72 protein-coding genes are annotated in these 92,999 nt (G+C 43.3%); 33 read left to right on the forward strand and 39 right to left on the reverse strand.

The features are described 5' to 3' along the window. From CW749_RS24875 to CW749_RS24885, 3 genes are all read right to left on the reverse strand, one after another. Nucleotides 1-560 (reverse strand): hypothetical protein (locus tag CW749_RS24875; protein ID WP_180958490.1); only part of this gene is annotated, 560 nt, incomplete at its 3' end. Between the two features lie 678 nt (nucleotides 561-1,238). Next, nucleotides 1,239-1,877: a pentapeptide repeat-containing protein gene (locus CW749_RS24880; protein WP_101115232.1), complete on the reverse strand. Its 639-nt coding sequence runs from the start codon at nucleotides 1,875-1,877 to the stop codon at nucleotides 1,239-1,241. Nucleotides 1,878-1,920: 43 nt separating this feature from the next. Then, a complete protein-coding gene (locus CW749_RS24885; RefSeq protein WP_343232701.1) occupies nucleotides 1,921-3,714 on the reverse strand; it encodes a methanol/ethanol family PQQ-dependent dehydrogenase in 1,794 nt (597 codons plus the stop codon). Nucleotides 3,715-4,135: 421 nt separating this feature from the next. Here CW749_RS24885 and CW749_RS24890 point away from each other — a divergent pair, with 421 nt between their 5' ends. From CW749_RS24890 to CW749_RS24905, 4 genes are all read left to right on the forward strand, one after another. Continuing rightward, the gene (locus CW749_RS24890; RefSeq protein ID WP_101115164.1) at nucleotides 4,136-5,308 is read left to right on the forward strand and encodes a DUF1611 domain-containing protein; all 1,173 of its coding nucleotides are present in this window, start codon (nucleotides 4,136-4,138) and stop codon (nucleotides 5,306-5,308) included. Between the two features lie 2 nt (nucleotides 5,309-5,310). Next, nucleotides 5,311-5,856 (forward strand): hypothetical protein, encoded by a 546-nt coding sequence (locus tag CW749_RS24895; RefSeq protein ID WP_101115165.1) that lies wholly within the window; start codon nucleotides 5,311-5,313, stop codon nucleotides 5,854-5,856. A 155-nt stretch (nucleotides 5,857-6,011) separates the two neighbouring features. Beyond that, nucleotides 6,012-6,404 (forward strand): GFA family protein, encoded by a 393-nt coding sequence (locus tag CW749_RS24900; RefSeq protein WP_101115166.1) that lies wholly within the window; start codon nucleotides 6,012-6,014, stop codon nucleotides 6,402-6,404. Nucleotides 6,405-6,796: 392 nt separating this feature from the next. Continuing rightward, nucleotides 6,797-8,137: a thrombospondin type 3 repeat-containing protein gene (locus CW749_RS24905; protein ID WP_101115167.1), complete on the forward strand. Its 1,341-nt coding sequence runs from the start codon at nucleotides 6,797-6,799 to the stop codon at nucleotides 8,135-8,137. A 62-nt stretch (nucleotides 8,138-8,199) separates the two neighbouring features. Here the strand turns inward: CW749_RS24905 and pelG are convergent, their stop codons facing one another. The 18 genes from pelG to CW749_RS24995 all read right to left on the reverse strand — a co-directional run bounded on the left by pelG (nucleotide 8,200) and on the right by CW749_RS24995 (nucleotide 33,318). After that, complete coding sequence (gene pelG / locus CW749_RS24910) at nucleotides 8,200-9,573, reverse strand: exopolysaccharide Pel transporter PelG (protein ID WP_101115168.1); 1,374 nt, start codon at nucleotides 9,571-9,573, stop codon at nucleotides 8,200-8,202. Further along, nucleotides 9,561-11,066: a GT4 family glycosyltransferase PelF gene (gene pelF, locus CW749_RS24915; RefSeq protein WP_101115169.1), complete on the reverse strand. Its 1,506-nt coding sequence runs from the start codon at nucleotides 11,064-11,066 to the stop codon at nucleotides 9,561-9,563. The genes pelG and pelF overlap by 13 nt, the downstream gene beginning before the upstream one ends. Continuing rightward, entirely contained in the window at nucleotides 11,063-12,031 is a 969-nt protein-coding gene (locus tag CW749_RS24920; RefSeq protein ID WP_101115170.1) for a HEAT repeat domain-containing protein, read from the reverse strand. Before CW749_RS24920 ends, pelF begins: the two co-directional genes overlap by 4 nt. Then, on the reverse strand, nucleotides 11,994-13,370 hold the full coding sequence (locus CW749_RS24925) for a PelD GGDEF domain-containing protein (protein ID WP_101115171.1): 1,377 nt from the start codon (nucleotides 13,368-13,370) through the stop codon (nucleotides 11,994-11,996). The genes CW749_RS24920 and CW749_RS24925 overlap by 38 nt, the downstream gene beginning before the upstream one ends. Then, nucleotides 13,367-13,915, reverse strand: a complete 549-nt coding sequence (locus CW749_RS24930) for a hypothetical protein (RefSeq protein ID WP_101115172.1) — start codon at nucleotides 13,913-13,915, stop codon at nucleotides 13,367-13,369. Before CW749_RS24930 ends, CW749_RS24925 begins: the two co-directional genes overlap by 4 nt. Before the next feature lie 9 nt (nucleotides 13,916-13,924). After that, nucleotides 13,925-17,443 carry a tetratricopeptide repeat protein gene (locus tag CW749_RS24935; RefSeq protein ID WP_101115173.1) on the reverse strand — a complete coding sequence of 1,173 codons (3,519 nt, stop codon included), beginning with the start codon at nucleotides 17,441-17,443 and terminating at the stop codon, nucleotides 13,925-13,927. 33 nt (nucleotides 17,444-17,476) lie between these two features. After that, the gene (locus CW749_RS24940; protein ID WP_101115174.1) at nucleotides 17,477-20,257 is read right to left on the reverse strand and encodes an endo alpha-1,4 polygalactosaminidase; all 2,781 of its coding nucleotides are present in this window, start codon (nucleotides 20,255-20,257) and stop codon (nucleotides 17,477-17,479) included. Between the two features lie 189 nt (nucleotides 20,258-20,446). Then, entirely contained in the window at nucleotides 20,447-21,244 is a 798-nt protein-coding gene (locus CW749_RS24945; protein WP_101115175.1) for a hypothetical protein, read from the reverse strand. A gap of 1,214 nt (nucleotides 21,245-22,458) precedes the next feature. Beyond that, complete coding sequence (locus CW749_RS28295) at nucleotides 22,459-24,462, reverse strand: hypothetical protein (RefSeq protein ID WP_180958491.1); 2,004 nt, start codon at nucleotides 24,460-24,462, stop codon at nucleotides 22,459-22,461. Nucleotides 24,463-24,710: 248 nt separating this feature from the next. After that, nucleotides 24,711-25,214, reverse strand: a complete 504-nt coding sequence (locus CW749_RS24955) for a hypothetical protein (protein WP_101115176.1) — start codon at nucleotides 25,212-25,214, stop codon at nucleotides 24,711-24,713. 33 nt (nucleotides 25,215-25,247) lie between these two features. After that, on the reverse strand, nucleotides 25,248-25,754 hold the full coding sequence (locus CW749_RS24960; RefSeq protein ID WP_101115177.1) for a copper chaperone PCu(A)C: 507 nt from the start codon (nucleotides 25,752-25,754) through the stop codon (nucleotides 25,248-25,250). Further along, the gene (locus tag CW749_RS24965) at nucleotides 25,751-26,383 is read right to left on the reverse strand and encodes an SCO family protein (RefSeq protein WP_101115178.1); all 633 of its coding nucleotides are present in this window, start codon (nucleotides 26,381-26,383) and stop codon (nucleotides 25,751-25,753) included. The genes CW749_RS24960 and CW749_RS24965 overlap by 4 nt, the downstream gene beginning before the upstream one ends. Continuing rightward, complete coding sequence (gene cyoE / locus CW749_RS24970) at nucleotides 26,383-27,297, reverse strand: heme o synthase (RefSeq protein WP_101115179.1); 915 nt, start codon at nucleotides 27,295-27,297, stop codon at nucleotides 26,383-26,385. The genes CW749_RS24965 and cyoE overlap by 1 nt, the downstream gene beginning before the upstream one ends. Nucleotides 27,298-27,309: 12 nt before the next feature. Next, entirely contained in the window at nucleotides 27,310-27,648 is a 339-nt protein-coding gene (gene cyoD, locus CW749_RS24975) for a cytochrome o ubiquinol oxidase subunit IV (RefSeq protein WP_101115180.1), read from the reverse strand. Then, nucleotides 27,648-28,265 carry a cytochrome o ubiquinol oxidase subunit III gene (gene cyoC / locus CW749_RS24980; RefSeq protein WP_101115181.1) on the reverse strand — a complete coding sequence of 206 codons (618 nt, stop codon included), beginning with the start codon at nucleotides 28,263-28,265 and terminating at the stop codon, nucleotides 27,648-27,650. Before cyoC ends, cyoD begins: the two co-directional genes overlap by 1 nt. Before the next feature lie 16 nt (nucleotides 28,266-28,281). Beyond that, nucleotides 28,282-30,312, reverse strand: a complete 2,031-nt coding sequence (cyoB, locus tag CW749_RS24985; RefSeq protein ID WP_201797035.1) for a cytochrome o ubiquinol oxidase subunit I — start codon at nucleotides 30,310-30,312, stop codon at nucleotides 28,282-28,284. A 28-nt stretch (nucleotides 30,313-30,340) separates the two neighbouring features. Then, nucleotides 30,341-31,228, reverse strand: a complete 888-nt coding sequence (gene cyoA, locus CW749_RS24990; RefSeq protein ID WP_101115183.1) for a ubiquinol oxidase subunit II — start codon at nucleotides 31,226-31,228, stop codon at nucleotides 30,341-30,343. Between the two features lie 1,139 nt (nucleotides 31,229-32,367). Then, nucleotides 32,368-33,318: a LysR family transcriptional regulator gene (locus CW749_RS24995; protein ID WP_272897875.1), complete on the reverse strand. Its 951-nt coding sequence runs from the start codon at nucleotides 33,316-33,318 to the stop codon at nucleotides 32,368-32,370. Nucleotides 33,319-33,605: 287 nt separating this feature from the next. Here CW749_RS24995 and CW749_RS25000 point away from each other — a divergent pair, with 287 nt between their 5' ends. Further along, a complete protein-coding gene (locus tag CW749_RS25000; RefSeq protein ID WP_101115185.1) occupies nucleotides 33,606-34,895 on the forward strand; it encodes an acyltransferase domain-containing protein in 1,290 nt (429 codons plus the stop codon). Here CW749_RS25000 and CW749_RS25005 read toward each other — a convergent pair. Both CW749_RS25005 and CW749_RS25010 read right to left on the reverse strand, forming a co-directional pair. Further along, entirely contained in the window at nucleotides 34,875-35,666 is a 792-nt protein-coding gene (locus CW749_RS25005) for a thioesterase domain-containing protein (RefSeq protein WP_101115186.1), read from the reverse strand. The genes CW749_RS25000 and CW749_RS25005 overlap by 21 nt on opposite strands. A gap of 66 nt (nucleotides 35,667-35,732) precedes the next feature. Beyond that, on the reverse strand, nucleotides 35,733-36,662 hold the full coding sequence (locus CW749_RS25010) for a LysR family transcriptional regulator (RefSeq protein ID WP_101115187.1): 930 nt from the start codon (nucleotides 36,660-36,662) through the stop codon (nucleotides 35,733-35,735). 114 nt (nucleotides 36,663-36,776) lie between these two features. On the opposite strand from CW749_RS25010, the gene CW749_RS25015 reads away from it, so the two are divergent. The 4 genes from CW749_RS25015 (at nucleotide 36,777) to CW749_RS25030 (ending at nucleotide 39,818) form a co-directional block, all read left to right on the forward strand. Beyond that, a complete protein-coding gene (locus CW749_RS25015; RefSeq protein ID WP_101115188.1) occupies nucleotides 36,777-37,721 on the forward strand; it encodes an NADP-dependent oxidoreductase in 945 nt (314 codons plus the stop codon). A gap of 118 nt (nucleotides 37,722-37,839) precedes the next feature. Further along, nucleotides 37,840-38,394: a GNAT family protein gene (locus CW749_RS25020; RefSeq protein ID WP_101115189.1), complete on the forward strand. Its 555-nt coding sequence runs from the start codon at nucleotides 37,840-37,842 to the stop codon at nucleotides 38,392-38,394. Continuing rightward, nucleotides 38,387-38,860, forward strand: coding sequence for a GNAT family N-acetyltransferase (locus CW749_RS25025; RefSeq protein ID WP_101115190.1), 474 nt, complete (start codon nucleotides 38,387-38,389; stop codon nucleotides 38,858-38,860). The genes CW749_RS25020 and CW749_RS25025 overlap by 8 nt, the downstream gene beginning before the upstream one ends. An 85-nt stretch (nucleotides 38,861-38,945) precedes the next feature. Then, nucleotides 38,946-39,818: an alpha/beta hydrolase gene (locus tag CW749_RS25030; RefSeq protein ID WP_101115191.1), complete on the forward strand. Its 873-nt coding sequence runs from the start codon at nucleotides 38,946-38,948 to the stop codon at nucleotides 39,816-39,818. A 5-nt stretch (nucleotides 39,819-39,823) separates the two neighbouring features. On the opposite strand, the gene CW749_RS25035 is transcribed toward CW749_RS25030, so the two are convergent. From CW749_RS25035 to CW749_RS25055, 5 genes are all read right to left on the reverse strand, one after another. Beyond that, nucleotides 39,824-40,468, reverse strand: a complete 645-nt coding sequence (locus tag CW749_RS25035) for a sigma-70 family RNA polymerase sigma factor (RefSeq protein ID WP_101115192.1) — start codon at nucleotides 40,466-40,468, stop codon at nucleotides 39,824-39,826. After that, complete coding sequence (locus CW749_RS25040) at nucleotides 40,458-40,850, reverse strand: c-type cytochrome (protein ID WP_101115193.1); 393 nt, start codon at nucleotides 40,848-40,850, stop codon at nucleotides 40,458-40,460. Before CW749_RS25040 ends, CW749_RS25035 begins: the two co-directional genes overlap by 11 nt. Nucleotides 40,851-40,927: 77 nt before the next feature. Next, complete coding sequence (locus CW749_RS25045) at nucleotides 40,928-41,533, reverse strand: ferritin-like domain-containing protein (protein WP_101115194.1); 606 nt, start codon at nucleotides 41,531-41,533, stop codon at nucleotides 40,928-40,930. 106 nt (nucleotides 41,534-41,639) lie between these two features. Then, nucleotides 41,640-43,532, reverse strand: coding sequence for a hypothetical protein (locus tag CW749_RS25050; RefSeq protein ID WP_101115195.1), 1,893 nt, complete (start codon nucleotides 43,530-43,532; stop codon nucleotides 41,640-41,642). A gap of 150 nt (nucleotides 43,533-43,682) precedes the next feature. Further along, the gene (locus CW749_RS25055) at nucleotides 43,683-45,128 is read right to left on the reverse strand and encodes an oligosaccharide flippase family protein (protein ID WP_101115196.1); all 1,446 of its coding nucleotides are present in this window, start codon (nucleotides 45,126-45,128) and stop codon (nucleotides 43,683-43,685) included. 345 nt (nucleotides 45,129-45,473) lie between these two features. Here CW749_RS25055 and CW749_RS25060 point away from each other — a divergent pair, with 345 nt between their 5' ends. Both CW749_RS25060 and CW749_RS25065 read left to right on the forward strand, forming a co-directional pair. Beyond that, entirely contained in the window at nucleotides 45,474-46,619 is a 1,146-nt protein-coding gene (locus CW749_RS25060) for a glycosyltransferase family 4 protein (protein WP_101115197.1), read from the forward strand. 119 nt (nucleotides 46,620-46,738) lie between these two features. Next, the gene (locus CW749_RS25065; RefSeq protein WP_101115198.1) at nucleotides 46,739-47,128 is read left to right on the forward strand and encodes a hypothetical protein; all 390 of its coding nucleotides are present in this window, start codon (nucleotides 46,739-46,741) and stop codon (nucleotides 47,126-47,128) included. A gap of 411 nt (nucleotides 47,129-47,539) precedes the next feature. Here CW749_RS25065 and CW749_RS25070 read toward each other — a convergent pair whose 3' ends face one another. From CW749_RS25070 to CW749_RS25105, 8 genes are all read right to left on the reverse strand, one after another. Then, the gene (locus CW749_RS25070) at nucleotides 47,540-48,556 is read right to left on the reverse strand and encodes a hypothetical protein (protein WP_101115199.1); all 1,017 of its coding nucleotides are present in this window, start codon (nucleotides 48,554-48,556) and stop codon (nucleotides 47,540-47,542) included. Between the two features lie 11 nt (nucleotides 48,557-48,567). Next, complete coding sequence (locus tag CW749_RS25075; RefSeq protein ID WP_180958492.1) at nucleotides 48,568-49,890, reverse strand: outer membrane protein transport protein; 1,323 nt, start codon at nucleotides 49,888-49,890, stop codon at nucleotides 48,568-48,570. A 79-nt stretch (nucleotides 49,891-49,969) separates the two neighbouring features. Further along, nucleotides 49,970-52,285 carry a patatin-like phospholipase family protein gene (locus tag CW749_RS25080; RefSeq protein WP_101115201.1) on the reverse strand — a complete coding sequence of 772 codons (2,316 nt, stop codon included), beginning with the start codon at nucleotides 52,283-52,285 and terminating at the stop codon, nucleotides 49,970-49,972. A gap of 41 nt (nucleotides 52,286-52,326) precedes the next feature. Beyond that, a complete protein-coding gene (locus tag CW749_RS25085) occupies nucleotides 52,327-53,928 on the reverse strand; it encodes a peroxidase (RefSeq protein ID WP_101115202.1) in 1,602 nt (533 codons plus the stop codon). Continuing rightward, nucleotides 53,928-54,623: a hypothetical protein gene (locus tag CW749_RS25090; protein ID WP_101115203.1), complete on the reverse strand. Its 696-nt coding sequence runs from the start codon at nucleotides 54,621-54,623 to the stop codon at nucleotides 53,928-53,930. The genes CW749_RS25085 and CW749_RS25090 overlap by 1 nt, the downstream gene beginning before the upstream one ends. Before the next feature lie 15 nt (nucleotides 54,624-54,638). Then, nucleotides 54,639-55,295 carry a hypothetical protein gene (locus CW749_RS25095; RefSeq protein WP_101115204.1) on the reverse strand — a complete coding sequence of 219 codons (657 nt, stop codon included), beginning with the start codon at nucleotides 55,293-55,295 and terminating at the stop codon, nucleotides 54,639-54,641. Nucleotides 55,296-55,370: 75 nt separating this feature from the next. Further along, a complete protein-coding gene (locus CW749_RS25100; protein ID WP_180958493.1) occupies nucleotides 55,371-56,645 on the reverse strand; it encodes a cytochrome P450 in 1,275 nt (424 codons plus the stop codon). Between the two features lie 317 nt (nucleotides 56,646-56,962). Continuing rightward, nucleotides 56,963-57,844: a LysR family transcriptional regulator gene (locus tag CW749_RS25105; protein WP_101115206.1), complete on the reverse strand. Its 882-nt coding sequence runs from the start codon at nucleotides 57,842-57,844 to the stop codon at nucleotides 56,963-56,965. A 272-nt stretch (nucleotides 57,845-58,116) separates the two neighbouring features. Here CW749_RS25105 and CW749_RS25110 point away from each other — a divergent pair, with 272 nt between their 5' ends. From CW749_RS25110 to CW749_RS25185, 15 genes are all read left to right on the forward strand, one after another. Continuing rightward, nucleotides 58,117-59,460: an aspartate aminotransferase family protein gene (locus CW749_RS25110; RefSeq protein WP_101115207.1), complete on the forward strand. Its 1,344-nt coding sequence runs from the start codon at nucleotides 58,117-58,119 to the stop codon at nucleotides 59,458-59,460. Beyond that, nucleotides 59,448-60,266, forward strand: coding sequence for a 3-keto-5-aminohexanoate cleavage protein (locus tag CW749_RS25115; protein WP_101115208.1), 819 nt, complete (start codon nucleotides 59,448-59,450; stop codon nucleotides 60,264-60,266). Before CW749_RS25110 ends, CW749_RS25115 begins: the two co-directional genes overlap by 13 nt. Before the next feature lie 172 nt (nucleotides 60,267-60,438). Then, nucleotides 60,439-61,383 (forward strand): TAXI family TRAP transporter solute-binding subunit, encoded by a 945-nt coding sequence (locus CW749_RS25120; RefSeq protein WP_101115234.1) that lies wholly within the window; start codon nucleotides 60,439-60,441, stop codon nucleotides 61,381-61,383. Nucleotides 61,384-61,576: 193 nt separating this feature from the next. Beyond that, on the forward strand, nucleotides 61,577-62,593 hold the full coding sequence (locus CW749_RS25125; RefSeq protein ID WP_180958494.1) for a substrate-binding domain-containing protein: 1,017 nt from the start codon (nucleotides 61,577-61,579) through the stop codon (nucleotides 62,591-62,593). Further along, nucleotides 62,590-65,268, forward strand: a complete 2,679-nt coding sequence (locus tag CW749_RS25130; RefSeq protein WP_101115210.1) for an ATP-binding protein — start codon at nucleotides 62,590-62,592, stop codon at nucleotides 65,266-65,268. Before CW749_RS25125 ends, CW749_RS25130 begins: the two co-directional genes overlap by 4 nt. Then, nucleotides 65,255-66,451 (forward strand): hybrid sensor histidine kinase/response regulator, encoded by a 1,197-nt coding sequence (locus tag CW749_RS25135; RefSeq protein ID WP_180958495.1) that lies wholly within the window; start codon nucleotides 65,255-65,257, stop codon nucleotides 66,449-66,451. The genes CW749_RS25130 and CW749_RS25135 overlap by 14 nt, the downstream gene beginning before the upstream one ends. A gap of 218 nt (nucleotides 66,452-66,669) precedes the next feature. Next, nucleotides 66,670-67,668 carry a BMP family ABC transporter substrate-binding protein gene (locus CW749_RS25140; protein WP_101115212.1) on the forward strand — a complete coding sequence of 333 codons (999 nt, stop codon included), beginning with the start codon at nucleotides 66,670-66,672 and terminating at the stop codon, nucleotides 67,666-67,668. 291 nt (nucleotides 67,669-67,959) lie between these two features. Beyond that, a complete protein-coding gene (locus CW749_RS25145; RefSeq protein WP_101115213.1) occupies nucleotides 67,960-69,501 on the forward strand; it encodes an ABC transporter ATP-binding protein in 1,542 nt (513 codons plus the stop codon). After that, the gene (locus CW749_RS25150; protein ID WP_101115214.1) at nucleotides 69,501-70,598 is read left to right on the forward strand and encodes an ABC transporter permease; all 1,098 of its coding nucleotides are present in this window, start codon (nucleotides 69,501-69,503) and stop codon (nucleotides 70,596-70,598) included. The genes CW749_RS25145 and CW749_RS25150 overlap by 1 nt, the downstream gene beginning before the upstream one ends. 11 nt (nucleotides 70,599-70,609) lie before the next feature. Continuing rightward, the gene (locus CW749_RS25155; RefSeq protein ID WP_101115215.1) at nucleotides 70,610-71,584 is read left to right on the forward strand and encodes an ABC transporter permease; all 975 of its coding nucleotides are present in this window, start codon (nucleotides 70,610-70,612) and stop codon (nucleotides 71,582-71,584) included. Between the two features lie 307 nt (nucleotides 71,585-71,891). Next, nucleotides 71,892-73,196 carry an inosine/guanosine kinase gene (locus CW749_RS25165; RefSeq protein ID WP_101115217.1) on the forward strand — a complete coding sequence of 435 codons (1,305 nt, stop codon included), beginning with the start codon at nucleotides 71,892-71,894 and terminating at the stop codon, nucleotides 73,194-73,196. A gap of 150 nt (nucleotides 73,197-73,346) precedes the next feature. Continuing rightward, entirely contained in the window at nucleotides 73,347-73,616 is a 270-nt protein-coding gene (locus tag CW749_RS25170) for a Rho-binding antiterminator (RefSeq protein ID WP_101115218.1), read from the forward strand. A gap of 237 nt (nucleotides 73,617-73,853) precedes the next feature. Continuing rightward, nucleotides 73,854-74,528, forward strand: coding sequence for a response regulator transcription factor (locus CW749_RS25175; protein ID WP_101115219.1), 675 nt, complete (start codon nucleotides 73,854-73,856; stop codon nucleotides 74,526-74,528). Beyond that, entirely contained in the window at nucleotides 74,512-75,786 is a 1,275-nt protein-coding gene (locus tag CW749_RS25180; protein ID WP_101115220.1) for a HAMP domain-containing sensor histidine kinase, read from the forward strand. The genes CW749_RS25175 and CW749_RS25180 overlap by 17 nt, the downstream gene beginning before the upstream one ends. A gap of 336 nt (nucleotides 75,787-76,122) precedes the next feature. After that, nucleotides 76,123-77,766 (forward strand): methyl-accepting chemotaxis protein, encoded by a 1,644-nt coding sequence (locus CW749_RS25185; RefSeq protein ID WP_101115221.1) that lies wholly within the window; start codon nucleotides 76,123-76,125, stop codon nucleotides 77,764-77,766. Nucleotides 77,767-77,955: 189 nt separating this feature from the next. Here CW749_RS25185 and CW749_RS25190 read toward each other — a convergent pair whose 3' ends face one another. Continuing rightward, nucleotides 77,956-78,933 (reverse strand): chemotaxis protein, encoded by a 978-nt coding sequence (locus tag CW749_RS25190; RefSeq protein ID WP_101115222.1) that lies wholly within the window; start codon nucleotides 78,931-78,933, stop codon nucleotides 77,956-77,958. A 313-nt stretch (nucleotides 78,934-79,246) separates the two neighbouring features. After that, complete coding sequence (locus CW749_RS25195; protein WP_101115223.1) at nucleotides 79,247-81,247, reverse strand: bifunctional diguanylate cyclase/phosphodiesterase; 2,001 nt, start codon at nucleotides 81,245-81,247, stop codon at nucleotides 79,247-79,249. 787 nt (nucleotides 81,248-82,034) lie between these two features. Here CW749_RS25195 and CW749_RS25200 point away from each other — a divergent pair. The 7 genes from CW749_RS25200 to udp all read left to right on the forward strand — a co-directional run bounded on the left by CW749_RS25200 (nucleotide 82,035) and on the right by udp (nucleotide 91,481). Further along, the gene (locus tag CW749_RS25200) at nucleotides 82,035-82,454 is read left to right on the forward strand and encodes a CBS domain-containing protein (protein WP_101115224.1); all 420 of its coding nucleotides are present in this window, start codon (nucleotides 82,035-82,037) and stop codon (nucleotides 82,452-82,454) included. A gap of 107 nt (nucleotides 82,455-82,561) precedes the next feature. Continuing rightward, complete coding sequence (locus CW749_RS25205) at nucleotides 82,562-84,067, forward strand: MATE family efflux transporter (protein ID WP_101115225.1); 1,506 nt, start codon at nucleotides 82,562-82,564, stop codon at nucleotides 84,065-84,067. A 400-nt stretch (nucleotides 84,068-84,467) separates the two neighbouring features. Then, nucleotides 84,468-85,886, forward strand: coding sequence for an SLC13 family permease (locus CW749_RS25210; RefSeq protein ID WP_101115226.1), 1,419 nt, complete (start codon nucleotides 84,468-84,470; stop codon nucleotides 85,884-85,886). Between the two features lie 4 nt (nucleotides 85,887-85,890). After that, nucleotides 85,891-87,228 carry an ATP-binding protein gene (locus tag CW749_RS25215; protein WP_101115227.1) on the forward strand — a complete coding sequence of 446 codons (1,338 nt, stop codon included), beginning with the start codon at nucleotides 85,891-85,893 and terminating at the stop codon, nucleotides 87,226-87,228. Next, nucleotides 87,215-87,688, forward strand: a complete 474-nt coding sequence (locus CW749_RS25220) for a response regulator (RefSeq protein ID WP_101115228.1) — start codon at nucleotides 87,215-87,217, stop codon at nucleotides 87,686-87,688. The genes CW749_RS25215 and CW749_RS25220 overlap by 14 nt, the downstream gene beginning before the upstream one ends. Nucleotides 87,689-87,848: 160 nt before the next feature. Further along, a complete protein-coding gene (locus CW749_RS25225) occupies nucleotides 87,849-90,137 on the forward strand; it encodes a zinc/cadmium/mercury/lead-transporting ATPase (protein WP_101115229.1) in 2,289 nt (762 codons plus the stop codon). Between the two features lie 585 nt (nucleotides 90,138-90,722). Beyond that, complete coding sequence (gene udp, locus CW749_RS25230; protein WP_101115230.1) at nucleotides 90,723-91,481, forward strand: uridine phosphorylase; 759 nt, start codon at nucleotides 90,723-90,725, stop codon at nucleotides 91,479-91,481. Between the two features lie 76 nt (nucleotides 91,482-91,557). On the opposite strand, the gene CW749_RS25235 is transcribed toward udp, so the two are convergent. Continuing rightward, nucleotides 91,558-92,721, reverse strand: coding sequence for a DUF1887 family protein (locus CW749_RS25235; RefSeq protein ID WP_101115231.1), 1,164 nt, complete (start codon nucleotides 92,719-92,721; stop codon nucleotides 91,558-91,560). Between the last annotated feature and the right edge of the window lie 278 nt (nucleotides 92,722-92,999).

Raw genomic sequence — 92,999 nt, forward strand, 5'->3', positions numbered from 1 at the left:
GTTGCTTGCTCAGCGGTCGTTTCAGAACTGGTTGTTTCTGATGTGGTATCGGTACTGGTCGACTCGGTAGATTCGGTTGTTGCTTGTTCAGTGTTATCTGTGGTTGTGGGTTCCTGATCGGTGTTGGTACTGTCAGTTGAGTAATCGACGTCTGGTTCGTCTACTTCACTAGCGGAGTCAGATTCGCTTTCGTTAGAGGTGCTGGAGTGAGTGTCAGAATCACTGTCCGTATTGGTGTTGTCAGTTGAATGATCGACGTCTGGCTCGTCTACTTCATTGGTGGACTCAGATTCACTTTCGTTAGAAGTGCTCGAATTATCAGAGATGAAAGTCCTTTGATTCTTTATGGTGTTTTTATCATTGCTGTTGGACGTTTCGCCACCTTCAATAACGGTCGTTGTATTTGCCTCCGGCAGAACAGTTACAGTTTCTTTTGGTTGTGTTGAGTTAGTACTTTGATCCAATGTAATAGCGTTTTTTGCAGGAACGGTATTCGTCTCAGAGTCTGCATTACAACCGACTAGGATGATCATTGTTAAGGGTATGAATAGTTTAAACATGCCTATAAAAATTCCTCGTAAATCTATTTTTGACTGTTATATGAGTAATGGAAATTAATTATTCACGTTAATTGAATAAGAAGTCAGTCAATTAGGAGTTACATAATCTACAGGTGAAAAATAAGTAAAATATAAACGAGTGTTTGAAGTTTTAATAACTAATTTCGAATCGATGATTTATTCTCCTCTCCAGAATGTGTGTAAAAAAGTGTGCTAAATTGTAATTATTGTAAATATGCTAACATTTTAATTATAAATGTGTCAAAAAGGCGCTTAGAAAACATACTATTTAGTATTTAAATAAAACCTTATAAAATAAGTGGTTAGGTGTTTTGAGGATTGCCGTGTTTTAATGGTACAGTTATTTATTTCTTTTAAAAACAATCACATATAATTTTTATGAACTTATTTTTCATTGTGTATGAAGTGGGCTTTTGAGAGCGATTATGTGACTGTGGTGATTGTGAAGTTATTTTTCTTTTATATTGAAATTATGTTTTAAATATGGTTTTAATATTTAAATTCTTAACTATAAGAGCTTTTTTTGGTTGTTTTTGAGCTTAAAAGGAAGGGTTTTGGTAGGGTGTTAACAATATAAATTTACAGATCAGTGCTTTATATATTTTCATAAAGCTAAAAAAAAACCAGTTCTGAGGAGGTTAGAACTGGTTATATGTATTACCAATTATGAGGGCAATGAGTACAATCCTGCATATTCGCATCTTGAAAAATGGCATAGTGCTTTCGGGAACCTGTCATATCGACATCCTTTAAGTTAGCACCATAAAACTTCGCTTCTTGAAGGTTCGAATTCCTCATGTTGGACTTAAAAAAGTCCGTTTTTGTCGCCCATACCATTTCTAAATTTGCGGCTTCCAATATGGCTCCATGAAAAGTCGCTTTGGAAACACGGGCAAATTCAAGGTTTGCCCCTGTAAGATCGGCACCATTGAAAGAAGCGACTTGAGCAAACATCGCCCAGCCTTTTATCGCTTTCATTTTGGCCTTATCAAATTTAGCAACCCTTGCATTGGCGTGACGAAGGTCGGTTCTAAACAGCTTTGCTTGAGTAAAATCTGCTTTCTTTAAATTAGCATTTTTTAAAATGGAATGGCTTAGGTTTGCACCTCTAAAATTAGAACGCTGAAAATCAGCACCAGTGAGTTCCAAATTGGATAAATCTTGACCGCTAAAGTCCATCTCCGTGCATTGAGTATAAGGCTTCATTTCACAACCATTGATTGTAGGGAATGGGAGCTCTTCAGCAATTGAAAATGGTGCACTTAACAGAACAAGCGAATATAAGGAAATACGCATGTTAGCCTCTACTTTTGATTGGCTTCTTAGTGTCGGGTACATATCAGTTAGCCCAATCCGGTATTTCGAAAACCCAAAAGCTTCCTCCTTGAGGTACTGGTTTGGTCAACTCGGCCATATCACCTCCCCACAAGGGAACGGCACCCCCATAGCCAGACGCGACACCGATATATTGCTTACCGTTTAGTGTCCAAGTTACAGGGCAAGAGATGATGCCGGAGCCCGTTTGAAACTTCCAAAGCTCCTGGCCTGTTTTAGCGTTAAAGGCTTTTAGGTAGCCATCACCAGTGCCAGTAAATATCAAATTTCCTTTGGTCGCTAACACGCCCGCCCAAAGTGGCAGCGGTTCTTTATGCTCCCATTTGATTCCTCCGGTGATGGGATCCATCGCCCGTAATATACCAACATGGTCTTCGTACATTCTCTTGATCCGAAATCCTTGCCCTAGATAAGCAGCGCCTTTTTTATAGGTGACATGCTCAGTCCAATAGTCTTCTTTCCAGTGATTACCTGGAACATAAAACCATCCAGTATCTTGACTGTATGCCATAGGATTCCAGTTCTTACCACCCAGAAACGGAGGGGAGACTTCGATAGCCTTACCTTGTCTTTCTCCTTGTGCAGGTTTTGGTGGGCGTTGCCCCTCTACTTCCGCAGGTCGTCCTGTGTTATCGATATGGGTGGCCCATGTGATGTTGTCTACAAAGGGAAAGGCTCGAATAAAATCGCCATCTTCACGGTTTATAACGTAGAAAAAGCCATTTCTGTCTGCATGAGCTGTTGCTTTGACCGTTTTTCCATCTTCTTGGTATTCAAATAAAATCAATTCGTTATTACCAGAAAAGTCCCATGCGTCGTTCGGAGTATGTTGATAAAACCATTTCACTTCGCCAGTTGTAGGGTCGACACTTACTTGACCGGACGTGTATAGGTTATCGTAATCTCGAGGATTACCGCCTTCTGATGTGCGTTTCCACGTATTCCAAGGTGCAGGGTTGCCTGCTCCAATTATAATGGTGTTTGTATCTACGTCATAGCTGGCACTTTGCCAAGGTGCGCCGCCTCCGTGATGCCATGCTTCAACGAGATTGCCGTCTTTATCCCGAGGCCAAGAGGGGGCATTTGGATCACCTGTTGGTGTGCTTTCCTTACCGTTTAGTCTGCCCATATGACCTTCGACAAAAGGTCGCATCCAGATCTCTTTTCCGGTATTCGGATCACGCGCATAAAGTTTCCCAACAACGCCAAATTCGTCACCTGACGAGCCATGAATAAGAAGAACTTGACCTGTTTTACTGTCTTTGACAATCGTTGGCGCACCCGTCATCGTGTAGCCTGCTTTGTAGTCTTCAAACCGGACTTTCCAGACCACTTTACCGCTCTTTCGATTTAGCGCGACCATGCCCGCATCTAACGTACCGAAAAAGACGTTGTCTCCAAAAATAGCAGCGCCTCGATTGACTACGTCACAGCAAGGTCGTATTCCTTCGGGAAGCCGATGTGCGTAGCTCCAAAGCTTTTTGCCCGTTTTAGCATCCAACGCAAATATCCGCGAATAAGAAGCAGTGACGTAAATGATCCCATCGTACACTAACGCCTGTGTTTCTTGTCCTCGTTGCTTTTCATCACCAAAAGAAAAAGACCAGGCCGGAGTGAGTTTACTCACGTTTCCTATGTGAATGTCAGTTAAAGGGCTGTACCGCTGCGCTTTGGGTCCCATACCATACATCAGCACGTTTTCAGGTGTGACGGCGTCATTCGCTATGTCTTGCCAAGTGACACCTACCGCTGTCATGGGCTGTGTTAAAAAAAAACAAAATAATAAATTGTATCTCAAAGAGCGTATCTTGGGTCTGGCATCAATGAGCCAACCGTATAACGTTCCCATTAGCTTTTTCAGTTGCATAATAAACCTCGTGTTTATCGCCAATTGTGGTATCTATCGAAGGGAGAGTTTGCTTCCTAAGCGTTGATACATATAGGGGGCAAGTTGAATATTGTGCGCCTACCACAACCCGCACGAAATCCGACGGAAGAAGTGCTTTTCTCATCCCTTAGTCTTAGTAACCAAGTCGGGTTTGAGCTATTTTGGTCAGAAATGTGGATTTGTTCACAATGATTATTATTAGCATTGGAGGTGTATATGCAGCACGAAATGTCTGTGCTAGCATAAAATTTCCATAGTTTTAGTGTGGACAAAGGCTGCTGTCAGTAATTGGTTAATGTCCCCCTAAACGAACAGTTTTCTGGGTGACAATATGTGTAACTTAGACAAGGATGTTGTTGGTTGTGGTAATGAAAAAGGCAACGGGGATGACTGCCTCATTAGATCCGACTTTTCCGTCTTTATAGAGCCGGAAGATGGGCGAATTCAGACGGCGATCATATATTGCGAAGGTCATTTTGGGGATGATATCTGTCATCTAGCCAACGGGCTTATTGTTGCGAGTGCGCATTTTGAAGTGCTTGCTGTTATTGATAGCACAAAGGCGGGGCAAGACAGTGGTGTGGTTCTATTTGGTGTAGCAAACGGCATTCCAATATGCCGTGATTTAGCGACTGCACTCTTATACTCGGACAATATCCCAGATTTTCTTGTATTCGGTTGGTATGTCTCTGGCAAGGTTATCAGTGAACAGGAAAGGCGGGTTATATTAACTGCTATTGAATATGGTATTCATATCATTCATGGCGGATACGATACTCTCAATCAAGATCCGGTCATTACCACGGCATGTAAAAAATACGATGTTCAAATCAGAGACTGGAGTTTTTTGCATTCAGGTGAGCCTTTTCATCGATTTACTAATAAAATAAAAGAGGTCTCCGCCCCACGTATTGTCATCATGGGAGATGATTCGGCAATCAGTCGCCTTTCAACCGCTAATACGTTAGCAAAAGTACTGACTGAGTATGGCTTGAACGTTACTAAAATTGCAACGAGTCAAGTTGGGTTAACGCATGGCACTCTCTATGGTGCTGCGCTTGAATTTGTTCCTCCTAAGTTTTACGCCGGGGAACTCGAGAACGTCATCTTAAAAGCTAACGTTGCTGAGTGTCCGGATCTCTTTGTTGTCGAAGGGCACGGAATGTTTCGGTCTCCGTCTTTTTACACTAGTGCAGCCATAATCTGCGGTGCTAACCCTAGTGCCATTATCTTAAATCACACCCCTAAAAAGATGCCTAAATTTGGTCTTAGCCCGGTTCCTGACTTAGGGTTGTATGATGAAATTCAATTGATCGAAATGTATTCAAAATCTCATGTCATTCTAGTGACGCTGAACACACAAAGTCTTTCGACAAAACAGCGGCAATCCGCCATGAGCGATTTAGCGATTAATAGTGGTCGACCAGTATCCGATTTGTTTGCGCAATCAGACAAACTTCTCCTTGAATGTGTTCTCACGACATTTCCGTACCTGAGGCGATGAAAATGAGTGACAAAACAAATGGGTTACAAAATCGGAAGCAAAAGAAGGGGATACCGATATTACGTCGATATCGTGGTAACAGCCTTCCTTTGCTGTATAAAGTTATTCTTATCTATGGAGTAACACTATTGGTCTTAGTTTCTTTAGGGAGGTACTTTGTAGCAGAGCGAGGGCAGGACACTCAAGATTCGTTACCCATACAAGATTCGTTACCCATATTAGATTTGAAAGTTTCGTTAGCTGGAAAAATGGCGACCAATCGTGCTCGACTTCAGTTGATGAGAAGCAAATTGATAGAAGCCGAGTGGCGCGCGCATAATCGGCGATATCAGATTTTGTTAGACCAGATAGAGGAGAGAATTGATTACTACGACATGAGCATTGATGACGTCATAAATATAAACGTCCTAGAATCCTACTCACCAGAGGATATGAAGGCGCTGCGTGCTGCGTTAAATGAATCACTTCGATCCGAAATGGAATATGAAGATATTCTTGATGAATACCAATTACTGGTGTTAAAACTCATGTTAAATGTCCATAGGTAAAAGAACGAAATACACATTTTGAATTAGCTGTGCTGTTAGATTTTTGTATCAATTTTAGCTGGCTCATCCCACTCCTCCCACCTCTCCTGACAGGTTTTGTCGAGGTTGTATGACACCATCAACCTTCCATTCTCTTATAGAAAAGGAAGGCTCATATGATTCAGGGAAGCTGTTGCTGTGGAACCGTTAAATTTGTACTTCACTCGAAGCCGAAGTTTCTTGGTATTTGCCATTGCAGCCGATGCCGAAAATTAGGCGTATCGGAGTTCTTTATGGTTGAAAAAGCGAGTTTTGAATGGGTATCTGGCAGGGATGAAGTGGTTGAGTATACCCCTGAGCCTCCTTTCATTTTTAAGCGATGTTTTTGTAAAAAATGTGGTTCGAGCCTTGGCGAGGTTTTGTCGGATGAGTCGGAATTCCCTGTTGTAGCAAATGTCTTGGATTCCGATCCTAATCTTAAGGTTCTGTTCCATGAGCATGCCGCCACCAGACCGTCATGGCAGCTCATTCATAGTGGCGCAAAAGTGTTTGAAGCCGATCCTCATTAAAACATCACTCTCAACAAACTCGCTTTACCTCTTAAAGCCCAAACCGAAATGTTTGGGCTTTTAAATTTTCCTTAAAACTAAGAGCCACAAAACATCGAGGGGTAACTGCGAATTGAAAAGCTTTGCCACTGTGATTTGAAAGGTCTTGAGCTGATTAGAAAGGAAATATGTATCCGGATATATAGTGATATTTCACTTAGTAGTGAAATATTCTGATACATATTTGAAGATTAGTATTTGATAGCAAGATTGTGATCGATTTTTAGTGTGATGAACTGGTCGGATTTGATTTTTAAATTGTGACAATGAAGCAACAGTAAAGAATTAGAGAGTGCGTGATTTATCCGTTTTTATTACATATGTGCTTAATTGTATAAAAGATGGAAATAATTATGATAAATGCAGTTCTCATGTCGGCATTGGCAACTTCATTCTTACCTATCGGACAGGTTGAAGATATCGCTCAGGCAGCGCCAGTTCCTCAGCAGCTTAATGCCAGTGCTTTTGCGACTGGTTCAGCTGAAGCAGCCTATAAACCTGTTTGTCAGACCATTCAACTTGATGCTTCCTACAATGCCACATTGAATACTGGTAGCGGCGTTTGTGTTCACTTTTCAGTCGCTGAGCCTACCAAGATCACCAGCATTATGAACCAGCTGGATGATGTGACGGATGCTTCGTTAAAGCTTTATCACCATATTAATGGTCAATTTAAACAGGTTGGAACGGAATCTGTTGTAGCAGGAAAGGGGAGCGAAGTTCTACACAGCTTGAACCAAGCTGGCGAGTACTATTGGCAAATTACTGTTGCTAAAGCAACCAACGATGCCATTTTGTTCGGATCCATTACGACGAAGCATTTTGATGAACACGAAATCAACGACACGTTTGAAACCTCTACACCATTTTCTGAGGGATGGCACAGCGTAACCGCTAACATGGATACAGGAATTGATGCCGACTACTACTTGTATGAAGCAACCAGTACCGATGGTATTAAGCTATTCCTTGATGATCAATTGGCACCAAATAGCTGGAAACTCGAAGTATTGCGCGTGAATTCTCCAACGTGGGTGGAATACCAAGGTGGGGTAGAACACTTGATTTTAGGGCTAGCAAATCAAGAGCGTATGTTAGTGCGCGTTACAGCCAATGCATCTGCCGCGGCAACAACCGAATCGTATGCCTTATCTGTGGGTGCACCTGAGGTGGTTTCTCCTAGCTACAAATACGCACCAGGTACGTTCTCGGGCAGTGTTAGCCTGCAAGGTCGCGTTAACAAAACAACATACTTCAATGCCGCAACACCATACGATACGTTGAAGTCGTTTGTTATCATACCACGTTCCGATATAAGCTCGGCGCTTAACTGCCGCATTCGACTGTATGATGGAGTCAACAAACAAATTGGTGTTTACGGATGCGAACGCTCTCAGCAAGTGAACTTTGAAGAAACCAATGACTTTAAGAAGCCGATTCGTGCTCGTTTAGAAATGTACCATGCGGATTTCGCGAATCGCGGTACGGTTTACTACAACATCGGTCTGAACGCTTCATTTAATTACATCGCGGATTTAGACGGCGATGGCATGTCTCAAGCCTTTGAAAATCAACATGGCTTGAATGATCTTTCGGCACTTGATGCAGCTTTGGATACCGACGGCGACGGCGCGACTAACCTGCAAGAATATCAAGCAGGAACCGATCCAACCGATGCGATAAGCAAGCCTTAGTTTTACGTTCTAATTCTGGAACTATGATGCTGTGAAGCCCTACCTTAGCGTAGGGCTTTTTGCTAGGTGCGTTGCAACATAAAGGTGTGATAGACCAAATTTGAAAAATGCTTATTCAGCATCAAAAATCCAACAACACTGGTGAGCACCATCGATATGACAAAGCCGTATCCGTAATATATGGGGCCATAGTCAATGCTGATATGAGCAAATGAAAAGTTGAGCACAGCCATGATGAATGAAAGTATCAGAGCCGAATACCGTTTATCCAAATAGAACATCACGTTTAAAATGGCCATAACTAATACTTGAAAACTCACGCCCACTAAATCTACATACAGCAAGTGTAAATAGGCTAAGTCGATACCGAGTATGTTGAGAATGTCTTCTGCCCATACAATGAGTAACGCTAACGTAATGCCTTGAACTTTGAATATTTCGTAAATACTTTGCCTACATGCAACGACAATGTTGTTTTTCAAGTGAACGATGGTTTCTAGCGTTTCGCCTTCGCGCACGGCGTCATAAAATTTTAAGCAAGCCGCTGCGAAGTCGGTTTCCATACGGAGTATAAATACCGCCATGCCGGGCATGATGGCAAGGTAAGCGATAAATATAGGCAAATCGTAAATATACGATGCTCGAAAGATGGCGATAACTTGATGTGAGGTTTCCTCTCTTGCCCAAAATACGAACTTATCTAACCATACGCCTAAGTAGTAGAAAGCTCCGCAAAAAATCAGTGAGTAAAAGGCTTTGCGAGGGTTTAGAAAGTCAAAGGCAACAATATGGGTTGGCGGGTAGTGACGAATAACATAAAAAAGAAAGGTGAAAGTGAGTAACGCTTGCCCTAGACAAAAAATAAACAAAAGCCCGAAAAGACCATTGGGCTCAATGATGTAATTCGCCAGCACCATTGAACAATAGCTGACAGCGATAACCGTGAAAATGCGGTAATACTCTTTCATGCCACTTAAAAAAATGATGACAAGCCATTGGTTACAAAGCAGAACTGTTGTAACAAAAATAGTGACCTTTACCAAAGCAGGTAGCTCAGGTGATAAGAACAGGGCAATACTGCATATACCTCCTCCAAGGATACTTACGATGGTCATCGCACCAAATAAGTTGGGAATAATATGACGTTCTTCTTTCGCGTAGATAAGATCAGAGATAAAACGGGTAATGAGAAGCTGGATAAGCCCACTTATGATGAGAGAGCAGGCCATCATATAAGTCACAATTACTAAAAATTGCACAATAACAATGGCCGGAGAAACAACGGAAGCGCTGATAATCCCTATCGTAAGCAGGGCCAAAATAGACATAATCCAGGGGCCTGAACTGACCATGCCCGCTAACCCATACGCTTCGAATATGGAAAGCAGCGAATCCCTTTTCAGTATCTTTTTTATTTCGAAGCCTATTCCTGCCATTGAATGGATTCCTTGTATAAATGTTGATACGCCTCAAACATGTCCTTGTCTTGGTAGTATTTACAGACACGTTGCCGCCCATTGTCCCCTTTTTCTTGCCAAACCTTAGGTTCCTTGAGTAACTCAACAATGGCTTTTGCCCCTTCCGTAGGGCTTGCCATAGAGATGACAGCGCCTGCAGAACCAAAGACGTCATCGCTGTTGCCTGCACCTTCAATGATTTCGCGACAGGCACCTACTTCAGTTGAAATACAAGGAATACCAGATGCCATAGCTTCTAACAGCACGAGCGGCTGTGCTTCGCTGATAGACGTTAGAATGAGTGCACCTAGCTTTGGCATCATTTCAGTCACGTCTTGGTTACCCAACAAAGAAACCTTATCGCACAGTCCAAGGCTCTCTATGAGTAACTGGCATTCCTTGAGGTAGTTCTCATCTTCTTCTGATGGACCGATAATCCACCCCTCTATATCAGGGAGCGATTCCGCCGCGATTCGAATGGTTCGAATGAAGGTTTTGATGTCTTTGATTGGGACAACCCGTCCAATTAGCCCAATGACATGAGGCGGTGTGTTCGGTCTTTGCTGGTAAGCCTGTTCGAATCGAGATAGATTTATGCCATTTACAATCACTTTGGTTTTGGTCTTGGGGGCGCCATCTCGATGCTGCCGCTGGCGGTTCCCTTCGAATAAGGAAATGACCTGAGATGCTTGGTGATAGGCTGTTAACCCTAGTTGCTCGAAAAATTGTATCCATGTCTTTCTTACCGCCTCCATTTCTCGATGCATACTGATATCAATTACGCTGTGCCGGTCTTTGATCCAACTGGCTTGCGAAAGGTCTATTTTCCGTTCTTTGGTGTATATACCGTGTTCCGAAATGACCAGAGGTCTACCGGTTACCTGATGGCAAAGGCTACCTAGGAATCCTGCGTACCCAGTAGAAATACTGTGGTATATCTTAGCTGGCGGTAAAGACTGGCTGATGCCTGCAAGAATGAAAAGCGGTTGATAGATGTTTCGAAATGTCCAAAAAAAATCAACGAAAGATTCTGTCGATGCGTTGTTAATGTATTTCTCTGTCAGGATCTGCCATGAGTTTTTACTATGGAGAAAATCGTTAAGGCATAATTTGCGGTTTCCTACCGCTAGAGCAAATTGTTTGAGTAAATCGCCTGAAATTGGGGTGTCTGGATTTTCAAAGGAATCGAGAAGTGTTTTCCAAATTAGGAATGCTTCTTTGTCGCTCTTCGTATGAGCATTTCCCGTGTTTGGGTGCTCATTGAGCAAGTAATGCACTTCAAATCCAACCACGTTATCTGGGAAGGTGTACTTGGCTTCATCATAGAAATCGGGGTGCCCGCCAATAAAAATTAGGTGAAAAGTGAAATCAGGGAGCCCTGAAATAATTTGATGCACCCAGCTCGATACACCACCTCTTACATAGGGGTAAGTCCCTTCCAATAATAGGCAAACATCGACGTCTTTTTTCATGACCAAAACGCCTTAAGCTGGCTTAACTTGGAGCTTTGACCCGATGGGAAGTAAGCCAAGTATTGCTGAAGCTTTTGGTAATCTTTGGCTATGTAGGCGGCTTCGGCAAGGTAGGGAGCAACTTGTGTCATCTTTAACCCTCCAGTTTGAGCTTTGGATAGGTGGATCTCGGCCAGCTCGGTCTTCTTTTGTTCTAAATATACTCGCCCTAGCAACAGGTTGAATGGCGCTTTTTCTTGAATGTTGTTGGCTGAAATTAAAAACGCCTCGGCTTGCTCTAAGTAGTAATTTTTAATAACGCCATCCGCGATACCCAAATAACAGAGTTCCCAGTATTGCTGGGCAATATCAAAGGCAATTTCGGCTTTATTACTTTGTTTATACTGCTTCTTAAATAGAGAGATTGATTGGTTAACATCGGTTTCTATGGTTTCTAGCGAGGCATAAGCCAAAAGCCGAACATCATCGTCTAAGTCTTTTAACGCCAATTGAAGAAGGGGAACAGATTGCTGCTTAGGCAAATACTGTACGGCTTGAATGGCAAGCAGTCTTCTGGCTGAATCTTTGTTGTATAAAAGAATTTCTCGTAGTGCCCCCGCACCAAAGTGGGGTTCAATTTTTTCTTTATCAGGGGAAGACAAATCGAGGTGCTTACAAGCTTGCCACGTAATGTCGGAGTGAGGGTGGGGGAAATGAAGGGACACGACGATACTTATCGTTGACCCTATGAAGCCAACAATCGGCAGAAAAAGGTGGAAGGTGAAAAGGAAAACGAACGTCGTTGTCCGATGAACTTGCAAATTTTGTGGCATCGCTTTCCAAACAAATAACGCCATACTGATACTGGAAAAAATGTGTAAACCTAAAGCGACTAACCACTCCGATGCTACAGGCGAAGGCTGCATCAAAGGGTATACCGCCATGGCTTCAGTAGCGATGGCTTGCAAAAATAGCCATATGGTCATTTACAATTCCTAGTTCTCGCATGGCGACATCGATGTCTTGATCATCTCGATCTATGACCCAAGGTCCCCAAATACTGACTTCATTTCGGTGGTCACCTAGATCGTCTTGAAGAAGCTTTTCTAAGCGCCCAACATACTGTGCTGCGTGGCTGGCATTGGTGAGCGGTAATAGTACGGCTAGCGCTGGTTTTCCTGAGGACGTTGTAAACGACCAATAGACATCGGCACCTCTACGAAACTTGACGATAGATTGAAGTGTTTCGTGGTGAGTACCAACATGATCGACACAATACACAAGGGTGCTGTCAATGCCTTGGTTAAGCCTGTTTTGCTCGGCTCGGTCAATGTATCGAAGAAAAGCTTCTTTGTCGGATTCTTGCAAAATGGGTGCGACGATGGCGTCGCAAAGCAAGTCGGCAGCATGATTGGCAACTAGCGATAAAAGCGCAATATTAGCAGGCGTCAACATAAAGAACTTAGCGCTTTCTGCAACAATACACCCTTGCAGGTCATCGTGTGTGTCGACCATCGGAATACAAAGTTGGTAGCGTGAGCTGTGGGTGTGGTGTTCATCTAACTTAGCAGGGGAGAGCAGTTGTTTGCGCTCCATCATGTCCTTGAACATGGGGTCGCTCGTATCCAACAAATGATCGGTGCCGATCTCGGCGTGGGGTAGCGGGTTCAGCTTTTCATAACCAGCGCGCTGTTTTCCGTGCACAGTATCTTTGCTATCAACACTGTAGATACCGCCGACTTCGATACCTCCAATTTCTGACAGTAAGTTGAGAATCGGTTCTCCTAAGAATTCCAATCGGCGCTCGTTGTGCAGTGTCGCAATCTTTTGCAGCTCACTGACGCTTGCCCGTAAGCTAACCGTTTGACCGGCTGTTCTTTGTTCAAGTTGGTCATGAGAGACTTTAAGTAATTGATAACTCTGCGCTAGGCTTGCCCTTCTTTGATTTATGTATTCAAACTCTGCTAAGTTTTTTTGTGTAATATCGTCCCACTGGTCGCGAAATTCTCCAGCAATCATGATGATTAACATCATTCCAACCGAGATATAGCTAGGGAAGTATTCAATCAGATTTGAGCGTTCTAAAAGTGCCGCGAGCATAGCAGACATAGCAAGTGCGCAGATCACGCCTTTAGCAAAGCCATATCGAAGAGAAATCAGAAGAGGACCAATGATTGGCCACAAGAAACTGTCATGGGAATTCGGTAATAACACACCAGATCGTGTCCAAACATAGGTCGAAATTATCGCAACAACAAGCGTTTCAAGCCAAGCGACGGTATCGTGCTTAAACCCCATTACGAGATGGCGTAAGAACTTTCTCATTCAAGGTCACTCGAGCTTGTGGGCTCTGGCAGTTGTTCAATGTCGATACCATCAAGTAAGGCTTCAAGAACGATATGCCCTGTGCGACTGACGCTTTCTCTTCCCCATCCACTTCGTGACCCCGTTGCGCGCCAATACACGGTTTGTTTGTCTGCCGATATGATCTCTAAAGAGATGCCGACTGCGGGCTCCCCATCCAAACCACTCTTGTAATGCCACTCCTCGATGGAACCCGTTATTATGTAGTCTGCATTCTGCTGTAAGAGCCAATCTTTGGCATGATTCTGTTTGATGGAAGTGTCTAATATGCTGGCTAAATCGTTGCTCTCCATGACGGGGTAAAGTTCTGCATTGACGCCTTTTTTGTATAGCTGAGCTCTAAGAATTCGCTCCACTTTCTCGGCAGCCAATACTGTGTTTGAGTGGTTCTGCATCGGCATGATGACCCATGTTTTATTGGAATATAAAGTGACGCTGTCCGGCACGTGGTAAGTGGCACATGCAGTAAGCCCTAAAAGTGTCAGTGCAATGGTCAGATATTTCATAAGGTATCCTTAAAATCCATATTGATAACCAAGCGAAATTTGCATGGATTCTTGCCCGTTTCGATCTTGGCTTTGCCAATCCACAGTAAGAGACAACTCGTCGTTCCCTACTAACCTCCAGCCAATGCCAGAGCTTACAGCGAGCCCAGAGCGATGCGTTTTCGTATTGTAATTTGCTGCCATATCGAGCCAATAATTGGGTGACGGCGTCGATGTACCAGCAGAACCTGGAGCTCCGTGCCAAAGCCGGTGTCCTAGCGAAATTTGTTCGTAATCTTCATTAATGAGGGTGCTGGTGGTTATGGGAAAACGAGAAGAGAGCCACTGATTAGTTTTATCCAGAGGGTCATCTGAAAGGTGTGCTTTTTGCGTCGCATAATTGGCGTAAAGCTGCCATGCCGGGTCATTAAAGAACAATTGCTCTGCAGCTCGAATGTTGAGATCCCACCCATGCCCGACGTTTTCCCCAAACCGAGTAGTAATGTCATGCCAATTGAGCTGAGCAGTGAGTGACTCATAAGCGGTCGGTTGGTAAGTAATATTTCCACCAATTCTGTTGGATTGACCGATTAAATGCAGAAGTTGGCTTGCTGAAATAGCATTATCCACTCCTACATTGAGCGACAATTGCCATTCTTTATTTAGCTTTGGCTTATATATGGCGCTGACACCCATTCTATTGTCACCAATGCCGTCTGCTAAATCGAAGGCAAGTAACCAAGAGCGTGTATCTTTTAGGTGTGCGTAATTGCCTTTGACGCGCTTTTCACTGGAGGCATACGCTGTAGGGAATGTGTCCACCGATTCCGTGATTTGATAATGGGTACTCGCTTTCCAATTTCCATTTTGATGAGGCGAAAAATATTCAACGGAATAGGTCGACATGTCCCATTGGGTATTAGTGAGAACCGACGATTTGATGCCATGGGCGTAGTCTTGCCTTTTTGGGGCATGCATTTTTCTTAATTGATATTCAAGAGCAGGCAGCCCTATATCCCCAAGTGCGTTTTGACCAAGCTGCCACGCATTATAATGCTGACCTGTGAACTGAAGCGCTTGATACTGTTCTGTAATACTCAAGTTTAAGCTTTCGCTCAACAAGCGTTGGACTTCTTCTTTGTCGTTGGTTTGTATGGCCAGCGAGAGGGCTTGAGAATCCGGCAAAACAATATTGTGAGTCTTGCTCCAGTGATACCAAAATACCGCGTCATCTGGGCTTACGTTGTTCATATAAACTTGAAACCGCTGCTCAACGTCTTTGGTGGAAGTTTGCGCCAAAATATCCGACTGGACCTTTGGCTTAGCAATTGATGGTGAAACAAAATACGCCACTAAGGACTGATACGCTGCGCGGCCGCTTTTTGATTGAAACAGTTGGTCGGTCAACTGTATGGCGACGTACTTTCTGAGCTCATAAGCTTTCCGTATTTCACCAGAGTTTTCCAACGATTCAGCGTAGCTAAGGAGTGCAGGAGCACTGTTTCTTTCATTGGTTTGTAGAAGTTTTGTGTACCAAAAGTCGGCTTCTTTGGTGTACTTGAGCGTTTTGGCAGAGTTAGCGAAGACAAGCCACATTTCAGGGGTCTGGCTTAGCGGGTGTTTATTGTTGTTATACACACTTTCTACTGTTGGTAAGTCTTGGTATTCGAGCGATAGCCACAGCAAACCGCTAACGGCTGCCGGATTATGAGGAGAGATTTTCAGTGCCTGGTCATAATGGGCATAAGCCAGCCCGATATTGCCTTTATCTACCTCTGATAGGGCGTAATAGATTTGAGCGTTAGTATTGTTATCAAAAACACCTTCTTTCAACGCTAATGCTTTAATGGCTTTAAATCTTTTTTTATCTTTTATATTCCAAGCAGCTTGCAGTGCTTCATACAATGCTGCGCCATTTTGGTTTTTTTGGAAAATGGATGTAAGCACGTCAATCGTGTTTGGTGTTAATGGCGTATTGAGGCGAACATAGCGGTAGACATCAACCTGCTGATAGGAAGATTCGATTTGCTTATTAATGGCAAGGAGTGCCAACTCTCGGTTGTTGGTTTCCCATGCAAGTGATAAGACTTTGTTTAGGTATTCGTTGCCTGCGCTAAGCCAATCTTCTGGGGTGGTGAGTACTTCTAGTGCTTTGTTTGGTTCGAAACTCTGAATGAAAAACGTATAGAAGAACTCGGACTCTTTCGTTGTTGGAGTGTGTTGTTGTGCCAGGACATGCCAAATAGCGATGACCTGTTCGGTTTGCCCTAAATAAGACAAAAGCCGAGCTTCGTGAAAGAGCAAGTCTATGTCGTTGGGTCTGAAGGTTTGTAACTGCTTCAAAAGTGACAGGGTATAAACGGTACCTCTCGCTTTTTCTGACGCATTCAACCAATTGGAGTACTCGGTTATGTCGAGCTTGTTTCGTTCGACTAAGCGCTGATAAAAGGCGCTCTCACTGGCTAAATCTCCCATAGCACGGGCTTCTTCAACACCGTTTCTAAGTTGAAGGTTACTGGGGTTATGATCGAGCAGCGCTAAGCTCATTTTTAATGCATTTGGAATATCGTTTACCCATGTATAGAGCGTATGCAGTTGAGCAAGATCTTCGGGATAAGGGTCGGATACGATGGTCGTTTCTAGCAACGAAATACTTTCTTGAAGTCGCCCTTGAGAAACGGCGAGTTTAGCGGTGATACTTATCAGGGGAGGGGAAGGGGCCAGCTTTGACAGCACTTTAAGTTGGGAGATAGCAAGTGGCGTGTTTCCTACTGATATAGCGTACTCTACCGTTAACCGTATGAATTCAGGGCGAAGTTTTAACTCTCCTTCGTAGGTTTTTACAAATGTTTCCCCTTCGTGGAAAGAGCCCGATGACGTGAACAAATCAAGCAGACGTTTGGCATTCTCTAGAGAGGGGGTCTCTTCAAAAATGTCCCGCTGTATGGCTAAGGCATTTTGGTAATCCGCACTCTGAAGTGCTAAATCGATCAGTTCGAAGTAATGATCCGTGCTTTTAGCATGAGGTTGCAATATCTCAAAGCTCAGGCTTGGCAGTGCTATAGATTGGGCGCCATCGGCGAATGCGAGTGCGTATTTCCGACTTTTTATTGGTATCGAACTGCTGATGAAATCACGAATTTCGGCTTTTGTTTCTTGGTCATCTTTCTCTAAGTGGTAGCTCTTTAGTAAAATATCGAGATACAAAACTTGGGTATCCCAATCTTTCGTACCATCCGTTTTGAGCAGTAAAGGTTTCGCTAAGTTTTTTGCTGTTTCGTAATCGCCGCTATCGCTTAACGTGGCGATCATCTGCCGTGATATGTCTCTATTGTCAGGGGCTTTGCTACGAAGTTCTTTCAAAAATGCGAGTGAAACGCTTGGTGATTCAGAGCGAGACAATTGTTCGGTAAGATTTTTTTCATCAGGGGTAACTATCCACAGCGCTAACGTCGCGCAAACCACCAAAGCAACCAGTATTGTTTTGGTGATGAACAGATTACCTTCATGATCAACATCATATCGAACGGTCTTCTTTTGGCTGCACATACACTGCGCTCCTGAGTCTTTTAGTGTTCATATTTAGGGGCAAGTAAGAGACCCACTCACATAGCCAGACGTTTTCATTAAATATTTGGTGCGATTCTTTTTGATAGTTTGAGCCTCAAAAGGCAGTGTTGTTTGCAACTGACACTGCGCAGCATTGGCAATGACCATTTCTAAAGGCACATAGCTTTCAATTTCCCAATGCACTTTGTAAGACTCTGCGCAGTTACCTTTCGTACATTGTGCTGTTTCCCATTTAAGGATTTTTCCATTTGAATGAACGAGTCTTGTTTGGTTTTTCTGGTTCGATCTTTTGACGAATCTTGTTTTTGGTGACGTGAGAATGAAGTAGTTACCGTCTGGTCCTTGATTCCATCCTGCCAATTGGCTGAGTTGTATATCGGGTGTAAAGCTTGTGTCGTTAAATCGCACACTTCGGATCCCTGTACTGCTAACGAGCCAATCTCCATCCAATGTTTTGGCTATACCTGTTTCATACAAGGACTGTGCTTGTTGGGCGTAATCGCTCAGATAAAGAGGAATTAACGTTTGTTTTTTTGCCCATTCGTGCAGGTTGATGATCACCTTTAAAGAGGCAGGGTACGCACCGGAATACATATGATAGTAAATGCTGACACTTTTTATGCGGCGCGGCTCGCCTGTTAGTTTGAATGTCTCTAAAACACGTTGATACCCATCAAAATGTTCGGTCCATAGATTGGTGTACATATTTTCATTTAGAACGGGAGCATAGACTTGTACTGCGCTTGTATACCAAGCAATGGTGGGTGATATAGGCGCAAATTTCCCTCCGCCATTGACTAGAAATGTATTTCCACCATTCACGTTGAGTAAGTTTGCCTCTTCCGCAATCCTAAGTACATTTTCTGTCGGGTTTGCAACGCCTGACCACAGTATGAGTTTGGTCTGTTTGCCTTTCGGGGCTAGACGTTGATTTATATAGTCGGCGCTACCTTTGATTTCTTTGTGAAAATCTAATTTGTAGCCTTCAATAGGAAGATTATCTCCATATATTTTCTCTTTAATGGTTTGTCTTTTATCCCAAAAGAATGGATGGCTAAAGGTATGAGAGGCAATCTCAACGTTGGGTAAGGCAAATATTTTTTGTGCGATGGCCTCTAAATCGGCACTTTTAGAGGGGAAAATGCCCTCTTTGGATATCTCGCCTTGAATGATAGAAACGGTTTGAGGCAACTTAAATTGTTTGAACACCTCTTGGTATAGCGTATCGGCGGTGTATTGCTTCTTTGGAAACCAACTTACTGATGGGAAGCCATCACCATCTACGTGGCTCGTCAAAATCCGCCGTCCAGAATTTGTGGTGACGTCAGCGATAGGAATATCGGGAAGATCAAGCAGCTTGCCCATCATGTGAAAGGGGTCCATGAGCCAAGTTTCTCGCTGATTTGCAAGGTTTAAAACAGGTAATGGACTAAGTGAAGCACCGCCCCACTTGGCTTTAAACATCAATGTGGAAGACTGCCCAGTTGCATCTGTGATTTGAATTAAAGGTGTGATGTTCTGATCAGTGGGCTGCCACTTGGGGTAGCGCTCAAACTCACTAAGAGGCAAAGGGTAGTGGTTTGAAAGCCATTCATTACCGCGGGATACTTCCAATTTACCTGATAGAAATCCATCTTGTTTTATCCCCATCTTGCTCAGAAGATCTTGATTTTGGGGCAGCGTTTTGATGAATAAAATAGGAATACGGTTAAGTACGGTTCTTATCCAGTCGGTGAGTTGCGGTGTATTGGTGTAAGTTTCTTGTTCAAGCCAAAAAAAGATGGCTGCATAACGGGTTAAATCAAGATCGGCGAATTGAGGCTGGTTGACATCCATACATTCTGGTACATACCCATTGTACTCAATTGGCATTGAGAACATCCGATGGCATCGGGACTGCGTATAGGTTTCAAAGCTACTGTCATATACCCCAAGCACACGCTTTGGAATGGGCTCTATTGTACTTATGCCGAATTGATAAAGCATTCCGTCACTGATGTAAGGTGTATACCCTTCTTTCACCAGTTTTTTTGCGGCGTTTCGCTGCTCGTCTCTCTGGCTTGCCGGGAGATAGTCGATCACTATGACCTCTAATCCCGATTTCTTTATGGGTTTGAGTTTTTTGCTTAACCAATTGGAGTCAGAAGAGCTCATTTTTACGTATTGTTGATTGGTTGGCTTGTACCCGTAATAAAGAGACTCTGCGACGACGCCAGCAATTTTTGATGCCACGCTAGGCAGCACTTCAAAGCCTCGGTTAATCAATATTTCTGGTGAGTTGGAGGTTTTTGCTAGTGAGCGAATGATGTCGATAAGGGCGGCTTGCTGATGTGTTTTTTGTGTTTCTGTATGCGCGAATAGAAAGTAACTATCTAGTGTGTCAAGAAATATGCCGTCAAACCCACGTTTACTGTAATTCTCAGCCTCTAAGAGTAAGTGCTGTTGCCATGGTTTGGATGACAAATCCATTACATGGCTGTTCCAGTTTTTGTTCTTTGTTTTAACTGAACGTATCAAAGATTTAGGTATGGTTTGACCGCTTAGCTCTCCGACACTCAAATAAGCAAAAACGCGAGTGTTGGCTTTGTGCAGGGCTTTAATATTCCGATCTGAGATAAGTGTGGGTGTGACGACAACACGGTCATAATTAATGAGCTCTCTGACAGAATCTATCGCCCCATAATAGAAGGCGATAGATTCACTTTTTTTGGCAGCAAACTCAGGATCTTTTGCAGCAAAAACAGAAATAGGCAACAAACTTATGAGAAAAATCCATATTCTCAGAGTAGGCATAATAAATACGCATCAATTTTTATATTGGTTATAGTAAAAATGTAGTTACAGCAGGCGGTAGATGCAAAGTTTTGAGGAAATAAAGTAAAAGATGCGTTGGTGTAAGTTTATGGAAAATTTGAGAAATGCACGTTTATCTGTGACAGCGAGGCGGGCACATCGCTGCCTCAAATGCTTTTAGAGATTATATCAACGCCAGAAAAACAAACTGAATGATGTACAAGCTGAAATAACAACGAGTACTGCGGTAATACCGTATTGAACATCAGGTTTTATGATGTGTTGCGTTAACGCGGGTGCCACCATAAAGTTGCGTCCTCCCCAATCTCTGTCCTTCATGTGAAAACATAAGCTTAAGAACATTAAGTGGCTGGACGTGACAATTCGTGCATGAAAAAAGTCATCTGCGTAAATGGCGACAGTAATAGAAGCTGTTTGAGTGATCAGTAAGGTGAGCTTAGGGAGTACCCACTTATATTCCACTAGCAACATTTGCAGTACCCATGCGCAATAGAGCACGATGAGCTGCCAAGGCACGCTAGTGCCGAAAAGTATGATAGAGCCATTCTCATTCAGGTATGTTTCTTTTCCGCTAACAAGCCAAAGGTATATGGATATCGCGAGGTATGCCGACAAGAAGAACGAAGAATGTGCCTGTTTTTTCCATTGTACGTACAGGAAGCCTACGGTGTGGGCAATAATGAATGCTTTCATGCCAATGTCGAAGCTGCCTAAGCCAATGATGCCTGTTAATAGCAAAAAGCAGAGTAGGTTAAAGCTGGTTTCTAGCAAAAAAATACGTTTGAGTTCACGTGCATTATCAACGGGTTTTACAAATGACCAAAATAAAGCTGGCAGAGCGAGCGTAAGGAAAAAACCTACCCACACAGAGCTTTCTACAAGCGTGTAAAACCCTTGCGCGTAAGCTAAGCAAAACATCAAGAATAAGAGTGATGATAAAGGAGGGTAGTAGGTGCTGTTAGTCATATTTTTTTGATTGAAGTTTCGCTTCGGTTTCCAATTTGTCGGTATAAATCTTTGTGTTTTCTATGTGTCTATCGTTGTAATGAATACACAATATTAAGTTTTCTGATTGAGCTTAATGTCGGACATGCAGTAGCTCAAGAACCATGAGAATGGAGAGCTAATCGCGCGACGTTGTCTTTCAAGCGTTTCGGCGAAGCGGAGCAGTGTAGCTGAAAGCTGAGACTAAATATACAGCGAAATTATAGGTTGGCATTGTACGGAGAGAATAACGCATTGGTAACATATGTAGGCAGAGCCATAAGTTAATAATCTTCATTTTCTCATTAGTTGTTAATAAAAGAAACGGAGGGCAACTTTCTGTTATTTGTACGATTATTATTCGAAATTGGTCTGTGGTTTGTGAAAAATGGACTGCCTTTTGAGCACAATGAAAAAGCCAACTATTCTGTTCGGGCATCGCTACTGGCTTTTTTAGCGCTAGGGAATGCGTCTTTGGATTCCAATTGTTAACCAATTTGGATTAATTGTTTAATCTTTCCGAGGTGGAATAGGCGAATATCTTGCTCGTCGTTTATAAGAACAAACCTTAAGAAAGATACATCAAATTTGGTTTCCACTGACATCCGAAGAAATCATTAAAGATTATAGCCATCAAATTTTTCTTAAAGCTCAAGCGTGGCTGGTTATTCTTTACTTACATCACGTTAAAAAGCCAGAAACAGAGTTCTGGCTTTGGGTTGGGTATAAACCCAGATTGATTAAGATGTTGAAGGGAAAGTAGGGGACTATCATTCCAATAGGGAATGTTCCCAACCCAAGTATTATCAGCTTCAATAATATCTTCTTCAATACAGCTAAATCTTGAAGTTTTGTGGGATATTGACCTTGTTTGATGGTTTTATTGCGATGTTTAATGTTTTTCGTATAAAAAACAATTATTTAATATGTCTTTGGCTTTTTTACCTCATTTTAGCCAGATGTACCTAAAACTCTACAATTTGAATCTGGTGCTAAATAGCAAATTTCATGGTAAAAAGTGTTGGTTAGTTTTGTTGTTTTAAATCAGAGTCTTATTTTTTTGGCAGGCAGTTTTTTTATTTTTTATGTTTAAATACGAATGGAGATCTTTGACTAATTAGAATTGTCTAAATAAATGATTTCGCACAACTATTTGAGTGTACTCATATTGCATATTGAAAATATTTACGATGGAGCTAATCGTATGACGTTTCTATTCGTTCCACTTTGGGTTCAAGACTGCTCATCACTGAACTGATATCTGAGTGGGAAAGTAGCCCCCACGTGACTATGTCTTTTTGCTCTGTGATCACTGAGAAGGCGTAAAGAGAGCTATATATGCTTTCGATATCTTCCAGAGTGCCCGTCAAATTCAACGAGCTATCACCACCTCTACTAGTATCTCCCCAAGTGACAACACTGCCGTCCTCTTTTAATGCTACAAATGCACTTCGAGCGGAATGTATTGATGAAACGTTGACCAATTCTGCCGCAACGGATGTGCTATCACCCCCATCATCGGCATCTCCCCATGTCACAACCGTACCGTTGGTTTCGAGAGCAGCAAACGCATCTCTTGTTGTTGTAATCGTTGAGATACTGGTAACCGTCGGGGTGTAAAAATTGGGTTTCGTTGCCGTGCCATATAGAACGTCATCGATTGATCCCCAACCGACGACGGAGCCATCTTCCAACAATGCAGCGAACCCATACCTTGAGCCGTAAACAGAGGAAGTATTTGTTACGCGATTGGCGAGTGTACCCATATCGCCACCATAGTTATTAAAGCCATGTGCTGTCAGCTCGTTGTTAGTCTTGATCATGGCGAAGGAAAGGTCATTGCTGATGACAGTTGAGACGCCTGATGCTGCATAATTTGGAATTGCAGAAATCGGTAAACCTCCGGCAGCGTCAAGCCCCCAAAAATAAACCGTATTTGACTGGTCTACCGCGGCAAAAGCATATTTTCCTCCGATGACACGATCAATGTTAGAAAGAGATAAGCCCTCTAAATCGCCACCTCGCAACGGATCACCCCACACGACAATTGTTCCGTCTGATTTTCTCGCTGCGAACGCAAACTCTGTGCTAACAATTTCTATTACATTGGTTAAATTCAATTGGACGGCACTGCTGTCACCACCTCGTGAGCTGTTCCCCCAGGTTACGACCGTTCCATCGGATTTTAATGCAGCAAAGGCATGGTTGTTTGAAGTGATCGCCGTTACGTTAATGAGGTCATCTTTGACTGAACTAGAATCGCCTCCACTGGATGCCAGCCCCCAGGTTACTACACTTCCATCGGTTTTTATCGCTGCAAAAGAGCTGTAGCCAGCGACTATCGAATCTATATCGATTAACTGAGACGCTACTGAACTCGAGTTTCCTCCATTATTTGTAATCCCCCAAGTTACTACAGTCTTGTCATTCATGAGTGCGGCATAAGCAAAAGGGTTAGTGGTAATGCTATTTACATGTGTTCTCTTGAACTTTGCAAAGCTCGTATCAGAAATTGTTCCATTAGAATCTGTTACTTTAACCTCAAGAGTTAGCGTTTTTTCAAAATCAGATAGAGTGAAAAGATACTGCGGGCTTGTACTCACTTCTACATCATCAATAAGCCAACGATAGAATGTTGTTCCTGCACATTCAGTACAGCTAATCGTTGGGATGATGGTCGAATCCGGCACCATGTCCCCAGAAATTGATATCTCAGAAATCTCTGATAGTGATGGCTCGGGCTCAGGTTCGGGTTCGGGCTCAGGTTCAGGTTCGGGTTCAGGTTCGGGTTCAGGTTCAGGTTCAGGCTCAGGTTCAGGCTCAGGTTCGGGTTCGGGCTCAGGTTCAGGTTCAGGTTCAGGCTCAGGTTCGGGTTCTGGTTCAGGCTCGGGTTCGGGTTCGGGTTCGGGCTCGGGCTCAGGTTCGGGCTCAGGTTCAGGCTCCACTTCTGGGTTAGGCTCCACCAGTTCTGGTTGTGAGGGGGTACTTTCGGAGTCCTCCGATGTTGGAGGTGCGTCATTTTTTGGGGGATCTGTATCATTTTCATCGGATGTGGCTGGGTTTTCTTGCGTGTTATCTTCGAGAGTTGAGCACACTATTTCTATTTTACCGTTATCCGTCCTTGGGACTAGAGTACAGTGTCCGTCGGTATAGCAACTGGTTAGTGATAGAGATAGAAAAATAGTGAGAGGATGTCGCATTGCCCTTTCCATGTTTAAATGTATAGGTCCAATGAGGTTGATTTGGGCTTACCCTAATTATTAGTTATAGATAAAAGTGTAGTTTATTTACAAGCTCAAAGGCGAATAAATAATAATCAAAAAATTCACGCTGAACAGAGTGGTGGGGCTTTGTTGTCTAAATTGGGGGGCGTTAAGTGGTACAGGTAGGGGGCTTTACGCTGCTCTTCAGATAAATCTGTATTGAGCAGCTAGATTTACTTTAACCGTTAGTTTTTAACGAGTTGTCGAGTGGTGACTAAGCACAGAGTTGTGAATTGATCGGTGAGAAACGCTTGTTTCCCCGCAATGCGTTTGCTGCTGAGGACCATGGTTCTATCGGTGAGTTTTCCTTGGAAGTCCCACTTACTAAATGCTTCGTGGCGCGCATCTGCACAAGGTGTTTGCAATACATAGCTTTCGGTTACCGAGGTGTCACAGGTTCCATTGGCATTTTTTATACCATGGAATGTCACGTGGCTGTCTCTATCGCGGTAGTTGGTCACGGCTAAAGCGTTGAACAAATGTATATCGTTAGAGTCGCTTTTGTAAGCGAGCATACGGTGTGGGTTCTTTTTTAAGCTGGAGCGTGCAAGTTCTCGCAATTCTTCGGCACATGGTAGAGCTTGCTCGGTTGCAATGATGTCCATTGATGTCGTCACAGGTGCTTCTTCTGCAACGAGAGCAGGGGAAAACACGAGCGAGCCAGAAAGCAGAACTAACGTAGGTTTCATGCATGCTCCTTGGTATTCAGATGAATCTTCAAACTATTTTGCTTTGACAGCCATAACAGGAAAGTCGAGAGTATAGCGCTCTCCGTTATCACGTATCAATGTGACTTTTATGGTTTCACCCGCTTTAAAACGCTGAGTTAATCCCATTAGCATTAAGTGATATCCGTTAGGCTCTAACTTGAAAGTCTCGTTAGGTTTGACTTCAATCACCTCTATTTTCCGCATTGCCATTCGGCTGTCGCGTAAGAACATACGGTGGAATTCAGTATGCTTCGCAGCATCTGTCTCGACGTGCGTAAAGCGAATTGTATCTGCACCTTTGTTTGTGATGTTCAGATAACCCGACGTCACTTTAATACCTGGAATTGTGGCTTTGATTCGAGCGTAATCGACGTAAGCCTTGTCCGTTAAGCGCTGAACTTCACTTGATGGTAAAGGATCTGGCTGATAGAAAGGCTTTTTGGTTTTTTCGTAGTAGGCGACGGAAAAAGCCAGCAAAAATGCGATAAAACACACAATGCCAATTTTGGCTAATTTCATGAAGCATTTCCGGTATTTGAATTGTACTCTTCCAGCGCTCTCTCAATACGAGCCGCTAGCTCTATAGGCGTTGTACTGTGGCTTAGAGAGTCAACGAGCTGCCCAGCTGGGTCGATGATATAAAACCGGGAAGCGTGGTCTACTGTATAGGCAAGCTCAGACGATGACATGTCAACCAAATCAATATAAACACCGTATTGATCGGTAATGGTTTGAATCTCTTCTTCTGTGCCAGTTAAACCCAAAATTTGTTTGTCGAAATACTGTGCAAACTCATTAATTGATTCTAAGTCGTCTCGCTCTGGGTCGACGCTCACAAAGAACCCTTGCGTCTTGTCGTATATCTCTTCAGATAGGTATTTGAACGAAGCAGACATTACCCCCATTGATGAAGGGCAAACTTCAGCACAATTTAGGTAACCAAAGTACAAAACAACAACCTTGTCTTTATATTCGTCAAGGTCGACAGAGCCACTAGCACTGTTTAAGTGGAATTTTCCACCTAAGTCTTTGAACTGGCGAGGCTTCTCTCCTATAGGGAGCGTTGTATTGTCCACGTAGAGTGCAAGAATACCTGCCAGAGCAAGGACACCCAATGCTAATACTATCTTCACTGGGTTTCGAATCATTAAATGAATTCCTTGAGTTGAAGTATGTTCACCGATGCTTGTTGAGTTTCATGGATTTCTGACGGAGAGAAGTCGATAGAAATCAAAATGCAGAACACCATAATACAAACGATAGAGAACAGCATTTGTTGCTTACCCCATTGCTCGGTTGGCATTTTTTGAAAACTTACTTTCGCTAAGTACAACCAGTACATACTGACCAGACCCATACCTAAAGCATACCAACTACCCGCATAACCTAAGTAAGTCAGAGCTAAAGAAGCGATAGCAAAAGCAACGATATAACCCATGATATGAGTACGCGCTTTATCTACACCTTCTTTAATCGGCAATACAGGAATCGATGCCGCTTTGTAATCATCAAAACGATAAATGGCGATCGCGTATGAGTGTGGTATCTGCCAAATACAAAAGGTAAGGAACACAATTGCAGCGCCAAGATCCAATTGGTTGGTTACTGCGCAATACCCAATGACAGGAGGACAAGCACCAGACAAGCCACCGATTAACGTTCCATGTACAGAGTGTCTTTTGTAGTAAAGGCTGTAGAAGCCAACATACACAACAAACCCAAGAACACCGAACCAGAAAGCGACTGTAGAGGTGAAGAAAAACAGAGTAGAAAACCCTGCAATACCCAGAATGGTAGCCCAAGCTAAAGCATTGGACACTGGGACGACTTTTTGTACTAGCTCACGTTGGCAAGTGCGCTTCATCTTGGCATCGATGTCTTTATCGATGAAGTTATTGAAAACGCAGCCTGACGCAACGATGAATGTCGTACCTAAACACACGGCAAGGAAAAGGGCCCAGTCAATCTGGCCTTGAGAGGCCAGAAAGAAGCCACCAGCCGCAGCAACTAGGTTGCCGCGGATAATGCCAGGTTTAGTGAGTTGTAAATAGTTCGAAATCATTATGTATTCCGATTAGTGACCCATCAGCATATTGTGGTTCAGGTGTTCCATAATCCAAAGCGAACCAATTAATATGATGGCAACTAAGACGACCACGAATACTGCCGAGGTCGTGTTCCACATCTGCTCGGAAGAGGTATTCATGTGCAAGAAGAACACCAGCTGAACCAAAATTTGCGCAACAGCACAGATCAAGATAACGCCGATTTTCAACTGTGGAGAGCCTATATCCATCATTACCATAGCGAATGGGATCACTGTGAGTAAGACGGAATAAATAAGACCCATTACATATTCTTTAACGCTGCCATGTGCTTGACCGCCATGACCGTGTTCTGCAGTCTGTGCCATTACATCACTCCCATTAGATAAACCACACTAAACACACAAATCCAGATTACATCTAGGAAGTGCCAGAACAAGCTTAAGCAAGACAGACGCGCTTCGTTGTCTTCAGTAAAGCCATCTCGTTTAAAGTGGAAATACAAAACGATCATCCAAATCAAACCAGCGAAAACGTGCAAACCGTGCGTGGCTACTAGTGCGTAGAAAGACGACCAGTATGCACTGCTGTCAAACGTTGCACCTGCTGCGCTGAAGTGATGGAACTCATAAAGTTCCATAATCAAGAAGCCCAGACCTAAAGCAAAGGTTGTCCAAAGCCAGAACCACATGCCTTTCGCATCGCGCTCTTTCGCTTTCAGCATACCCATGCCGAAGGTGAAACTACTAAGCAGTAGCAAAGCGGTACCGCCTGCTACAAACCACAGGTTGAATAATTCACTTGGTTCTACAATGCCCGCAAAGCTATTTGAGAAAACAGCAAATGTGGCAAACAACGTACCGAATAATAAACAGTCGCTTAGGATATAAATCCAAAAGCCAAAGATAGTGTCGCCAGCGTAATCATGGTGGTCATGATCATCGTGACCACCATTGTCCAGCACTGCTTTATCATGTGCAGTCATATTATCTCCTAAATCCTTAAACCGCTGGGGATGCAGGTTTCGTGTCAGTTTCTTTCGACGCAGGGTTAAATTCAGGGCGCTCCTGATAAACCTTGTCTAGATGAGGACCTTCAATTGCCTCAACTTCAGAAACTTCAACGTAGTAATCTTTATTGCGCTGGAAGCTGTATACGATCCAAGACACGATCATACCAAGGAAGCCAACAACAACCATCCACCAGATATGCCATACAAATGCGAAGCCCATAATCAGCGAGAAGAAGCTGATTACTACACCTGCCCAAGTGTTACTTGGCATGTGGATTCGCTTGTAGCGGTCAGGTTTTTGATACGCCATTCCATGTTCTTTGCGGTAGTGGTGCTCGTCTCTGTCATGAATTTTTGGCAGAGTTGCAAAGTTATAGAATGGAGGTGGAGAAGACGTCGCCCACTCAAGAGTACGACCATTCCAAGGGTCACCGGTTTCGTCCATATTTTGCTTACGGTCACGAATACTGATGAAGACTTGGTAGAACTGAGCGGCAATACCAGCTGCGATGATGGCAACACCGAATGCAGCAATCATAAGCAATGGTGCCCACTCTGGGTTGTCTGTCGCATTTAGACGGCGAGTCATGCCGTTGAAACCAAGTACGTATACCGGCATAAAGGCAACGAAGAAACCGATAGTCCAAAGTGCACAAGAAACCTTGCCCCACTTCTCGTTCAGTTTGAAGCCAGTTGCTTTAGGGAACCAATATGTAAAGCCAGCAAAGTAACCGAATACTGCACCACCAATGATTACATTGTGGAAGTGAGCGATTACGAACAAGCTGTTGTGTAGTACAAAGTTTGCGGCAGGTACCGCTAGCATTACACCTGTCATACCACCAATGGTGAAGGTAACAAGGAATGCCATTGTCCACCACATACTTGCCGTGAACTCTACACGTCCTTTATACATGGTGAAGAGCCAGTTAAATATCTTAACCCCGGTGGGTATGGATATTATCATGGTGGCTATTCCGAAGAAGGCGTTAACACTTGCCCCAGCCCCCATGGTAAAGAAGTGGTGCAGCCATACGACAAACGAAAGAACCATGATTACTGCCGTCGCCCATACAAGAGACGTATAACCAAACAGTCGTTTACGAGAGAACGTTGCACAGATTTCCGAGAAGATACCAAACGCTGGTAGAACCAGAATGTATACCTCTGGGTGACCCCATGCCCAAATCAAGTTCACGTACATCATCTGGTTGCCGCCCATATCATTGGTAAAGAAATGGGTACCAATGTAGCGGTCAAGAGTCAGAAGTGTCAGCGTAACGGTAAGAATAGGGAAAGCAACGATGATAAGTGCGTTGGCACACAAAGAAGTCCAAGTGAACACAGGCATTTGCATCAGCTTCATACCTGGAGCACGCATACGCAAGATAGTAACAACAAAGTTAACACCTGTTAGAAGCGTACCGATACCAGAGATCTGGAGCGACCAGAGCCAATAATCCACACCAACCCACGGGCTGTATTCCATTCCTGAAAGAGGCGGATATGCCAACCAACCAGTCGAAGCGAATTCACCAACGAACAAAGAAAGGTTGATTAGGATTGCACCTACAACGAATAGCCAGAAACTCAAGGAGTTTAGGAATGGGAAAGCAACGTCGCGCGCACCAATTTGAAGAGGCACAACAACGTTCATCAAACCGACAACCAAAGGCATGGCCACGAAGAAAATCATGATTACGCCGTGAGCCGTAAAGATTTGGTCGTAGTGTTCGGGGGGCAGATATGAGGCATCTACCGTAGCTAATGCTTGCTGCGAACGCATCAATATGGCGTCGGAAAAACCCCGAACCATCATGACTAGCGCAACGATGATGTACATGATACCAATTTTCTTGTGGTCAACAGAGGTTAACCATTCAGCCCACAAGTATTTCCATTTACCCATGTAGGTAATCAAACCTAGCAGACCGAGACCACCAAGGATCGCGGCAATCATAACGGGCAAAATAACTGGGTCAGTGTACGGAATGACGTCCCAGTTTAGTTTTCCGAATATTAAATCAGGTTCGGCATGTACGTCGCCTTTATAGGCCATTTTGAGCTCCTGAATGTTTCTCGATGATATCTTTGAATCGCAATGGATCGACAGATGAGTAGTAGGTCACAGGGTGGTATTTTTTGATCTGCTCTTTTGCATTAGCAGTCAAAGCGTCGTAGCTAGTGTCATTCAGCACTTGCTCAGACAATTTCACTTTGTTCACCCATTCGTCAAAACCAGATTCACTAACGGCATGAGCCTTAAAGTGCATGTTCGCGAATCCGAAACCGCTGTAGTTAGCAGACATACCGCGGTAGACGCCTTCTTCTGTAGCCATCAAGTTGACGCGATTTTCCATTCCAGCCATTGCGTAGATTTGGCTACCAAGCTGAGGAATAAAAAATGAGTTCATTGTTGTGTCAGAAGTAACGAGAAACTCCACAGGACGATCGGCTGGGAAGGCAACTTCGTTTACGGTTGCAATTTGTTGTTCAGGGTAGATGAACAACCATTTCCAGTTCATGGAAACAACTTGGATAGTTAGAGGTGTCTTGTCTGACTCGATTTCACGGCGAGGATCAAGAGAGTGGGACGTTTCATAAGTAATCCAACCCAATGCCAAAATGATAAGACAAGGAACAGCCCAGACTATCACTTCGATTTTAGTGGAGTGCTCCCAGTTTGGTTTGTACTCGGCCTCTTTGTTAGAAGAGCGGTACTTGTACGGGAAGTACACACACATGAACAACACCGGAACAATGATGATGGCCATGAGTAAAACAGAAGTGATAATCAACGATTCCTGAGCTTGACCAACGGGTCCCTTAGGATCGAATAACACCATGTTACTACCGAAGAATAGTACGCCTAATAAAATCAGCCCTACGACTGATGTTAATATTAATGCAACTTTTATGTTACATTTTATTTTCATTTGTCCTCCCTGGAACTCACAACCAGAATAAATTCAAAGACAATACTTAAAATACGAAGTATCCAAATACATAGATCAATCACTTCGCTTTGAAGAAAATTGCACGTGAAATGACGTCAAACAAAAAGGAAAGATTTTGTTAACAATTCATTATCATTTGAAACAATTAACTTACAAAATGCAGTGATATTGGAACTTAGATACTAAAGCGTGAATTAAAGTACCAAATTGTTAAATTAGCAAGCTTTAACTTGTTCAGAACTGTAAATTTCAATCTATGTATAAATTACAAAAATATTAATTTCATTTTTCCAAAAAATGAGGTAGAGCAAGACTTAGGCCTGTAGTGACCTGTTTTACAGAGCGAATTATATATAAGCTACTTAATACCCCTTATTTTATTGTGAGATTATTTTCTTGGTGGGTCTTTGCTAGTGATTAACCATAATTAATTAATGGTTAAAGGTTGGTGTCGATAGCAATATTTTCTTTTGGCTTGTACCGCTATTATTGAGCTTTTAATTGGTCATGAAATCGTGAAATTATACTGGTTTTTATTTATGGTTTGATGTCGAGTTACTTTGGGGGATTTATCCATGTGTCCAGCAGGGTAATGGTTTGTGAAGTAATTAAGCTTGTTCCTTTTATGGGTATTATAATGCGTTAACGTTTTAAGTTTCTTATGACCTCTCTTGAACACGTATTTACAACAAAGTGGAATACCGCCTAAAGTGTCTTTTTGTAGAGTTTAATTCCAACTGTTACTCATCATTGAATACTCTATTTACCTAATCCCATTTTATATAGGCACAATGTTAATGTGTCTATTGTTACAGATGGGATTAAATTACTCTTTGCTAAATTATTCATCAGAGAATTTAGGAAAAAGAATAATCAGCATTGTTTGTTTGAAGTATTTTTCTTTATAACTTTATGAAACACTTTTGGTTGAATATTAATCTAGGTGGTTTTAATTTAACCATTCCAATAATGGCTAGAGCGCATATTCAAATGAAATAGGTATCAAAAATGTTAAAGGGGAGGTCTCAATACCTATGGCATTTTTGAGATCGTTATACTCGATTTATTAACATATCCCCAAGCATCTTGAGGTTACTTGGGAATATGCGTCACCTGACTCAACAACCCTTATATGACATACCTGAAAAAATATCAGCGGCAAGAAGAAAATCAATTAAGTGCCTGATCCGTGCTGGAATTTGTTTCCTAGAAGGATATACCAAGTTAAAGATCTTGGGTTCGCTTCTAATGCCACACGCCACCTGAATCAACTCGCCAGTATCGATCTCCTTTTGTACGGTACATGGAATCAATAACCCCACTCCGACGCCCATCAAGGTGAGCTTCTGCATCACTAGCGGAGAATTGCAACAGTGATAGTTTTTCGGCGCAATAGCGATCATCTTTCCGTCGCAATAGAGCTTTTGTAGGTTGTTACTAGCGGATTGCTGTTCAAGTAAAACCCAATAATGCGACTCTAGCTCCTCCGCTGTGTTGGGTATCCCATGTTTTGCGATGTACTCTGGGCTCGCAAATAGGTGGGCACTTTGCTCGAACATTTGTCGGGCGATCAAAGAACTGTCTTGCGGGCTGCCAACACGTAGCGCCAGATCAATATTTTCTGCCACTATGTCTGACTTATGGTCGTTCAGGATCAAATCGAGTTCCACCTCTGGGTAGATCTCTCTGAATTCTTCTAAGATAGGTAAAACCTGATTCAGAGCGATATCGTAAGTCATGGTTAACGATACTCGCCCAGACACCTCTTTGGGTGCGATGATGGATTCAATGTGTTCAAACAAGTAAGGTAATTGCTTAACTTCTTGGTAAACCTTCTGTCCTTCTCTTGTCACCGAAAGCTTTCTGGTTGAACGCTGTATTAAGCGAGAACCTAGCTGAGCTTCCAGCTCTGACAATTGCTTACTGAGCTTAGAGCGATCCGTTTTCAGTTTTCTAGCCGCTGCGGCAAAGCTCCCAGCTTCGACTATCGCTGCGAACATTGCCATTCTTTTTAGGTGAGAAAAGCTATTAGCATTCAAAATTGCAACACTCCATGTCCATATTTGCATCTAGTGATTATTTTAAATTTATAAATAATTGAATGTACTGCGGTATTTAAAAGTATTCTCAATACAAAATAGCAAAAGCCGAGCAGTAGGCTTCGGACCCGAAAATCTTTCAAATGTGTACAAATGAGCACGACTTTCGTTGATTCGACGTCAATTTTCTAAATCAATCAATAAACTATAAAAAATCTGGAATAACGATCTGAATTTTTCAAGTATTCCGTATTTCGGACAGCTATTAGTCACGTTTGCTACATCAGACTCGTAGTTCCATTCAAGGAGCGAAAACCATGTTTCATCCAGAAAAACGTCAAGATTTTATGTTGGATAATCAAGAAGCAAAAACACTCTTCATGCAATCGGGTGGTTCAAAAACAGATAGATCAATAATAGATGGCTCAATGATAGATAGCCCTATAACAGGTCTGGGAAACACAAAAACACCAAGCTATGGACCTAACCATTTCAATCACATTCAAGAGGGTATGGGAGGAAGTTCAGCATACTCGAGATCCAAACCTGCTGTTGTTTTTATGTTTAGCGGCCTTGAGGAACAGCCTCATCGTTGCGCGAGATCTTTGTACGAGAACTTTGAATATTTTCACGAGAGAGTGGAAGAGTGTTTATGGCATCTCACTAAAACGGATGTGCACTTAGCGGATGAAACGGAGTTCTTCTTTAGTGAGTGTCAAGTGCACAGCAAGCAGCCTGTAAGTCAGGTACAGCTCTTTGTATTTGAATATGCTCTCGCCTCGACGCTTATCCACTGGGGAGTTAAGCCAGATGCCCTTATCGGTGACAGCCTTGGTGAATACGTAGCGGGCTGTATAAGTGGGCTACTGAACATTGAGGATGTGCTCGCCATGGTCTGCTCTCGCCAACGGCTGATGGATGATGCGCAAGCTGGTGCAATGTTTGCTGTTCCCAAGGGGAAAGCGGAAGTAGTGAAATGGTTGGATGATTGGAATAAGACACACCCTAGCTCCGATCAAAAGATCTCCCTTTCCTATGTGAGTACTCCACATCGATGCGTTGTTTCGGGAGGTGCAGAGCCTCTAAGTCATTGGTTAGAGCAATATGTTGAAAATGCAGAAAGTGGGGAATACGTCTCTCAAAGGTATGCACTGCACTCCAATTTGATGACAGATGTATCCAAAACGCTCGGCACTTATATCGAGGGCATACCCAGTTACCCGATTCATACGCCTTTTGTTTCCACGATAACGGGAAGATGGGTACAGCAAGGAGACGTTGAACATTCGCAATACTGGGCGAGTCAAATTCAACAAACGGTTCAATTTGCAAAAGGGCTGCAATGTGTCTCTGAAGATTTGGGGAATTGTATACTAGTTGAAATTGGCCTCGGTGAAAGCATGTCAAAGCTCGTTGAACAGCAAAGGATCAATAGCTTATGTGCTTTTCCTTTGCTGCCGGACATTTTGTCTGAAGACTTGGTACTGCCTGCCAATTTCCCATGTGACTGTATTCTGACATCGGTAAAAACACTAGGTCAATACGGGGTCAATATTCGCTGGGACCGCATATTAAGCAAAACGGAATCAGATTGCTGGTTGAGCTAAACCCGTTCTTTTATCGGTAACGCGCTGAATAATATCGACAAGCTTTTTGCTTACAGACTCAAATTGCTTGTCGATAAAGAAGTGGTCGCCCTCTATCATCTCCAATTCAAAGTCGCCACAAAAGTGTGCCTGCCAGTTCGGCAAAGAATCAGGTGGAATGATGGTATCACTTGTGCCACCCAGTAGCGTAACGGGAACGTTGAGTTGTTCAATAGCGCTAACTATGTGTGTTTCGGCAAGCTTAAAATCCGCTTTCAAACCAGGCAATAGTATGGACATGAGTTCGTCATGCTCAATAATTTCATCCGGTGTACCGCCCATTTCCTTTAACTTTATTTTAAACCCTTCATCCGACAGTCCGTGAATCGGGTCTCGAGTGTTCAATTCATGAGGCGCTCTTGATGCCGCCGGAATGAAATGAATAGGCATCGGCATTTTATGCTCTTTGAAATAGCGGATAAGCTCAAAACCAATTCGTGAGCCAAAACTGTGTCCCCAAATGACATAAGGTTTGTCGATGATAGGGGTTAATACTTCCGCTAAATCCTCCACTAACGTATCAATGCTTTGGTACTGTGCTTCATTTAATCGGCTGCCTTTTCCTGGTAGCTGTACCGCACAAATTTCGGCATTCAGTTCCTGCAAAGCACTATAGGGAACAAATGAGTTTGCGTTGCCTCCTGCGTAAGGCAGACAGATTAAGCGTAACGGGGCATTAGGTTTTGGTTTTGGAATGGCAAGCCAGCGATCAAGTGAAGTGTTTCTGCGCATTTTCAATCCTTTATTGTCAGAAGGCTAGGAGAATAGCGAGGAATACAGAGAATGGATACCTTTGTTTCACTTTGGTGATACTGGCATCCAGTTAAACACGGCACTCTGCTCCGATAAGCAAGTATGAACTTCATTAATAAGCCACTTTAGCGCTTGGCTGTTGGCACTCCTTTTATGCCAAGCGATTGAAATAGGTGCCGGCGGAACAACTAGCGGCAGTGGCTTTTCGATGAGTGTACCGGCGTGTATATCTCCACAAACCACTGAGCGTGGCATAACGCTCATTAAGTTTGATTGTTTGAGTAAATGGATTGCGCTAGAAAAGCTGTTAACTGTAATGGCAACACGCCTAGACAGATTCATTTCTTTTAGACGGCTATCAACAATGCCTTTCGGATCCCCCGACAAAGAGACCAGTAAATGCTCTTCTGTGCAGAATGTTTCAAGTGACATGTCGTCTTTTGCTCGCGGGTGTGAAGGCGGCATCACACATGTAAAGTGATTTTCAAATATGAGCTTTGAGTGGATGTGCGGGTGTGATGTGGGGTAGTAATCTAAAACCAAATCAACTTGCGCATCAAGGAGCAGCTGCTCACCATCTCCTCTAAAGGGCACGGCATACAAATCAATGGCTTTTGCTCTTTGTTCAATCACGCGCCTTAAATGTGGCCAAAACAGATAGCTGACACCGTCGGTCAGTGCTACGCGAAGTTGAGTTCGCGTTTTCATTGGGTCAAATGTTTGTGGTGTTACCGCTTGTTCGATCTGTTTGATCGGGTTAGCGATGGTTTCCCATAAATTGATCGCATAGGGGGTGGGTTGAATGCCTCGTCCTTTTTTAACAAATAGCGGATCTTTCCAAATGTAGCGCATTCGAGATACCGCTTTGGAAACCGAAGGCTGGGTCATCGCTAGTTGCTCTGCTGCAATCGTAATGGATTGCTCTCGCATAATGGCATCGAAGATCAATATTAGATTTAAATCTGGTTTGGACACGGTTCCATTCTCAACTTATTCCCTTAGGGAATGAAAACTATATTATATATGCATTATTTGGAATGAATTGATTGAGTAATACTGAAGCTGTTCTCAAATCATAAGGAAAAAAAGATGAAAGCAGCATTTATTAATCAATATGGAAACAAAGATGAGCTAGTGATTGGCGACATTGAAAAACCGCAAGTTCAGGCAGGAAAGGTCTTAATAAAAGTCGTCGCTAGTGGTGTTAATCCTGTGGACTTTCATATACGCAATGGGATGTTGAAAGACAGTGGTATGCATACTTTGCCGCTAATTTTGGGCTGGGATTGTTCCGGTATTATCGAAGAAGTCGGAGCTGGTGTTACGGAGTTTAATGTAGGCGACAAGGTGATTGCGTATACCGCCATCGGAGAGCAAGGTACTAATGCGGAATACATCGTAACCAATGCGGATATTGTATCGATCAAGCCAGAAAAGATGAGCTTTTTGGAAGCGGCTGCTTTACCTCTTGCATCGATGACCGCATATCAGGGGCTGCATGATATTGCGGGTTTGAAGCAAGGTGAACGAGTCTTGATTCATAATGCGTCTGGTGCGGTCGGGAGTTTTGCTGTTCAAATAGCGAAATCGGCGGGAGCGTATGTTGTTGCAACATCATCTGCACATAAGTACGACTATGTGCGATCTTTTGGGGCAGACGAGGTGTACACAGAAACGGATCCTAGTTGGAGTGGCACAGCCCGTTTCGATATCGCCTTAGTAGCAAAGACAGGCGATGACCTTATTCGTCGGACCCTTCACGCGGTTAAGCAGGGAGGACAAGTTGTGTCCACCTTTGACGAGATCCCTGCAGCTCAAGCTCAACAAGCAGAAATTGAATTTACACGTATGATGGTCATGCCAAGCCGAGAATCTTTGGAAGCGGTCTTGTCACTGGTGAGTTCTGGCTCTGTACTTACGCCAATAGACACAATTTATCCGCTGGATGACATTCAAACCGCTCACGAGAGAGTTGAAACGTTTCAGGCGGTGGGAAAAATTGTGTTAACGGTAGATCCGATTTTCAAATATTAATTTCTTCATCACGCAATAGATCAAGCAATTAAACATGTGAGTAGCGCGATATCATTCCCTTTTGTATAGTCGCGCTAGCTCCACAATAGGGAGAGAGAAATACTAAATGGAGAGGGAAGTGTTTGAAATTGTTACGGAACGACTGATATTAAGGGATTTTGAGATCCAAGATGTCTCCTCATACATAGCGTTGACTCAAGACTCAAAGTATCAGCGCTTCTATGATGAAGACGATTGCTCGATAGAGAAGGCTGAGTTTTTGGTTAATCTTTTCATTGAGCAAGCGCATGAATTACCACGAAGTAAATATCAGCTCGCCATCGTTTTACAGCAAACAGGTGAAGTGATTGGCACGTGTGGCATTCGATTGGAAGCCGATCAGCAAGCTTCTATGGGGTGCGGTGTGGCGCGTGAGTTTCAAGGTGCTGGGTACGCGCAAGAAGCAGCAGAGGCTATAGCAGGGTTTGGATTTGAAAAGCTGGCGGTTCACCGTTTGTATGCAGAAACGATTGGAGCAAACAAAGCCGCGATAGCGATGTGTCGTCAATTTGGAATGAGAAAGGAAGCTCAGTTTATTGAACATCGATACTTTAAAGAACGTTGGTGGGATACCGTTATCTACGCTATGTTACGTTCGGAATGGGAAAAGAGGAAAGGAAGCCAAGATGATTAGACTACAACCAATGAGCTCACAACATTTGAACCAAGTATCCGAGCTGCATGTCGCAGAAGAGCAGTTAAAGTTTGTTGGTACAATGGAAGAGATTTTGGTGAACGTAGATAACAAAGTACACCCACATGTTATGGTGAATGAAAGCGACAAGGTGGTTGGATTTTTTCTTGTCGATACAACCTACGGTGAGCAGTACGACTTTGCTGTTCGTGGAGCGCTAGGGCTAAGAGCTTTCTTTGTTGATACACGTTACCAAGGAAGTGGCTATGGCAAACAAGCTGTGGCTGCGCTTCATTCCTATTTACAGCAGTGTTATGAGACGTTCGAATTCATTTATCTTACGGTGAATTGCAAAAACCCTGGGGCTTATCGTTGTTATGAGCTCAATGGTTTTAAAGACAATGGTGAGCTTTACCATGGTGGTCCGGCTGGTCCTCAACACATTATGAAAATGTCGCTCAAATAACGGATAAAACCATCTAATTCGGCTTTCTTGAGGTTTAATGTACTGAGAACTAAGCTTGATGTAATTCACTTTGAATAGGGTGGCTATGTCCTCATTTATGCGCTTAGTTTGGGTTGTGTTGATTTCAATACCTGTCAGTACGATTGCACTCGCATCCACCGGCCACAGCACCTTTCGCGATATTGCGTATGGTGCGCACAAGAAGCAAAAGCTGGACGTTTACTTTCCACAATTCGCTAAAGACGCTCCGGTGATCTTTTTTGTTCACGGTGGTGCATGGAGAATTGGCGATAAGGGAGCGCGATCGCAGGTAAAATCCAAAATAGACAAGTGGGTAAAAGAAGGGTTTGTTTTCATTTCGGTGAATTACAGAATGTTACCGGAAACCCCGCCATTGGTTCAGGCTCAAGATGTGAGAGACGCGTTAATATTTGCACAAAATAATGCTTTGAAATGGGGTGGCAGTCGACACAAATTCGTTCTTATGGGGCATTCAGCTGGTGGGCATCTCATTTCTCTGGTTTCCGTCAAACCAGTGCTCATTACTCAGCGAGGCGCAACACTTTGGCTTGGTACTGTGTCACTTGATACTGCGGCGTATGACATTGTTAAAATCATGTCTGCAGATAGAGTGAATCACTTTTACAAGAAAGCTTTTGGTGAGAGCCAAAAAACTTGGAAACTCGCTTCACCGTTACTGCAACTTCAATCTTCGATTCCTCCGTTTCTTGCCGTATGTTCTTCAACGCGCAAACAAGATTCCTGCCAACAAGCCGAGGTGTTTGCAAAGAAGGTGAATCTTCTGGGCGGTAACGCAAAAGTGCTTCCTGTCGAGCTTTCTCACCGTAAGCTCAATGTGAAATTAGGCGAAGACTCACCTTATACTCAACAAGTCCATACGTTTATTATGCAGTTACTCTCTTCACATTTATCTCTACAACCCGAAGAACAACCCTAGGCGATTCATTGTTTGTTCCACTCGGCTAAAACGTGGTGGGTAATGGTATCGCATCGGTCACCAGCAAATTCGTAGAGCGACATCGACTCTTTTTCCATATGAATTCGAATTTGCGATTGCAATTGCATTCGCGCTCTCCGATATCGTGTTTTAACCACCGTGACATCGAGCCCCAAAGAGTGGGCAGTTTCGCTGGAAGATAACCCCTGTACACAGCGCAATATGAACACCGAACGGTAGTTAAGCGGTAGCTGATCAATTTCATTTTCAAGGAGTTGAAGTATGTTCTGGTTCATAACGGGCTCCGAAACAGATTGATGAAATTGATCGCTGGGTATTTCTCGGTCGCCATAATACTCAAGCCTCTGTTCCGACCTTAGGCGATTTAACGCAACATTTCGAGTGATGACAGAAAGCCATCCCGCGTATCCTGTTGGACCACGAAACGTAGATAAATTCTGCAATGCACGTAGATGAGCTTCCTGAACGATGTCCATGGCGTCATCAGTATTGTTCGTGAACCCACGAGCGATCCGAAACAACAGTTGATTATAGCGACGGATGAGCACTTCAGCTGCTTGGTTGTTACGCGCTAACGTGAGTTCAATGAGTGCCAGATCAGAGTAGGATGTGAACGTATTATCTGTCATCGTGTAACCCCTCGCATTCTTCGGAGTGCTGATCCAGTGTTTTTAAATAAGCGATAATGGCGATTCGCTGCGTTTGGCTTGTTACGCCTGCTACTGTCATTTTAGTGGCAGGAATCGCTTTTCTAGGATTTTCTAGAAAACGATTGAGTGTGTCTTCATTCCAAACCCAGTTAGAATCAAGCATTGCTTTGCTGTATCGATAATTTTTTTGAGTACCAACTTTTCTTCCAAATAAGAAGCAGTGTTTAGGCCCCGTTCGATTATAAGAGGGAGAATGACACCCAACGCAGCTTTGGTACAGGTGTTCTCCTTGGGCAACCGTGCTGGATTGTGAAAAAGGCACAAAGCCCAATCCAATAAAGAATAGATAAAGATGGCGCATTTTGGCTCCTCAATTGAGTTGAATGAGCAAAGCCATTTCTAGAAATCACTTTGCTAATAACCATTTAGAAATATGGGTTAGGAAAAAAATGCACCTGGCACTGGATCTAAACCTAATGCGTTCCTTAAGATTGCCCAATGCATGGCTTCGTCGGCTAAAATGCTGGCAGCAGCTTTGGAAAAATCGCGGTTATCAAAAAGTGGGATCGCCCCAGCATAGGCACTCACTGCACCTCGCTCCAATTGAGCGGCAAACATTAGTACATCGGAAGGTTGTTTTAATTTCTCGACTGGAAATTGATACTGTTTGAGGGGTTCAGATGGGGTTCCACCTAACTGTGTTACCACAGAAGCCAACAATTCAATATGCTCTTTATGATGCCCTTGAAACTGAACGGCAACGTTTAATAGATCTTTGCCTAGTAACTGGCTTTCTGCACCAAGCTGATAAGCGGCAACGGCTTCTTGTTCTGCCTCTATTGCGGTATTTAGAATGACAATGTCACTTTGTACGGCGTTATCTGACAGCGCTTTTTGTCCGTGATAACTGGCTTGAGCGGAATAGCAACCACTCATCATGGTGAGTGCAGTTGCTGAAAGTGTTGCTGCGCCAAACCCTTTTAAAAATCCGCGGCGGTTGAACATATCCTTGTGATAAAGATCATTCGTTTCTTTGATGCTCATGTGCTTTCTCCTTGTAAAGCGCAGCCAATACACTGCGCATAATAGGTAAAGACGCACTCATCAAAGAAAAGGAACAAACTATTTTAAAATAATGACTATAAGTTGCTTACTGCTTACTGCTGCGGTTGAGAGGCAGAAATTCGATTTCGCTACCTTCCCCTGTGAGAATAGAAACGCGCTCTGGTTTTCCTTTCGCATCGAGTTTTACTTCTCCAATGGCAGTGGCATTGACCAGTCTTCGAGTTCCTTCGATGCTTGGGCTACGCTTTTGGACTTTCAAACGCTTTCGCTTGGTAAAAAAGTTCAGTGGTGAGCGAGGAGAGTAAAGCAACCGATCCGCATGATCGCAGAACCCAAGAAGCGGCTCTGGAAACTGAGCTTTGATGCCGCTACATGTAATCTGGTGGATGTTTGGGCTGCACTTGCGAAATCGTAGCTTGATATCGTAGGCAAAAGAATAGTGGACATCTCCCGACAAGATAACAAAGTGGGTAGGTGTTTTTGTGTGAGTGAAAATGCTGAGTAAAGTATTTGCGCTACCGGGGTGTGCCATCCAGTTTTCAGCATCGATCATCAAAGGCTGACCTATCATAGTTGCCGCTTTTTGGAGTGCTTCGATAAATTTCACACCAAACATTGGCGCAGCAGAAACCACGATAACTTTTTCTTGATGCATTAGCTCTTGTTGAAACTCAATGAGCGCTTCCCAGTCCATCAATCCAGAGGGCTTGTTCATTTTTGATTCTGAGCGCCAGCGGCGAGTTCGAGTATCCAAAACCACAACTTTGGGCGAGGTATGTATGGTGTAGTGCCATTTCTCGAATTGGTACAAATGCTGTATGAAAGCATCTTGATTCTGTACATTTGGCGAATCAAAAAAGGCGTTAGCCAATGCCAAAAACTCCGAGTTGAAATTAGAGGGCTCGTTTCCCCATCCCTGACAAAGCCAGTAACTCAGTAAACCATTACCGATGATTCTTTTGGAAAAGACGTTGTTGTATGCCGCTTTCTCCCAACCAATGGTCAGGTTCCAGTCGTCGGTGACATCGTGGTCGTCAAAGATCATGTAAGTAGGCAAATGTGCAAATAGCCTATGAGCAAAAGGCAACCCTTCTACAAATTGTGTAATTTGGGTATTTTCTTTTTCCCATCGAGCTTTGAGCTTATTTGTCAGTGTCGTTGGCGGGCACGAATAAGCAACATGCTGCCAAAGTTGTGGCGACCAAACCAACAAATACATCGCGAAGAACTCTGAAAAGCTGATCAAATGGTTGCCGCAATCTCTAGAACTAAAAACCGGAGACGGCATAGAGGGCATAAACGATAATAACCAACTTCTTTCTGCTTGATAGCTAGGTAGCAAAGATTCGCGACCGTAAAAGCTGTCTGCATGAGCGTGTAAGTCTGCGGTCGATGCGATTTTGGCATCGTTGAACGTTTCATTAGGCAGCCCTAGCAAATCGATCACTTGCACAATCGCACTCAGCATCGGGCCTGCGACATGGTCTGCATAGATTTGATCGCCGGCCATTAACAGCATATCGGGGCGTTCATCCCAAGGTTGCTTGGCTATTTTAGCGTCCGCCGCAATCAGTGCGTCTTTTCCGTTGTGGTGTGGGTTTCGACATGAACCGTGCAAAATATAATCGGCGGTGGACGGTATTTTTATCGAGAGTCTTTTTTCTTCTTCATAGAGTAAGTGCGGACACAGTTCGATGAAGTTACCTTTCTGAGAGATAAACTCGTATTCAAGGCGTTCGTCTACAGGAAAATTGCCATGAAAATGAGCAAGAGTAACAAAGGCACGAGCACCCACTTGAATTGGCTGGCACTGGTTTAGATCGTGAGAGAAGATCGCTTTGTCTGAGTCTTGCTGATAAAGCTGAAAGTGACCAGACAGTGGCTCTGTGGTGACCACCCAAAAAACCAACTCATTCGATGTGGCTTTTCTATGCATGGGACCTGCAATCAGGAATGGTAATGGCGAAGACTGATTCATAAACTCTCTATCGAATAACGCTTACAACTGCTTTGCTATCGAAAACAGACCCTAATTATTGAGTTTATCCGGAACGTGACGTTAGAGCACGGGTATTGTCAGCAAATCTTGCATTTTGATCGCGTTTGACTTGAATCGTGTTCGGTAGCACTAGTGCGCCGTTGGCATATGAGATTTCACAAAGTTGCTCAACTTGATTTTGAGTGATTCAGGAATAGGGATAATACCGAAAAGCAGGAATCCTATGGTTGCAAATACCGAGACGATCATGCCCAATACTATGCTGGGAACAAACGTGAGGGATGCATCAAGCCATTGGTGCAGTTGCCACGCTGAAAATGCAATCATAATACTTTTGATCCAGTTGGCGTGTCGGTAAGGTAGCGGTTCTTTTTGCTGGCTAACCAAGTAGATCAGCATTAAGCGAACCGAATAAGCACCACCAAGAACCGCAATGACAGCAATGACCCCGAATTGTGGTACAAGCCAAACGTAGCCAGCTACAGCAAATACCGCGCAGGCACACTGGATCCACATCTGTGCTTGGCTGGAATCCCCGCTAAAGCAGCCTAAGTTTAAGTAATCCCCAGCGGTTTTTATCATGTTCACCAAAATCAGCCCCACAACAAGCGTCGCCGACATATGATAATCGGATGGTAGCGCTAGGGTGATAAAACCAGGCACCGTGAGTATCATCAGCATCCCCAGATAAATGCCTAAGTTGGTCCCAAGCATCGCATTATCGGCACAAATCTGTTTACCATTGTGTTGCTGTAGCAATGCGATTCGATTGGGGAACCACCATAAAGCGTAGGGTTCAAGAGCCAGCCCTAAAATTAAGGCAAACTTCACTGCAATGGCATACACCGCAAGCTCTTCTACTCCTATAAAGCTCGCAAGTAGCCAACGATCTAACCCTGTAATCATATAGATACACAAGAATCCGCCTAACGTCGGCAAGGCAAATTTCAATAGCAATTTTGAGTATTTAAGCTGACCAAAAGACCCCATTTCTTGTTTTTGGTACCCAAGCAAACACAGCATCAATAGCACGCTTGATACCATGCAAGAAATCAAGACAGCATCAATGCCATAGCCAGCTTCAAGCAAAATGAAAGTCATTAGTGCTTGCCCTAAGGCTTTCATTACATTTAATACACAGAACCGTTTTGCGAGATCGTTCATTCGCATAAGGGTCATAGGAATAGTAATTAGCCCATCCAACAAAATGGGAATGGCAAGCAAAACGATTTGATAGCTTTCGAATGCTGCTGGCAACATTCGAATGAGTAAAGGAAGCGTGATGAAAATAATAAACGCTCCAATGCCACTAAAAAGAACACTGAGAGTAAAGCAGTTAGAAATGAGCGCGCGTTTGTGTTCACCTTCTGCCGTCCCAACATATCGGTACATCGCGTTTATGATGCCGAAGCTAAACATAATGGTTCCGATATCGGCTAGTAAAAGCAGTATTTCAAGCGACCCGTATTCCACTACAGAAAGCTTTCTTGTGAGATATGGGATCATCATAAGGGAAACCCCTTTCATCATAATGATTCCAATGGCGTAGTACGCCGACTGTGCTAATGCTTTCATTCGCTTCTTGCCTTCTGTTTTGATTTCAGGCGATAAGGACTTCAACTTGCGATTTGCTTCATACCAATTAAATCAAGGTGGAGGTCACTTGGGTATAGACATTAACTTAGGCAGAAAACATGCCAAGCCATAAATTATTGAAAAATAGCTAAAAAAAGATAGGTGAAGAAAAAGCGACACAATTTGAAGATAAACCAGCCGTGTACATTCATATTGCTTTTCAAATTGAGAACTTATGACCTTTTCTTTTGCCATTGGCATCTAATTGTTTGATTTTAAAGGGAGGAATGATTGGCGTGTATTTTGCTGTGTAGGGTACAAGGTAAATCAAGTGAGAATTTGGTCATGAAGAAAGTGGCATTTATTACGCCCACCTATCCGGCATTAAGCGAAACCTTCATCCAGACAGAAGTGGACTCTATTCAAGCGTGCGGGCATCAAGTCTGTGTGTTTACTTTTGAAAAAGAGCATTCGGATAATGTGTTTAACTATGACGTTGTCACTATTGGTGAGAAAATCCCGATGCGTATGCTGATACGCACTTCGTTGCTCGGTGGATTAAAGGCTCTCCACTTTGTCACGAATCAAAATGGCTTGCCGAAGAAATCGCTCTACTATTACGGCGCTAAATTGGCTTTGCAACTGGCAGAGAAGGGCGTTGACCACGTTCATGCGCATTTCTGTCAGCATACTGCTGCCCACGCGATAGTCGCTGCCAAAATATTGAACATTGGTTGTTCTTTTGTAGGGCACGGACACGATGTTTATGAGTCCCCACTCGATATCGACAGAAAAATAGAAACCAGCGATTTTGTGGTGGCTGTTTGCAAAGATATGCAACGTGATTTCGACAGCATGGCAAGGGGAAACATAAAGCTGCTGCACTGTGGTGTAAAAACAGAACGATTTGTTATGCAAGAAAAGTCACCGACTGAACATGTTCGATTGGTGTTTTTGGGAAGATTGGTCGTAACGAAAGGTGTTCATTATCTAATCAATGCTCTGCTTCCATTGATACATCATTACAATATCAGCTTAGACATTATTGGAGATGGGGAAATGAGAGAAGAGTTAGAATCTCAGGTTAACCGCCTTGGGCTGGACTATTATGTTCGATTTTTGGGTCCACAACCCCATCACTGGGTGAAAGATCACTTGGCAGAATATGATTGTTTGGTCGCACCGTTTTGTTTTTCTGACACAGGATGTGTCGATACCGGCCCGCTGGTTCTAAAAGAGGCAATGGCGGTTGGAACCCCCGTGATTTGCTCAGACATTATGGGATGCAAAGAAATTGTTACCTCTGAGACTGGATACTTGGTTCCGGAAAAAAATGTGGCTGAGCTATCACAGAAAATTTCGGAGTTTGCTCAACTTTCGTTTGAGGAGAGAGCACAAATGGGGCGTGCTGCGAGAGATCGAGTACTAAGACATTTCAACGCAATCGATCAGGCTAAACAGCTTTCGAACTGGATAGAAAACTTGGCTTAATTTTGCATTAAAAACCTTTACCTACCCATGACGTTACTATGACAAATGTTGCACTTTCATTTTATAAAACAATTTTGCTGTACGGGGAATTTGGAATTTAAATTGAAAGGATAAACGTTATGAAAACACGCAACGTAATTGTGCCTCTGGCACTTCTTGTATCGACTCAAATTTGGGCGGGGATTTTTGGCGATAGCGTAAGCACAAAGTTTGAAAACTATCAGGAAATGGAAGCGTCCGGCATTGTCGAGCAGGGCTGGCTTCCGGCTTTTCTACCTAAATCTGCCATTAATATCCAAGAAAAACACGATCTAGACACGAATGTCGTTATGGCAACGTTCGAATATGATCCACAAGATACTGGATCTGTTCAGGAAAACTGCGATTTGAAGTCTGAGTCGGAGCAAGGTTCACGTTATGCTTGCTCTCATGGGGACAGCGACGCCTTTATCGAGCTTCGTAAAGATGGAACAGGCACATTTTCAAGTCAGCCTAAAGTGATTGAATAATTTGATTTCAAAACAATGCCTTGCTTTGTATTCCATCACATCGTTCTTTAACATGAAATCGCAGAGTTCGACTTCTTGGTTTTTTCAACAAATCAAAGCACAAGCAAAACTTATACACAAGCAAAGCTTAGGCATAAAAAAATCCCCAGCTTAGTGCTGGGGATTTGACATTAATGTATCTTGGTTTTTATAGATATTGATTTTTTATAGTGTTGCTATTTCTAGTTTTCTGACGGTGTCAGAGACCGACTTGTTGTCGGTTAGTTTGCAAGCAAAGGTGCTTAAAAGCGATGTTTTGTACAATACACCATTCTATTTCAAAATGTAAATGTAAAATGATGAAAAAACGTCTCGCTTTTTGAACGCCCGTGCTCATTGAGATTAAGCTCATTATAACTGGCTGAATAAGGGTTATTTTTTAGCCGGTATGTTTTTTTCCCCATTAACGAGAATATCCAAATATTGGGTGAGCCTTTTTTGCATTTTGTCTTTGCACATCTCATCATCGCTGGCTAACTCTTGTTTTATAAGCAGAAGCTCTTGCGACAGTTGCGTTACAAACTGAAGTTTTTCTTTCCGGTATTGGTTTTCTAATTGCTGTCTCAGTACCGCTGGGTTTTGTACTTTCTTAGGAGTAATAAAGGATTTAAGGGTTTCGACGATCCTATCCAGTAAGTTGTAAACCAAGTTTGCAGAAAACCCTCCAAGCAAAGCGGTTGTTATACGAATAGCTGCGTGATTTGCCTCTGAATTTGTATCAACGGCTATCATGTCTGTCGTGGATTGTGCGACGGCGTCTAAGTTGATTGGAATAAGCTGAGTGAGTGTAATACCTGATATTAATCCCACTACAAATCGAACCCAATATGAGCTCTCGTGCTTTGGATCATAGACGCCTTGAGTAACAAAACTATTGGCTTTGAATAGCCCGGCAAAGGAAGCACCAATCGCAGACGCGGCTAACAGAATGGCCTGCACAAACAACAAATCGGTGCCTTGCAAATCGAACATGCTTGCGACCATATTTTCATTGTTAACAGCTCCTGAAAGGCTCAGCCCAATCAATGAAAAAAGGGAAACGAGCGCTACTGCCATCATTCTACGAATCAATGGCACACTGCCCAAGAATAAGAAGGGAGGTGCCTTTTTGTTTTCGTCATACATCAGCAGGATAGTTTGAGGCTTCGCAGGGGCGACTAACTCTGAGAGTTGATTGTAGATATCGGTTACCTGATGTGCGCGGACATCTTGCTCCTCTGATAAGCCTGAGTTGAGCAGTCGCATTAGATTTCCTGGAACGGTGATCCCTTTTGAAAATGCGTAGTGGGCAAGTGCTTCACATTCATTCTCCAACTGATCTAAAAAGCCGCTGTTGGTTATCATTGTAGGTTGCTGTTTTTCTAGATCTTCGGTGTGCGGTATATCCATAGTGCACCTTCCTAGAATGTGTAGTTAAGCTGTGCCATAAATATATGGGCATAGAGGTCCAGATCCGCTGATAACGTACCGCGAGGTATATTGTTTCCACCTTCGAGATCAATCGTGACTGGGGTAAATTTGATGTACTGATAACCCATATCGAGTTTCACGTTTTCGTTGTACTGATAGCTCATGCCTAATCCAACATTCCAGCGATCATTATTTGGCGCTCGCGGGCTAACAGCATCAGCTGGCGTAGGGTTCCAATCGTATGCGAAACCCGTACGCAGTTTTATGTCTTGGCTGTATTGATAGCCCATTCCGATAGCGACGAACCAGCTGTCGTGCCAATTGTTGTCTACTATCGTATCCGCCAAACCGTTCCCGTAAGTTACGGTAGTATCTGTGAATGCGCTCCAGCCAAATCGATTGGCGTTACCATACAGCTCGAAATCTTCATTTAACTTATGTAATACCCCAATTTGAAACATAGAAGGCGTATCAATATCAAATTGAGCACTGCCCGTTGGGCTGCTGATGGTGACGCCTAAAGATGCAGCTGCGCTTACTAAGGCAGCGTAGTTGGCTGACGATCCTGTAAGTTCTACATCGCCGTTGAATGAATGTGAAATCTTGGAGCGGTAAGACAAACCAAACCGAGTGTTTTCGGTCATCTGGTATTCGGTTCCTAATGAAAAGCCGAAAGCAAGATCTTTACCCGTAATGGTACTAGTTACATCGGTATCAACACTTGGAGATGTAGTGGATGTTGCGACCATAGTGCCTAGTTCTACGGTGTAATATTGGAGATTTACCGCAGCCCCAAAAGACCATTGGTCGTTCATTTTCCACGCGACTGTTGGGCTTAGGTTATAAGCGAATAGCGCCGTTTTGGTGGCCGTGTAACGAGAAACGGCGGTATCAGGGTAATCGGAAACGTATGCGTAGGGAGCACCAATGCTAAGCCCCAGTACTAACCCCGGCTGGTATTCATGGGTAAAGTACAAAGCACTGCCATAGGCGGTATCTATAGGTTGCTTTGGCTCGGCTGGATACCCTGAAACATCCACAGTTCCAGACGTATATGGCGCTGTTGCAGTGGCATTTGTTAGTTTGGAGGTCGGCATATCTAATACCGCTCCAATGGAAAAGCGTGTTCCATCAAACCGCGCAATGGAGGCAGGGTTTGAAAACATGGCGCTGATATCATTAGCGCCTGTCCCGTTTGTTGAATAAGCGCTTCCCAAACCTTCAGCACTTTGGTGCAAAAAGTGATAGCCATTCGCCAACGCGTTACTGATGGGCAATACTGCAATTGCTGAAGATAGAAGCGAATAAGACATTACTTTATTCATCTTGAATTTGACGTTGTTTATCGATTTTTTATTATTCATTGTGTACATCACTTATCCGTAAGTTAATTTAAGCGCTTCGTCGATTAGAGAAAGAACCTTCTGATTCTGAAATGCTTTGTTCTTGATTAAATAGGGTCTGATAGGCCACCTGATACCCGAGTGCGCGATAGGCTTCAAACTGCGCTTCATCGAAGAATTGGTCTCCGGATGATTGGTTAGGAAACTCTGGGTTTTTGGATTGATAATTGGCGATGTACCGATATTTATCGAAATAGTCATCGTTGCTAGGAACGTCGGTAGACATCGTATCTTCTGGGTTGGTCATGACCGATTTTATGTAAAGGATTTTGCCGACTCGTCCATTTCTATAGTGGATTTCTCCATGAGCATGCGCTTGTTTTTTATGCTTTATCTCATCTAGCCCAGTCATGGTGATTTTGATACCAAAGTCGGTTTGAATCATTCGTATGGCATCCATCAAGCCAGAGAAGGTTCCCTCTGAATCTGCTTCTGCATCGGATATGATGATGAGCCTGCATTCACGACGAACCAGTTCGTACAACCCTAGGTTCTCGAAATGACCACCATCAGATAAGTTGATGTAATTCTGACTAGTATTGATATTGCCTAACAGTTCTCTGAGAAAGTAAGAAGGACCGACACGGTCATTTCTGAATAGCTTTTTCCACCAAGCACGGCTAGAACTCTGTTCTTGGTTATGGATTTTAGATGGGTTCTTTACCCAATAGTCATAACGAATATTGAGCATTGCCAGTAAGAATACGAGAGGTTTTACGGTGTTTCGCCCCATATTTGGCGCAACTGCTGCGCCCGATATTGCCGTGGCGGTTCCGAGGTTAATGCTTGGCTGAGATGCTTCAAGATCTTGAGTCTTACAAAAACCCGTTTTATTACTTCCGCTAAAGCATTTGGAGAAGATGAAGTTTTCGCCCAGTCGATCTTTTTTATAGGCGTTGACGCTTTGTCCACCATTCAGAGTACAGTTGATCAAAGAGTAAGGCGCATATTCGCTATCCAATTCTGAGAGCTTTAGTTTGTCGGTATGAATGATGGGGGCATGAGGAAAAGGGCTCTGTTTTTTAAACAAATAAGCGAGGCTTAACCTATCGCGATAAAATCGATTTACAGCGGTAAAATTGGCACTGCCAGTAAACTGGTTAAGAAACATGAGGGCTATTGTTAGCGACACTATTGCGGCATAGCTTGTCTCTTGAGTTACAAGCGAATCACTTACATCCAACACCACTACCCAGCATGCGAAAATAGCGGAAAAGCCGATACAACCGACAACAAGCTGATTGCTGATCTTGCTTAGATTTGAAATAACTTTTGCTAGAAGCAAACTGCATACAATGGCGATAGCGAAGCCATTAATGCCCATTTGGTGCAATGATATCCCCCATAGTACAAGCGTTTGATACCATTCAAGCGCCAAGGGTTGAGCTTCAATAATGGCGCTGCCGAATATCGCTGCAACATTAATGGCGATTGCTGAGGTGATTCTGTCTCGCCAAATCCAAGACTGGTTGTTTGAGGAGCTTAGGTTTTCAGTAGCGTTTGTCGTCAGTGCGGAACCAATATAGTTAAGTAACAAAAGCAACATGAGTGATTTCGTCACTGGGAAGTGTGCACCTAAACCAATGTGCTCTAACCACGAGGCATAATCGCTATAAAAGCCAAGTGGTGATGTCGAGAGAAACGCCATTATCATGGCGAAAATAAGTAGATAAGGCAGCACAACTAAGGCGTTAAGTACGATACCCCGAAGAAATATGGCAGGAACACGTATTGTGTCTAGACCGCCATTGGGAGCCATATAATTCGAGTTGTTCCGTAAGTGGCGGAATTCACTCGGCTCTACGTCGCCTTGCTCATGGGTAAAAAGAGCATCAATAGCTTCCGTTTTTTTATCGGCGTACTGCTCGTTTGTCACCGCTCCCGTCATCGCGCTTGAAAATGCAGAACCAATGTAGCCCCCACCTGAAACCGTAGAGAGATAATCAACGTTGTTAAGTAGGCCACTCTTTTTGAATGCTTGAATGACACCGAGATTAAATGTAGCGGAACGAATCCCACCCCCAGAAAAGCATAATCCAACTAAACCTGGGTGAAGAACACTTGAGTCCTCGTTCCACATCTGTTCTTGGTTTTTGTCTGCAAGGGACTCGATGGTTTGATTAAGAGGAACAGAACGCTGATCCCAAGGTATCAGCGTCTGCTCAAAATCAGGCAACGAGGGGGGGGAGCGCTCTAATGCCTGACCATCTCTGTTTATTACCTTTCGTTGCAATACGTGTTTCAATTCTTCCGGTAGCACAACTTGATAGAGGTAATGATTGTGCTTTGTTATTTGATCTGCCATATGACGTCCTTGTCTTTTTACACGTATTAGGTCACGAGACCCTAAGTAGGGTCGATAATGCCTTCTGCTAACATTCGCAATGCAGTGAGGCTTGGGATAAAGAAGTAATCACCGCCTCGCGTTTCCACGAACCTTGGGATATGAGAGCAGAAAAATGGCTTCTTGCCGGTTTGTTCGCTCCCTTGAATGAGCATGCTGCCATCCGCCGAGACGTCAGGGTTATTAGACATATTACCGATGATTGGGTCTTTCTCGTTGGAGCGTTTAAAATCGTTGCCGTAGTTCATCCATTGCTGTTGAACAAACTCGAATTGGCGCTCTATATCGGCATTTAACGCCATGAATATAATGCCTTGATTACTAGAGTCTTCAGGCGATTCGCTCACGATGCCATAAGGTAGACCACGGCGAAGGATACGTCGGCGATTTACCAACGCGCCTGGCGTATTGAACGCATCTTTCACACCGTATTCGAGTGCACCTCGTGGGTTGGCTCTACGAACGTGTGAGCCCATTGGGCATGCCGAGCCTTTTATGTCATCACTGTAGTTGAAAGCCGTGAGTTGCTGTTTTAATTCGAGGTACTTTTCTTTATTTGCAGTTGTCGGATTTTCTTTTGCGTCTTTCTGCGCTTTGCGTAATTTATCGTGAAATGCGTCTGCTTCCTTTTGGGTTGGGAAAGAGGCTATTGGGGCACCATTCTTCCAGCGACCAACAAATTTCGCCGATAGCGCTTCACTTCCACCTTCAAAATCTTTGCCGACTTCTTCACTGTAACGCTTGAAAGATTTAACGTTTTGGTGGAGCTTTCGATACACCATAAAAGTGCCATTTTTAGCCAACAGCGGTGGTGTTGGAGCTTTAGGGTATTCAAACGATTCGTCTCGGTGCCCAAGTATAAATTCACCTGTTTCTAGTGGCTCCCAGCCTTCCATCTTAGATGGGTCTTTCCCTGTTGGCTTTCCGGCTCCAAGGACGCGTTCGGCCGGTGCACCTGTTCCTTTGAAAAAAGGATCGCTAATGCCATCTACATAGCCAAAGTGTTCTTTTGGGGTGACTTTTTCATTTTCTCTTAATGCCGCAGCGTCTTGATAAGGGAGTAACTCTCCATTGCCAGCACGGTGACCTTGCAACAACTCTACGCCTGCATCACATATTTCTATCAACCTAAGCAGCTCTTTGTAGCGAATTTCAATGTCTGCTTGAGTTTGTCCATTTATCGATAACCAAAGGTGCACTTTTTCCGGTGAATGCCAAATAGGATCCCAATGCTCGGGTGCGCTTGATAGGTCGTCTCCGAGTATGTCTTTTCTCGCTGGCATACCCATAGCAAAAGCTTGTGGAAAAGATTGAAGTGACTGCTGTGGCACACCGATTGCCTTTAACCCGTTATAAGTAAAGCCAACGTTGGTGGTGGCCAAAGGCTTAGGGACTGGCTCTTGGTTTGGCCCCGCCTGCCCCCATGGGACAGAGGTTGTGACTTTATTGATTATTTGTCTTAAAAAGCGTCTTGCATCGGCTTCTTTTCGTACCGACAGAAATAGATAGCGCGCATGTGGGTAACCAAATCGTCCATAACCCTTAATAATATTACCTTGGATATCGTGGAGATCTATTGCAGCGGGGGAAGGCGTATCTGACATTATTCTGTCTCCAATGATGGTTTGTTTTCAGCGACAGAAGATGCGCTGTTCTGGCTATAGATATGGGCGGTTGTTGCGACTTCTTCTAAGCTACTCGCCCCTGCGCTCCAACTCGGTGATGAAAGATTGTCGATGTCTATTGCGCGTTCAAACTCTCGAAACAGTTTTTGAATTTCATGTGCTGGCTTACCTTGGTTTGCGTAGACAAAGCGAGAAAATTCTTGCTTCAAAAATAAGCTTTTCAGTTGAGCCTTTAGGGACAAGTCGTTCGAACCATTAAAAAAGAGCTGGTTATCGATTTGGCATTTTTTAACGTATTCGATGAATTGGTCTGCGTTGCTTACTTCGTCAAAAGCGACACAGTGCTGCCAGATTTTCTTAACTTCCCCTTCAGCGTGTTGCCACATGTCGTAGAGGTAGGAGTCCAGATCGCCATAAAAATTGCTACTGAAAACGAGGTATTGAGACTGTAAGTGTTCCTCTCTCGCGGGATGACCTTGATAAAACACATCCGAGAGCACGTAAAAGCGGGCTAAATATGTGTTGGGTACCTTAGCCATCGGGCTGAACCTATCTAACGGTAGCGCATGTAGGTAGTCTCGAAGTATTGCACTGTATGAGGTGTCGTCTTTGCACCCGTTAATGATTGGGCACAATGCTGTTAAGCCGTAGGCGTTGCCACTGGTATTAGACATGATTAATTCCTCTCTTTAGCTGGCTTTAGCAAGGCGTTTTTCCACAGCTTCTGCAGAAAGGCTGACGATGGGAGAAGGTGCCATCATTCCAATGTGATCTTGTAGCGAAAGAGTCAGTGCGTCGTAACGCTTTTGAAAATCATCCGCTGATTCATTGGCTGGCGTTTCTTTAATGAATTCTGAGAGTGAGCTTCGAATGTGTTGCCCAGACTTCACGTCGTTTGAAGCCGCCATTGGGTAGGCGCTGTAGTAGTGGTTTGTCCATACTTGGTTTGACGTGATGTAATCGTGAAAGGGTTGCAGTGGCACTGAACCTGGGTATTTCACGTTGTTTTTCCAGAATAGATCCAAACCAGATGGAATCGCGCTATGGAAAGAGTCAACGTATTGAGCCCAACTGCCATTAAAATTGCTAAAGAAGAACATGTAGCTGTACTTAATGGTTTCTTTGGGCTGTGATTCTGAAAGCCTAGGAAATTCACTTGGTTTAATGATCGCCCACCGAGCGTAGTGAATCAGAGAAAGCGTGGTTAACCCATTTAAAGAAGCCCCAACTAATTTCATGGCTCCAGAGTTCACTGTCCAAAATATGAATTTGTTTAGCCAGCGCCAATACCATTTTATTGGTGTAACTACGTTCATGGCATACGCCTTACCCGCAATATTTGACATACCACATTCCTGTATAAAGTGATGGATTTTATTATTGTCTACTGGTGCCTTTAGACAGACCGGTAGGCTTGTTGATTATGCGACTTTTGATGGTTTCTCTATTGTCGTATCCGGTGATGTCTCATCGGTGTGACGGGATAATTGCTCGTGTGTGATCGTTAGACTTATCGGATAGGGTTCTCGGTATTGAACTAATCCACGTTCACCTTCGGCTCTGAGAATATGCTCCGATTTCAAGATTGCTTTCAGAATATTAGGGATTTGGATTAAGTTAATGTATTGACCGAAGCAGGTATGCATACCGTAACCAAAATGCATGTAAACGTGCCTTGGGCGATCTAACTTAAATGATTTGGGGTGAGATAAGTCGCGCCCATCCAGCATTGCAGACTGTGTAGCGACAAAGACTTGTGTTCCTTTCTTTATTTTCTTAGAACGCCATGTGCCTTGTGCTATCGTGTAATCACAATTGGCAATACGGAAAAGACCTGCACCAAAGGATTTAAATCGCAAAGTTTCAAGAACGAACTGCTCTAAGGTGTGCATGTCGTCTAAATGTGCGGCACGTTGCGCCTTTGTAAAAAGTGCTTTGTTATCTAATAGGTAATCTAGAACGAGAATAGCGCATTTCGAGGTAGTAGGGACCAAGCCTATGATTATGCCAATTAAGTTGTTGCGAATATCGTAGTCGGTCATTCCTGGTGTACCAGACTCTTGTAACTTTAAGCATCGCTCTAAAATATCGTCTTTTTGATCACGTTCACTAGCTGGGAGCATTCGTCGTTCTTCGATCAAATGATCGATATGACCGCGCAAGCTAGCGGCGTCTCGTATTGCGGCCTCTTCAATTTCTTTTGGGCAGTCTGGGTAGAAAAGGTACTGAAATAGGTTACAAGTCCAGTTAAATAATTTTTCTGGCTCGATCCCAGAAACGCCTAGATATTCGGCGGTGAATTGGCATGGCACAACACTAGTCAGTTCTGAGACTAGCTCGATTCTGCCTGTGCTGTTTTCCATAATTTGCTTGGCGAGTCTATCGGTTAGTGGTGCTACGATTTTATCTAGGTCGTCACGCCTAACCGCTAAACGCATATTCGACACATCTCTCGTGTAGTCCGGTATATCATCCATTCCTAAAAAGAAGTTGCTGCCGTCGGTGATTACTCGCATTTTATCGGCGTAAGTTACACCTAGCTCATTGGGACGAGACAATGCTTCCTGAACGTCTTTAAATCGGGTGATCAGTGCGTAATTCTTATAAAGAACATTGGGTTGAACAAAACGGAGTATCGAAAATATCAGGGGGACGTTGTTCGACGCCCACGCTTTAAGTCGCGCGATTATGCTCATAATTTCTGCCAATTGACGTTTATCTGTTTGCGCACACCGTGAGATTCTATGTCTCATCTAGTGTGAACCAGTGTATTTATTGTTAGAGGAGTGGTTGTTTAAATTAATATGCAACCATTCCTTATAAATATATCGGTCTTAAGTGCGGTAAACTGGAAATATCTTCAGATTAGGATCACAAGGCAGTGAGAATGTAACTGATATGAATGTAAACGGTACGTAATGTCGATCTGTATATGAAAATGAAAAGTTAATACAAAGTTATTTTAAATTGCGTCTTCATTTATCCAAAAAATACGCTATACGGCACGCTGCTTTTATCGCTCCAGTGACCGAACCCAACGAATGAATGAGGTAATGTGAGGTTCACTCAACTTATAACTTGGGCAAATCAAGTAATAGCCATAAGGGCTGTCGAATTTCAAGTCGAGCGGGTTTATGAGCGCTCCAGAATCGAGTTCTTTTCTCACCATAAAATCGGGCAAAAGGGCAACTCCACAATTTCGTGCCAACAAAGGCAAAGACATATAAAAATGTTCAAATGCGACAGGGTAATAATTGGGCGAAATCTGAGTTTGGCTTTTGTTCAGCATCAGCTCCCAAAGCTGCGGGCGGGTCGATTGGGGGAGCAGAGGCAAGCTGAGTACTTCATCTATCGAACTGAGGTTACCAACGCTTGGATTAGCAACTAAGATGAGCTTTTCTTGAAATAGCCATTCCGAATGCTCATAGTGCTTGGCTATTGGTAGGCAACGAATTGAAACATCAGCATCTATCCCTCCCTTGGGTAACCGCCCATCCCCAGTGTTTACCGATATTCTTAAGCGCTGATTTTGTGCGAGAAACTTGTCTATTTCAGGCAGAAGCCAAAGGTTGGCAACAGAAGGGGACACATTAAGTTGCAGTAAGTTTGTTTCCGAATGGGTTTGCTGCATTTCGGCACTGGCTGTCTGAATGGCTTCTATGCCTGGTACGACTTTACTGAGGTACTGGTTTCCCGCTTCTGTCAGTACCAATCCACTTCCTTTTCGGATAAATAGGGCTTGCCCGAGCTGAGTTTCAAGCGATTGAATTTGTTTACTTATTGCCCCTTGGGTAACGTAAAGCTGTTTGGCTGCCTCCGAAAAGCTGAGGCACCTTGCGGCAACAATAAAGGCTTGAAGCGCTCGGCTAGAGGGCAGGTGTTTGGTTAACTGCATGGTGGTTACTTTCCGTATGGGTGAATAACTTCTGCTTACTTAAGATTTTAGAGAATAGATCTAAAGGCGAATCACCATTATTCCATTTGCTCATACTAGTGAGAATAATTCGCTTGTCGGGAAATCGCAAAGCTTTATCTTGGTTATTAATTAGTCAGAGGCTAAGTAAGCAGAAGCTAAGTAATCATTAGCTAAGCAAACGAAAAGTTAAGCAACCGAAAGTTAAGCATTCAGAAATTAAACAAGCCAAATAAGGCACGTAAGGAATCGCCATGACTCATCTTATTCACCGACATTGCCACCATGTACCTCCCACAGTGAAAAATGGGCAAGGCATCTACCTTTACGATCAAAATGGTAAGCGTTATTTAGATGCGTGTGGCGGAGCAGCGGTCTCTAACCTCGGTCATAACAACCAAAAGATTAAGAATGCCATGATGCGACAAATGGAGGCGTTACCATTTGCTCACAGTGGTTTCTTTACAACCGATGTTGCAGAAAAATTAGCCGATACATTGGTGTCTGTAAGTCCTAGCTCACTTAACCATGTTTACCTTGTTAGTGGTGGGTCAGAAGCCGTTGAATCGGCACTGAAACTTGCGCGCCAATACTATCTGGAAAAAGGCCAAGGGAGTAAATCTCAGTTTATTGCGCGCCAACAGAGTTATCACGGAAATACGTTAGGTGCGCTTGGCGTTGGTGGCAATGAATGGCGTCGTGCTCCATTTCGACCGTTGCTGAAAACGACGCATCACATTTCCCCGTGCTATCCATACCGAGATAAGCTGGAAAGTGAATCCGAATTTGAATACGGGCAACGTGTCGCAAACGAACTAGAAAATAAGATTCTTGAAGTGGGTGCAGAGAATGTGATGGCGTTTGTCGCGGAAACAGTGGTTGGGGCGACAGCGGGTGCATTGGTGCCTGTAGAGGGTTATTTTGCTCGTATACGTGAAATTTGCAGCCAATACGATGTGTTACTGATTTTAGATGAGGTGATGTGTGGAGTGGGTAGAACTGGGTCATTCTATGCATTTGAACAAGAAGGGATTGTGCCCGACATTGTGACTGTTGCGAAAGGGCTCGGTGGTGGATATCAACCCATTGGTGCAGCCATCGTAAGCAGCCAGATCTACAAAACCATCGCCAATGGTTCCGGGTATTTTCAACATGGGCATACGTTCAATGCGCACCCAATGGCTTGCGCTGCCGCATTAGCGACAATCAATGAAATTGTTGAAGGAAACAGAGTTTCAGACGTTCAGGCCACGAGTGATTTGCTTTTCGAGAAGCTGAATGAAGCGTTTAGTGATCACCCTAATATCGGTGATATTCGAGGAAGAGGATTATTCATTGGTATCGAATTTGTAGAGGATAAACAGACGAAAACGCCTTTTTCTCCAAATAGCCAATTGGAAAAAAAGGTGAAGAAAATGGCGATGGAAGAAGGGCTAATGTGCTACCCAATGAAAGGCACCATTGATGGTCAAAATGGTCATCACGTGTTGTTGGCGCCACACTTCATCATGACACCATCGCAAGTATCAGAATTGGTTGAAAAACTGCAAGCTACTTTTAGCCGACTATTTTCATTGGAGGCAGTATGCCAGCCATAATCGTTGCTCCAAATGGCGCACGAAAGATGAAGGGCGATCACCCTAATATCCCAATATCTATAGAAGATGTTGTTAAAGATGTGAAAGCCAGCGCGCAAGCTGGCGCAGCGATGGCACATGTGCATGCTCGAACGTTAGAGGGAAAGCATACACTTGGGATACGAGAAAACGCTGCTCTGCTTTCTGAACTCAAAGCTGAATTAGGGAATCAAATTCTGATTCAATTGACCACGGAAGCTGTTGGGCAGTTTTCACCAACAGAGCAAATGATCTTAATTGAAAAAGTCCGCCCGCCCGCGGTTTCGTGTGCCATCAAAGAACTGATTCCAAATAAAGCGTCTGAAGCGACAGCGCGAGACTTTTTCAGCTTAGCCAATCAACAACACATCCTCATACAGTGGATTGTTTATGATCAAACGGATCTCACGCGCTACTTTGATTTGCTTGACAGGCAAATTATCCCTAATACGAACCAGCATTTATTGATTGTTCTTGGGCGCTACCACAAACAATTAGAATCTCATCCCGCTGATCTATTGCCTATGCTGACTCCACAGCTTCTTAATTCGGATATTGCTTGGGGCGTGTGCGCTTTTGGGCGATTGGAACAGCAGTGCCTTATCTCTGCTATGTTATTAGGTGGAGATGCACGGGTTGGGTTTGAAAATAATCATTTTTTACCAAATGGAGAATTGTCTCCGGGAAACGAGTACCAAGTCGCTCAACTTGTTCAGCAAGCAAACGCACTCAACCTGAATGTGATCAATGCTAAAGAATTTGAGTCAATATTGAGATGTGACGAATAACTTCATGTTTTAAGATGAAAATTTCGCATACTAAATTAGACTATGTTATTTGTTAAAGTTGTAAAACTTACGTAAACGGAACTATGTTTCCAGAGACAGAAACGCATGTGTGTTGCATGCTAACCAACAGAAGGAAAGGGATATGACGTTCTTGAAAACGGCTTGTGTTGTGATGGGGTTGACTGGTGCATTGGGTTTAGCAACAACCGCGAACGCAGCTGATGACTTTGTAACTATTGGTACAGGTGGCGTTACAGGTGTTTACTACCCAACGGGAGGCGCTATTTGTCGTCTGGTGAATAAAGGGCGTAAAGACCATGGTATTCGTTGTTCTGTAGAGAGTACTGGTGGTTCGGTTTATAACATCAACACGATTCGTGCTGGTGAGTTGGATTTGGGTATTGCTCAATCAGATTGGCAGTACCATGCATACAATGGTTCAAGTAAGTTTGAAGACAAAGGTCCATTTAAGGATCTTCGTGCTGTATTTTCTGTACACCCAGAACCGTTCACTGTCGTAGCACGTGCAGATGCAGGTATTAAGACATTTGAAGATCTTAAAGGTAAGCGAGTAAACATTGGTAACCCAGGTTCAGGTCAGCGCGGTACGATGGAAGTACTGATGGGCGAGCTAGGTTGGACAATGAAAGACTTTAAACTTGCTTCAGAGCTGAAAGCGTCTGAGCAGTCTAAAGCGCTTTGTGACAACAAAATTGATGCAATGATCTACACAGTTGGTCACCCAAGTGGAGCAATTAAGGAAGCAACAACATCTTGTGACAGTGTGATTGTAGAAGTAAGCGGTCCTGCTGTAGCGAAACTTATTGCGGACAATAGCTTCTACCGCGTAGCAACCATCCCAGGCGGTATGTACCGTGGCAATGCGGAAGATGTACAAACGTTTGGTGTGGGTGCAACGTTCGTAAGTTCTACTGACGTAAAAGAGAAAGTGGTATATGAAATCGTGAAAGCAGTATTCGAAAACTTCGATACCTTTAAGCGCCTTCACCCTGCATTCAACAACCTGAAAAAAGAAGAAATGGCAAAAGATGGACTATCTGCGCCTCTTCATGCTGGTGCAGCAAAATACTACAAAGAAGCTGGCTTAGTGAAATAAATCACATCGCTTTTTATTCAAAACCCGCTTAGCTAAGCGGGTTTTTTTGTGCCTGATGTACTGTCAAAGCTTCCTGACAGTAAAGTGAATTTTTTCTTTAACAGCTCAACGTGTTCAATCTATTGGTAATTTACACATAATGCGTGATGACTGTCTATACTGAATGAAAGGTATGATTGAGATGGAACTTACTATGCTGATAGCTCTTGTTAAACAAGCCTTGGCGCGAATTCTCATAGCGCCTGCTCTTTTGCTTGTCTTTTCTATCCCCAATGTGATCGCAGAAGAAAACAGCAAACGAACCTATTATTTTGTAGGCGCTTTTTTAGCTCATCCTTATGTTCGTGACATCAAGTTAGGTTTTAAATACGCCAGTAAGAAACTGAATGTGAATATTGCCACACTAGGACCGCAGGGGCCGGATTGGGATGCTCAATATAAAGCAATGGAAACCGCTATTGCCGCCAACCCTGACGGTATTATCGTCCCTCTCTGGGTAGATAATGTTGTGCCATTGATAGTGGAAGCAAGAAAGAAAGGCATTGAAGTTATTGCTATTGAAGCGGCGCCTGAAAACCACAATGCCAATACTTACATTGGTTTGGACAACTATCAGGCTGGTCTCTTAACAGCCCGCGAGCTCGTACGTATTGGTGGCAACAAAGGTAAGCTCGGTTTAGTTCTTAATCTAGCCAGTAATACAGCCTTAAAAAAACAAGGCGTCATCGATGGGTTAAAAAATACGGAATGGGAAATCGTTGCTGAAGTGGACGATAAAACCAATACCGATCAAGCGAGTCAAGTCACCATGAAGCTCTTGCGTGATCACCCAGATATTAGTGGGTTAATAGGGCTGAATTCCAGCTCTGGTGTAGGGATAGGGAATGCGATAGGTCAGCTTGGATTAATGGACAAAGACTTAGCAATTGTGGTTCATGATCGAGAGGATACGGTGCTCGAATTTATTGAAAGCGGTGTGATTGATTCCTCGATCGTCGCGAAAACAGCCATGATGAGTTATCTCTCGATTTCCTTGTTGGAGGACTACCACAATCGAGTAGACGAGGATATTCCGGTAGCCAATGATATCTCATCAATTGGTATCACTCTTCTTCCTGAGGTGGTGAATATTGGCGCGGTCGTTGTCAATCAAGAAAATGTCTCTCATTTTTTACGAAAGAATCTAGTAAATAGCTGGAAGGCTGAATGACCTTTAAAACCAAACTTTTTGTTTTTACTCCACTGTTGGTTGCGCTCACAATCGTGCTTTCGATTGTCGCTTCTAATGTCTTGATGAGAAGTGAAATAAATCGTCAAAACGAGGCGCGTTTGCATAACGCCACGAGCTCTCTACAAAGACGAATTTCAGACGATTTCCCTCATATTCATCGCCAATATGAAGCGTTTCGCAATAGCGGATCTACACAATTCTTAATGGGCGTTGAGCGAGGCAGTATTTTTACTGCTGAAGATTTTATTGGGGTACTCACTTTCTATCCAGATGTTCGCGAGTACCTACTTGAGTTTTCACGCCTTTACGATATTTCCAGCTATGCGATTTATTTGCCGGCTGATCCTAACTCTTCTTCCCCCGTATTTGATGAAAGCGTTAACTATCTTTATGCGCAATTTAATGGCGAATTAGATGGGATCATCATCAATGAAACGACGTTGATTCGCTGGGACTCGCGTAACTTTCTACGTAAAAAAGACATCGAACCCATTCTTAACTTTCCGAAGAAATTTGTAGGTTCCCCCAGAACAGAATTAACGACGCTGTCGGACGGCACAATAGGCATTAGCTACAGCTTCGAACTCGATAATGGTGGTGTGCTGGTATTGCAAAGGAGCTGGGATTTTGATTTGGCGATTCAAGAAGTGGATTTAGGGGTAGAAATTTCGCTATACGACGAATCTAGAAATCGGATAGACGGCTCTAGTTTGTTCACAAAGCTTGAGGACGATATTCGCATTGGCACAGGAAAAAAGCAGTTAGACCTTAAAGATATTGATGGACAAATTCACACGGGGCTCGCATCCACGATAAAAGATAAAGGTGTTGTACTTGGGTATTTGGTCACCTCTATTTCTCAACAAGTGATAGAAGATGCCACTAAGCGTGTTGCCGTGTTACTGATTGTTTCTGGTTTGGTACTCGTTTTGTTAGCTGCTGCGATTGCAATTTTAATGGCGCGTTCTTTCATTGAACCGATATCCCAGCTAATTAAAGATTTTAGTGCGATTGCTAACGGAAACATCAATCACAAAATCAACATTACCCGACGTGACGAATTTGGTGAGTTAGCCCGTAACTTTTATTTCATGCAAAGCGCAATAAAAGACAACATCACCGAGCTAAATTTGAAGATTCAGGAGCGAGATGTTGCTGAAAGAAAAGTAAGAAAGCTTAATGAAGAGCTGGAAGATCGGGTGATGTTAAGAACTGAAGAGTTACGTCATGCGGTTAATGAAATGGAGAAAGCCAAAGAAGGCGCTGAAAAAGCGAACCGAGCTAAGTCGGAATTTTTGGCAAATATGTCCCATGAAATTCGCACTCCGATGAATGCGATTCTTGGGTTTTCTGAAATTCTTCATTCGGAAGAAGCCAATCCTAAAAAGCTCAACTTTATCAATAAAATCAGAACTTCAGGCAAAGCTCTTCTTCATCTTATTAATGACGTTTTGGACTTGTCAAAAGTGGAAGCCGGTAAACTTGAGTTTCATATGGCGCCTACATCCGTACCCAAGATGTTTGAAGAGTTGCACGATATGTTCGATCACAAGGCAACCAGCAGTAACCTTGCGCTTATCTATGAAATTGAAAAAGGCATGCCTGAAAGCCTGCTCATGGACGAAAATCGATTGCGGCAAGTGTTCATTAACCTGATAGGTAATGCCGTAAAGTTCACTACGCAAGGTTATGTGAAAGTCACGGCACGGGCCATTCCCGTTGAAGACGATTTTAGGCTGGAATTCGAGATAGAAGATACAGGGATAGGGATCAAAAAAGACCAGATAGATAAAATATTTGGATCATTTGAACAGGCAGAAGCAACGGAAAGCCGCTTTGGTGGGACTGGTTTGGGGCTTGCTATTAGCAAACAAATAATTGAGTTACTGGGAGGACAAATCTCTGTCTCCAGTGAGTTTGGAGCAGGTACAACGTTTGGTGTAACTCTGCCATTGGTTAAGCCAGCCAAAGCAATTGAAGGAGAAGATGCTCCAGTAGATGACAACCTCATTGTTTCATTTGAACCAGCCAAAATTTTGATAGCGGATGATGTGGATTACAACCAAGAAATCCTGGCTCAGTTCTTAACGGGTTTCCCATTCACGATTGACTATGCGGACGATGGCATCCAAATGCTAGAAAGAGTCGAGAAGAGTACACCTGACTTAATTTTGATGGACATAAAAATGCCCAATATGGATGGCCGAGAAGCATCTGAAATATTGAAGAATGATCCTCGTTATCAGGATATTCCAATCATTGCCGTAACAGCGTCTGCATTGTCGGAGTCGCTCGAAAGCCACATAAAGCACTGTGAAGGTTGCATCACGAAACCTGTTGATAGAGATAGCCTTATTGAAGAGCTTAAAAGATTCCTCGCCTATACTAACGTGAGTAGGGTGATGAATGGCGCAGTAGCATTACAGTCACAATCTATTGAAGTAGAAGGGGAAATTAGAGTACCTAGCGGGGAAGTGCTTTCCAATATTCGAACGTTAGCCATCGATGGTTTCATAGATGACATCCAAGAGATGGTACAGCCTCTTTCAACCGATTTCCCTGAGTTTACAGAACGTGTCGTTAAATTCGCTCACGAGTTTGATGATCAGAAAATAATCGATATGGTGGATGATTACATTAATGAGCGACCATGATATTTCAATACTTATAGTGGACGATAGCCCATCAAATTTAGGTGTCGCTTCCGGCTTTTTAAAAGAGTTGGGTTATAAGATTGCCACTGCAAATAATGGTAAAACTGCATTAAGTCGGGTGGAGAGAATCAAGCCTTCATTGATTCTTTTGGATGTAAATATGCCTGAGATGAATGGCTTTGAAGTTTGCCAAATTCTTAACAGCAACCCTGAATTCGTTGATATTCCAATCATCTTTCTTACGGCATTGACAGACCAAGATGCAAAAGAAAAAGCTTTCTCTTCTGGCGCAGTGGATTACATAAGCAAACCTTTTCAAAAGAAAGAACTGATCGCTCGTGTACAAAATCATTTGAGCATTAGTCAATCCAAAAGAGAGCTCGAGAATTTAGTTCAAGAAAAGACGGATGCATTAAATCAGCTAAGAAGTACGCAAAACAAGTTGGTGGAATCTGAGAAAATGGCCTCACTGGCTAAATTGGTGTCGGGTGTTGCTCATGAAATGAATACGCCTATAGGAAATTGTATCAGTACTTTTTCAGCTATTCGAGACACGATTGATACGTTAGAAAATTCGATTGAAAGTGGTGCTCTTTCTAAGAGTAATATGGTCTCAACGTTAGAATCTATACGTGATTTCACCACGATTGGCCTTAACAACACATCGAAGCAATCCCGTTTAATCGATTCATTTAGAGAGTTGGACGCTGTTGGTGCCGAAACCCGAGTTCAGCCGGTTAATGTAGGGCGCTTTATGACAGAAGGGTTGGAGTCGGTTGCAACGAGGGAAGAGCTCGGTGTGAGCTTTAATGTTGAGTGTGACCCTGCACTTACCGTCAAACTCAATACTTGGATTGTGCATGATGTCCTACAAAAGCTGGTAACCAATACCTATCACCACGGATTTTCAGGAGATAAGCAAGGGGAGATTTGGGTCAATGTGCGCCACAATAATGGGCAATTAGAAGTGGATTACAGTGATGATGGTAGGGGGGTGTCTTCTGATGTAGAGGAAACGTTATTTGAACCCTTCATCACGACAGAGAGGAGCCAAGGGTTCGTCGGGTTAGGATTGCATGTCGCCTATATTTTGGTTACTCAATACCTAAAAGGGCGAATTGAGTTGATGGAATCATCAAAAGGAGCTCGCTTTACCTTTTGTTTTCCATGCGAAATATCCTAGTGAATGTTTCAAGTTGTGAACGAATTGTTGTTTTTGTATACAAGAATTGTGCTCAAAATAATGATGCAAACGATTAACTATTGTTCGAATTGAATATGTTCTTCTTCACAGTCGTGAATCATGTCAAGAATCTGTAAAAAATTGGGCGATAATTACACAGGTATTTGGGGATAGGTGCTAATTTTACTACTTTATACCAAATGACATGGAGAAATTGGATGATGACCTTTAAGTCAGTCGCGGTAGGTGTAGCACTTGGACTAGCAACTTTTGCTTCTCAAGCAGCAGATTTTAAACCGTCAGTGATCTTTGATATGGGCGGTAAATTTGATAAATCTTTCAACCAAGCGGCTTACAATGGTGCGGAAGCATTTAAGAAGGACACGGGAATTAAGTACGGTGAGTTTGAAATCACTAACGAAGCACAACGTGAGCAAGCAATGTTGCGTTTGGCTCAACGTGGTCATGATCCTATTGTGGCAGTTGGTTTCCAGCAAGCACCTATCGTTGAAAAAGTAGCGAAGCAATTTCCAAAAACGAATTTCGTTATTATCGATTCAGTGGTAGACCTTCCAAACGTTCGTAGTGTTGTGTTTAAAGAGCACGAAGGTTCTTTCCTTGTAGGTGCTCTAGCGGCTATGAAGAGTGAATCAAACGCTGTTGGCTTTGTCGGCGGTATGGATATCCCTCTAATTCGTAAGTTCGCTTGTGGTTATGAGCAAGGTGCGAAATACATCAGCAAAGACACGAAAGTTGTGCAAAACATGACAGGTTCTACTCCTGCAGCATGGAACAACCCAACGAAAGGTGCAGAGCTAGCGAAGTCTCAGTTCGACCAAGGTGTTGATGTTGTTTACGCAGCAGCGGGCGGTACTGGCGTTGGTGTTTATCAAGCAGCAGTTGATGAGAAAAAATACGCGATTGGTGTAGATTCAAACCAAAACCACCTTCACCCTGGCGTGATGCTAACGTCTATGGTTAAGCGTGTGGATGTTGCTGTTAAAGATGCATTCATGGATGCTTACGCAGGTAAATTTACTTCAGGTGTTCAATCTCTAGGTCTGAAAGAAGAAGGTGTAGCGTGGGCTCTTGATGAGCACAATGGCAGCCTGATTGGTCCAGACATGGCGTCGAAAGTAGAACAAATCCGTGACGACATTATCGCGGGTAAAGTTGTTGTTCACGATTACTTCTCAAATAGCGCTTGTACTTACTAATATACTAGTAAGAAATGCCGGACATGGCTGATCTGTGTCCGGCTTTTTAATTTCTGAACCCCAGGTATTGAATATAAATATAATTGTCAATACTGGTGGTGCGGTGACAGATGTTGTTGGATTTACTTGCGAGAATAAGCGATAGAAAATGAATAAATAACTCGATGAATTGAATTCAACGAGCTTTTCAAAAATCGCATTTGTAATCTTAAAGTCTAAATATTTGTCGTTGCAAAGATACACAAAAACCAACGTTAGTTATCGATTCATTCAGTCACTCAGGGAGAGAGAATGAGCAGTCCTGCCATTGAGTTAAAACTCGTTAATAAGCGCTTTGGCGCGGTTTGGGCAAATAAAGATATTAATTTTGCTGTCCAGCCAGGCACCATTCACGGCATTGTGGGGGAGAACGGTGCAGGTAAATCGACGTTAATGTCGATCTTGTACGGCTTTTATGAGGCGGATTCGGGATCCATTCACGTTGATGGAAAGCAAGTTGCCATAAAAAACTCTCAAGACGCCATCGATCTTGGAATCGGAATGGTTCACCAGCATTTCATGTTAGTAGAAACCTTTACCGTTATAGAGAACATCATGCTTGGTGCTGAAAGCCACAGCTTGATTTCCCATAGCGCAAAAGATGCTGAACAGGCATTGCATGAAATTGAAACTAAGTACGGTCTAGAAGTTGATAACCACGCGCTGGTTTCCTCGTTGCCTGTCGGTTTACAGCAACGAGTCGAGATATTAAAAGCACTGTATCGTGGTGCGCGTATTCTTATCTTGGATGAACCTACAGGGGTTCTTACACCACAAGAAACCGAACAGCTTTTTGATATTTTACGCACCTTAAAAGAGCAGGGTGTCACCATCATATTGATCACCCATAAGCTAAAAGAAATTATGTCGGTAACGGATAGTGTGTCCGTTATGCGAGCAGGTGAAATGGTAGCGTATCGACCGACAGCTGAAACCAATCCACAAGAGCTTGCAGAACTCATGGTTGGTCGTAAGGTTCTTCTCAATGTCGATAAATCAGAAGCTGAGCCAGAAGAAACACGCATTGAAGTAAAAGATGTCAGTTATTTTGATGATCGTGGCGTCAAGCGTCTCAAAAACCTTAACTTCCATGTCAAAGCAGGAGAGATCCTTGGAGTGGCAGGTGTTTCTGGTAATGGTCAGTCAGAGCTTCTTCATGTCCTTTCTGGCACGTTGGTGCCTCAAGAAGGCGAGCTGAGAGTATCGACCTCCAAAGGTTCGCATCAATTTACTTCATCTGTGAATCGTGATGCTGCATTCATGCGTGAACTGAGTATTGGTCACATACCGGAAGACCGCATCAAGCAGGGATTGGTGAAAACAATGCCAGCGGCAGAAAATGCCATTCTTGGTTTTCATCATAATGAAGAATACGGCTCCAAACTTCTTGATTTGAAGGCTATTGATGGCGCGACACGCGACATGATGGAGCAATATGACGTAAGACCCGTCGATCCACATCTTAAAAGTGCTAACTTTTCCGGTGGTAATCAACAGAAGCTGATTATTGCGCGTGAAATGTTGAAACATCCCGATGTCATTTTGGTTGGTCAGCCAACTCGTGGTGTGGATATTGGTGCTATCGAGTTTATTCATAAAAACATTATTGCAGCTAGAGATAACGGTGCTGCGGTACTTCTTGTTTCTACAGAGTTGGACGAAATAATGTCTCTGTCTGATCGAATTATTGTAATGGTCGATGGTGAGATATCGGGTGAAGTTAAAGCGAGCGAAACCGACGAGAAAGGTCTTGGTCTGCTCATGGCCAACGCCAGTGCTGAAGGAGAAGCATAATGAACAAGACCGTACCTGGATGGGTAAATGTAGCGCTGGTTCCGCTGCTTCAGCTGATTCTCGCATTGGTGGTATCTAGCCTCGTCGTTTTATTGGTTGGAGAAAGCCCTGTGGCGGCATTCTCTGTCATGATTCAAGGGGCGACTAACCTGGAATATGGTGGTTTAAGTAACACGCTTTACTACTCGACAAACTTTATTTTCACGGGTCTTGCCGTGGCTGTGGCTTTTCACGCTGGTTTATTCAATATCGGTGGTGAAGGGCAAGCGTATATCGCTGGTCTAGGTATCGGCATATTAATGTTATTGCTTGATGGCATTTTGTCCGTCTGGTTGATGGCACCGCTAGCGATTATCGTTGCCGCAGCCTTTGGTGCGCTTTGGGGTGCAGTCCCTGGTTACCTACAAGCTAAGCGTGGATCGCACATTGTTGTTACCACCATTATGTTCAACTTTATCGCGTTTTCTGTGATGGGGTACGCCTTGGTAGAGCATATTGCTAAATATGGTGGTAACTCGACAGATTCACGTTATTTCAACCCTGAAGCGGTCTTCCCGAAGCTGCATGAATGGGGTGCTGCAAACGGGTTTGAATTGCCATTTTCCCTACTTAACCCATCGCTGCTTATCGCGTTAGTCATGGCGTGGTTAGTATGGCTGTTATTGTTCCGCTCTCGTTTAGGCTACGCCATCCGAGTCGTTGGGCAAAATGCGTCTGCAGCGGAATATGCAGGTATTAATGCAAAGAGAATCATCATTATCGCGATGACCATATCTGGTGGCTTAGCGGGCATGATGGCCGTTAATGAAGTGTTTGGTGCGCATAACCGCCTCATTCTAAACTTCACCGGTGGTTTTGGATTTATAGGCATCGCTGTGGCACTTATGGGGCGAAATCACCCTGTTGGAATCATCATTGCGGCGATTCTGTTTGGTGCTCTATATCAAGGCGGAACCGAGCTGCAATTTGAAATGCCGAGCTTGAACCCTGAACTCATCATGGTTATCCAAGGCTTGGTTATCTTCTTTACAGGAGCGATGGACAGACTTATTCGCGAGCCAGTAGAGCGGCTCTTTACTCGTCAAGCGAAAGCATAGGAGGTGTGACGATGGAAATTTTTAACTGGCTATTGTCCACTTTTGATTCGACAATTCGTTTGGCTATACCGCTTATCTTTGCCGCTATGGCTGGGATATTTTCAGAGCGATCTGGTATTGCTGATATTGGTCTCGAAGGCAAGATGTTGTTCTCTGCCTTTGTTGCTGCAGCAACGGCTTATGCACTTGGTTCTCCTTGGTTGGGGTTATTGGCGGGTATTGGCGCGTCTGTTCTATTGGCGCTGGTTCATGGTTATGCCTCAATCATTCAAAAGGGTGACCAAATCATTTCCGGTTTGGCAATCAATTTTTTTGCTTCCGGAATGACGATAACCTTAGGGCACGCGTGGTTCTCTAGAGGCGGTCAAACGCCAACACTGCATAACGACCAGCGTTTCTTACCAATTGACCTACCTGGTGCGCAGTGGTTAGGCGAAAATGTCCCTGTTATTGGTCCGATTTACTCTGAACTTATTTCTGGGCATAACATTCTTGTCTACCTTGCGTTTGTTGCGGTTATTGCGACTTGGTGGGTATTGTTTAGAACTCGCTTCGGCTTACGCGTGCGTGCTGTTGGTGAAGAACCTAATGCCGTAGATACGGCGGGTATTTCAGTATTCTCGTTACGCTTTAGAGCTGTACTGGTCACAGGTGTATTGTGTGGATTGGCTGGTGCTTATCTCTCTACCGCCCAGAACGCAGGTTTCGGTAAGGAAATGACGGCAGGTCAAGGTTACATTGCATTGGCGGCGGTGATATTTGGTAAATGGCATCCTAAAGCTGCGTTTTTCGCCTGTTTACTGTTCGGTTTCTTATCGGCACTGGAAACGCGCATGCAAGGTGTAGAAATCCCACTAGTTGGTGTACTTCCAACCCAAGTATTCTCTGCGTTGCCTTACGTTTTAACCGTTGTTCTCTTGGCTGGTTTCATCGGAAAAGCCGTTGCCCCTAAAGCGATTGCCAAGCCATACACTAAAGAGCGATAGGGAATCAATAAAGAGATTTTTTGGAATCTATTCAATTACCCGCTAAAAGCCAGTTGAGGAATCAATTGGCTTTTTTATCGACTAAACGATTCAGAATGGAAGATGACCTATACTTTTATATAAACTCAATTTGGTTCGCTGATTTAAGAAAAGCAAAAAAGAAAGCTAAACTGGAAATTGAGCTAAATCGGTATAAAGTTCTTTAAATCAAAGAGCAAACGTTTGCCTTTTTTGGTGATATTGCCGCTCATTAACATGCGAGCTACAATCGCGCTCCCAACTTGTCCCTTAATAAGTTTTATTGATTATGAAGTTTCCCGGTCAAAGAAAATCTAAACATTATTTTCCAGTGCACGCGCGTGATCCATTGGTGACTCAAGCGCAAGAAAGCAAAAAAATGGCACGCACTCACATTGTTGGTATCGACCAGACTCTCGTGGATATTGAAGCCAAAGTAAGCGATGAATTTATCGAAAAGTTTTCTTTGAGTAAGGGACACTCACTGGTTATAGACGATGAAACCGCAGAGAATTTGTACAACGAGCTAAAAGAACGAGGGTTGGTCACCAATGAGTTTGCTGGTGGTACGATTGGAAATACTCTGCACAATTACTCGGTTCTTGCCGACGACAAATCTATCCTGCTCGGGGTGATGAGCCAAGACATCAAAATCGGAAGCTACGGTTATCGATACCTCTGTAATACATCTAGCCGGATGGATCTTAATTACTTGCAAGGCGTGAATGGTGCCATTGGTCGCTGCTTCGCATTAATCAGTGAAGACGGTGAACGTACCTTTGCAATCAGTGAAGGTCATATGAATCAGCTAAAGCCTGATAACATCCCAGAAGCCATATTCAAGAAAGCTTCTGCACTGGTGCTGACCGCTTATCTTGTGCGTTGTAAGCCTGGCGATCCTATGCCTGAAGCAACAATGAAAGCTATCGAATACGCGAAAAAATACGACGTGCCTGTGGTTCTTACACTGGGAACAAAATACGTTATTCAAGACGACCCTGAATTCTGGCAAACATTTTTGCACGACCATGTATCGGTCGTAGCGATGAATGAAGATGAAGCAGAAGCATTAACAGGGGAAAGTGATCCGCTTTTAGCTTCCGATAAAACACTTGATTGGGTCGATTTAGTGCTATGCACAGCAGGTCCGGTTGGGTTGTACATGGCTGGCTTTGCCGAAGACACAGCAAAACGGGAAACGTCACTCCCGCTGCTGCCTGGAGCCATTGCAGAATTCAACCGCTACGAGTTTAGCCGACCAGTGCTAAAAGCCAATACCGCTAACCCTATTAAGGTGTATTCGCATATTGCACCTTATATGGGGGGACCGGAAAAAATAAAGAACACCAATGGCGCAGGCGATGCAGCACTATCAGCGTTGCTGCATGACATGGCGGCTAACCGCTACCATAAAGAAAACGTGCCGAATTCAAGTAAACATCAGTACCCGTACTTGACGTATTCTTCTTTCTCTCAGGTGTGTAAATATTCGAACCGCGCAAGTTACGAGGTGTTAGTTCAACATTCACCTCGCTTATCGCGAGGCCTTCCAGAGCGCGAAGATAGCTTGGAAGAGGCGTATTGGGAACGCTAGTTTTGTTTTAACACTTTGAATTCAATGCTTTGAAACCGCCTATTTGGGCGGTTTTTTTGTTTTGTTCTCGCGGAACCACGCACCTTGAGGTACTTTGAGTATGGTGCCATGATAAATTCATCCGAAACACTATAAGGAGTGGATCCGATTATGATCAGTTGCGATAAATACGACTTCATTGAGCTGGCATGCCTATTCAAATTGAAAGTGAGCCTAGCTATGTTGTCTGGCGAGCAAATAGAGGGCGTCGCTCACAATACAAAAATAGGTGCTGATCGCGTTGAGTATTTGATTCTCACACACTGGGTTGTAGATGAGACGGACGCCAAGGAAACCGCTGTACGACTAGATGATATACATACTATGAGCGCAAAAACGCCTAACCCACACTTCACAACTATTCACATTAATGATGTTTAATGATTTCTCATGCGGTATCCCCTTAATCGTTGGCTGGGTAGGTAATAGAAAAGGCTTAGATATTAAATTTCAACAAGTTAGCTTTTGTCAGGCTTGGATTATTACCTCCGCCCCTCAACGTTTTCTGTCCCATTTTAATTCTCGCTCTTCTACATAAACCGCATTCTTTGGTATGCAACAAGATTTTTCCATTCTCTGTCTGATACTATTCATACGTCAGATTTAGAGGCTAACTACATGAAAATTCTAGTGATTGAGGATGACGCAACAACAAGAGAATTTGTTTCTCAAGGGCTGCGTGAGCATGGTTATATCGTCGATGAAGCAGGAGATGGTCAAGAGGGTTTAATGATGGCTGTCAGCTGCGAATATCAAATGATTATTCTCGATCGGATGTTACCTGCATTGGATGGGATGAAAGTTCTTGCGGCGATAAGAGCAACCGAAGTCAATGTACCTGTCTTAATTTTAAGTGCAATGGACAGTGTTGAAGACAGAGTAAGTGGTTTGCAAGCAGGCAGTGATGATTACCTAACGAAACCTTTTGCCCTCGCAGAATTGATTGCTCGTACAGATATCATCGTGCGTCGCCACAAACCCGTAACTCAAGTTCTTAGCTATTTGGAATACGAAGGTCTTAAATTGGACTTGAAAGCGCATCGGGTCACTTTTCTCGATAACGAGCTGCATTTGCAACCTAAAGAGTTTCAGTTACTTCAGTATTTCATGGAAAACGAAGAACAGGTCATTTCTAGAATGCGTTTGTTTGAGGCGATATGGCATTATCATTTTGATCCTAGAACTAACGTAATCGATGTGCACATTGCCAATCTTCGTAAAAAACTGGACGAAGTTGGCGGAACGAATCTACTCCATACCGTTAGGGGAGCAGGTTATGTCCTTCGCTGTTGATCATGATCTTACGCGTTCCTCTGTCTTTAAAATTTTACTCCTACTCGTTATATCCATTGCTCTGCTCTATTCCTTATTTGTTCATCAGGTCTTTGTTCATTCAGAATCCTTTCACCGGCAGCAACTAACAAAGCAACTTCGTGATGAAATTCAGGAATTTGACGAAGCCAACCTACGAGGTGTTGGCGAAGTCGAGAGATTGATCCTTAGAAAGCGCGAATCAGAGAGTCCTTTCATCTATCACATTAACCGTATTTCCATTCCACCCTCATACCCCGTTGTACGGAAAAAAGTAAGCCATAACCAAGTCATCCTTTTTGATGGTCGTACGCTAGAAATAGGCATCAAACCCGAGCTGTTGCAATCGTATCGATCTCAAGTGGTTCCGATGATTGTTTCCGGCGTTTTAATACCCGTTACATTGATGTTTATCGGTGCTGCAACATTCGCCATTGTGATATTACGCAAGTTGCATAGAGTCAATCACGCGATGAATCGCTTTCTCTGTGGTGAAAAAAAGGTGAAATTGCCCGTTTCGACCAGTGATGATGAATTCGATATTTTGGCAATACATCTCAATTTTATGATAGAGCAGATGGAAAAGAATGAAGAGACTCTCAAAACTCTCTCAATTGGTATGGCACACGATATGCGAACGCCGATGGCTCGCTTAAAATTGAGACTCGAAGAGCTTTCCAACTCAAAAAATTTGGCAGAACCAGAACTTCATAAGTTAATGGCTTGCCAAGAAGAATTGGATATGTTGCTCGCCCTTTTTAACAGTATGTTGGAGATTGCACGCTTAAATAGTGGGCAAATGGTCATCAGTGGCGACGTCGTAGACTTGAGCAAAATTGCACATGATGTGACAGAGTTTTTGATACCGCTCGCTGAACAAAAACAGCAAATCATGACCCTGAGGCAAGATGGTCAATGTCAGCTTATTGGTGATCGCTCTCTGATGTTCCGAGCATTGTTTAACTTGGTAGAGAATGCGGTGAAGTACACACCTGAGCATGGTCGGATCGAGGTGATTGTTGACAGTTTAGGTGTTGTTGTCAGTGATTCGGGAATAGGAATCACTGATGCCGATAAGCCTCACGTTTGCGAACCTTTATTTAGAGCAGATAAAAGCCGAAGTGAAATCGGAAATGGAATAGGTTTAGCGCTGGTTGATGCCGTTGTCCGACAGCATCATGCACAGCTTCTGTTTAAAGATAATCATCCAGGTTTGAGAGTTAGAATTTACATTAGTTAATTCTAATATCCATATAAAAAATGTTGTTTAAAACTAAAATAAGTGGTATTTAGTACACCCATACGGAAAGAGCGAAAATCGGTATTTAACTTATTGTTATATAAATGTTTGTTATAAAATTGAAGCAAACGTTTGGCTGCTTTTCTACGGTAAAAGGGGAAGGTGATACGGGTCAAAAGTAACTCAATTTAATCATAGTCTTGAGGTGTTAATTTGACTCTGGTGACGTCGGTAAGCAGCACGCTTATATAGAATTTCGTTACCTCCGTTTAACAGGTTTCTGTGCGGGTATGTGATATTAATTTTTAGAGTATTTGCTCTATATGTAGGTGAAGTATGAATTGGTTATCTAACCTCTCTTTGAGAATGAAAATGGCGTTACCTGTTACGGTTATGATTCTTTTATTCTCCTCAATCACGTTATACAACGTCCAATTGTTTGGTGCGCAAAACCGAGCAAATAGCACCTTGAATAACGATATTCAACCCGTATTAGAAAAACTTGAAGATGCCTATCGTGATCTCTACCAAGTGATCTCGGCGGCACAGGGTTTGATGCTAGCAAACGGTGATCAGGAAGAAATTAAAAAGCAAAAGTTTGAGTTCGAAGATAATGCCTATAAAGCACTACCTCGTTTGAAAAGCCTCTATAGCTTATTAGATGGAGAAATATTGCCATCGAGCTCGAAAGCAAGCATTGACCAGCTCATCAAAGCAACAGAGAGATGGATTGATAAATACGAGACTATGTTTGCTGACCCACAGCAAGCTCAAGTGTTATTTAGCCAAAACCAAGCGGGCTTAATGAATGATTTTGCGATTATGCGAAAGGAGCTCAAATCGGTTCGTAAAACGATTGAAAATGTGCAGGCAAACCTTCGAACAGAAGCCAATGAAGCTGCAAGAAATTCCGAGTTGGCGCTTGAAGTGGGCAGCGGATTAGCGATTCTGATTGGTGCTTTCTTAACTTGGCTGCTTTCAGGGTGGATTATTGCACCGATTCGTCGGCTCAATGAAAACATGGCGGAAATTGCATCGGGTGAAGGTGATTTAACAAAACGTGTGGAAGTAGAGTCTTCGGACGAAATAGGCGAACTAGGCCGAAATTTCAATACGTTTGTACAATCTTTGCAGTCCACAATTGGTGAAGTTGTTGATGCCACTCATCACGTGCGCAACGAGATGAATCAATTTAATCAAATCACTGGAAATGTGGTGACGGGAGTGACTTCCCAGCAACAAGAAAGTGAGATGGTCGCAGCTGCAATCAATGAAATGCGAGCCACCAGCGAAAGTGTAAGCCAAAATGCTCAAGAAGCAGCGAGTGCGAGTGAAGCTGGGCATTCAGAGGTGCAGCAAGCAGCGAATGTCCTTACGCAAACCGTCACATCTATCCAAGGGTTGGCAGACGAACTTGAACATGCAGGTACGGTGATACATACGCTTGATTCAGACGTTTCTAACATCGCTTCTATTCTGGATGTGATTCGTGGTATTGCAGAGCAGACAAACTTACTGGCGCTCAACGCTGCGATTGAAGCGGCGCGAGCGGGGGAACAAGGACGAGGCTTCGCAGTTGTTGCAGATGAAGTTCGCGCATTGGCTAGCAAAACTCAAGATAGCACTGGTGAAATTCAGGTTATGATCGAGAAATTGCAGGCAGGCGCCAAAGAAGCGGTAACGGCGATGGAGTCTAGCCAACAAGGTGGTGAGCGTACCATTGAGAAGGCGAATACAGCTTCAAATTCTCTGAATGAAATCAGTCGTTCAATTTCAATCATCAATGAAATGAACTCTCAAATCGCAACAGCAGCATTTGAGCAAACGACAGTCAGTGAAGACGTAAACAGCAATATTCAGCGAATTGCAGATAACAGCCAGCAGATCGTCCATGTAGTGGAAGACGCTAATGATTCTTCTAAGAACTTAGCTATTCAATGCGAACGCTTAGATAACCTTGTGGGGCGTTTTAAAGTATAGGCTTGCTAGTCTCTTAAGTATTTTCTCGAAGAGAGACTTCAAGTTAAGAAGTAAAGCCCTGAGTGATATCACTCAGGGCTTTTTGACGTTTTAGAAGCTTAATCGTTCAGCTACTGTGAAAGGATAGGTACTAGTTCGAATAAAAAAAGCTGCTTGATAAGCAGCTTTAGTCAATCGATAAAATGTTCGTTATACGAAGATGTATTGGTCCATCATTGTGATCATACGACCAATCTCAGGTTTAGTTATCGTGTCGTTCGCACCTAGCTGTAATGCTTTCTCACGGTTGTCGTCACTCATTAACGAGGAAAACATAACAATTGGCATCGCGCTGTATGTGTCGTTCTCTCGTAGCCTTTTAAGCAGGTGCATGCCATCCATGCGAGGCATTTCTACGTCGGTAACAACTGCATCAACGAATTCGCTTACAGGGACTTCTTCTTTCTTGGATAACGCTTCGAACTCTTTCAGTTTATCCAGCGCTTCCCCTCCGTCCTTACAGGTAATTATATTGTACCCTGCGGATCGGAGTGTATTTTCAATAAGGCTACGGATAAACGCAGAATCATCAACAACCATAACAGTACGAGCTTGACGCTTGGTCACCATTCTCTGGTTTAGATCTACACTCTTATCGATTGTAACATCGTATTTTTCCATACTCAGTTCGGGGTTGATGTCAGCGATGATTTTCTCGAAGTCCAAAATCATGATCAAGTTGCCTTCTTGTCGAACAACGGCAACAACGCAATCATTTTCGCCCGCTTCTAAGAATTGACTTGGTGACTCAACATCTTCCCAAGAAATCCGGTGAATTCGGCTTATACTGTCGATCAGAAACCCGTTAGTCATTCGGTTAAAATCCGTCACAATGACAAACTTGCGTTCGAGATCGGATTTTGTGGGTACGCCTAACCATCCTGCTAAATCAACCAAAGGTGTTAGCTTTTCTCGAGAAGAGAACACACCAACCATGTGAGGTTGAGCATTAGGGTAGTCCGTAGTTTCTGGAACCTGAATTACCTCGCGAACTTTCGCAACGTTAATACCGTAATAGCAGGTTTTAGTCGTACCGTCTGGAAGTTGTTTTTGTAGATGAAATTCTATAATTTCAAGCTCATTTGTACCACTTTCGGTTAAAACCGTACTGTTAAGGTTGTTACTCATAGATACCACATTTCAAGTTATGACTGACAGGCAGTTATTGATGTTTATTTTAGTATATACCCAAGTAACCTCAAGGTGCTAGATTCCAAAAGAATTGCAAAAAAAACGTGCCTAGCGCCATCAGAAGGCAGTGCTAGTAACAATTCCTTGGGTTAAGACTTGGTGAACCCCAGTAATACACTGACATTATAGTTAATACTGAGGAAATGCAGAAATTTACTATATGGGTCGCTATGCATCGCTATTGGGAACCATTTTATCAATACATTCAGGTTTATCGGCAGACACCGTCTTCACTTTAATGACTTTCTCATTAATTTAGCGACCGTTTTAGCTCCATGTTTTTGCGTTGTGATACGTAGTCCATTAATTGATTGATTGGGAGCGCTCTGGAGTAGCGGAAGCCTTGTCCGATTGTCACCCCAAGGCGTTGCAATGTCCGTTCTTCTTCTTCTGTTTCAATACCTTCAGCAATAGCTTGCATACCTAATGTTTGGCACAAGAAATTGATGACTTTAATGATTTGAATCGATTCTTCTCTCTTGTCTAAATCCATAACAAATTTTCGGTCAATTTTTATTTCATCAAAACCGTAGCTGAGTAAGTATTCCAACGAGGAAAAACCAGTACCAAAATCATCCAAAGAAAATCTTACACCACTTGCTCTAAGGTGTTGAAGGTTGTCATTCACCTCTTTTTGCTGCTGAACTTTTGCTAGTTCGGTCAATTCTAAAACAAGTTTGTTCAGTGGGAAGTTATAGCGGCTCGCTAAAGACAGCAGTTTTTGAGAAAAGTGAGTCTTGCTTAAAGAAAGAGGAGAAATATTAATCGAAAGCGTAAAACTGTTTGGGCAAGTATGAATAGAATACTGCCAATCTTTAAAGACTTTTTCGATTATCGCTAACGTAAGCGCATGCATTGTGCCTGTTTTTTCTGCTCGGGTGATGACTTCCCATGGAGAAGAACGATCGTTTTCTTCTAGCCGGAGCAGCGATTCAGCACCAAAAATATCGAATGTTGTAAGGTGCATTTGAGGCTGATAATGCATGTGGAATTTTTGGGTCGCAATAAGCTCTTCGATAAAAGAATCAATGTATATCGTGTGCTTAAGAGCACTTTCGAATTCCTCATGGTACTCACAATAATCCAGCTTGAGTTCTGTTGCTTCGAGCAGGGCAATTTCCGCACAATGTATGAGAAGTTCTGCCTCTGAAGCGTCTTCGGGGTGTCTTGATATACCGATGTTAATGCTAACGTCTAAAGGAGCGAGGCTGTCTTGTATATTTGAGAAGATTGATTTGCTATCCGAAAGCTCACAAGCAGGTAAGAATAGAAAGAAGTCATCGCCACCCAACCGGCATACAGATGCGTTTGCTGGGCTGTGTTGAGTAAGAGCAAGGCTGGTTCTCTTAAGAATATCGTCACCGTGCTGTTGCCCGTACTTTAGGTTTATCGAGGAAAAGTTGAGGATATTGATCCTGACAAGGGTTCCGTAAGTGCCGAGCTTTTCTAACGTCTTGTTCATGTTTTCTAGAAAAGCCTGGCGGTTAAGGTTGCCCGTTAACGGATCTTTTTGTGCCAAAGTCGTTAATAACTCGTTGTTTTTGTTTATAGCCTCGATGTATCGGGCTGCATGTAACGAGGAAAGATTATAAGCATCCACAAGGTCCGAAATTTCATCACGTTCTTTTTGGGGATAGTCTTCAATTTTTGTTAAGTGTTCATATTCGTTTTGCTCTCTTTGAAGATTGAATTGAGAAGAGAGATGTTTAAGTCGATGTGCGACTGTTTTATGGAATGAGCGCCTAACTATAATCAGTATCAACAGAGATATGAGAAGGAGTGAAGCAAGGAAGATCGAAATGGACAGCGCAAAGAAGTTCAGCAGATACTCTGGATTTACGTAAGCCTCTATATGACCCACGCTCATCTCCTCGCCATAGGTATTGACGTAGCTTAATGGGAATTTGTGCTCCCATTCATTCCATATCAGCTCTTTTTTGGGTACGCCAAGCTCACGAGTTTGTGCCAGCATTTCACCTTCAGACCAAATAGAAAAATGCAGGAAAAGATTGTCGTTATCGAAAGTAGCGGTGATAGCGGAAAGTTGTTCGAAATCGAAGTTGTAAATAGCAGAAGCAGTAGAGCGCTCAACTGAATTAACGCGCGAATACGCGTTTTTTTTCATCTCAGTTAACGATAAGTAGTAGCTGGTGACAGAAAGCATGAGCAATGCTGCCAACGTAAGCCAAAGAAGAGGCTTCTTAACCTGAGTAGCAACTTTACTGGCTATGGATACAAATTCTTTTCGCATAGACCTCTTGTCCGTGGATAATCCCTAACATCACTTCCAGTTATTTCAGGAAGTTACGTTGATTTGTCATTATGCTAGCTTGTTATATGTTCTAGGCTAACCAAAAAGTTCTCACACCTTCGTTTTTTTTGTCGGATCTTCAATAGTGATACACCTATGTTGGTCTTTACCATAAAAAACATAAAGATGGCGCACCAATATGCATATCGGTATTGTTGGCCTATGCTCAAGTGATAACTTGGTAACTTAATTATCACTAAGGTTTAGAGGAACTCTTTTCGACCACAATATTGATTTTATTAGTGAGGCGAGAGAAAGCTGGAACAAGGTTCAAATTTTCAGTCGCCTAGCCATATCATCAATCTTTATTAGCGCTATTAAAAAGTGTAATAGATTTTAATGAGTTAACTCGATTTTTTTTAAGTGAATGTTTATTAAGTGACTTATTGCTTCTAAGCCTTGGGATACATGTGCTAAAGGATGCGTAAAACCCTCAAGCAAGGTATTGATATGGAAGTAATGTTACTGGGTTTTAAAGTAGAGTATTTCTGAGTGTGTTATCACGATTTGTCCTGAACTGAAACGTATTATTAGTGAGATAGGTGGCACCTATTAACAAAATAGTTGGATTCCATTTAGTAAATACAAGAAATTGGACGACACTTGATCTATACCCCCACAAATAGAGCAGCTTAAAAGTCTCGTGGTGGTGGGTCGGGATACAATTGGAATTTAAGAGCAAATGTTACCTAGGTTAACTGCGCTTAGGGACATATAAGGAGCGAAGATGGAATCATTAAAAGTGAAAGATTACATGGTGCACCATGCAGTTACCTTTTCTAAGGACATGTCTTTGACCGCAGCACTCGATAAGGTAATGAGCTCACAGCATATGGGCGGCCCCGTTATTAACGAGCGAAAGCAGGTCATCGGATTTCTTTCTGAACAAGATTTGCTCGATAAGCTCGTAAAGGTCAGCTACTACTGTCAAGATACACATATAGTCGGAGATTGTATGAGTTCAGAAGTGCTTACGGTGACACCTGAAATGTCCGTCATTGAACTGGCAGATATGATGAAAGTTGGTAAACCCAAAGTTTATCCAGTCGTTAACGTTGATGGAAAATTCTTAGGGATAATTACACGAACCGAAGTGCTTAAAGCTATTGGCGTAAACTTAAAAGATTGTTTCCAACATCCGGTATAAGCCATCGCGAATGTGTGAGATCTCGATAATGAAATGAATTATTAAGGCGCATGTTGCGCCTTTTTTGTTATTGTTTCCTACCAAGAATAAATTATAAAGGTGTCAATATGGCAGAGGGAGAAGCTAAGTTTGTAACTGGCTCAACGATGAAGCACATACTTACTATGTCTGGTGCAGGCTCTGTGGGTTTATTGGCATTATTTGCGGTCGATCTTCTCGATATGTTATTTATCAGTATGTTGGGGCAAGTAGAGCTAGCTGCTGCCGTTGGGTTTGCCGGAACATTACTGTTTTTCTCTACCTCGGTCTCCATTGGTTCTTCTATTGCGATGGGAGCGTTGGTATCGAAAGCTTTGGGGGCTAAGCAGCATGAAAAGGCTATAAGGCTTGCTAGTAATACGCTGGTGGTTTCTTTCTTTATAACGCTGGTTGTTACCTTGTTCATGTACGCGTATTTGGATGAGTTACTCAGTGCTGTGGGTGCCAAAGGAATGGCGTTGGAGCGTGCCAAGGCTTATTTGCAGATCATGTTGCCAAGTAGCCCATTCTTAGCGTTGGCAATGGCCAGTGGCGCAGGTTTGCGTGCAAGCGGCGATGCAAAACGAAGCATGTGGGCAACTCTGTCTGGCGGCATAGTGAATGCGATATTAGATCCTATCTTTATTTTTGGCTTCGATTGGAACGTTGAAGGCGCTGCGGCTGCTTCCGTTGTAGCACGATTTACGGTGTTATACGTTTCATTAGCGCCTTTAATTAAAGTACATAAATTGGTGAAATGGCCAAATATAACCGAGGTTGGAAAGGACTTACGTACCATTTTAACCATCGCACTTCCTGCTGTTATCACAAACACTGCGACGCCCATTGGGAATGCTGTAGTTACCGCTAATATTGCTCAATTTGGCGAAGATTATGTCGCGGGCTTTGCGGTGATAGGTCGTGTTATACCGGTCGCTTTTGCGGTGATTTTTGCACTATCGGGGGCCGTTGGACCGATCATTGGGCAGAATTATGGCGCAGAAAGGGTAGATAGAGTAAGGGACACTCTGCGTAACTCTTTATTATTTGTTACGGTCTACTGCTTACTTGTGTCAGGGGTTTTGTATCTCGTACAAGATTTCATCATTTCTGGGTTTAGCCTTACTGGTGATGCGCAAATCATAGTAGCTGCATTTTGCACCGTAGTGTCGCTTAGCTTTGTTTTCAACGGAGCACTATTTGTAGCGAATACCTCGTTCAATAATTTGGGAAAACCGATTTATTCGACCGCTTTGAATTTGGGTAAAGCGACTTTAGGGACAATTCCATTCGTCTACTTAGGTGCAGAGTGGTTTGGCGCTTTAGGTGTGCTGTATGGGCAAGCGGTAGGTGCTGTTGTATTTGGCATATTGGGCATCGGTGTATTACAGCATCATGTTCAATCGATGTTTGCATCGCAAAAATCAGCACCAGAAATCATCCCTGAGGAGATCGACCCGGCAACAACAACCGTTAATATGGCGCCCTTTTGTAATTGCGACCCTGTGATGATGGAAGAAGTCACGGCCCAGAAACCTGTATGTGAAATGGCGAAGACAACGCAGCAGCGTAATTCTCATTTACCAGAGGCATGATTCGAAATAATTTACTCCGAAGACAAACAGGTCCAAAAGAATAAGTTTGCATATTCATTGATCTAGCGCCATGAGCTGACTTCCTTATATCGCGGATAATATACCCAAGTGACCTCAAGATGCTTGGTTCAGCGAGAGTTAACTGGCTTTCAGACAAAGCACCGATTTGAAGATCTAGTCGTTCTAAATCAAGAATCGGTAATGCAGTATGAAAGCCAGTTAAACTCGCCCTTGGGAGCCCATATTCTGTCCCATTTCATCGTCAAAGAACTTGGAAAGGACTCGTCATTCCACTGCGTCCTTCTCCTTGAACTGGAACAGACTATGAGGCTCTGAATCCTGCATCTTGAGGTTACTTGGGTATATCTACATCCGCAGTATAAGGAAGCACAGTCGTCATATGCGTCAGTACATCAAGTATTTCGTTCCAGTTTTGATTCCCCTCCTCGTTTGGATGTTGCCTTTGACGGCGTTTCCATTTGAGGGGATGACCATACTTCAGCAACGTGTCATTGCTATCTTTTTGCTGGCTGCATTATGTTGGGTCTTTGAGCCCATTCCGATATACGCCACATCGGTCGTCATTATTGTATTGGAGTTGTTGTTGCTTTCCGATAAAGGGCTCATCATTTTTCGAATGGATCAAGACCAGCCGCATTTTGGTGAGCTGCTCAAACACAGTGACATAATGGCAACGTTTGCCAGCCCAATTATCATGCTGTTTCTTGGCGGGTTCTTTTTGGCAATGGCAGCAACGAAATATCGTTTAGATGTGAATTTAGCTCGCGTTCTACTCAAACCATTTGGCAGCAGCCCAAATAACGTGATGTTAGGGCTAATGTTGATCACTGGTGTCTTTTCCATGTTCATGTCAAATACTGCAACAACAGCGATGATGCTATCTATTTTAGCTCCGGTAATTGCAGTCTTTGGTCCGAAAGACCCGGGTAGAATCGCATTTGCTTTGTCCATTCCTGTTGCTGCAAATATTGGTGGAATCGGTACCCCCATTGGTACGCCACCCAATGCCATTGCTTTGAAATACCTAACTGGTGACAACGTGATTGCATTTGGCGAATGGATGGTATTTGGTGTCCCATTTGTGGTTGTCATGATGGCACTAGCATGGGTTGTAATCGGTCGGTTATATCCTGCAAATGAAAAGAAAATTAATCTGAATATTAAAGGAAAATTCCTTAAAACACCCAAAGCTATTACCGTTTACATCGTGTTCGCGTTAACCATTCTACTGTGGTTAATGGGGTCGTCCCATGGGATGAACTCCTACACCGTGGCACTTATTCCTGTCGCTGTGTTCTCTTTAACTGGCATTATCAATAAAGAAGATCTTAAGAAGATTTCTTGGGATGTTCTGTGGTTAGTGTCTGGCGGTATTGCGCTGGGCCTTGCTCTCGATAAAACAGGGTTAGCTCGTTTGGTTGTGCACAGTATCCCATTCGATGAGTTCTCTCCCTATGTTGTACTTGTTGGAGCCGCCTTCTTATGTTTGTTAATGGCTAACTTTATGTCTCATACCGCGACAGCAAACTTGCTTATGCCAATCATGGCTACATTAGGTATGTCCATGACTTCGTTGGCACCGTTAGGAGGGGAGGTAACACTTATACTCGTTGTTACTTTCGCCGCATCGCTTGGTATGTCTTTGCCTATTAGCACGCCCCCGAACGCGCTGGCTCACGCTACAGGTAATGTGGAGAGTCGTCAAATGGCGAAAGTGGGCGTTATCCTCGGAGTTGTCGGTGTTTTATTAAGCTTTGTGTTGGTTTGGATCCTTCATGCAGTTGGACACATAGGATAAGTGGATGAATAACAGTGTAGAAAAGATTGTTGAACACTATTTCTCTAACCCTCAATGCTATCTATCTTTAGAAGCCGGTGAGCCATTACTGGTGCAAGGTGAAGAAAATCGCAGGCTTTTTTATGTGGTTTCTGGAGAATTAGAAGGTTTAGTCTCTTTTGCCGAAACCAATGTAAACACAAAGGTTTTTAGTGCGTCAGAAGGGGCATTTATTGGCGTTCATAGTTTTTTTTCTGGCAATTACCTAGCGTCGTCCAGCGTTGTTTCTCGATCCCCAAGCGTGTTGGCTTGGATTGACAACGACACGCGCCCGATAGACGAAGACAGCTTGGGGTCATTAACCCAACAATTCACACCCGTTATATTGAATGAGCTATCTCGTCGCCAAAAGCGAGCAATGCAAGAATCTGTAGAAAAAGAACAAGCACTGACTCAACTTCATACCGCTGAGCAGATGACAACATTGGGTCAGCTAGCCGCGGGGATTTCTCATGAGTTGAATAATGCGGTGGGTGTATTAAGCAGCAAAACGGAGCGTTTACAAGATGTGATTCTTGCCTTGCTCGAAGAGCTGCACCCCGGTGCCAGTCAGTTCGTCGATGCAGGGTTAATGAAAGGTCAAAACGTCGGTTCAGCAGAAGTTCGCGCGCGGGCAAAAGAGATTATTGATAAACACGGCGTAGATAGAAAGCTCGCGAAATCTTTGGCGAGAGCCTTGTCGGTTAACGACTTAACACAAGATTGGCTTAATACACCGGAAGAGGCGGTGAAATATTGGGGAGTCGGTCGTGATTTACACGACATGAGAGTGGCATCTCGCCATGCGGTTAGCATTGTTAAATCGGTCAAGCAGCTTGGAAGGGGAGACTCTGAAGTAAGCGAGCCTGTTGACGTGAACGAAAGCATTCATAAAGCGCTTGCCTTGCTTCAAAACGACTTGCGCCGAATAGATGTTCGTTTTAGCCCCGCTGCGACAGCGGTGATCGCCGGAAGTGAAAGCGAGTTGGTTCAAGTTTGGGCAAACATACTGAAGAACGCCTGCGATGCCTTAACGCCTACCAATAATCCTGGAATCGATATTATTACTCGTGTGAGCGACGCACACATCAAGGTGACGATCGCCAATAATGGACCTGAAATAGAAGAAAGTATCCGTAGAAAAATCTTTCACCCCAACTTTACGACCAAGAAAGGCGGGTTGTCGTTTGGGTTAGGTCTAGGGCTTTCAATAGTGAAACGAATTGTGAGCCGTTATCAGGGAACGGTGGTGGTAAAAAGTGACCCTGAAAAAACCATTTTCAGAATCAAATTACCCATGGAGGTTGGTAATGGAAAAAATTAATGTTATTTGCGTAGATGACCAACGAGAAGTGCTGAGTGCTGTGGTACAAGACCTTGCGCCATTGGAGGACTGGTTAGAGATAGAGGACTGCGAATCCGCAGAAGAGGCTCTTGAACTCATCGATGATTTGGACGCAAAGGGAGAACACATAGCACTGATCATTTCTGACCACGTTATGCCCGGTAAGTCGGGTGTCGAACTACTCACGGAGATCTCTGAGGATAGACGATTTACTCATACTAAAAAGGTACTTCTCACAGGGCAAGCCACGCACCAAGACACCATCAGTGCCATTAATAAAGCGCGTATAGAAAGCTACTTCGAAAAACCGTGGAATGGAACAGAGTTGGTCGACTGTGCTCGTAGGCTGGTAACGGAATACATCTTTGATGCAGGAATGGAATACGAATCGTATCAATTACAATTGGATCAACAAACAGTGTTCAGTCGTTTGAGGTGATTTTCACAAAAACAACCTTTGCCAAAAATAAGCTTGACCTTAGACTCGACTCCAAGGTGTATAGTCAATATCAGTTATTGCATACGACTTACTGTTCATATGCGAACCCAAAAAATTAGCCATGAGCTATTGGGTACAAACGATAAAAAGGATAATGACTATGTGCATAAAACACGAAGGCTGCAGTAACAAAAATACTGCTACTACTCTGTCTATTAGCAGTTGCGCTCCTATCGCTCCATTAGACAGTAATACCAAAATTGGAAGCTGTTGTGACAGCGATGCATGTTCTGGTGGAGGCGAAATTTCTTCGATAGAAGAGGAAAGTGAGCAGCTGCCAGAAGGTGATACACTTTCTGGCAGTTGGAAAATATTGGGTATGGACTGCCCATCATGCGCTCGTAAAGTTGAAAATGCGGTCTCTTCACTTTCTGACATTTCAAAAGCAAAGGTTCTATTCGCCACAGAGAAACTGGTGGTGCAATATTCAAAAACGGAAACCTTGGCTCTGGTTGAGCAAGCCGTTCTCAAAGCTGGCTTTCAATTCGAACAGCCTCAAAGTTCTAAGCCGTCCAATTCAAATGAAAACAAATGGTCATCGGTTTTTAAAAGTAACCTAAATATTATTGCGTTATCCAGCGCAATGGCGATTTCAGCCATCATCAATCAAATTTCTCCAGTCATAGCCTCGTGGCTATTTACGCTGGTTTGCCTTGCCGGTCTTTATCCCGTAGCTAAAAAAGCGGTTCAGTTAGCGAGAAGCGGGACGCCTTTTGCAATAGAGACGTTGATGAGTGTTGCCGCAATTGGTGCTCTCTATCTCGGTGAAACCGTCGAAGCAGCGATGGTATTACTGCTGTTCTTGCTCGGTGAAAGGTTGGAAGCGTATGCCGCTTCTAGGGCGAGAAGTGGGGTTCAGTCTCTCATGGCGTTAGTCCCTGAAACGACGATTCGTATTGAAGGCGATGCTCGTATTGAAGTAGCTGCCTCCGAGTTAGCCATAGGGGATGTTATCGAAGTCGCTCCTGGCGATCGTTTACCTGCTGATGGAAAGTTGTTAAGCAGCAGTGCCAGTATTGATGAAAGTGCGCTAACTGGCGAGTCGGTACCCGTCGAAAAGCAGACAGGTGAGCAAGTGATGGCGGGATCTGTCGTTGCTGACAAAGTGATTAGGCTAACGATTACATCCGCACAAGGCGAAAATGCGATAGACCGTATTCTCCATCTAATTGAAGAAGCAGAATCCCAAAAAGCGCCTCTAGAACGTTTTCTAGATAAATTTAGTCGCTGGTATACGCCACTGATGATGCTGGTTTCTCTATTGGTCATTATTACGCCTCCCTTATTCTTTTCACAGCCTTGGGAAACATGGGTGTATCGCGGATTAGCTTTACTATTGATTGCATGTCCTTGTGCTTTGGTAATTTCAACGCCAGCAGCTATTACTTCGGGATTGGCCACTGCAGCCAAACGTGGTGCGCTGATAAAAGGGGGAGCGGCTCTCGAACAACTTGGCAATATTGAGTCTATAGCGTTCGATAAAACAGGCACGCTGACCCAAGGCAAACCTGAAGTGACTGATATCATTTCTTTAAACGAGCTTTCAGAGGAATCTCTCCTTAGAGACGCTGCTTCGGTAGAAGTAGCGTCATCACACCCATTGGCAAAATCGTTAGTAAAGAAAGCGGAAGCTGCTGGTATAGCACTCCCAGAGGCTGAAAATAAGCAAGCGCTGGTGGGAAGTGGGATAACCGGTATTGTGGATGGGAAATCTTTATCCTTGATTTCACCTTCCAAGTTTCAAGGTACTGTTACTGAAGTCGATAGAGAGCGGGTGGAATCCCTCGAGTCCAAAGGAAAAACAGTTGTATTAGTTATTATCGATGACGTACTTGAAGGGTTAGTTGCATGGCAAGACACACTTCGTTCCGATGCAGCTGAAGCCATTCAAAAGCTTAAAAGTCTAGGTATCGACTCCATAATGCTAACTGGTGACAATCCATTAGCGGCTAAGGAGATGGCACAACAAGTATCAATGGATTACAAAGCGAGTCTATTGCCTGCTGATAAAGTCACTTACGTAAATCAGATGGCTTCTCTAAAAAATACCGCAATGGTTGGAGATGGTATTAACGATGCCCCAGCGATGAAAGCCGCGTCAGTCGGTATTGCAATGGGAGGTGGAACGGATGTTGCCCTTGAAACAGCTGATGCTGCTTTAACTCATAGCCGACTGGTAGAGTTACCTGCAATGATTGAGCTATCTAGAGCAACGTTAAGAAACATCCAGCAAAATGTTGCACTGGCGTTAGGGCTTAAAGGCGTATTTTTGGTTACTAGCTTATTGGGCATTACTGGTCTTTGGGTTGCTGTACTTGCTGACAGCGGAGCAACAGCACTAGTGACATTAAATGCTTTGCGTCTGCTACGATTTAAACCGCAGGCTTGAGGGAAGCCCTTGAAAGGGCTTCTTGATACTTCTTTTTTGACATAGTGCCCTAGGTACTTACTCAATTCATAACTTTTAAGGATGGTTTGTTGTTTGAACCATCCTTCTTCTATCTTATTAAGTGTTCTATACCTAAATAACCTCAAGATACTTAGTTAAACTCGACCTTGGGAGCTCATATTCTGTTTCACTTTCTCATAAAAGAACTTTGAAAGAGCTAGTCATTCCACTACGTTTTTTCCTTGAATTGAAACGATACAGCAGCTGTGTATTTGATTCTTATCCGGTAAACTTCATGAAAATTTGCATTTAAGTGTGATGCAAATCGATAAAATGTGAAATTCGTTGTTAATTGCTAAATGAATACGTGAATTTGATCACCAATTGTTGGCTTCCAGTCAGTTACAGTAAACCTGTACCCATTAATCAATCTAAATATCCCCAAAGCTTTTATCAAGCTGAACTCAAATGAGTTCGGCTTGTTCTCCTTTTTTCTGGAGAAAGTGAAAAAATAAAGTGAAGGATAGAATTCCTTTTATAATTTATTGGGGTGACAGAAACAAAACGACAACAAAGGAGTCCTTTATGTCTGAAGCTGTATTTCACTTAGGTGTTACCAAAGAAGATCTTGTTGGTTCTACATTGGCTATCATCCCTGGTGATCCTGCTCGAGTTCAAAAAATTGCTGAGCAAATGGAAAACCCTGTATTTTTGGCAAGCCACCGTGAATATACGTTGTACCGTGCAGAATTAGATGGAAAGCCTGTTGTTGTTTGTTCTACAGGTATCGGCGGTCCTTCAACTTCTATTGCTGTTGAAGAGCTTGCTCAACTGGGTGTCCGCACCTTCCTACGTGTAGGGACTACTGGTGCAATTCAACCGTATGTAAATGTGGGTGATATGATTGTAACCACGGGGTCTGTTCGTTTAGACGGTGCTAGCCTTCACTTTGCACCAATGGAATTCCCAGCTGTAGCTGACTTTGACATCGCGACAGCGATGAAGGAAGCGGTTGTTGAAGCTGGTGCGACTGCGCACACAGGTGTAACGGCATCAAGTGACACTTTTTACCCGGGACAAGAGCGCTACGATACGTTTTCTGGTCGTGTTGTTAAGCGCTTCCAAGGCTCTATGCAAGAATGGCAGGACATGGGGGTTCTCAACTTTGAAATGGAATCTGCAACACTGCTAACCATGTGTGCGAGTTCTGGGCTTAAAGCGGGCTGCGTCGCAGGTGTTATTATTAACCGTACTCAAAAAGAAACGCCTGATCACAGCACACTGAAAGAGACAGAAGCGAAATCGATCAAAATTGTGGTCGAGGCTGCACGTAAAATGCTGTAAAACCAGCAAACACATGAAACGAAAAAGGGCATCAATGATGCCCTTTTTGAGTATTGGGAGAGAGGCTTAGCGAGCTTTAGTCTAAATCTTCGTGCCCACCAGCATCTTTAAACCAATGAGTGAGGTTTGACTTTAGATCTTTTAACTCATCGGGTCCGATTAATGCTAACCCTAAATCTTCCGCACGAGTGATGTCATTGTGACGAAGCGGTCGAAAGCTCACCAACATAGCACGAGCTTGCAAGCCTCCCAGTAAATCTCTGAGTGACTCCAACTTGTAAAGTGTGTCATCTCCGTCGTCTCTCATGCCTTTCGTTTTACATTCAATAATGTGCAGCTTGTTATTGACGACTGTCGCGACATCTAATTCATTCCGTACTTCTTTTTCACCCAATTGGCGATAGACCTGAACGTTCAATGAGCGATCTTGAATGGTAGGAAGTTCATCCTGAATTTGTTTTACAGTACTATGCACTAGGTTTTCCAACCACTCACCATTTGAAAAGCGCCGTGCGTCTTCGTTGGCGAACGTTAAGATTCCATTTTCATAGGTAGCCAGTTCAGTATCAACAAGATCAGAAATGAGCATGTCTAGCTCTCGGTAACCTTGTTGCTTTTCAGTCAGTGATACATCCAGTTTCTGTTCTTTACGACAGGTCGTCGCTAGGTAGTTGAGGGTAGCCAGACCAGGACCAAGTTCAAGGGCATTTCCTGCCCAGCGTTCACCTAATTGATACAGTTTTTGATCGAGCTGCTCTGGAATGACTTGTTCGGAAAACTCGCTTCTAGCACCAAAAATGGTGAGGTAATCTTCAATTTTTATATGATCTTGTACTTGGGCATCTTCGCGACCGTCTGGGTATAGCCAACAAAGCTTGTCACTGAAAGGTTCAACCACAAAAATTGGCCAGTGATAAGTGCGAAAAACCTCGTAAACAGACAGTAATCGATGCCTTAATCCACAACTGGCATTGAGCTTTACTTCCACATTTCGAGTTTGTAAATCTTCCGCAAGTGCTTGAATGGATTTTTTAATTTTTGACGTATTAACCGCACTCGGAATTTCGTAAAATTCGGAAGTTATGCCTCTAGGCGCTAGTATCGAGTAGAGCCTTTGGTACATTGATTCTTGGTTCTTATCACCAATGAATACGATATGCGTACTTACTGTTCTGTGATCCAATAGTGGCGTCACCAGTCGCACAGGATCTTGATCGATAATACCTACATGTACGGCCATTTCATGTCCTCAATAAACGGACCTGCTGGAAAATGAGAGTTGAAAAATCAGCAAGTAATTAAGTTATGGGGATGGGGGAAATAAATAACAAGAGCTATGTATTGAAAACTGCATCTTTAAAATAAGGACTTAAAGCCTAGAAGAGAGAACAAGAACGGTACATTTGTATTGTTGATAAAACAGTTCTTAGTGAGAAAGCAAGCCCACTTTGAAAGTGGGCTGGAGGTTGTTTATTTGAATGTTCAGGCTTAAAGCTTAAATGTATTAGTTCCGACTAG

Origin of the sequence: Vibrio sp. vnigr-6D03, from assembly GCF_002835515.1 — a bacterium.
GTDB classification, from domain to species: Bacteria; Pseudomonadota; Gammaproteobacteria; order Enterobacterales; family Vibrionaceae; genus Vibrio; species Vibrio penaeicida.

Coding starts and splice junctions, on each gene's coding strand:
- CW749_RS24880 (WP_101115232.1), bottom strand. CDS start 1,877: ATGCGTATTTCCTTATATTCGCTTGTTCTGTTAAGTGCACCATTTTCA.
- CW749_RS24890 (WP_101115164.1), top strand. CDS start 4,136: ATGTGTAACTTAGACAAGGATGTTGTTGGTTGTGGTAATGAAAAAGGC.
- CW749_RS24895 (WP_101115165.1), top strand. CDS start 5,311: ATGAGTGACAAAACAAATGGGTTACAAAATCGGAAGCAAAAGAAGGGG.
- CW749_RS24900 (WP_101115166.1), top strand. CDS start 6,012: ATGATTCAGGGAAGCTGTTGCTGTGGAACCGTTAAATTTGTACTTCAC.
- CW749_RS24905 (WP_101115167.1), top strand. CDS start 6,797: ATGATAAATGCAGTTCTCATGTCGGCATTGGCAACTTCATTCTTACCT.
- pelG (WP_101115168.1), bottom strand. CDS start 9,573: ATGGCAGGAATAGGCTTCGAAATAAAAAAGATACTGAAAAGGGATTCG.
- pelF (WP_101115169.1), bottom strand. CDS start 11,066: ATGAAAAAAGACGTCGATGTTTGCCTATTATTGGAAGGGACTTACCCC.
- CW749_RS24920 (WP_101115170.1), bottom strand. CDS start 12,031: ATGACCATATGGCTATTTTTGCAAGCCATCGCTACTGAAGCCATGGCG.
- CW749_RS24925 (WP_101115171.1), bottom strand. CDS start 13,370: ATGAGAAAGTTCTTACGCCATCTCGTAATGGGGTTTAAGCACGATACC.
- CW749_RS24930 (WP_101115172.1), bottom strand. CDS start 13,915: ATGAAATATCTGACCATTGCACTGACACTTTTAGGGCTTACTGCATGT.
- CW749_RS24935 (WP_101115173.1), bottom strand. CDS start 17,443: ATGTGCAGCCAAAAGAAGACCGTTCGATATGATGTTGATCATGAAGGT.
- CW749_RS24940 (WP_101115174.1), bottom strand. CDS start 20,257: ATGCCTACTCTGAGAATATGGATTTTTCTCATAAGTTTGTTGCCTATT.
- CW749_RS24945 (WP_101115175.1), bottom strand. CDS start 21,244: ATGACTAACAGCACCTACTACCCTCCTTTATCATCACTCTTATTCTTG.
- CW749_RS28295 (WP_180958491.1), bottom strand. CDS start 24,462: ATGCGACATCCTCTCACTATTTTTCTATCTCTATCACTAACCAGTTGC.
- CW749_RS24955 (WP_101115176.1), bottom strand. CDS start 25,214: ATGAAACCTACGTTAGTTCTGCTTTCTGGCTCGCTCGTGTTTTCCCCT.
- CW749_RS24960 (WP_101115177.1), bottom strand. CDS start 25,754: ATGAAATTAGCCAAAATTGGCATTGTGTGTTTTATCGCATTTTTGCTG.
- CW749_RS24965 (WP_101115178.1), bottom strand. CDS start 26,383: ATGATTCGAAACCCAGTGAAGATAGTATTAGCATTGGGTGTCCTTGCT.
- cyoE (WP_101115179.1), bottom strand. CDS start 27,297: ATGATTTCGAACTATTTACAACTCACTAAACCTGGCATTATCCGCGGC.
- cyoD (WP_101115180.1), bottom strand. CDS start 27,648: ATGGCACAGACTGCAGAACACGGTCATGGCGGTCAAGCACATGGCAGC.
- cyoC (WP_101115181.1), bottom strand. CDS start 28,265: ATGACTGCACATGATAAAGCAGTGCTGGACAATGGTGGTCACGATGAT.
- cyoA (WP_101115183.1), bottom strand. CDS start 31,228: ATGAAAATAAAATGTAACATAAAAGTTGCATTAATATTAACATCAGTC.
- CW749_RS24995 (WP_272897875.1), bottom strand. CDS start 33,318: ATGCAAATATGGACATGGAGTGTTGCAATTTTGAATGCTAATAGCTTT.
- CW749_RS25000 (WP_101115185.1), top strand. CDS start 33,606: ATGTTTCATCCAGAAAAACGTCAAGATTTTATGTTGGATAATCAAGAA.
- CW749_RS25005 (WP_101115186.1), bottom strand. CDS start 35,666: ATGCGCAGAAACACTTCACTTGATCGCTGGCTTGCCATTCCAAAACCA.
- CW749_RS25015 (WP_101115188.1), top strand. CDS start 36,777: ATGAAAGCAGCATTTATTAATCAATATGGAAACAAAGATGAGCTAGTG.
- CW749_RS25025 (WP_101115190.1), top strand. CDS start 38,387: ATGATTAGACTACAACCAATGAGCTCACAACATTTGAACCAAGTATCC.
- CW749_RS25030 (WP_101115191.1), top strand. CDS start 38,946: ATGTCCTCATTTATGCGCTTAGTTTGGGTTGTGTTGATTTCAATACCT.
- CW749_RS25035 (WP_101115192.1), bottom strand. CDS start 40,468: ATGACAGATAATACGTTCACATCCTACTCTGATCTGGCACTCATTGAA.
- CW749_RS25040 (WP_101115193.1), bottom strand. CDS start 40,850: ATGCGCCATCTTTATCTATTCTTTATTGGATTGGGCTTTGTGCCTTTT.
- CW749_RS25045 (WP_101115194.1), bottom strand. CDS start 41,533: ATGAGCATCAAAGAAACGAATGATCTTTATCACAAGGATATGTTCAAC.
- CW749_RS25050 (WP_101115195.1), bottom strand. CDS start 43,532: ATGAATCAGTCTTCGCCATTACCATTCCTGATTGCAGGTCCCATGCAT.
- CW749_RS25055 (WP_101115196.1), bottom strand. CDS start 45,128: ATGAAAGCATTAGCACAGTCGGCGTACTACGCCATTGGAATCATTATG.
- CW749_RS25060 (WP_101115197.1), top strand. CDS start 45,474: ATGAAGAAAGTGGCATTTATTACGCCCACCTATCCGGCATTAAGCGAA.
- CW749_RS25065 (WP_101115198.1), top strand. CDS start 46,739: ATGAAAACACGCAACGTAATTGTGCCTCTGGCACTTCTTGTATCGACT.
- CW749_RS25070 (WP_101115199.1), bottom strand. CDS start 48,556: ATGGATATACCGCACACCGAAGATCTAGAAAAACAGCAACCTACAATG.
- CW749_RS25075 (WP_180958492.1), bottom strand. CDS start 49,890: ATGTCTTATTCGCTTCTATCTTCAGCAATTGCAGTATTGCCCATCAGT.
- CW749_RS25080 (WP_101115201.1), bottom strand. CDS start 52,285: ATGGCAGATCAAATAACAAAGCACAATCATTACCTCTATCAAGTTGTG.
- CW749_RS25085 (WP_101115202.1), bottom strand. CDS start 53,928: ATGTCAGATACGCCTTCCCCCGCTGCAATAGATCTCCACGATATCCAA.
- CW749_RS25090 (WP_101115203.1), bottom strand. CDS start 54,623: ATGTCTAATACCAGTGGCAACGCCTACGGCTTAACAGCATTGTGCCCA.
- CW749_RS25095 (WP_101115204.1), bottom strand. CDS start 55,295: ATGTCAAATATTGCGGGTAAGGCGTATGCCATGAACGTAGTTACACCA.
- CW749_RS25100 (WP_180958493.1), bottom strand. CDS start 56,645: ATGAGCATAATCGCGCGACTTAAAGCGTGGGCGTCGAACAACGTCCCC.
- CW749_RS25105 (WP_101115206.1), bottom strand. CDS start 57,844: ATGCAGTTAACCAAACACCTGCCCTCTAGCCGAGCGCTTCAAGCCTTT.
- CW749_RS25110 (WP_101115207.1), top strand. CDS start 58,117: ATGACTCATCTTATTCACCGACATTGCCACCATGTACCTCCCACAGTG.
- CW749_RS25115 (WP_101115208.1), top strand. CDS start 59,448: ATGCCAGCCATAATCGTTGCTCCAAATGGCGCACGAAAGATGAAGGGC.
- CW749_RS25120 (WP_101115234.1), top strand. CDS start 60,439: ATGGGGTTGACTGGTGCATTGGGTTTAGCAACAACCGCGAACGCAGCT.
- CW749_RS25125 (WP_180958494.1), top strand. CDS start 61,577: ATGCTGATAGCTCTTGTTAAACAAGCCTTGGCGCGAATTCTCATAGCG.
- CW749_RS25130 (WP_101115210.1), top strand. CDS start 62,590: ATGACCTTTAAAACCAAACTTTTTGTTTTTACTCCACTGTTGGTTGCG.
- CW749_RS25135 (WP_180958495.1), top strand. CDS start 65,255: ATGAGCGACCATGATATTTCAATACTTATAGTGGACGATAGCCCATCA.
- CW749_RS25140 (WP_101115212.1), top strand. CDS start 66,670: ATGATGACCTTTAAGTCAGTCGCGGTAGGTGTAGCACTTGGACTAGCA.
- CW749_RS25145 (WP_101115213.1), top strand. CDS start 67,960: ATGAGCAGTCCTGCCATTGAGTTAAAACTCGTTAATAAGCGCTTTGGC.
- CW749_RS25150 (WP_101115214.1), top strand. CDS start 69,501: ATGAACAAGACCGTACCTGGATGGGTAAATGTAGCGCTGGTTCCGCTG.
- CW749_RS25155 (WP_101115215.1), top strand. CDS start 70,610: ATGGAAATTTTTAACTGGCTATTGTCCACTTTTGATTCGACAATTCGT.
- CW749_RS25165 (WP_101115217.1), top strand. CDS start 71,892: ATGAAGTTTCCCGGTCAAAGAAAATCTAAACATTATTTTCCAGTGCAC.
- CW749_RS25170 (WP_101115218.1), top strand. CDS start 73,347: ATGATCAGTTGCGATAAATACGACTTCATTGAGCTGGCATGCCTATTC.
- CW749_RS25175 (WP_101115219.1), top strand. CDS start 73,854: ATGAAAATTCTAGTGATTGAGGATGACGCAACAACAAGAGAATTTGTT.
- CW749_RS25180 (WP_101115220.1), top strand. CDS start 74,512: ATGTCCTTCGCTGTTGATCATGATCTTACGCGTTCCTCTGTCTTTAAA.
- CW749_RS25185 (WP_101115221.1), top strand. CDS start 76,123: ATGAATTGGTTATCTAACCTCTCTTTGAGAATGAAAATGGCGTTACCT.
- CW749_RS25190 (WP_101115222.1), bottom strand. CDS start 78,933: ATGAGTAACAACCTTAACAGTACGGTTTTAACCGAAAGTGGTACAAAT.
- CW749_RS25195 (WP_101115223.1), bottom strand. CDS start 81,247: ATGCGAAAAGAATTTGTATCCATAGCCAGTAAAGTTGCTACTCAGGTT.
- CW749_RS25200 (WP_101115224.1), top strand. CDS start 82,035: ATGGAATCATTAAAAGTGAAAGATTACATGGTGCACCATGCAGTTACC.
- CW749_RS25205 (WP_101115225.1), top strand. CDS start 82,562: ATGGCAGAGGGAGAAGCTAAGTTTGTAACTGGCTCAACGATGAAGCAC.
- CW749_RS25210 (WP_101115226.1), top strand. CDS start 84,468: ATGCGTCAGTACATCAAGTATTTCGTTCCAGTTTTGATTCCCCTCCTC.
- CW749_RS25215 (WP_101115227.1), top strand. CDS start 85,891: ATGAATAACAGTGTAGAAAAGATTGTTGAACACTATTTCTCTAACCCT.
- CW749_RS25220 (WP_101115228.1), top strand. CDS start 87,215: ATGGAAAAAATTAATGTTATTTGCGTAGATGACCAACGAGAAGTGCTG.
- CW749_RS25225 (WP_101115229.1), top strand. CDS start 87,849: ATGTGCATAAAACACGAAGGCTGCAGTAACAAAAATACTGCTACTACT.
- udp (WP_101115230.1), top strand. CDS start 90,723: ATGTCTGAAGCTGTATTTCACTTAGGTGTTACCAAAGAAGATCTTGTT.
- CW749_RS25235 (WP_101115231.1), bottom strand. CDS start 92,721: ATGGCCGTACATGTAGGTATTATCGATCAAGATCCTGTGCGACTGGTG.